The sequence below is a fragment of the Pseudogemmobacter blasticus genome, from assembly GCF_003071405.1.
In the GTDB taxonomy this organism is placed as follows: Bacteria; Pseudomonadota; Alphaproteobacteria; order Rhodobacterales; family Rhodobacteraceae; genus Pseudogemmobacter; species Pseudogemmobacter blasticus.
The window spans coordinates 1,948,966-2,060,112 of record NZ_CP020470.1 but is presented as its reverse complement, the minus strand read 5'-3'; the positions used below and the strand labels follow the sequence as shown (position 1 = coordinate 2,060,112).

Below are 111,147 nucleotides of genomic sequence, written 5' to 3'. Positions count from 1 at the left end.
TCGGACAGGGCGGCCACAAAGGCGGGATGATTGTCCTTCCGGCCCCGGATGGCGGCGGCAAGCCGTTGGGTGATGCGGGCGATCACATCGTATTCGACGGCGCGCGCGGTGCGCACGGGGGCCGCGTGTTGGGCATAGGCTGTTTGTGTCATGTGGTTCATGTCGGGATGTTCCGGGGGCTAGGGCGATGCAGGGGCGTGGACCGGGGCCCTGTCGCGGGCCCCGGCCGGGTTTCGCCTTAGCGGAACAGCGACAGCAGGTTCTGCGGCTGCTGGTTCGCGATCGACAGCGCCTGGATGCCCAGTTGCTGTTGCACCTGCAGCGCCTGCAACCGGGCACTGGCCTCCTCCATATCGGCATCGACCAGTGACCCGATCCCCGAGGTCAGCGCATCGGACAACTGGCTGATGAACTCGGCCTGAATGTCGATCCGGGTCTGGGCCGAACCGAATTCGGCTGCCGCCTTGGTTGCGGTCTGGATCATCCCTTCGATATTGCCCAAGGCCGTGGCGGCATTGGTCTTGGTCGAGACATCCAGCGTGGTCAGGCCGGCCAGCCCGCCGGTGCCGCGCGTGGCGGAAACCGAAATCGCCGCCGCGTTGTTGGTATTGTTGGCCACGGTCAACGCCCCGCTTGCCAGCGTCAGGGTGAAATCGGTGTCTGACAGGCCATTCGCCGTCAGCGAATTCTTCAACCCCGTCACCAGCGAATCCGCCGTATCCCCCTCCTGCACCACATAGCGCCCGGTCTTCGAGCCGATGTTCAGCGTGATCGTATCGCCCGCGATCAGCGCGGTGGTTGTCGCCGGGTTTGCGGTCGGCGCGTCCTTGGCCAGCGCCCCGCCGGTGCCCTGGAAGGTAAAGCCGTTCAGCGTGACCGGGGTTCCCGTCACCACGCTGGCCGCCGAAAGCGTGCCATTGGTCAGCGCGGCGCCGGCCGTGGTTGACAGGTTCTGCGCCGTGACGCTGATCTTGCTTGCCGTAACCCCCGTGGCCGTGCGGTCCAGCGACGACAGGATGTCAACGGTGGTGGTCTGCGACCCGTCCACCAGGTTCAGCCCGTTGAACTGGGCCGCGCCCACCACCGACTGGATCTGCTTGGTCAGGTTCGCGATGTCGGTCTGGATCTTGGTCCGGTCAACGTTGTCCTGTTGCGCGGCGACGATCTTGCCCTTCATCTCGGTCAAGAGGTCGGTGATCTTTTCCGAAGCGGTGCGGGCGACCGAAATGGTCGAAGACCCCAGCGAAAGACTGTCCGAGATGCCCTTGAAACCCTTCACGTCCGATTCCATCACCTTCGAGATGGCCCAGACCGCTGCATTGTCCTTGGCCGAATTCACCGTCTTGCCGGTGGAGATTTCGGCCTGAACCTTGTTCATGTTCGTATTGATGCCCTTCATCGTTTGCAGGGCGACCATGGCGCTGGTGTTCGTCAGAATTGACGACATTTACACGTTCCTCTCTTGGCCCTTCGCGCTTTGCGCGGGGCAGACCTGCCGCGTTTCGCGGCTGTTCCGACGTTCTGGCCGATGCGCGGGCTGATCCCCGCTGCGCCACCCCCTCATGGGATGCAGGGCAAGGATGTGGCTGCGACGGTTACCAACTTCTGAATGTGGTCTGGCTGTTTCCGGCTGATTTTCGCCTTGTTTGAGACAGTTTTCCTACCAGCGGCAGGCCGGGGCCGTGGGGGCGGGGCCGATCACCCCGCGTTGGCCCCGGGAATCATAGGTGCTGAAGCGGCCATGTCCGGCCACCTCGGACGCGCGGCGTTGCGCCGATTTCACGCCGCGGATTGCCGCGGCCAGCAGCGGCCGATTCGTCTCGGCTAGTTGGCGAAGGTGGGGCGCCGTGGCCGCATCCGCGGCAATCCCGGCAAACAGGGCCTGTTCGGTTTCGCCCGCCAGCGCGGCAAGCCGCGCCAGATCACCGGCAAACAGCGCCTTTCGGGTGTCTTCCAGCAGGGTTTCAAGCGGTGTGCCGGTCATTCTTTCCCCCCGCCCATGGCGCGGAAAAGCTGCTCGGCCAGGCCAATTCCGCCATGGGCCACCATCTGCCGGGCCTGTTCCATCCGCAGGAAGGACGAGAACTGTTCCTCGCCCGCGCCACCGCCGAAACTGTCCGACGCCCCGTCCAGCCCGGCATGTTGCAGCATCTCTGACAGGAAGGCCGCCTCAAGCTCTTGCGCCTTGCGCATCAGTGGGTTGGGCGGGGGTGTCGGGGGAACAGGGCCGGTCGGGGCAAGCATCGTATCCTCCTTCGGATCGTTCGGATTTTCGGCAGTCTGCGGGCCAGCCGGTAAACATCCGGTAACCTGCACCCGCGAAAACCAAGACACCCCGGCAGAAGTCGCAGGCCATGTCAGACATTACGCTTTCCTTTGCGCTGCCCTTTCCAACCCCGCCCGCGGCGAGGGGTGGGTTTGGTCTGGGTGGGGGTGAGGAGGGGGTGGGGTTTGAGGGGTTGATAGACCTGCCTGAGCCGGGTTTGGACGGTGCGGTGGATGTTGACGCGGGGCTGTTGGCCTTGCCGGGGCTGGTTGCCGGGATGCTGCCGCAGGCTGTGGCGATCCTTCCGCTGCCAGTGGCAGAGCCGAACGGAAGGGGCGCAGAGGGGGGAGCGATTCAGAGCAAATCAGTCTCTAACATGGCTGAAATACAGCCTGATATGCCGGTGTTGGCCGTGTTTGATCCCCCTGATCCCGCGCCAGGCCTTGCGGGGCTGGAAGCGGATGTTCCTCCGATTTCTGCCGCGCGGATGGTGCAGGAAACGCCCGCTGATGGGCCGGTGCTGCCGCCCCGGCCCGCTGCAAATGGCGATGCGGGGACCGACAGCGATGGTGCAGCGAACGTGCAGCTTTCGGTCATACCTTTTGCATCACCTGCCGCAGCATCCTCCGGCGCGCCTGTTGTTCGGCCCGAACCGGCGCCGCTGCGGCCTGCCATCGGGGAACCCGCCGCCTTGCGCGACCACCCGGTCGGGTTTCCGGCGGACCTGCCCTTCGCGCAGATCCTGTCGCCGCCATTCCGCGCGGTGCCGGTCCGCGCCGTGCCGGTCCATCCCGCCGATGCCCTGGCCGCTGCCGCGCCAGAGACTGCTCCCGCGCCGGAGGTTGCCGAGACTCGGGCCGCCCGGTCTGGCGATGGGGCGACAGCGCCCGCGCCGCCCGGGGCGTTGGGCGGGCCACCGCAGGCCGGTGCCTCCGTCGCCGCCGCTCAGATTGTCGGCGCGGTTAGTGCGCCGCCGCCCGGCCCTGCCTTGGCGGGGGAGGGGGAGGGTGGCCCGGCGCGTGACCCGCTGAGTGAGGGGGCCGATGCGCCTTTGCCTGCCGCCGCGCCCTTGCCGCGCAAGGTGGTGGAGGGAGGCGCGGCGGCGGCCTTGCCCGCAGACCCGGCCAGCGCGCCGGGGCATGTCGCAGATACCGGCGCTGGCCTGACCGATGCGCCCGGCCCCACAGGCGCCCCCGCACCGCCGCACGCAGGGCTTTCCCCGCCGCATATCCCCGCCGGCCCGCCGGCGGCCGCGCCGCTGCCCGCCGCCGTGCCGGCGCAGATTGTGCAGGCGGCGACCGACAGCGGTTCGCCGGTCACCGAGATTCGCCTGTCGCCCGAGGAGCTTGGTTCGCTTCGCATCGAGTTGCGGACCGAAGGCGACCGGGCCTTTGTCACGCTTTCCGCCGAACGGGCCGATACGCTTGATCTGCTGCGCCGCCATTCCGACCGGCTGGCCGCCGATTTCCGCGCCGCCGGGTTTGCGCAGGTGGACCTTGGCTTCGGGCACTGGTCGGGGCCGGGGCAGGGGGCGGATCAGGCCGCCCCTGCGCCTGACGGCCCGATGTTGCCGGAGGCCCCCCCGCCAGACCCTGCCGCCTGGCCTTCGCCCGTTTCCCCCCCGGCCGGTGCCGGCCTGTATCTGAGATTGTGAGGACAGCATGGATGTCACCTCGACCGGCAGCGCGACCTCTGCCAGCACCACCGCCAAGGGGCAGGGTAGTGCCGTCCTGACCTCTGACTTCCAGACGTTTCTGAAGATGCTGACGGTTCAGATGCAGAACCAGGACCCGCTGAACCCGATCGATTCCACCGATTATGCGGTGCAACTGGCCACCTTTTCCGGGGTGGAACAGCAGGTGCAGACCAATCAGTTGCTGGGCGCGATGGCCACGCAGTTCGGGCTGATGGGCATGTCGCAACTGGCCGGCTGGGTGGGGCAAGAGGCGCGGGCGGCGGCGGATGTCTGGTATTCCGGCACGCCGGTCACGCTGTCGCCCAACCCGGTGGCCAAGGCGGATGAGGCTGTTCTTGTGGTCAAGGATGCCAAGGGAAACCTTGTCACGCGGGAAAGCCTGCCGGTTTCGACCGACCTTTACCAATGGTTCGGGGCCGATGCCGCCGGCGACCCGCTGCCCGAGGGCAGGTATTCCCTGTCGCTGGAAAGCTGGCGCGACGGGGAATTGTTGCAGACCGATCCGGTTGAATACTATGGCCGCGTGATCGAGGCGCGGGGCGGCAGCGGCGGCACGCGGCTGGTGTTCGAAGGCGGGATCGAGGTGGCGGCGACCGACATCACCGCCCTGCGCGTGCCGCCGGGCTGATCAGATCAGCCAGCCCACCAGCACGCCCGACAGGAAGATTGCCGCGCCCGCCGCCGTCAGCCAGGGGCCAAGGCTGGACCGCAGCGGCGGCCGGTTCTGCACCGCCGGATTGCCCGCGCGGATCAACTGCGCCTCGGCCAAAGCGGGCAGTTTGGGGCCGAACCGCGCCAGAACCCGCGCCGTCTTGGCCAGATCGCGCAGCACCGCCTGCGGCCCCACATTGCTGCGGATGTAGCCTTCCACCACGGGCTTGGCGACTTCCCACATGTTCAGGTGCGAATCGAGGCTGCGGGCCACGCCTTCGACCACGACCATGGTGCGTTGCAGCAGGATCAGCTCGGTCCGCGTTTCCATGCCGAAGCGTTCGGTCACCTCGAACAGATAGGCCAGCAGGCGGGCCATCGAGATGCGGCTGGCGTCCATGCCGAAGATGGGCTCGCCCACGGCGCGCAGGGCGCGGGCGAATTCGTCGATGTCGCGGTCGGGCGGCACATAGCCGGCTTCGAAATGCACCTCGGCGACGCGGCGATAATCCTTGTGGATGAAGCCCATCAGGATTTCAGCATAGACGCGGCGGGTGTATTCGTCGATCCGGCCCATGATGCCGAAATCATAGACCACCAGATCGCCGTTCAGCGCGACCTTCAGGTTCCCCTGGTGCATGTCGCCATGGAAGAACCCGTCGCGCAGCGCGTGGTTCAGAAACAGCGTCAGCACCCGGCGGCCCAGAACGGCGCGGTCGATCCCGGCGTCGTCGATCGCCTCAAGCTCGTTCAGGCCAATGCCCTCGGCCCAGCCGATGGTCATCACCGTGCGGCCCGACAGCGCCCAGTTCGGGCGCGGCACGACAATGCCTTCGTCCTTTTCGGTGTTCGCAGCAAATTCGGCCGCGGCCGAGCTTTCCAGCCGCAGGTCCAGCTCACCTTTCACCACGCCTTCGAAATGCGCGATCACGTCAACCGGCCGCAGCCGGCGCGAGAAGGGGGCCAGAATCTCGATCCAGCGGGCGGCGAAATAGAAGGCGTCCAGATCGGTGCGGAAGGCGCGTTCGATGTTCGGGCGCAGCACCTTGACCGCCACATCCTCGCCGGTGCTGATCAGCCGTGCCTTGTGAACCTGCGCAATCGAGGCTGCGGCGACGGGTTCGGAAAATTCGGAAAACACCTCATCCACCGAAACGCCCAGTTCGGCCGCGAACATGGCCTTGGCGGTTTCCACCGGGAAGGGCGGCAGTTGGTCCTGCAGGTATTTCAACTGGTTCGACAGTTCGTCGCCGACGATGTCGGGGCGGGTCGAAAGGATCTGGCCGAACTTGATATAGGCCGGCCCCAGCGCCGTAAGGGCGCGCGTCACCGGGGGCAGCGCCGGATCACCCTTGAGGCCCAGCCATTTGAACGGCCGGCCCAGGATGCGCGCCGCGACGCGAACCCCGCGCGGGGCCTCAACAGCCTCAAGCACCACGCCGATGGCGCCGGTGCGTTCCATCGTGGCCAGCGTGCGGATCAGCCGCCAGAGGTTGTGCGGCCCCCGCATCAGATCTTCCAGCCCGAATGAAGGGCAGCGACGCCCATGGTCAGGTTGCGGTATTTCACCTGCCCGAAGCCCGCCTTGCGGATCATCGTGGCGAAGGTTTCCTGATCGGGGAACTTGCGGATCGATTCGACCAGATACTGATAGCTGTCCCGGTCGCCGGCCACGATCTGACCCATGACGGGAATCACGTTGAACGAATAGAGGTCATAGACCTTCTGCATCAGGTCATTCGGGATCTGGCTGAATTCCAGCACCATCAGCCGCCCGCCGGGGCGCAGCACGCGATAGGCTTCGTTCAGCGCGTCCTGGATGCGGGTCACGTTCCGGATGCCGAAGCTGATGGTGTAGACATCAAAGCTGTTGTCCTCGAACGGCAGCGCCATGGCGTCGCCCACCACCCAGCCCAGCCGGTCTGCCAGGTTGCCGGCGTCGGCGCGCTTGCGGCCTTCGATCAGCATCGATTCGGTCATGTCGCAGACCACGGCGCTGGCCCCCGGCGCCCGCTTGAGGAAGCGGAAGGACACGTCGCCGGTGCCGCCGGCCACATCCAGCAGGCGCTGGCCGGGCCGCGGCGCCAGCCAGTCCATCATCGCGTCTTTCCACAGTCGATGGACGCCGCCCGACATCAGGTCGTTCATCAGGTCATACTTGCTGGCCACGCGGCTGAACACGCCGTGGACCATGCCGGCCTTTTCGCCCTCGGCCACTTCGCGGAATCCGAAGTGGGTGGTCTTTTCATTCTCGCCGGTCATGGCCTTGCCCTTGCCCGAAATTCGACTTCGCGCAGGGGTATAGCGCCCGCTGCGCGACAAGGGAAACCGCAAACTGACGCAACCCGCCGGGGCGGGGTTGAGCCGGGGCGTGTTTTCCGGCAACTGGAAGGCATCTTTGTGAAAGCGCGCCATGCCCGAACTGCCCGAAGTGGAAACCGTCCGCCGCGGCCTGCTGCCCGTGATGGAGGGCCGCACGATCCTGCAAGCCCAGGTGAACCGCCCCGATCTGCGCTGGCCGCTGCCGGAACGGATGGCCGAGCGGCTGACGGGCCAGCGGGTGCTGGCGCTGCGGCGGCGGTCGAAATACCTGCTGGCCGATCTGTCGGGGGGCGAAACCCTGCTGGTGCATCTGGGCATGTCGGGGCGGATGCTGGTCTCGGGGGCGATGCTGGGCGCGTTCCACCATGACCATCCCGCGCCGCAGAAACATGACCATGTGGTGCTGGACATGGAGGGCGGCGCCCGCGTCACCTTCAACGATGCGCGGCGGTTTGGCGCGATGGACCTGATGCCCAGCGACAGCGCCGAGTCGCATCCGCTGCTGGCGGTGCTGGGCCCCGAACCGCTGGGCAACGGGTTTGACGAATCCTATCTGGTGGCGGCGCTGAAGGGCCGCCGCACGCCGATCAAGGCGGCGCTGCTGGATCAGCATCTGGTGGCGGGTCTAGGCAACATCTATGTGTGCGAAACCCTGTTCCGCGCCGGCCTGTCGCCGCGCCGGCTGGCCGGCGATCTTGGCCCCGCGCAGGTGGCCGCCCTTGTGCCGATCATCCGCGAGGTGCTGGCCGAGGCGATCGAGGCGGGCGGTTCATCGCTGCGCGATTATCGGCAGGCCGATGGCGAACTGGGCTATTTCCAGCACAGTTTCCGCGTTTATGACCGGGAAGGCCAGGCCTGCACCACCCCCGGCTGCGGCGGCACCATCCAGCGGATCGTGCAATCCGGCCGGTCGTCCTTTTACTGTCCGCAGTGCCAGCTTTAGGGGCATCGGCTTGCCTTCCGGCGCCAGACTGCTAGGAGTCCGCATCACGCGAACGAGAGCCACCTGAAGACGCGAGGCGCGCCATGGCCTATGAGACACTGATCGTCGAGATCGAGGATTACACCTGCCTCATCCGCCTGAACCGGCCCGAGGCGCTGAACGCGCTGAATTCGCGCCTGATGGGGGAACTGGCCGCGGCGCTGACCGCCGCCGACCAGAACGACAAGATCCGCTGCATCGTGATCACCGGCAGCGACAAGGCCTTTGCCGCTGGCGCCGATGTCAAGGAAATGGCGACGAAATCCTTTTCCGACGTGTTCTTCGACAACCTTTTCGGCCCCGAAACCGATGCGATTCTTCGCGTGCGCAAGCCGATCATCGCCGCCGTTGCCGGCTACTGCCTTGGCGGCGGCTGTGAGCTGGCCATGATGTGCGATTTCATCATTGCCGCCGATACCGCCAAGTTCGGCCAACCCGAGATCAACCTTGGTATCGTTGCCGGCATGGGCGGCACCCAGCGGCTGACGCGGTTCGTCGGCAAATCCAAGTCGATGGACATGCACCTGACCGGCCGCTTCATGGATGCCGCCGAGGCCGAGCGCTGCGGTCTGGTCAGCCGCGTCTTCCCGGCGAAATCGCTGGTTGAAGAGGCGCTGAAGATCGCGGGCAAGGTGGCCGAGAAATCCATGCTGACGGCGATGGTGGTGAAAGAGGCGGTCAACCGCGCGCAGGAAACCACGCTGGCCGAAGGGCTGTTGTTCGAACGCCGCATGTTCCATGCGACCTTTGCCACGGCCGACCAGAAGGAAGGCATGGCCGCCTTCCTGGAAAAGCGCCAGCCGCAGTTCCGCGACCGCTGATTCCCTGTTCCCTTTTGCCGGGCCTTGCCGTATAGGCCGGCGTCACATGCGCGTGGGCCCGCTTAGGCAAGAATGATTCCCGTCTGATTGGCGGGGCTTGGGTCATGCGTGCGATCAGATCGAACAAAGACCCAAGGACCACAGAACCCATGGCCAATACCGAACAGTCCAAGAAGCGCGCCCGCCAGTCCGAGACGCGCTATGCCATCAACAAGGCTCGCCGCTCGCGCATCCGCACATTCCTTCGCAAGGTCGAAGAAGCCATCGCTTCGGGCGACCAGACCGTTGCTGCCGCTGCCCTCAAGGCCGCCCAGCCGGAACTGTCGCGCGGCGTGACCAAGGGCGTGCTGCACAAGAACACCGTTTCGCGCAAGATTTCGCGCCTGAACGCGCGTGTGAAGGCCCTGGCCGAAAAGGCCTGACCGCGAATTTTTGTCGCAACCGATTCTGTCAGGGGCGTCGTCCGAAAGGGCGGCGCCCTTTGCTTTGGCGGGGTTCCGTGGCGGCCCGCCAGCGGCCGCGTGGCCGAATTGCACGGCGCCCGGGATTCGATTTCGAAGACTCGCTGTCAAGCGCGTTGTTCGGTTGCGGGGGGCCAGCGCGGCTTGGTAGCGTGTGCCTGCGATTCACGTCGTCTTGGGGGACAAGTGAAGATCGCAGACGCTGATTACTGTCCAAAGAAGACCGGCTGCCGCCATAGACAAAATGATCAGGGTTTGCGTTCGATAAGTTGGTGTCTGCAGTCTGACGCTGCCACTTGCTGCTATGCGGGTGCGGGGCCCTTTGGTTCCGTTGCCGGCCTGTTGTTCCTTGGGTCGGGGTCTTGTGCCCCGATGGTCCCGGTTTGCCGGGGCCATCGTGCGGTTCGGATCGCTGTGCGTGATGTGCCGCTGGGCTAAGCCCGTGTTGGGAACAGAAGACAGGTCGGATAGATGACAAACGAAACATGGGGCCAGATTCGTGAAGGTCTTATCAACCGGGTTGGCAAGAACAATTACGTCACCTGGATCGAGCCCCTGAAGCTTTCGCACATGAAGAACGGCGTCGCCCGTTTCGAAGTGCCGACCACCTTTTTCGGCGACTGGGTGCAGCGCAACTTTGCCGATCATATCCGGTCGCATCTGATGACGGCCGGCGCCACCATCGACCGTATCGAATTCGCGGTTGGCGCGCTGACGGCCGGTCCGCGCCCGGCGCCGCGCCCCGAGGCCGCCAAGGCGACACGGGTTCGGGCGGCGTCCGAGGATGAATTGCCCGGCGCGCCGCTGGATGCCCGGTTCACCTTTGACAGCTTTGTTGTGGGCAAGCCGAACGAGCTGGCCCATGCGGCGGCCCGCCGCGTGGCCGAAGGCGACACCGTCACCTTCAACCCGCTGTTCCTTTATGGCGGCGTCGGGCTGGGCAAGACCCACCTGATGCACGCCATTGCGCATGAATTGCAGGCCCGCCGCCCCGATCTGCGGGTGCTTTACCTGTCGGCCGAACAGTTCATGTACCGCTTCATCCAGGCGCTGCGGGACAAGCAGGTCATGGATTTCAAGTCGCTGTTCCGGTCGGTCGATGTGCTGATGGTCGATGACGTGCAGTTCATCGCCGGCAAGGATTCGACGCAAGAAGAATTCTTCCACACCTTCAATGCGCTGGTGGACCAGAACAAGCAGATCGTCATCTCGGCGGACCGCGCGCCGGGCGAGATCAAGGATCTTGAGGAACGTATCCGCAGCCGCCTGCAATGTGGCCTTGTGGTCGATCTGCATCCGACCGATTACGAACTGCGCCTTGGCATCCTGCAACAGAAGGCGGATTTCTACCGCGAACAGTATCGCGGCCTGGTGATTGCCGATGGCGTGCTGGAGTTTCTGGCGCATCGCATCACCACCAACGTCCGCGTGCTGGAAGGCGCGCTGACCCGGCTTTTCGCCTTTGCCAGCCTGGTGGGCCGCGAGATCACGCTGGATCTGGCCCAGGACTGCCTGGCCGACATTCTGCGCGCCAGCGACCGCAAGCTGACGATCGAGGAAATCCAGCGCAAGGTGGCCGAGCATTACAATGTTCGCCTGTCCGATATGATCGGCCCCAAGCGGATGCGCACCATTGCGCGGCCGCGTCAGGTGGCGATGTATCTGGCCAAGCAACTGACCAGCCGGTCCCTGCCCGAGATCGGCCGCCGCTTCGGCGGGCGCGATCACACCACGATCATGCACGGTGTCCGCAAGATCGAGGAATTGATGGCCATTGACAGCCAACTTGCGGACGATCTGCAACTGCTGAAGCGCCTGCTTCAGGGATAAGCCCGGGTGGCCTTGACGGCCCCCGGAATCGCACCCAATGTCCTGCGGAAATGCTTGTGAACCGGTGAAAACCGGATAATGTCTGCGTCCCTTCATCAGGGCCGGCAGGGGGAAGAAAGATGAAACTCTCGATCGAACGCGGCACGCTTCTGAAGGCGCTGGCCCAGGCGCAATCCGTTGTCGAACGGCGCAACACCATTCCGATCCTCGCCAACGTGCTGATCGAGGCCGAGGGCGCGCAGGTTTCCTTCCGCGCCACCGACCTGGACATTGAAGTGGTGGATCGCGCGGCCGCCATGGTGGAGCGCGCGGGCGCGACCACGGTTTCGGCGGTGATGCTGCATGAGATCATCCGCAAGCTGCCCGACGGGGCGCTGGTCAACCTGACCGAGGATGCGGCGTCGGGCCGGCTGACCATTGCCGCGGGCCGGTCAACCTTCAGCCTGGCGACGCTGCCGAAGGAAGATTTCCCGGTGATGGCCACCTCGGAATATTCGTCCAACTTCGCAGCCAAGGCGCCCGAGTTGCGGCGGCTGTTCGACAAGGCGAAGTTCGCGATTTCCACCGAGGAAACCCGCTACTACCTGAACGGCGTCTACATGCATGTCGCGCAGGGCGAAGACGGGCCGGTGCTGCGCTGCGTGGCGACCGACGGCCACCGTCTGGCCCGGATCGACGCGCCGCTGCCCGCCGGGGCCGAAGGGATGCCCGGCGTGATCGTGCCGCGCAAGACCGTGGGCGAATTGCGCAAGCTGCTGGATGATGACGATGCGACAATCGCGGTTTCGGTTTCCGAAACGAAAGTTCGGTTTGCGACGCCGGTCATCACGCTGACCTCGAAGGTGATCGACGGAACCTTCCCCGATTACACCCGGGTGATTCCGCAGAACAACACCCGCCGGCTTGAGGTGGACGCGACCGAATTCGCCAAGGCGGTGGACCGCGTGGCCACCGTGTCTTCGGAACGGTCGCGGGCGGTCAAGCTGAGCCTGGACGAAGACCGGCTGATCCTGTCGGTCAACGCCCCCGACAGCGGCGCGGCCGAGGAAGAACTGGCGGTCGCCTATGGCGACGAACGGCTGGAAATCGGCTTCAACGCGAAATACCTGCTGGAGATTGCCAGCCAGGTTGACCGCGAGAATGCGGTGTTCCTGTTCAACACCGCCAATGAACCGACGCTGATGCGCGAAGGAAACGACACCAGCGCCGTCTATGTCGTGATGCCGATGCGCGTGTGATGGCCGGGGGCCTTGCCCCCGGACCCCGTGGCGCAGACCAGCCAGCAAAGGGGGCGGCATGAGCGGGCTTTCGATCCAGTCGCTCGGCCTGTCGCATTTCCGCAGCCACCGGGCGACGCGGCTGGCTTTCGACGGGCGGCCGGTCGCGATTGTCGGGCCCAACGGGGCTGGAAAGACCAACATCCTGGAAGCGGTTTCGCTGCTGTCGCCCGGGCGCGGATTGCGGCGGGCGGCGTCGGACGATCTGGTTCGCAAGCCCGAGGCGATTGGCTGGAAGGTTTCCGCACAAGTGTTCGGTATGGCCGCTGCGCATGAGGTGGAGACCTTTGCCGAGCGGTCTGACGCGCGGCAGGTGCGCATTGACGGCAAGGCCGCGACACAGGTGGCGCTGGGGCGCATCCTGCGGATTCTGTGGCTGGTGCCCGCGATGGACCGGCTTTGGATCGAGGCGGCCGAAGGGCGGCGGCGGTTTCTGGACCGGATGACGCTGTCATTCTTTCCCGATCATGCCGAAGTGTCGCTGGCCTATGAAAAGGCCATGCGCGAACGCAACCGCCTGTTGCGCGACGAGGTGGCCGATCCGTTCTGGTATGGCGCGCTTGAGGCGCAGATGGCCGAAACCGGCGCGGCGATCGAGGCCAATCGCAAGGCCACGCTGGCGCGGCTGCTGACGGCGCAGGACGGGGCTGAGACCGCCTTCCCGCGCGCCGAGGTGCATCTGGTATACCCCGAGGCGCCGCCAGAGGATCTGGCCGCCGCGCTGGCCGCTGGCCGCCGCCGCGACATGGCGGCGGGGCGCACCCTTGCGGGGCCGCATCGCGCCGATCTGGGGGCGGTCTTTGCCGCCAAGGGCGTGCCGGCGGACCAGTGTTCGACGGGCGAGCAGAAGGCGCTGCTCTTGTCGCTGATCCTGGCCAATGCCCGCGCGCTGGCCGCCGATCTGGGGCGCGCGCCGATCCTGCTGCTGGATGAGGTGGCCGCCCATCTGGACGAGGCCCGCCGCGCCGCGCTGTATGACGAGATCTGCGCGCTGGGGGCGCAGGCCCTGATGACGGGAACCGAGGCCCAGTTGTTTGACAGCCTGGGCGAAAGGGCACAGAGATTTCACGTCGCCGAAGAGGGCGGCGTCAGCCGGATCGACCCATGACCCCGCAACGTGTGACCCTGATAACCCTTGGCGTGGCCGATCTGGCCGCGGCGCGCGCCTTCTATGCCCGTCTGGGCTGGGCCGAGCACAAGGAAAGCCAGCCCGGCGTGGCGTTCTTCCAGATGAACGGGGCCGCGCTGGCGCTGTTCGGGGTGGCAGATCTGGCGGCCGATCAGGGCCGCCCCGGCGCCGCGCTGGGCACCGGCGCCATCACCCTGGCGCAGAACTTTGCCACCGAGGCCGAGGTTGATGCCGCCTTTGCCGCCGCGCTGGCTGCGGGCGGCACTGCCCTGAAGGCGCCGGAAAAGGTGTTCTGGGGCGGCTATTCCGGCTATTGGGCCGACCTGGACGGCCATGTCTGGGAAGTGGCGTTCAACCCGTTCTGGCCGCTGGCCGACGATGGCAGCCTGACCCTGCCGCAATGACCGTGACCGGCTATCAACTGCTGCTTTATGCCCTTGGCATGGCGGGGCTGTGGATCGTGCCCGGCCCGGTCTGGGTGGCGCTGATGGCGCGGTCGCTTTCGGGCGGGTTTGCGGCGGCCTGGCCGCTGGCCGTGGGCGTGGCGCTGGGCGATCTGGTCTGGCCGCTGGCGGCCATCCTGGGCCTGACCTGGATTGAAAGCAGTTATGGCGATGTGCTGTCACTGCTGCGCTGGGTGGCGGCGATCGTGTTCCTGATCATGGGGGCGCTGCTGCTGCGCAAGCCGTCTGACCGGCCGCAGGCCGACCGCCGGCTGACCCGCCCGGGCCTTTGGGCCGGGTTCTCGGTGGGGGTGGCGGCGGTGATCGGCAACCCCAAGGCCATTCTGTTCTACATGGGCGCGTTGCCCGGTTTCTTTCCGCTGGGCCGGCTTGGCACCATCGACATCGTGCTTGTCCTGCTGATTTCCACCCTTGTTCCGCTGGCCGGAAACCTGGGTCTGGCGCTGTTTCTGGACCGGGCGCGCGACCTGCTGTCCACGCCCGAGCGGATTCGGCGGCTGAACATGACGGCGGGCATCCTGCTGATCGGCGTGGGGCTGGCGATCCCCTTCCTGTGACTACCAAATCTTGTGTGCTGCCCGTGACATTGCCGCACCAAGGCGCTATAAGTCGCGGGCAAGATCAGAGGTTCCCGACGCATGGCTGAAGCCGCCAAGAAGCCCGCCGAATACGGCGCCGATTCCATCAAGGTTCTCAAAGGGTTGGAGGCGGTTCGCAAGCGCCCCGGCATGTATATCGGTGATACCGATGATGGCAGCGGCCTGCACCACATGGTGTATGAGGTTGTCGATAACGGCATTGACGAAGCCCTGGCCGGCCATGCCACCGAAGTTGCGGTGATCATCCATGCCGATGACAGTGTTTCGGTGCGCGACAACGGCCGCGGCATCCCGGTGGACATCCACCATGAAGAGGGTGTTTCGGCGGCCGAGGTCATCATGACCCAGCTTCACGCCGGCGGGAAATTCAACAACACCGATGACAGCGGCAACGCCTACAAGGTGTCTGGCGGGTTGCACGGCGTTGGTGTGTCGGTGGTCAATGCGCTGTCGGAATGGCTGGAGCTGACCGTCTGGCGCGACGAAACCGAATACCGCGCCCGGTTCGAGGATGGCGAATGTGTGGTGCATGTGCACCCCGTTGGCCCCGCGCCGGGAAAGCGCGGCACGCAGGTGCGTTTCCTGGCTTCGGCCAAGGTCAACCGGCCCGACGGCACCTTCTCGAACCTTGATTACAGCTTCAAGACGCTGGAAAACCGGCTACGGGAACTGGCGTTCCTGAATTCGGGCGTGCGGATCGTGCTGGAAGACGAACGCCATGCCGAACCGCAGCGCGTTGAGCTGTTCTACGAAGGCGGCGTGCGGGAATTCGTCAAGTTCCTGGACCGCTCCAAGTCGTCAATCATGACCGAGCCGATCTATATGGTGGGCGAGCGCAACGGCATCGGCGTTGAAGTGGCGATGTGGTGGAATGATAGCTACCACGAAAACGTATTGCCGTTCACAAACAACATTCCGCAGCGTGATGGCGGCACCCATCTGGCCGGTTTCCGGGGCGCGCTGACCCGCACCATCACCGGTTATGCGCAATCGTCCGGCATTGCCAAGCGCGAGAAGGTGGATTTCACCGGCGACGACGCCCGCGAAGGCCTGACCTGCGTGCTTTCGGTCAAGGTGCCCGACCCGAAATTCTCAAGCCAGACCAAGGACAAGCTGGTCTCCTCGGAGGTGCGCCCCGCGGTCGAGAATCTGGTGAACGAAAAGCTGGCGGAGTGGTTCGAGGAGAACCCGCAGAACGCCAAGATCATCGTCGGCAAGATCATCGAAGCCGCCCTTGCGCGCGAGGCCGCCCGCAAGGCGCGCGAGCTGACCCGCCGCAAGACCGCGCTGGATGTGGCGAGCCTGCCGGGCAAGCTGGCCGATTGCCAGGAGCGCGATCCGGCGAAATCCGAACTGTTCCTGGTCGAGGGCGACAGCGCCGGCGGGTCTGCCAAGCAGGGCCGGTCGCGCAGCAACCAGGCGGTGCTGCCGTTGCGCGGCAAGATCCTGAACGTGGAACGCGCCCGGTTTGACCGGATGCTGGGCAGCCAGGAGATTGGCACGCTGATCACCGCGCTGGGCACGGGCATTGGCCGCGATGAATTCGACATCGGCAAGCTGCGCTACCACAAGGTTGTCATCATGACCGACGCCGACGTGGACGGCGCGCATATCCGCACGCTGCTGCTGACGTTCTTCTTCCGGCAGATGCCGCAACTGATTGAAGGCGGGTATCTCTACATCGCGCAGCCGCCGCTTTACAAAGTGGCGCGCGGCAAGTCCGAGGTCTATCTCAAGGATCAGGCGGCGCTGGACGATTACCTGATCGAGATGGGCACCGAAGGCGCCGTGCTGCGGCTGGCCGACGGGACCGAGATCGCCGGCAACCATCTGGCGCATGTGATCGAAGGCGCGCGGCAGTTCCGCCGCGTGCTGGATGCCTTCCCCACGCATTACCCGCGCCCGATTCTGGAACAGGCCGCCCTGGCCGGCGCCTTTGATCCGGGCCGCGTTGACGCCGACCTGCAGGCCGTGGCCGATCAGGTTGCGCGGCGGCTGGATGCGGTGGCGGTGGAATATGAACGCGGCTGGCAGGGCCGCATCACCCAGGATCACGGCATCCGCCTGTCGCGCATCCTGCGGGGCGTGGAAGAGCTGCGCACGCTGGACGGGGCGATCCTGCGGTCGGGCGAGGCGCGTCGCCTGTCGCAGATCGCGGGCCAGCACCGTGACATCTATCGCGACCCCGCGCGCCTTGTGCGCAAGGATCGCGAACAGATGGTCCACGGGCCGATCGACCTGTTGAAATGCGTGCTGAGCGAAGGCGAAAAGGGCCTGACGCTGCAACGCTACAAGGGTCTGGGCGAGATGAACCCCAGCCAGTTGTGGGAAACCACGCTTGACCCCGAAGCCCGCACCCTGTTGCAGGTCAAGGTAGATGATCTGGCCGAGGCCGACGACATCTTCACCAAGCTGATGGGCGATGTGGTCGAACCGCGGCGCGAGTTCATTCAGGCCAACGCCCTTTCGGTGGAAAACCTGGACTTCTGATGTGAATGGGGCGGCCGTAAGGCCGCCCTAATCAGCATGGGCAGCGGGTGCCGGGCCGGCGGAAAGATCCGGGCGGCGCAGCGTCAGCGCCAGCGGGACCGCGCAGAGCGTAATCAGCATCATCAGCTTGAAATCGTTGAGATACGACACCATCAGCGCCTGAAGGTTCACCAGATTGTCCAGTTGCTGCAACGCCACCCGGTTGCCCGCCACCGCCGCGGGCAGCGTTTCGCGCAGCACCGGGTTATAGGGGGTCATCAGGCCGGCCATTTCGGCATGGTTGATCTGCACGTTGCGCGTCAGCACCGCCGTGACCACCGAAATCCCGATGGACGAGCCGATGTTGCGCACCAGGCTGAACAGGCTGGTGGCATCGGCGCGGAAGGTCGGGCTGATGGTGGCGAAGGCCACCGTGGACAGCGGCACGAAAACCAGCCCCAGCCCCAACCCCTGCACCAGACCGCTCCAGATCACCAGACGGTCGTCCATCTGGGGGGTGAAGCCGGTCATCATCCACAATGACACGACGGTCAGCGACAGCCCGGCCATCACCAGAAGGCGCGGGTCCACCTTGCGCACCAGCCGTCCGGCCAGCAGCATCGAGATCATCGTGCCCACACCGCGCGGCGCCATGACGATGCCGGTGGTGATGGACGAGTGGTTGAAGATGCGCGACAGCATCGGCGGCAACAGCGCCAGGCTGGCCAGAAGAATGATGCCCACGACGAAGATGAACACCAGCCCGGTCACGAAGTTGCGGTCCAGGAACATGCGCGGGTCCAGGAACGGTTCTTTCGTGGTCAGGATATGCACCCCGAACACCCAGAAGCCGGTGATCGTCAGGAACAGGTAGATCCAGATCTCGGCGGCCGAAAACCAGTCAACCTCGACGCCGCGGTCCAGGATCATCTGCAAGGCGCCGATGCCCAGCGCCAGCATGGCAAACCCGAAGAAATCGAACCGCCGCAGCCGCAGGGTTGATTTCGGCAGCCAGGCCATGCAGCCCAGCAGCGCCAGCCCGCCCACCGGCAGGTTGATCAGGAAGACCCAGCGCCAGTTGTAGCTTTCGGTCAGCCAGCCGCCCAGCGTGGGCCCGATGATGGGGCCGACCATGATGCCCGCGCCCCACAGCGCCATGGCCTGACCGGCCTTTTCGCGCGGGTTGATGTCCAGCAGGAAGGTCTGCGACAGCGGCACGATGGCCGCCCCGAACAGACCCTGCAACAGCCGGAAGCCCACCATGCTGGGCAGGCTCCAGGCCAGACCGCAGGCCAGCGAGGTGACCACGAAGCCGACGATCGAGATCAGGAACAGTTCGCGCTTGCCGATCCTGTCGGACAGCCAGCCGGTGACGGGGGTCATCACCGCCGCCGCCACGATATAGCTGGTCAGCACCCAGTTGATGGTGTCCTGCGTCGCGCCCAGGTCGCCGGTCATGGACGGAAGCGCGACATTGGCGATGGTGGTGTCCAGCACCTGCATGATCGTGGCCAGCATGATGGCCAGCGTGATCAGGCCGCGGTGGCGGACCTCAACCACTGCGCCGGGGGCGGACATGGTTACTCACCAGCCCAGGCGAACAGGCCCAGCAGGTTGCTGTGCCGCCCGGTATCCACCGTCACCTCGGCACTTAGCCCCGAGGACAGATCGCCGACCTTTGCCGGATCGTCCAGCCGGACGCGGACGGGCACCCGCTGGGTGACCTTCACCCAGTTGCCGGTCGCGTTCTGGGCTGGCAGCAGCGAAAATTCGGCGCCGGTTCCGGCCCCGATCGCCTCGACCGTGCCGGTCAGCTTGCGGTTGGGGGCCACGTCGAAGGCGATTTCAACCGGCTGACCCACGGCGATGCCGTCCAGTTGTGTTTCCTTGAAGTTCGCCTCGACCCAGACCTCGCCGGTTTCGACCAGGGCGAACAGCGGGCTGCCGGCCGAAACGAACTGCCCCTCGCGGAAGGACGACGCCTGATAGACGATCCCGTCTGCCGGGGCGCGCACTTCGGTCAGGCCAAGGTCATAGGTGGCCTTGTCGCGTTCGACCCGGGCCTTGCGCACCTTGGGGTGGTCATCGGTCGGCGTTGCCGGATCGCCGCCCAGCGCGGCCAGCGCGGCGGCCACCGTCTGTGCGGCGGTTTCGGCCTGTTCGCGCGCCTGCACCGCCTGATGCCGGGCCCCGTCCAGCGCGGTGCCGGCCGCGACGCCGCGGTCCGACAGTTTTTCCTGCCGCGTCAGTTCGGATTCCAGATAATCGGCATTGTCGCGGGCCTGCTTGGCCTGCGATTCCGCCTGCGCAAAGGCCGCCTTCAACTGCTCAACCTCGATCCGCGCCGATTGCAGGCTGACTTCGGCCTCGGCCAGGGCCAGGCGATAGGGTTCGGGATCGACCTGAAACAGCAGATCGCCCTTGCTGACGCGCTGGCTGTCATGGATGGCCACCTTGACCACACGCCCCGACAGATCGGAGGCAACGCTCATCCGCGCTTCGTGCAGATTGGCGTTTTCGGTTGATTCGTATCGCCCCGAGGTGATCCACCAGAAGGCGGCCCCGGCCAGCAGGGCCACGGGCACAATGCCCATTACCATCGTGCGCCCCAGTCGTGACCGGCGCTGCACGGCACTCGTCTCAGTCGTCATTCCCCAGCTCCCCGCAGCCCGGTGCGGCGAACCCGGCCCCGGCAAGGTTCCGGGTGATCGTCCGCAGGCACTGCATCAGATTTTGCTTCTCATCCGCCGAAATGCCCACCAGGGCCTCGGCGTAAATCTCTTCCGCCATCCGGCGCAGGTCGTCGCGCAGCGCCAAGGCCCGGGCCGAGGGTTTCACCAGCCTGACCCTGCGGTCATGCGGGTCGGCCTGGCGTTCAACCCAGCCCTGCGCCTCCATCCGGTCGATCAGCCGCGACACGCTGATCGGTTCGATCTCCAGCAGATCGGCCAGCCGGGTTTGCGTCGGCCCGCCTTCGCGAAGGGCGTGCAGCAACAGCCGCCATTGCGCCGAAGACAGGCCAAGCGCCCCCATCCGCGCGTCAAACGCGCGGCGCATCGCCCGCTGGGCGTCATGCAACAGAAGGCCAAGGCTTTCGTACTTCGGTATCATAAGTCTCACATATGATAAGCACGCTTACTATTCAAGCGGCCTGATCCGTTGCCCGCCTTCGCGACATCTGCATCCTGTTGCGGGTCCGGCCCCCCGGCGGGTTGAACAAACTTCCCAGTCTTCCCCGTGGCCTGCGCGATTGGTGTGGCCTGCCCCTCGTTCTGGTGCTGCTGCGGCCCCATATCCCTTGAAGCTGCAGGGTATTCCCCTGCGGTGTCATGGAGGGCCCATTCATGGGATCCGATACCAGCAAGACCGGCCACGACAGGCCGAAAGTCCTGCACATTGTCCCGCATTCGCCGCCGATCACCGACAAGGCCCCGCATGGCGCCGATCCGGGCCAGCAGCAACCCGGTGCGCCGGACCCGAAAGCCGAACCCGGGACGCCGAGCTGACGGCATCTCGTTTCCCGTCTGCCACAGCCGGTGGCGGAAGGGGCTTCTGCGGGATCGGGGCGTCTTCCGCCACCAATCCCGCTTTTCCGTATGAAAGGCTGCACCCCATGGGTTACAACGTATCGAAGACGCCGTTCAATCTGGCCGAATTCCTGGCCGAGAAGGCACCCGCCCGGTCCATGCGGGGACGCCCGCGCTACTGGCCGCGCAATCCCCGTCCGCAGACGGATGAGGCGACTCCCGCGCTGGATGGCGTGACCGAGGTCGTCGAGACCCCTGAAAAAATCTGATCATTGGCGGTCATGGGCCCGATGCGCCGGGTCCATACCTGACCGCCCTGATGTTCGAGACGTAAGGCGTTGATCCTTGTTCCTGTCGTGGCGCCCCCCGCTGCGGGGCGCCCACGCGAACCCTTTGCGGCCCGCCCCCGGCCCGCTATCGTGCTGCCATGCCCGCCCTGTGCCGCGATTGCCTGACCCAGTTCCCCGCCGGCACGCGCTGCCCCGCCTGCCGGTCGCCCCGCGTTGTGAGCCACGCCGAGCTGGACAGCCTTTCCATTGCCCATATGGACTGCGACGCCTTTTATGCCAGCGTCGAAAAGCGCGATGACCCCAGCCTGCGCGACCGCCCCGTGATCGTGGGCGGTGGCAGTCGCGGCGTGGTCTCGACCTGCTGCTATCTGGCGCGCATCCGGGGCGTGCGGTCGGCCATGCCGATGTTCCAGGCGCTGAAACTGTGCCCCGAGGCGGCGGTGGTGAAGCCGCGGATGCAGGTCTATGTCCAGGCCTCGCGCGCCATCCGGGCCATGATGGAGGAGCTGACCCCGGCCATCGAGCCGCTGTCGCTGGATGAGGCCTTCCTTGACCTGACCGGCACCGCCCGCCTGCACGGCGCCCCGCCTGCGGTGATGCTGGCGCGGCTGACGAAGCGGATGGAGGAGGAGCTGGGTCTGACCGGATCGGTCGGGCTGGCGCATAACAAGTTTCTGGCCAAGATCGCCAGCGATCTGGACAAGCCGCGCGGCTTTTCCGTGATCGGCCGCGCCGAGACCGCCGATTTCCTGAAGCCGAAGCCGGTGCGCATCATCTGGGGTGTCGGCACCGCCACCCAGACCGCACTGGAAACCGCCGGCATCCGCACCATTGCCGATCTGCTGCGCTGGGACCGCGCCGATCTGGTGGCCCGCTTCGGCCATATGGGCGAGCGGCTGTTCCATCTGGCCCGAGGCGAGGATCACCGCCGCGTCAGCCGCGACGAGAAGGTGAAGTCGATCTCGAAGGAGACGACCTTCTTTGAGGACACCTCTGATCCCGATCTGCTGGACGGCCATCTGTGGCGGCTGGCCGAGCAGGTGGCCGACCGGGCCAAGGCCAAGGGCCTGTCGGGCCGCACCGTGACGCTGAAGCTGAAGCGGGGGGATTTCCAGTTGGTCACCCGCCGCCACGGGCTGACCGGCCCCACCCAGCTTGCCGACAGGATCTATCGCGCGGCGCGCGGGTTGTTCGACCATGCCGGCACCAAGGGGCCGTTCCGGCTGATCGGGGTGGGGATCGCGGATCTGGCGCCCGAATCCGCAGCCGATCTTGAGGGCGATCTGCTGGACCCTGCCGCCGAAAAACGTGCCGCCGCCGAACGCGCCACCGACAGGATTCGCGAAAGATTCGGCAAGGATGCCATCATCAAGGGCCGCGCCCTGCGCTGAGCCTATTCCGCCGCCAGCGGCAGCGCGGTGCCGCGCAGGCCGGCGATGATTTCGGCCATGACCCCGGCCATCAGCGCCCGGAAGGCGGCAAAGCCGGGGGTGGGCACGATTCGCACCTCGTCCATGTAAAGGGCGCGGTCGATTTCCACCTGCACCACATGCACATTCTGGCCGGGCCGCCCGTAGGTTTGCGCGATATAGGCGCCGGCAAAGGGGGCGTTGCGGGCCACCCGCAGGCCGGCGCCGGCAAAGGCGGCCTCGACCCGGTCCATCATCTCGGGGCTGGCAGAGGTGCCGAAGCGGTCGCCCAGCACCACGTCGGGACGGGCCAGCCCGGGGCGGGTATGGGCATCCAGCGCCTCATGCGGCATCGAATGGCAGTCGATCAGCAGCGCCTCGCCAAAGCTGCGCCGGGTGGCGTCAAGCAGCCCGGCCAGCGCGGTGTGATAGGGTTGCCAGCAGTGCCGGATGCGGGCCTCTGCCTCGGATCGGGGCAGCTTGCCGGAATAGATGGCCCGCCCGCCGGCCACCACGCGGGGAATCACCCCCAGACCCGACGCGATGCGGGGATTGTGCGGAGCCCGCGCCAGCCCCTCGATCACGGCGGGGTCCAGCTCGTCCGGGGCGCGGTTCAGGTCGATATAGGCGCGCGGCACCCGGGCCGCCAGCAACGGCGCCCCCATCTGCGGGGCCAGATCGAACAGCCGGTCCACGAAGGCATCTTCCGAACTGCGGATCGTGCGCCGGTCCAGCGCCGAACGGGCCATGAATTCGGGCCGGTAATCCGCGCCGGAATGGGGCGAGGCGAACACGACGGGCGTGGTCTGCTGGCGGGGGCGACGCAGCGTGTAGACGGCAGAGGAAACGGCCTCGGGCAAGGGCACCTCGGGAAAAACAGGCGGGGTTGCCCCCGGAATTCATGTCCTTGGTATAACGGCTTTCACACCAAAGCCAAAACCCCTTGCAGCGGCAGACGACTCTCAGTATAGACCCCGCACGCCGACGCGGATGCCCCGCGTCCTTTTCGTTTGTGCGAAGGGGACACCGGGGGAATCGCAAGGACAGGCGGGCGGTTAGCTCAGCGGTAGAGCACTACGTTGACATCGTAGTGGCCACTGGTTCGATCCCAGTACCGCCCACCATTCACCGCCTCTGGCAACAGGGGCAACGGTTTTCATCTGGCGCTAATGATCGCGCCGCGAAAAGGGAAGGAGACGACCATGAAGGTTGCGAACTCGCTCCGCTCGCTGAAGACGCGTCATCGCGATTGCCAGGTCGTGCGCCGCAAAGGCCGCGTCTATGTGATCAACAAGACGCAGAAGCGCTACAAGGCCCGTCAGGGCTGAGCCGCTTTCAGCAAGCTGGATCAACGGACAGGCCGCCTGCGGGACACCGCGGCGGCCTTTTCCATTGGCGAAAGCCGCCTGATCCTGAGAAGGGGTCAAACGATACCGTGAAGAGGCGGGTGTCTGATTTTATTGGGAAATACGCTGTCTTCCGGCCAGTTGTCACGCGAATTCAATGCGTTAGGCGGCAAGGTTCAGGCAATCTGAGGTTGCCTCGAATCGCGATCCGTGCAAAATGAAGAGGCCCGCTTTCGCGGGCCTCAAGCGCAGTCGACGCCTACAGGAATTGGAATGTCAACTGTCGCGGCCTCGGGAAGCGGCGGGTGTGTGCTTGCACATGCTCCCGCTTTCCGAGCCTTCTTCGCTGATATGCCCTGACGGACACCATGCGAACCTCCTGTTCTGAGGGGCGCCGCATCCGTTGCGGCGACGATCAAGGTCGGAGCGACCTAGATTTCATCATTCTATCCCTATGCTCCGCGCCCCCACCTTCCAATTTGCACTAGCGAGTGTCTACTCAGTGTGCTCCATGTTTTCCTAACCACATCATACAGGATTCTTGGTGGCCGCAAATCCAAAACATGCCTGCTGCCACGCCAGCTCAAGGTGATTGCGACCAGAATCCACTAGGGAACGTAATAAAAATACAAATATATCAGTATATTACATGGAGTAAGGGTTGCTTCTGGCGCAAGGTGCTAATCAATATTCAGGTTGTGATCGAGACGATTGCCAACTGTTTCCTGAGTGCCGATTTGTCTCTCTAATGCTCTGGAAGCCTTCTTTGAAGCAGAGTGAGAGGTGTCGGTGAGCAAGGTGCGATCCCCTTACAGCTAAGGGTTTCATTGGGCGCCCCATCCTGCCGACTTAGCGTTGTCGGTAAAGTCTTTCGGGGGTTGCTATGCGCCATTTCCGCCCTTTATTCTGCCCATCGCTGTCCCTCTGGACGCACGGAGTGGCAATATGAAGCTGTATCACTCTCCGACCTCGCCCTATGTCCGCAAGGTGATGGTGCTGATCGCCGAGGCCGGGATTGCCGGGGTGGAGCTGATCCCGGTGGCGGGCAACCCGGTTGATCCGGGCAGTATGCCGGTGGATCAGAACCCGCTGGGCAAGATTCCGGCGCTGGTCACCGATGACGGGCAGGCGATCTATGACAGCCGGGTGATCTGCCGCTATCTTGATTCGATGGCCGGGGCGGGGCTTTACCCGCCGGCGCCGCGCCTGTGGCAGACCCTGACGCTGGAGGCGACGGCGGACGGGATTCTGGATGCCGCGATCCTGATGGTCTACGAGGCCCGGGTCCGCCCCGAGGACCGGCAGTTCGAGGCCTGGACGGAAGGCCAGTGGGCCAAGATCGCCCGGTCGCTGGACACGCTGGAACGGCGTTGGATGGACCATCTGGAAGGCCCGCTGGATATGGGGCAGGTCGCGGTGGCCTGCGCGCTGGGCTATCTGGATTTCCGGCACTCGGCCCGGGCCTGGCGGGCGGCCCATCCCGATCTGGCGGCATGGGAGGCCGAGTTCTCGGAGCGACCGGCCATGACCGCCACGCAACCCGTGGGGTGAAGGCGCGGGCGAACTGCAACACTGCGGGGCTTTCAAGGGGAAAACCTGCATATGCGCCCCTTTGTCCGCTGGACGATCCGTTCCCCCTTGGCTACAAGCGCGACCGCAGGGCTGCGGGCGACCGCCGCCTCGGATTCTCATTGGCTGACCGTCCCCGGTGGCCTTGCAAGGGAGAAATGACCGTGTCCCACGCTGACGACCCCGCAGGCACACGCCGCGATTTCCTTTACTACGCCACGGCAGGCGCCGGTGTCGTTGCGACTGGTGCGGCGGTCTGGCCGCTGGTGAACCAGATGAACCCCTCGGCCGACGTTCTGGCCCTGTCGTCGATCTTCGTCGACATCTCGGGCGTCGAGGTTGGCACCCAGTTGACGGTGAAATGGCGCGGCAAGCCGGTGTTCATCCGCCGGCGCAGCCAGAAAGAAATTGACGCCGGTCGCGCGGTGGACATTTCGACCCTGATCGACAAGAACGCCGAGAACAAGAACAAGCCTGAGGCTGATGCCTCGGACCAGAACCGCACGCTGGACGAAGCCGGCGAATGGCTGGTGATGATGGGCGTCTGCACCCACCTGGGCTGCGTGCCGATGGGCAATGAGTCGGGTGATTTCGGCGGCTGGTTCTGCCCCTGCCACGGGTCGCACTACGATACCGCCGGCCGTATCCGCAAGGGACCGGCGCCGCGGAACCTTGACATCCCGCTGGTCAAGTTCACCGACGAAACCAAAACCACAATCCTGCTGGGCTGAGGGGCGAGAACACATGTCCGGAATTCCGCACGACCATTACGAGCCCAAGACGGGCGCCGAAAAGTGGCTGAACAACCGCCTGCCGATCATCGGTCTTGTCTATGACACCCTGATGATCCCGACGCCCAAGAACCTGAACTGGATGTGGATCTGGGGTATCGTCCTGGCCTTCTGTCTGGTGCTGCAGATCATCACCGGCGTTGTCCTGGCCATGCATTACACCCCGCATGTGGACCTGGCCTTCGCCAGCGTCGAACACATCATGCGCGACGTGAACGGCGGCCACATGCTGCGCTACCTTCATGCCAACGGCGCCTCGCTGTTCTTCTTCGCCGTCTACCTGCACATCTTCCGTGGTCTTTACTACGGCAGCCACAAGGCGCCGCGGGAAGTGACCTGGATCATCGGGATGCTGATCTACCTGTGCATGATGGGCACCGCCTTCATGGGCTATGTGCTGCCGTGGGGCCAGATGTCGTTCTGGGGCGCCACCGTGATCACCGGCCTGTTCGGCGCGATCCCGGGCATCGGCGAACCGATCCAGACCTGGCTGCTGGGTGGTCCGGCGGTGGACAATGCCACGCTGAACCGCTTCTTCTCGCTGCACTACCTGCTGCCCTTCGTGATTGCGGCGCTGGTCATCGTTCACGTCTGGGCCTTCCACAGCACCGGCAACAACAACCCCACCGGGGTGGAAGTGCGCCGTGGGTCCAAGGAAGAAGCCAACCGCGACGCCCTGCCGTTCTGGCCCTATTTCGTGATCAAGGACCTGTTCGCCCTGGCCGTTGTGCTGGTGGTGTTCTTCGCGGTGGTCGGCTTCATGCCCAACTACCTGGGCCACCCCGACAACTATATCGAGGCGAACCCGCTGGCGACGCCCGCGCATATCGTGCCGGAATGGTACTTCCTGCCGTTCTATGCGATCCTGCGCGCCTTCACCGCCGATGTCTGGGTGGTGATCGCGGCGAACTGGCTGACCTTCGGCATCGTTGACGCCAAGTTCTTCGGCGTTCTGGCGATGTTCGGCGCGATCCTGGTCATGGCGCTGGCGCCCTGGCTTGACACCTCGTCGGTTCGGTCGGGCCGGTATCGCCCGATGTTCCGCTGGTGGTTTGCGCTGCTGGTGATCGACTTCGTGCTGCTGATGTGGTGCGGCGCCATGCCGGCGGAAGAGCCCTATGCCACGATCTCGCTGATCGCGTCGGCCTACTGGTTCGCCTACTTCCTGATCATCCTGCCGCTGCTTGGCGTGATCGAAAAGCCGACGCCGCTGCCGGCCACGATCGAGGAAGACTTCAACGCGCACTACGGCGTGAAAACGCATCCGGCCGAGTGAGAAAGGTGATGACCATGATGAGGAAAATCGCACTCTCTGCCACTTCGGCGCTGGTGCTTGCATCGGGCGCGGCAATGGCCGCGACCGGGGCGCATGTCGAATTCACCGACAAGGCCTTCGCCCATGAAGGCCCGTTCGGCAAGTTCGACCAGATGCAGCTTCAGCGCGGCCTGCAGGTCTTTACCGAGATCTGCTCGTCGTGCCACGGGCTGAAGTATGTGCCGATCCGCACGCTGGCCGATCCGGGTGGTCCGCAACTGCCGGCCGATCAGGTCCGCGCCTATGCGGAAGGTCTGGATGCCGTGCCGCTGGCCGATGGTGAAGAACGTCCGCGCGAATGGACCGACCATTTCCCGTCGCGTGCGGGCGATGGCATGGGGCCGGACCTGTCGCTCATGGCGAAGGCGCGCGCCGGCTTCCACGGCCCTTATGGCACCGGGATGAGCCAGTTGTTCAACGGCATGGGCGGGCCCGAGTACATCTACTCGATCCTGACGCATTTCGAGGAAAACCCGGCCTGCGCCCCGGAAGGGATTGACGGCTACTACTACAACAGCGCCTTCCCGAACGGCGGTGTGCCCGATAGCTGCAAGGACGAGCATGGCATTTCCACCGTGCCCGGAAGCTGGATCGCCATGGCGCCGCCGCTGATGGACGACATGGTGACCTATGCCGACGGCACCCCGGCGACGCTGGACCAACTGGCCGAAGACGCCGCTTCGTTCCTGTACTGGGCGGCGGAACCCAAGCTGATGGCGCGCAAGCAGGCCGGCTTCATTGCCGTGACCTTCCTTGTGGTCCTGTCGGCCCTGCTGTTCCTGACCAACAAGAAGCTGTGGGCCGGCGTGAAGGGCAAGAAGGTCACCATCTGACCTTTGGGCCACAACCCGGAAACCGGAAGCCCCGCCTGACCATCAGGCGGGGCTTTCTTCGTTTCAGGCGGCGCCCAGATAGGCCGCCAGCTCTGGCGGGGGCGCGGTGAACAGGGCCTCGGTCGGGGCCGGGGCGTGGGCGGTGCCGCCTTCGACCAGCACCGTCAGCCCGGCAAAGCGGCGGGCGTCGGCGGGGTCATGCGTCACCATCAGCACCGTCGCGTCGGTTTCGCCGGCCACATCGCCCAGAAGATCCAGCATCTGGGTCTTGAGAGCAGGCCCCAGCGCGGCGAAGGGTTCGTCCAGCAACAGAAGCGGGCGCGCGCGCAGCAAGACCCGTGCCAGCGCGGCGCGGCCCTGCTGGCCGCCCGACAGCTCGGCCGGGCGGCGGGATTCCAGCCCCGCCAACCCCACGCGGGCCAGGGCGGCGGTTACCCGCGCGGTCTGGTCCGCCGAAAGGCGCAGATCGGTGCGCAGGCCCATGCCCACGTTCTGCGCCACGGTCAGGTGGGGAAACAGGTTCTGGTCCTGAAACAGGATGGACAGCGGCCGTTCGCCGGGCGCCAGCCCGTCAAGCGCGGAGCCGTTCCACAGGACATGACCGCCCACCGGCGGAAAGAACCCCGCGATGGCCGACAGAAGCGAGGATTTCCCCGCCCCCGACGGCCCGATCAGCGCCACCCGCGCCCCCTTGGGAACCGACCAGTCGGCGGTCAGCCGGAAGCCCGGCTGGGCCAGTTCCACGCGATCAAGCTGCAGCACGACGTCCCCCTGCATCAAAGGCCCAGAACAGGGCAAAACTCAGCCCCACCAGCAAAAGCGAAGCCCCTGCCGCGGCATCGGTGCGATAGGCGCCCATCAGGCGCTGCACCACTAGCGGCAGCGTTGCGCCCTGTTCGGCGGCGAAGAGCGCGATCACCCCAAGGTCGCCCATCGACAGCGCCGCCGCCAGCCCGGCGGCAAAGCCGATGGGCCGTGCCAGCCGGGGCAGGGTCAGCAGGCGAAGCCGGGCCGCACCCGACAGGCCCAGACTGCCGGCCAGCCGGCCATAGCCTGCCTCAAGCGCCCGCGCTTCGGGCAGAAGCAGGCGAAACACGAAGGGCAGCGCCAAGAGGGCGTTCACCAGAATGGTGACGGGCAGCGCCAGCCGCGTGGGCGCCATGACCGGCTGCACGATCAGGAACAGCCCGGTGCCCAGCACCAGCCCGCTGGTGGCCAGCGGCAAGGCGGCCGCCAGATCCAGCCAGCGCGGCCCGCCCCGTGCGACGGCCAGCGCCAGGATCAGCGCGGCGGTGATGGTCACGGCGGTGGACAGCAGCGCCACCGCAATGGACCGCGCCGCGGCCAGCCAGACCATGTCGGGCAACTGGAACAGGCCGGGCACGCCACGGATCAGCAGCGCCCCCAGCGGCAGCAGCAGGAACCCCGCCGCCAGCGTGATGGCCAGCGTATCGGCTCCGCGCCGCCACCCCACGGGGCCGCGCAGCGCCGGGGCCATCTGCAGCCCCGCGCCGAACCCCGCCGCCCGCGCCATGCGCCATGCCGCCAGCGCCGCCGCCCCGCCAAGCGCCGTCTGCACCAGCGCCAGACCCGCCGCGTGGCTGAGGTCGAACTCGAACCGCACGGCCTGATAGATCGCCAGTTCCAGCGTGGTCGCGCCCGGCCCGCCGCCCAGCACCAGCGCCACCGCAAAGGAGGTGAGGCAGACCGCGAAGACGGTGGCCAGCGCGCCGGGCACCACCTCGGCCAGCATCGGCCGTTCCAGGTAGCGCGCCATCTGTGCCGGGCCGAATGACAGGCTTTCGGCCAGCCGGAACCGTTCGGCCGGGATGGCCTGCCAGCCTTGCAGGATCATCCGGGTGGCCAGCGGCAGGTTCAGGAACACATGCGCCAGCACCACGCCCTGCAAGCCATAGACATCCATGCGCGGCAAGCCGGCCAGCGCCAGCGCCCCGTTCAGCCAGCCGGCCCGCCCGAAGACGGCGACCAGCCCCAGCACCGCCACGATCACCGGCAGCAGGAAGGGGGCACCCATCAGCGTGATCAGCACGCCGCGGCCCGGAAACCGCCGCCGTGCCAGCGCCCTGGCCACCGGCACCGCCAGAAGGATCGAGACCAGCGCCGACAGCACCGCCTGCGTCAGGGTGAAGCGAAGCGCGGCCAGATCGGCGGGCGAAAGACGCAGCCCCCCGGCCGACCAGGCAACCGCGCCCAGAGGCGCGGCCACCATCAGCGCCGCCAGCGCCCCTACTGCGCGAGCGCCGCTTGCCATTCCGCCAGCGCCCCGTCACGCGCCGCCCGTGCCTCATCCGCCGTTATCAGCAGCGATTTTTCGGGCCGTGCAGTTTCAAATCCCTCGGGCAAGGTCGTTGCCGAGGCCGGATACATCCAGTTCGTTTTGGGGATCACCGACTGGAAGCCGGGGGTCTGGGTAAAGGCCACGAAGGCCCGCGCGAGATCGGGCTGGTCGCTGGCCGCCAGCACGCCAGACACCTCGACCTGAAGGGAATGCCCTTCGGAAAAGGGCGCCCAGTCCTTGGTGTCATCCTTTTCCGCGATCCGGTGATAGGCGGGCGAGGTGGTATAGCTCAGCACCATGTCGGCCTCGCCCTGAAGAAACAGGCCGTAGGATTCCGACCAGCCGGGCGTGACGGTCACGATGTTGTCGGCCAGCCCTTTCCAGATCTCGGGGGCGCGGTCGCCATAGGCGGCCTTGACCCACATCAGCAGCCCAAGCCCGGGCGTCGATGAGCGCGGGTCTTGAATTACGACCTTCACATCGCTGGCCGCCAGCGCCTCGAACGAGGCGGGCGGGGCGGTCAGTCTGGTCTTGTCATAGACAAAGGCGAACCAGCCCCAGTCATAGGGCAGGAACAGCGGGTCGTCATAAGGCACCGGCAGCGCGGCGGCGGCGGGCTGGCCGTGGGGCGCGAACAGGCCGGTCGCCGTGGCCTCGGCCACAAGGTTGGTGTCCAGACCCAGCACGACATCGGCCTCGCTGGCGGCACCTTCCAGCTTCAGGCGCGACAGCAGCGCCGCGCCATCGCCGGCGGCGACAAAGCGCAGGTCGCAGCCGCAGGTTTCCTCGAACGCCTTTTCCACGGCGGGGCCGGGGCCCCATTCGCTGACGAAGCTGTCATAGGTCAGAACGGTCAGGACAGGCGTTTCCGCGGTTGCGGCCGTGGCCGCAAGGAAAACGACGGTCGCCGCAAGGAAGGGGGGTCTCATATGGTCCTCCATGGTGGCGACGGGTGGCCGGGCATGGAGGATTCCGATGCACCTTCCCTCCGCCGGTATGATCCGGTTCAGGTTCAACGGGTCCGCATCGCTGCATCTCAGCCTGTTGCCAGGCACCCCGAGGTATCGGTCAGCATAGGGGCATCGGCGGCCGACGCAAGGGCCGCCGATGCAGGTGGTATCAGCCGTGCTGTTCCAGCTTGTCGCTGCGCGTCTTCCACAGCGACCACAGGACACCGGCGGCAAGGATCACGAAGGTGATCGCCAGCGACCAGTTGGCGGGGAACTTTTCCCAACCCATCAGGTCGGCGACAAAGATCTTGGACCCGATGAACACGAGCAGGATCGCCAGCGCATATTTGAGATAGTGGAAGCGGTGGATGATCGCCGCCAGCGCGAAGTAAAGCGCCCGCAGGCCAAGGATGGCGAAGATGTTCGAGGTATAGACGATGAACGGGTCGGTGGTGATGGCAAACACCGCGGGCACCGAATCAACCGCGAACACAAGGTCGGCCAGTTCCACCATCACCAGCGCCAGGAACAGCGGGGTGGCAAAGGTGATCAGCTTGCCGGTGCGGGGATGCGGCTCCTTCACGAAGAAGGCGTTGCCGTGCAGCTTGTCGGTGACGTTCATCCGGCGCCGCATGAACCGCAGAATCGGGTTCTGGCTGATGTCCATCTCTTTTTCCTCGGTCACCAGCATCTTGATGCCGGTGGCAATCAGGAAGGCCGCGAAGATGTAGAGAACCCAGTGATACTGGGCGACCAGCGTCGCACCCAGGCCGATCATGATGCCGCGCAGCACGATCACGCCCAGGATGCCCCAGAACAGGACACGGTGCTGATACTGGCGCGGGATGGCGAAGAAGCTGAAGATCAGCGCGATGACGAACACGTTGTCCATCGCCAGCGTCTTTTCCACCACGAAGGCCGTCAGATACAGTTTCGCGGCTTCGGCGTCGATCTGCCACCAGACGAAGGCCGAGAAGGCCACGCCCAGCGTGATGTAGAAGGCCGACATCTTCAGGCTTTCGGCAACGCCGATTTCGTGGTCGGTCTTGTTGAACACGCCAAGATCCAGAACCAGCAGGGCAAGAACGATGCCCAGAAAGACAAGCCACATCCAGACCGGCTTGCCCATGAACAGTAATAACAGGAATTCCATCCCCATCCGCCTCTCATTTGTTGTCGCGTCGAGAGGTCAGCCTTTTCAGGGGCAGGGTGCCGGGCTGACATCGAGCGCAGTCTCGATGCGGTCCGACATCACGACTTGCGTCGTCAGAGGGGCCCGTCCCGCGAGGGTAAGGTAAGGGGACGATGCAGGAATTCAAGAGGGGCTTGAAGCAAAGTCTGACGCGCCCTATGCCCGAACGGGATTTGGGAGAGTGACATGAGCCTCAACACCTTTGGCCATCTGTTCCGCGTGACGACCTGGGGCGAAAGCCACGGGCCGGCGATTGGCTGCGTGGTGGATGGCTGCCCGCCCGGCGTGCCGCTGTCCGAGGCCGATCTGCAACCCTGGCTGGACCGGCGCAAACCGGGGCAGTCGCGGTTCGTGACCCAGCGGCAGGAGGCGGATCAGGTGCGCATCCTGTCCGGCGTCTATCAGGGGGTGACGACCGGCACACCGATTTTGCTGATGATCGAGAACACCGACCAGCGCTCCAAGGATTACAGCAACATCGCCGAGGCGTTCCGCCCCGGACATGCCGACATCAGCTATCACCTGAAGTATGGCGTCCGCGATCCGCGCGGCGGGGGCCGGTCCAGCGCCCGCGAAACCGCCAGCCGGGTGGCGGCGGGGGGCGTGGCGCGGGCCGTGCTGGCGGCCGTGGCGCCCGAGGTGCGGATCAGCGGCTATATGGTGCAACTGGGCAAGCTGGCCATTGACCGCAGCCGGTTCGACGCCGCCGAGATCGAGCGCAACCCGTTCTGGTGCCCCGATGCGGTGGCGGCGGAAGCCTGGGCTGCGCATCTGGACCAGCTTCGCAAGGACCACAATTCGGTGGGCGCCGTGGTCGAGGTGGTGGCCGAGGGCGTGCCGGCCGGGCTGGGCGCCCCGCTGTATGGCAAACTTGATCAGGATCTGGCCGGGGCGATGATGTCGATCAACGCGGTGAAGGGGGTCGAGATCGGGGCCGGCTTCGCGGCGGCGGGTCTGACCGGGGTCGAGAACGCCGACGAAATGGAGATGGGGCCGCAGGGGCTGCGCTTCGGGTCGAACCATGCGGGCGGCATCCTGGGCGGCATCTCGACCGGGCAAGCGGTGGTGTGCCGCTTCGCGGTCAAGCCGACCTCGTCGATCCTGACGCCGCGCCAGTCGGTCAACCTGGCGGGCGAGGCGGTCGAGGTGGTGACAAAGGGCCGCCACGACCCCTGCGTCGGCATCCGAGCGGTGCCGGTGGGCGAGGCGATGATGGCTTGCGTCATTCTGGATCACTGGCTGCTGGACAGGGGCCAGACCGGCGCGCAGCGCGGGCAGCTTGGCCGGCCGGCCTGACCTTGCGTTACGTCCGCCGGCAAACAACCGGCCGGTGTTCCCTATACAGCGGGTGAAAACCCGTGTATGGCCCCCGGATGGCCTGTGAAGTCCCGGGGCTGCATCCGCTTGGCAAGGATGTGGCGGGGGTGATGAGGCCGTTTGGCTTCATATGAGGGGGCGCTGCCCCCCGGACAGGACAGAGAATGGATATGGAACGGGTAGCCGGGCCGCTGCAGGCGGCTTTGGCATCGAAGGGTTATGAGGCGCTGACTGCGGTGCAGGAGGCAGTGCTGGTGCCCGAGGCGGCGGGGCGTGACCTTCTGGTCAGCGCGCAGACCGGCAGCGGCAAGACCGTGGCCTTTGGTCTGGCCATGGCGCCGGAAGTGCTGGGCGGGGTTGAGCGGCTGCTGCCGGCGGAAAAGCCGCTGGCGCTGGTGATCGCGCCGACGCGCGAACTGGCCTTGCAGGTGAAGCACGAATTCGAATGGCTTTACGCCGAGGCCGGGGTGCAACTGGCATCCTGCGTGGGCGGCATGGACTACCGCACCGAACGCCGGTCGCTGGACCGTGGCGCGCATGTCGTTGTCGGCACGCCGGGCCGGCTGCGCGACCATGTGGAACGCGGCAGCCTTGACCTGTCGGCGCTGAAGGCCGTGGTGCTGGACGAGGCCGACGAGATGCTGGACATGGGCTTCGCCGAAGACCTTGAATTCCTGCTCGGCTCGGCCCCTGATGAAAAGCGGGTTCTGATGTTCTCGGCCACGGTGCCGAAGGAAATCGAGAAGCTGGCGCGCACCTATCAGAAGGATGCGCTGCGTGTTGTGGCCCAGGGCGAATCCTCGCAGCACGCCGACATCGAATATCAGGCGGTCAGCGTCGCGAACCGCGACAAGGAACCGGCGATCTTCAACCTGCTGCGCTATCACGAGGCGCCGACGGCGATTGTCTTCGCCAAGACGCGGGCCAATGTGAACCACCTGTTCGCGCGGATGGTGAACCGGGGCTTCCAGGCCGTGGCGCTGTCTGGCGAACTGAGCCAGAGCGAGCGGATGCACGCCCTGCAGGCGCTGCGGGACGGGCGGGCACGGGTCTGTATCGCCACCGACGTGGCCGCGCGCGGCATTGACCTGCCGGGTCTGGAACTGGTGATCCACGCCGATCTGCCGACCAACCCGGAAACGCTGCTGCACCGTTCGGGCCGGACGGGCCGGGCCGGGCGCAAGGGGCTTTCGGTGCTGGTGGTGCCCACGGCGGAATTCCGCAAGGCGAACCGTATTCTGCAAGGCGCGAGGGTAACGGCCGAATGGGGCAAGCCGCCGACCGCCGAAGAGGTGCAGGCGCGCGAGGATTCGCGGCTGCTGGCCGATCTGGTGCTGGCCGCCCCCGAGGCGGAAGAAGAAGCACTGATCGAGGCGATCCTTGACAAGCATTCGGCCGAAGCGGTGGCGGCGGGCTTTGTGCGGATGTGGCGCAAGGGGCGTGCCGCGCCCGAAGTCCTGTCGGATGAGCCGATGCCGGCCGCCCCCGCACCGGCCCGCCCGCGGGGCGAGTTCGGGGCCGCGGTGTGGTTCCGGCTGACCGTGGGCCATACCGGCCGCGCCGAGGCGCGCTGGCTGTTGCCCAAGGTCTGCGAGGCGGGCGGCATCGCCAAGGATTCCATCGGCGCGATCCGCGTGCAGCAGGAGGTGACCTATATCCAGATCGCCGAAGCCGCCGCGCCGCGCTTTGGCCAGACGCTGGAGATCGAACCCGGTCTTCAGATGGAACGGATGGCCGGCGAGCCGGACCTGAACCGCCCCGCGCCCCGCCGCGATGACCGGGAAAAGCCGGCCTACCGGCCGAAGCCTTCGCGTTTTGTCGAAGACGGCGAAGGCGCGGCCGAGGCGGCCCCGGCCCGCAAGCCCTGGGCCAAGCGGCCCGAAGGTGGGGAAGAGCGGCAGCCCTGGAAGCCGCGCGAGGAAGGCGCCGCGCGCAAGCCTTGGGCGCCGCGTGACGGCGGCGATGACCGCAAGCCGCGCGCCCCGCGGGACGGTGATGCGCCGCGCAAACCCTGGGCGGCCCGCGAGGGCGATGCCCCGCGCAAGCCCTGGGCTCCGCGCGACGGTGGCGATGACCGCAAGCCGCGCGCCCCGCGGGACGGCGACGCACCGCGGAAGCCCTGGACCCCGCGCGACGGCGATGCCCCGCGCAAGCCGCGCGCCGAGGAGGCGCCGCGCAAGCCCTGGGTGGCCCGCGAAAGCCGCGAGGGCGAACCGGCGAAAAAGCCGCGCTGGACGCCGGATGACCGTGCCGAACGCAGCGCCCCGGCCGAGGGCAAGGCGCCCTATCGGTCCGCCGGGTTCAAGTCGCATGGCGGCGGTGCGGCGGGCAAACCGGCGCGTGCGGCCGGCTACAAGAGCCATGCCGCCGAAGGCACCGGCTACAAGGGCCGCGCCGATGGCGACCGTCCGGCCCCCAAGGCCGAGTGGAAACCGCGCGAGGCGCGCCCCGAGGGCGGCGACCGGCCGCGCAAACCGGCCGGGGCAAAGGACGGCGCCAAGAGCTGGGGTGGCAAGAGCCACGGCGGGGCGGAAAGCCGGCCCTTTGCCGCGAAGAAGCCCGCAGCCCCCAAGACCGACGCGCGCGACACCTCGAAGCGCTTTGCCCCGCCGAAAAAGCCGCGGAGCTGAGGTCGGCAGATAGAATCTGAAGAGGCGCCCGTGGTTTGCGGGCGCCTTTTTCTTTGGCCGGTCCTGTGGCGCGACGGCGGGGGCCAGCCCCCGCGCGCCCCCGGGATATTTATGGACAGATGAAGGGGGGGCCGGCCCCATGGGGGCCCCCGGATCAGCGGGCGGCGGGCGGGTGCAGATGCGTCAGCAGGGCGCCGTGCAGCGCGGGCGGGGCGGCGATCACGCCCGCGGCGCGCGGTTGCGGGGCGTTGAAGCGGATGGGCGCGCCGGTGCGGTCTGTCACCCGGCAGCCGGCGCGTTCGGCGATCAGGCAGCCGGCGGCGATGTCCCATTCCCAGGTGTCGCGGAAGGTGAGCATCGCGTCATGCCGCCCTTCGGCCGCCCGGCACAGCCGCCAGGCCAGCGAGGTGCGGAAGCTGCGCTTGAGGTCGGGCACCCCGCCGGGCCACAGCTCGGGCGCCAGCGAGGCGCGGTTGGCCAGCACATCGGCGCCGGTCAGATCCTGGCGCGGGCTGGCGGCGATGGGGTTGCCGTTGCGGGTGGCGGGTCCGTGCTGCGTGGCGGCATAGGTTGCGCCCCGCGCCGGCAGGTGAACCAGCGCCGCCGTCACCCGCCCCGCCTGCGCCACGGCCAGCGACAGGGCAAAGCCGTCTTCGCCCGCCAGAAAGGCGCGGGTGCCGTCGATCGGGTCGATGATGAACACCCGGTCATGGCCCAGCCGGACCGGATCGTCGGGCGTTTCCTCGGACAGCCAGCCATAGCCGGGGCGGGCGGCGCGCAGCGTGGCCTTGAGCAGGGCATCCACGGCCAGATCGGCCTCGGACACCGGGCCCTGATCGCCGGCCTTGTCCCAGGCGCGCGGCGCGTTGCGCCAGAACGACAGGGCCAGCGGCCCGGCCGCCGCCGCCGCATCGGCCAGAAGCGCAAGGTCTTGGTCGGGCGTGGGCTCAGGCGCCGGCAAGGGTCATCCCGTCGATCAGCAGCGAAGGAACCCGCAGCGACAGGTGCGGGCGGGCGTCATTGGCGGGCACGATCCGCAGCAGCATGTCGCGCAGGTTGCCGGCGACGGTGCATTCGTTCACCGGATGCGAGATGCGGCCGTTTTCCACCCAATAGCCCGAGGCGCCGCGCGAATAATCGCCCGTGGTGGGGCTGATGGTCTGGCCGATCATGCCGGTGATCAGCAGGCCGGTGCCCATGGCCGACAGCAGATCGGCGCGGCTTTGCAGGCCGGGCGTCAGATCGACGTTGGTGGTGGAGGGCGAGGGCGGCGCCCCCGGCCCGCGGCTGGCATTGGCGGTGGAGCGCAGGCCCAGGCGGCGGGCGGTGGCCAGGTCCAGCACCCAGCCTTGCAGAACGCCGTCCTGCACCAGTGCGCGGGCGGCGGTGGGCAGGCCTTCCGCATCGAAGGGGCGCGAGGCGCCGCTGCGCGGGCGGTGCGGATCTTCGGTCAGCGACAGGCCGGGTGGCAGCACCGGCTGACCCAGCAGGTCACGCGCCCAGCTTGCGCCCCGGGCGATGGCGCTGCCGTTGATGGCCGAAAGCAGGTGGCCGATCAGGCTGGCCGCCACCCGTTCGTCATAGACCACGGGGAAGCGGCCGGTCGGCGGCTTGACGGCGCCAAGCCGGGCGCGGGCGCGTTCGGCGGCCAGGCGGCCGATGGACGCGGCTCCCGGCAGATCGGCGCCATGGGTGCGGGTTTCGCCGGCCCAGTCCCGCTCCATCCCGGTGCCGGTGCCGCAGAAGGCGGTGACCGACCGGGAATGGCCGGTGCGGCCATAGCCGCCGGCAAAGCCGTTGCTTTGCGCCAGGAACACGGCGCGGCGCGAAAAGGCGGCGGTCGATTCGGCCTGCGCAACGCCGCCCGCCGCCATTGCGGCGCTGTCCAGATCGCGGGCGGCGGCTTCCAGCGCGGCGGCGCTGGGGTCGGGCGTGTCATCGGCCAGTTCAAGGGCCGCCACATCCCAGCCGCGCGCCAGATCGGCCGCATCGGCCAGCCCGGCGCTGGGGTCTTCCGGCGCCTCGCGCGCCATGGCGACGGCGCGTTCGGCCAGCGCCGTCAGCGTGGCGGGCGCGGTGTCCGAGGCCGAAACGCAGGCCTGCCGCCCGCCGATCAGCACCCGCAGGCCAACCTCAAGGCTTTCCGACCGTTCGGCCTGTTCCAGTCGGCCCTGCCGCAGATCAATGGTCAGGGCATTGTCGGAAATGGCCATGGCGTCGGCGGCTTCGGCGCCGGCCTTGCGCGCGGCATCCAGCAGGGCGGCGGCGAGGTCCGGCAGGGCAGGGGTGGGCATCGGTCGCAGCTCCTTCGTCGCGCGGGGGGCGCGGATGTCAGGTAGTCTGCCGCGCCCCCCGCCGCAAGCATCATGCGCAGGTGAATGGATCAGCGGATCTTGACGCCGTTCAGCCAGAAGCCCTTGTCGCGGAACTCAAGCGCGGTGGTCAGGCTGTCCGGTTCGGCCCCGGCGCGGGCAATCGCCATCAGGCCGAAGCGCAGGCCGGTCAGATCATCGGGCGAGACAAGGCCCATGGCGACAAGCCGGTCGATCAGGGTGTTGATGCCGGTGGCGGCAAGGTCGATGCGGCCTGTGGGCAGCGGCGCGCCGTCGAAGGTGGTGGTGTCCGCCATGTCGAAGGACAGCCCGCCCTTGCCGGTCAGCCGGGCGCCGACAGCCTGAACCAGCAGATCGTCCAGCGCCATGGTCAGCGTGGTCAGCGGCGGCGGCGCGTCGGGGGGCGGGGCGACCCAGCCGGGGCGCAGCGCGGCCGGGTCCAGCGACCAGAGGCCGGACAGGCCAATCGACAGGGTCAGCGGATCATGCGGCAGGGCGGCGCCGGGGTCGGCCAGCAACCACAGGTTTTCCGACAGCGCCAGGTCAAGGATGCGGTGGCTGGCCGACCACGGCTGCGGGCTGACCAGATCGCCCAGGCCAAGGCTGGCGGTGGTGCTGTATTCGGCAAGGCTGAAGTCAATATTCTGGATCGGCGCGGCGGGGTCGCTCAACCGCATGGCAAAGCGGGTTGGGCCAAGGGTGGTGTCGAAGCCGGCGGCGGTGCCGTCGACCCGCAGAAGGTTGCGGCCGCTTTCCGCGGCAAGATCAAGATAGACCGGGCCATCCTGCGGGTTGACCACATCCAGCAGCAGGGCAACGGCGCCGTGCGTCAGGCCGGCGTCAAGGAACATGCCGTCGGCAAAGGCCGCGATGGTGGCGGGCAGATCGGGCGGGGTGTCCGGGGAATGGGGCGGGGCAGCCGAGGCCGGGCGATGGGCGCGCAGGTGGCCGGCAAGGGCGGCAAGGTCAAGGTTGAGCGTACCCTTGCCGTTCTGCGGCGTGTCGATCCGCAGCTCGGCATGAAGCGCCCCCAGCGATACCGCCCCGTCCACGCTTGCGGCGGGTGCGGCCAGATCCTGACGGTAATGCAGCGCAAGATCGGCGGCGGCAAGTGCGGCAGTGGCGGTGCCCTCCACCTCGGGGCGGCGGAGCGAGGCTTCGTCCAGCGTGGCCGAGATTGAACTGGCGCTGGCCGCGACATCGGCGGTGTCGCCAAGGCCGCGGATGGTGACCGCCAGATCGGGCGCGGCGACGTTGAAGACCACCGGAGTGGACTGCGCGGCAGGATCGGGAAGGATGGTCAGCGGAAATTCGGGCGGCAGGATCACCGAGACCGACCCGTCGGGGTTTTCGGTCAGGGTCATCCGGTCGATCCGCAGGACGCCCGATTGCGACAGGTCGGGCTGCCAGGCCAGACCTGTCAGCACAAGCTGGCTGCCGCTGCGCTGTTCCCGGGCGGTCAGCGTGCCTTGGCCAGCCGCGGCGGCATTGCGCATGGCCTGCCAAAGCTGATCTGCCGTCACCCCGGCCAGGGCAGGGGTGGAAAGCGCCAGCAGCAGGGTGGCGGTCAGGGGAAGACGGACCATCGGGGGCGACCCTTGCACAAATGAACGGGGCGGCGGCTTGCGTGCCGCCGCCCCTGTGTCTTTCGGGGGTGTTATTGCAACTGCTGGCCGTTGACGAACAGGTGCTTGTCCTTGAACTCGATCTCGGAGACCAGCTCGTCGGGGCCGGCGCCCGGCTTGGCGAACATCGCCAGACCCATGCGGATGCCCATCACTTCGTCCTCGGGGACAAGGCCCATCGACACGGCGGTGTCGATCAGCGCGTTGATGCCCTTGAGGTTGGCCACGATCTTGCCCGTGGGGGCCGGAACGCCGCCATAGGTGGCCAGATCGGTGTTGTCGAAGGTCAGCCCGCCGGTGGCGTTGATTTCGCCGCCAAGCGCCTTGAACAGCACTTCGGACAGGTCAAGCGAGGCCAGTTCCAGCGGGGGGGCGGCCTGTTCCTGAACCGCCGGGTCCATGATGTCAGCCGTCCAGCGGCCCTGACCCTTGAGGTCAAGGATCAGCGTCGCCGGATCACGCTTGAGCTGGGCGCCCGGGTCGAACAGCGCCCAGAGGCCATCGGCGGCGGTCAGGTCGGCCAGCTTGAACAGGGCGGTGAAATCCTGCGGCGTGTCGGTCATGGCGACCGGCAGCTTGACGCCGAAAGCCAGCTCGCCAAAGGCGGCCGAGGCATCGGGAACCGGCACGTCCGGGCTGGACAGCGAGGCGGCGACATCGGTCATGCCGAAGCCGTAATCGACGCGCTGGCTGTCAAGCGCGACCTTGAATTTCGCGCCGCCCAGCGTGGCATCGAAGGCGGTGGGCTTGCCCGCTTCGGTGGCGTTGACCTTGATGGTCACGGGGCCGACGGTGGAACCGCCATCGACCATGAACCCGGCCTTCAGCGCGGTGGACATGTTCGCCATCAGCGCCTGATCCACCAGCACGGCCTTGCTGGTGCCGGTCGAGGCGCCGACCGTGACGCTGGCGGTGACATCGGTGCCCTTTTCGGCGTCTTTCGCCGCGACATCGACCACGGTCGAGGCAACGCTTCCCGACGATTCGATCGCGGTGCCGGCGGCCCCCGGCGTGACGGCGTATTTCGCGGCCAGTTCCTTCATCGCGGCCTTGACGACCAGATCAATCGCCTTGCCGTCAGCCGTCTTGAAGCTGTCGGCGGTCACGGCATATTCGGTGGCGGCATAGTCGTAATTCGTGGCTTCGGCGGTGCCCGAGGCGACAATCGACAGGCCGGTGCCCACGGTCTTGACCGTGAAGGAGGCCGGTGCATCCGCCTCGGCACCCGTCACGGTGAAGGGATAGGTCTCGGGCAGGGTGATCTCGACCGAGCCGTCGCCGCGATCGCGGAAGGCAAGGCGGTCAAGCGTGGTCGAGAAGGTGGTGCCTTCCTCGACGTTCTTCGCCGTGAAGGTCAGGCCGGTCACTTCCAGCGTGTCGCCGTTGCGCTGCGTGGCACCGGCGGTCAGCTCGCCCGAGGCGGCAACCAGCTTTTGCCAGTTGTCCCAGACCTCTTCGGGGGTGACAGCAAGGGCTGCGGGGGCCGTAAGCAGAAGGACAAGGGCGGTGCTGCCCGAAAGCTGCCAGTGTTTCATGACGAAAGCCTCATGGATGAAATACAGCGCCTATGGTCCGTTGTGCCGCAGGTGGCGTCAAGTGGGGTTTGCCGGGACGGCCTTGGGGCTTGGTGCGGCGCGCGCGGCAGGCTATGGCGGGGCCGCAAGCGGATGCGGAGGCGGGAATGATTGCGGTTCAGGACGAAGGGCGGTTGCGGATTGTGCGGCTGAACCGCCCGGACAAGGCGAATGCGCTGACGGCAGGGATGCTGGCGGCGGTGGCCGAGGCCGCCGAAGGGGCGGCGGTGGCGGGCGCGCAGGCGCTGATCCTGACCGGCGAGGGCAAGGTGTTTTCCGCCGGGGCCGATCTTGAGGCGGCGAAGGCAGGTCTGGCGACCGATCCGGTCTGGGAACGCGCCTCGGGCGCGGTGGCGGCGTTTCCCGGGCTGACGGTGGCGGCGCTGAACGGCACGCTGGCGGGCGGCGCCTTCGGCATTGCGCTGGCCTGCGATTGCCGCATCGCGGTGCCGGGGGCGAATTTCTTTTACCCGGTGATGAAGCTGGGTTACCGGCCGCAGCCTTCGGACCCGGCGCGTCTGGCGGCGCTGGTGGGGCCGGCGCGGGCGAAGATGATCCTGCTGGCGGGGCAGAAGATCGGCGCGGACGAGGCGCTGGCCTGGGGGCTGATCGACCGGATCGTGGCGGGCGAGGGGCTGCTGGGCGCTGCCCGCGCGCTGTGCGCCGATGCGCTGGCGGCCACGGCGGCGCATGGGGCGGCGATCAAGGCGATGGTCTGATCCCCGGTGCGCGGCGGGGGGCAGCTTGGGCAGGGGATCTGGGGTTTGGATGACGTGACCGGATGCGATGCGCTGGTGATCGGGGCCGGTCCGGCAGGGCTGATGGCGGCCGGGGAACTTGCCGCCGCCGGACGGCGCGTGCTGGTGGCCGAAGCCAGGCCCAGCCCGGCGCGCAAGCTGCTGATGGCCGGGAAATCCGGGCTGAACGTCACCAAACAGGAACCGCTGGCCGATTTCGTGACCCGGTACGACACCGCCTGGCTGGCGCCGATGCTGGCCGCCTTTGGCCCGGCCGAGGTGCAGGACTGGTGCCGGAGGCTGGGGCAGGAGGTGTTCACCGGATCGTCGGGGCGGGTGTTTCCGGTGGCGATGAAGGCCTCGCCCCTGCTGCGGGCCTGGTTGCAGCGGCTGGCCGCGGCGGGGGTGGAGCTGCGCACGCGCTGGCGCTGGGCGGGGTTTGACGGCGACGGGTTCCGCTTCGACACGCCGGACGGTGTGCAGGTGCTGCACCCGCGCGTCACAGTGTTGGCGCTGGGTGGGGCAAGCTGGGCACGGCTGGGGTCGGACGGGGCCTGGGTGCCGTGGCTGCAAGGGCGCGGTGTCGGGGTGGCGCCGTGGAAGCCGGCGAACATGGGGCTGGCGGTGGACTGGTCGCCGCCCATGGCGCGCTGGTTCGGCACGGCGGTCAAGGGCGCGGCCTTGCACGCGGGCCAGGCGGTTTCGCGCGGCGAGTTCGTGATTTCCGCCCGCGGGCTGGAAGGCGGCGGGATCTATGCGGTGTCCCGCCCAGTGCGCGACGGTGCGGCGCTGGTGCTGGACCTGATGCCCGATGTGAGCGGGGCCGAGGTCGCGGCCCGGCTGGCGCGGATGAAGCCGGGCGAAAGCACCGCGAACCGGCTGCGCAAGCTGGGGCTGGCGCCGGGCACGGCGGCGCTGCTGCGGGAATGGGGGCAGGGCCTGCCGCTGGCGCAGGCGGTCAAGGCGCTGCCGGTGCGCCATGCCGGCCCCCGGCCGCTGGACGAGGCGATCTCGGTCGCGGGCGGCATCACGCGCGACAGCCTGACCGACGGTCTGGAACTGCGCGCCTTGCCCGGCGTCTTTGCCTGCGGCGAGATGCTGGACTGGGAAGCGCCGACCGGCGGCTACCTGCTGACGGGCTGCTGGGCCACCGGGCGCTGGGCCGGGCGGGCGGCGGCACAGCGGTAGCGCCGGCGGGGGTTTTGCACCCCCGCACCCCCGCAGGGTATTTGCGCCAAGGGGAAGGGGCAGTCGCTAGATTTCCAGCTTGGTGTGCTCCTCGTCCCTTCTCACCGGCTCAGTCCGCCCGGCAGATCGGGCACGTCCAGCGCGCTGAAGCCGTAGTGTTTCAGCCAGCGCAGGTCGCTTTCGAAGAAGGCGCGCAGGTCGGGGATGCCGTATTTCAGCATGGCGATGCGGTCGATGCCCATGCCGAAGGCGAAGCCCTGCCATTCGTCGGGGTTCACGCCGGCGGCCTGCAGCACCTTGGGGTGCATCATGCCCGAACCAAGGATCTCCATCCACTTGTCGCCTTCGCCGATGCGAAGCTGGCCGCCGACGTTGGAATAGCGGATGTCCACTTCGGCCGAGGGTTCGGTGAAGGGGAAATGGCTGGCGCGGAAGCGCAGTTCCACCTGATCCACCTCGAAGAAGGCGCGGCAGAATTCCTCCAGCGTCCATTTCAGGTTGGCCATGCTGATGTCGCGGTCGATGGCGATGCCTTCGACCTGATGGAACATCGGCGTGTGGGTCTGGTCCATGTCCATGCGGTAGACGCGGCCGGGCGCGATGACCCGCAGCGGCGTGCCCATGGTTTGCAGCGCGCGGATCTGCACCGGGCTGGTGTGGGTGCGCAGCACATGCGGCGGGCGGTTGTCGCCTTCCGCGCGGGCCATGAAGAACGTGTCATGTTCCTGCCGCGCGGGGTGTTCCGGCGGGATGTTCAGCGCATCGAAATTGTACCAGTCGGATTCGACCTGCGGGCCTTCGGCGACGGCAAAGCCCATGTCGGCGAAGATGGCGGTCAGTTCGTCCATCACCTGGCTGACCGGGTGGATGGTGCCCATGCGGCGCGGGCGGGCGGGAAGCGTGACATCCAGCCACTCGGCGCGCAGGCGTTCATCCAGCGCGGCATCGGCCAGCGCGGCCTTGCGGGCGCGCAGCGCGGCGTCGATTTCGTCTTTCAGCGCGTTGAGCTGGGCGCCGGCGGCCTTGCGTTCGTCGGGGTCCATGCGGCCCAGCGTGGCCATCAGGGCCGAAATCTCGCCCTTCTTGCCAAGGGCAGCGACGCGCACCTCTTCCAGCGCAGCCTCGCCCGCGGCGCCGGCCACGGCTGCGATGTACTTGCCACGGATGTCGGTCAGATCCATCGGGGACTCCGGGTAAAATTCCGGTCCGGGGTTAGCGGGGCGGGGCCGCGAATGCAAGGGGAAGGGCCCCGCCGTTGCCGGCGAGGCCCCCGTTCAGACGCGCAGCCGGGGCGGCGTCACTTCCAGATGTCGGCATCCACCCCGCGGGCGATCTCGGGGTGATCGGCGATGTGGAACCGCGGTTCCCGCCCGGCATCGCGCTGGCGGAAGTAGTTCTGCGTCAGCGTTACCACGGTGCCCGACAGGGCGAGGATGGCGATCAGGTTGATCGTGGCCATCAGCCCCATCGAGGCATCGGCCAGATCGAAGACGGTGGAGACCGCCTGCAACGCGCCCCAGATTACCATGGCCAGCACCAGCGAGCGCAGGATGGTCAGCCCGGTGCGGTTGCCGATGCCCAGGAAGGACATCGCCATTTCCGAATAGGCATAGTTGCCGATGATCGAGGTGAAGGCGAAGAAGAAGATCGCCACCGCCACGAACCAGCTTCCGATGCCGCCGATATGTTCCTGCATCGCGGCCTGGGTCAGTTGGGTGCCGGTCAGCTCTCCTCCGGGGGTATAGACGCCGGACAACAGGATCATCAGCGCGGTGCAGGTGCAGATCAGGATGGTGTCGATGAAGACGCCAAGCGCCTGCACGAAGCCCTGGCTGGAGGGGTGGTGCGGGTTGGGCGAGGCGGCGGCGGCGATGTTCGGCGCCGAACCCATGCCGGCCTCGTTCGAGAAGAGGCCGCGCTTGACGCCGTTCAGCATGGCCGCGGCCAGACCGCCGGCCACGCCGCCCGCCGCTTCGGCAAGGCCGAAGGCATTGGCGACGATGTGATACAGCATGGCGGGCACTTCGGTCAGGTTCGTCACCAGCACGAAGAGCGCGACCAGAATGTAGATGCCGGCCATGAAGGGCACCACATATTCGGCCACGCGGGCGATCTGGCGGATGCCGCCGAAGATGACGATGGCGGTCAGCGCGGCCAGTGCAAGGCCGGTGACGGGCTTCGGAATCCCGAAGGCGCCGGTCATCGCATCGGCGATGGAATTGGCCTGCACCGCGTTGAACACCAGACCGAAGGACAGGATCAGGCAGACCGAGAAGACGGCGCCCAGCCAGGGCAGGCCAAGGCCGTGCGCGATATAGAAGGCCGGGCCGCCGCGATAGACGGCATCGGCTTCGCTGCCTGCTTCCCGCACCTTGTAAAGCTGCGCCAGGGTGGATTCGGCATAGGCCGTGGCCATGCCGACGAAGGCAACGACCCACATCCAGAAGATCGCGCCCGGGCCGCCCAGAACCAGCGCGACGGCCACGCCGGCGATGTTGCCGGTGCCCACGCGCGAGGCAAGGCTGGTGCAAAGCGCCTGAAACGGCGAGATGCCGCCCCGGTCACCGGCCGGTGCGGCGGTGACCGAACGCATCATCTCGCCAAAGCGCAGGATCTGCTGGAAGCGGAGACGGATGGTGAAGTAGATGCCGACGGCGATCAGACCGTAGATCAGCACATAACCCCAGAAGACCTTATTCAGAAAACCTATGATGGCTGTCACTGCCTGCACTCCTTGACTGGCACCCCGTTGCTTGCACCGCGGGCCAGAGCATTCCGGCCGAGGTAACGAAACTGTGACACGGGGGCGAGGCAGGGCGCAAACAAAACCCGCATCTTCACGGCAACAATGCGGAAGCGGCAGGTGGCGGCCAAAAGCAAAGGGCCGCCCGATTGCCCGGGCGGCCCTTGCGATGCGGTTGCTTCGGCGGCTCAGGCGGCCAGGGCCGAGCGGGCCTTGTCGGCGATCACGTTGAACGCTTCGGGTTCGTGAACGGCGAGATCGGCCAGAACCTTGCGGTCCACCTCGATCCCGGCCTTGGCCAGACCGGCGATCAGACGCGAATAGGTGAAGGCCGGGTCGAACAGACGCACGGCCGCGTTGATCCGCTGGATCCAGAGCGCGCGGAAGCTGCGCTTCTTGGCCTTGCGGTCGCGGGTGGCGTACTGGTTCGCCTTGTCGACCGCCTGGGTGGCGGTGCGGAAGTTGGTGGAACGGGCGGCATAATAGCCCGAAGCCGCCTTGATCACCTTGCGGTGACGGGCGTGGGTGACCTTGCCGGATTTGACGCGGGACATGTTTCGCTCTCCTTACCGGTTGTAGGGCATGTATTTCTTGACGATGCCTTCGTCGCTGGCGTTCAGGATCATGGTCCCGGTCGCCTGGCGCGTGAACTTCGTCGTGCGTTTGATCATGCCGTGGCGCTTACCGGCCACACCGGCCTTCACGCGCCCGCTGGCGGTGAAGGAGAACCGCTTCTTCGCAGCGGATTTGGTCTTCATCTTGGGCATTTTACACTCCAGTGTTTCGCGCGCGGGGAGGCATGCCACATTCGCCGTCCGCGCGGTTCTTTCCGAAGTCGCCCCTATAGGCGGCCATCGGCGGGCGCGCAAGGGGATTCGCGGGCCGGGTCAGTTCAGATAGCGCCCCACGACCGAGGCCATGGCCTGTGTCGCCTGGGCAAAGGTATAGCCCCCGGGTTTCTGCGTCAGTGCCGCCACGATCAGCGCCCCTGCCGCAATCAGCATGATCGCCCCGATGCGGGGCGGTCTCCCCTCGGTCCAGGCCGAGAGGAGCGAGGGGATGGTCAGGGCCGCCAGCACGACCCCGACAGTCAGATACAGATCGGTATCCATCTTGTCCCCGATGGCAGAGGGCGGTTGACCCAAGGTTAGCCGGGGTCAACCTTCGAAATCAACCGTTCGTCGCAGGGAGCGACGCGCAGGATGTTGGTGGTGCCCTGCACGTTGAAGGGCACGCCCGCGGTGACAACGATGAAATCGTTTTCCTTGGCGAACCCGTCCCGCAGCGCGGCCTGCACCGCCGAAAGCACGGCGCCCTTGAAACGTTCCTGTTCGGGCACGATCACGCAATGCGCGCCCCAGGTCAGGGCAATGCGGCGGGCGGTTTCCACCAGCGGCGTCAGGGCGATGATCGGCACCTGCGGGCGTTCGCGTGCGGTCAGCCCGACCGTGGTGCCGGTCTGGGTGAAGCAGGCGATCACCTTGATATTGGTGGATTCGGCAATCTCGCGCGCGGCGGCCACGATGCCATCGGCCACCGTGGTGCGGCTGACGATGCGGCTGGCCGCGATGATCGAGCGGTAGGTCGAATCCTTTTCGACCGACATGGCCACGTTGTCCATGGTGCGGACCGCCTCGACCGGGAACTTGCCGGCGGCGCTTTCGGCCGACAGCATGATCGCATCGGCGCCTTCGTAGATGGCGGTGGCCACGTCGGAAACCTCGGCCCGGGTCGGCATCGGGTTTTCGATCATCGATTCCAGCATCTGCGTGGCCACGATCACCGGCTTGGCGGCGGCGCGGGCGCCCCGGATCAGGCGCTTCTGGATCGGCGGCACGGAATGGACCGGCAGTTCCACCCCAAGGTCGCCCCGGGCGACCATGATGCCGTCCGACACCGCAAGAATGGCGTCATAGGCCTTGACCGCCGCGGGCTTTTCGATCTTGGACAGGATCGCGGCGCGGCCCCTGGCCAGGGCGCGGGCCTCGGTCACGTCTTCGGGGCGCTGCACGAAGGACAGCGCCAGCCAGTCCACGCCCAGTTCGCAGGCAAATTCCAGATCGGCGCGGTCCTTCACCGACAGCGCGGCCAGCGGCAGCACCACATCGGGGACGTTCACGCCCTTGCGGTTGGAAATCGTGCCGCCGACGACCACGGTGCAATCGGCGAAGTCGGGACCACAGGTGTTGACCGAAAGCCGAATCTTGCCATCGTTCACCAGCAGCGTGGCGCCGGGTTCAAGCGCGGCAAAGATCTCGGGGTGGGGCAGTTGCACGCGATGGCCGTCACCGGGCGCCGGGTCCAGATCAAGGCGGAAACGGTCGCCGTCTTCCAGATCATGCGCCCCGGCCGCAAAGGTGCCGACCCGCAGCTTCGGACCCTGAAGGTCGGCCAGGATGCCGATCGGGCGGCCAAGGTCTTTCTCGACCTGCCGGATGATGACATGCCGCGCGCGGATGTCGTCATGGGTGCCGTGGCTCATGTTCAGGCGGAACACGTCGGCCCCCGCCTCGAACAGGGCGCGGATCATCGGGTAGTCGTTGGAGGCCGGCCCGAGGGTGGCCACGATCTTCACGTTGCGGTGGCGGCGCATCTGCCATCCTCCTGCTTGCATTGGTGTTCGTGGTGGGCCGAGGCGGGTTATGGCGCAAAGTGCCGCAGGCCGCAACGCGGATTTGACATCCTTCCCGTAACGCTTTGGTGCCGCCCGGGGCCGAAAGGGTTTACCTGACCATGACCTTGGCATAACTGCGGATTCCACGGCGCGAAAAACGGGGTGGAACGGTGTCCCATGTGATTGAGGGCGAAGATCGGCCGGGACGCTGGCTGGTGACCTGTGACCACGCCTCGAACCGGGTGCCCGACTGGGTGGCGGGGGGCGATCTGGGCCTGCCGCCCGCCGACATGGCCCGCCATATTGCCTGGGACCCCGGCGCCGCCGGGGTGGCCCGGGCGCTGGGGCGGCTGTTGGACAGCCCCGTGATCTGTTCCGACTTCTCGCGTCTGGTGATCGACCCGAACCGGGGCGAGGATGATCCGACACTGGTGATGCGGCTTTATGATGGCAGCATCGTTCCGGTGAACCGGCGCATCACGCCTGCCGAAATCGACGAAAGGCTGGAACGCCTGTATCGCCCCTACCATGCCGCCTATGCCGGGCTTGCGGCGCGGCGGGCGGATACGGTCATCCTGGCGATCCACAGTTTCACCCGCTGCCTGAACGGCCGGCCGCCCCGGCCCTGGCAGGTGGGGGTGCTGTATTCGCATCTGGACGAACGGCTGTCCCGCCCGCTGATCGCGCGGTTGCAGGCGCAGCCCGCCCTTTGTGTCGGCGACAACGAACCCTATTCCGGGCATCTTCCGGGGGATGCGATTGACCGCCACGCCCTTGTGCCGGGGCGGCTGAATACCTTGATCGAGGTGAGGAACGACCTGATCGCCACTGCCGAAGGGCAGCAGGAATGGGCCGCCCGGCTGGCGCCGGTGCTGGCCGCAGCGCTGGAGGATGCCGATGGATGACGCCACCCGCACCGAACTGGAAGCCGCCGCCTTCCGCGAACTTGTGCATCACCTGATGGTCAAGCGCCCCGAGGTGCAGAACATCGACCTGATGAACCTGGGCGGGTTCTGCCGCAACTGCCTGTCGCGCTGGTATCAGGAGGCGGCGGCGGCCCGTGGCATTGCGATGACGAAAGAGGAAGCGCGCGAAATCGTCTATGGGATGCCCTATGCCGACTGGGTGGCGCAGCACCAGACCGAGGCCAGCCCCGAGACGAAGGCCGCCTTCGAGGTGGCCTATACCGAGAATGTCGGCCCGCGCGAGTAAACCCCCGCGCTAGACGCCCAGCCAGCGCAGCAGCGCGGCCACCCCGACGCCGCCCACGGCGGCGCCCACGTCATTCCGGGTCAGCACGGTAAGGCCGATGGCAGAGGCCAGCGCCACCGCCTCGGTCAGCCCGCCGGCGGCCAGCGCCTGCGCGGTGATGCCCGCCATCACCGCCAGCGGCGTGGCGCGCAGCGCGGCATCCAGCCGGTTTGACGGCGGCAGGAACCGCATCGCGGCATAGCCCGCCATCCGGCAGAACAGTGCGGCCCCCGCCATCACGGCCAGCATGGTCCACAGGGTCATTTCACCACCCCCGGCCGGGCGGTCAGCGCGGCGACGCCGGCGCCCGCAAGACCGGCCGCCACGATGCCCCAGCCGGGGCCGGCGACGTGCGAGATCAGCAGCGCAGCGGTCGCCCCCACGGCCACCGGCACCAGCGCGGCGCGGCTGCGCACCATGGCGGCCATCATCGCGGCGGCAAAGCAGGGCAGCATCAGGTCGGCGCCAAGGGCGTGCGGATCGGGCAGGATGCCGCCGAACAGCACCCCCGCCAGCGTGCCCGCCAGCCAGGCCGCCATCAGCGGCACGCCGGTGCCCAGAAGATAGGCCCGGTCCTGTTCGCCCTTTTCGGCGGCGCGCATGGTGGCGATCCAGTTGGCATCACCCAGCAACAGCAGGCTGGCATAGGCCCGCGCCGGCCCGGCCTGCGACAGCCAGGGCTGCAACGTGGCCCCGAACAGCAGGTAGCGCGCGTTGATCACCAGCACGGTCGCGGCCAGGGTCCAGACCGTTGCCTCGCCCGTCTGCATCAGCGAGAGCGAGGCAAGCTGGGCAGACCCGGAGAACACGCTGACACTGGTCGCCAGCGCCCAGCCCCAGCCCAGGCTGACCTGTGCGGCGACCAGACCGAAGGCCAGCCCGTAGATGAAGATGGCAAAGGACAGCGCGGTTCCAAGGCGGAAGCCGCGCCGGAAGCCGGCCCATCCGAACGGGGCCAGCCCGGAAGGGGCGTGGTCGCCGCGCAGCGTCAGACCGCGGCCTTGCGCATTTCGTCCAGATAGATTTCGCGCAGACGGGTGGCCACGGGGCCGGGCTTGCCCGCGCCCACCGCCTGACCGTCCACCTCGACCACCGGCAGCACGAAGGCCGAGGCCGAGGTGAAGAACGCCTCATCCGCGGCCTGCGCTTCGGCAATGGTGAAGGCGCGCTCTTCCACTTCCATCTGCGCCTCGCGGGCAAAGCGGACGACGGCGGCACGGGTGATGCCGTGCAGGATGTCGTTCGACAGGTTGCGCGTGACGATCTTGCCGCCCTTGACGATATAGACGTTGTTCGAGGTGCCTTCGGTCACGAAGCCATCTTCCACGAACCAGGCGTCATCGACATGCGCCTTCTTGGCGGCCATCTTGGCCAGCGACGGATACAGAAGCTGCACCGTCTTGATGTCGCGGCGGCCCCAGCGGATGTCGGGGACCGAGATCACCTTGATGCCGGTCCTGGCCACCGGATTGTCGGCCAGCCCGGATTTGGACTGGGTGAACAGAACCACGGTGGGCGGGGTGTCTTCCGGGGGGAAGGCAAAGTCGCGGTCGCCGGGGTTGCCGCGCGTGACCTGCAGATAGACCATGCCTTCGTCCACGTCATTGCGCGCCACCAACTGGCGATGCACCTCAAGCCAGTCGTCGGCCGACAGCGGGTTTTTCATCGACAGTTCGTCCAGGCTGCGCTGCAACCGCGCCAGGTGGCCGGGAAAGTCGATCAGCTTGCCGCCCAGAACGCTGGTCACCTCATAGACACCATCGGCCATCAGGAAGCCACGGTCGAAGATCGAGACGCGGGCTTCGGTTTCGGGCAGGTAGTCGCCGTTCACATAGACGGTGCGGGCCATGGCTTATCCCCAGAGTTCGGATTCGGGCGGGTGGACGCCGGCGTCGTCATAGGCCAGCGGGTTGGGGCGGTCTTCTGCCAGAAGCAGGGGGCCGTCAAGATCGGTAAAGGCCGCGCCTTGCGCAACCAGCGTTGCAGGCGCCATCGCCAGCGAGGTGCCGACCATGCAGCCCACCATCAGCCCGTAGCCCTGCGCCCGCGCGGCATCGCGCAGGGCCAGCGCCTCGGTCAGGCCGCCGGTCTTGTCGAGCTTGATGTTCACCACGTCATACTTGCCTGTCAGGCCGGGCAGCGAGTGGCGGTCATGGCAGGATTCATCGGCGCAGACCGGCAGGGGCCGGGCGATTTCGGCCAGCAGGTCATCCTGCCCCGCCGGAAGCGGCTGTTCCACCAGCGCCACACCCAGCCGGATCAGATGGGGGGCAAGGTCGGAATAGACCTCGGCCGTCCAGCCTTCGTTGGCATCGACGATGATCTTCGTCTGCGGCGCGCCGGCCCGCACTGCCTCAAGCCGGGGCATGTCGTCGGGGGTGCCCAGCTTGATCTTCAGAAGCGGGCGATGCGCGTTCCGTGCCGCCGCCGCCTGCATCTTCTCGGGGCTGTCCAGCGACAGGGTGAAGGCGGTGATCTGTGGCCTCGGCGCGGCCAGCCCGGCCAGTTGCCAGACCCGCTTGCCGCTGGCCTTGGCCTCCAGATCCCACAGCGCGCAATCCACCGCGTTGCGGGCCGCGCCGGCCGGCAGCAGCGATTGCAGCGCGTCGCGCGTCACATCGGCGGGCAGGGCGGCGATCTGGGCGGCCACGCTGTCAAGGCTTTCGCCATAGCGCGCATAGGGCACACATTCCCCGCGGCCTGTAAGGCCGCTGCGGGTGATGGTGACGGTCAGAACCTTCGCCTCGGTGCGTGACCCGCGCGAGATGGTGAACACCTCGGCCAGACGGAAACTTTCGGGGGTGACGGTGATCATGGGCCTTCTCCGGCGCCGGAAGGGGCGCCCTGCGACCGCGCCGCAGGGCAGGATGCCGACGGATTACACCGCCAGCAGCGCATCGACCAGACGGCCCGCACCATGGCGGAACGGGTCAACGGTCGGCAGGCCGGTGCGCGCCTCGATCTCGGCGCAGCAGGCCAGCGCCTCGGCATCGGACAGGGCGGCGGTGTTGATCGAACAGCCCACCGCCACGCAGGCCGGGTTGGCCACGCGCGCCAGCGCAAGCGCCATGTCGCGCACCTGTTCGATGGTCGGCAGCTTGTAGTCGGGCAGGCCGCGCATGTGTTCGCGGGTGGGTTCGTGGCAGATGATCAGCGCGTCAGGCTGGCCGCCATGCACCAGCGCCAGCGTCACCCCGGAATAGCTGACGTGGAACAGCGATCCCTGACCCTCGATCAGATCCCAGTGGTCGGGGTCGTTGTCGGGCGTCAGCCATTCGATCGACCCGGCCATGAAATCGGCGATCACCGCATCCAGCGGCACGCCGTCGCCGGTGATCAGGATGCCGGTCTGGCCGGTGGCGCGGAAGCTGCTTTTCAGCCCGCGCGCGCGCATTTCGCGATCCACGCACAGGGCGGTATACATCTTGCCGATGGAACAGTCGGTGCCCACGGCCAGCATCCGCTTGCCGCTGCGCTTCTTGCCGTTGGCGATGGGGTAATCGATTTCGGGCACCCGCACGTCATGCAACTGCCGCCCGGTGGCGCGGGCAACGGCGGCAAGGTCTTCCTCGTCGCGCAGCAGGTTGTGCAGGCCCGAGGCCAGGTCGAACCCTTCCTCCAGCGCGGCGATCAGCACCTTCTTCCATGCCTGGCTGATGACGCCGCCCCGGTTGGCGACGCCGATCACCAGCGTCTTGCAGCCGGCAGCCCGGGCTTCGGCCAGCGTCATGTCGGGCAGGCCCAGATTGGCCTTGCAGCCCTCCATCCTGAACTGGCCGATGGCGAATTCCGGCCGCCAGTCCTTGATGCCCTGCGCCACCTTGGCGGCCAGTTGATCGGGGGCATCGCCCAGGAACAGAAGATAGGGGGTCTCGATCATGGCGGGCTCCTTCAGGACGACGCAGGGAATGGGACGACCCCGGGATGTTGACGCATGGCGGCTGCAAATACATCGCGAATCTACCGCTGCGGTGCAGAATCTTGCGAAGATTTCAGCGCCAGATTGTGCGGGTGCCGAAGGAATCGGCAAAGCTGCACCGATACTTCGACGATTCTTGCCCGCTGCGCGGTTTGCTGCGACCGCAAAAAGAGGCTTGAAGCTGCTGGCGCAACATTATATCGCCCTCATGCGTCACGACGAAACTTCGTTACCCGAGGGACCATGAGCTTCCGCATCCAGCCGCCCGCCCCCGCCCGCCCGAACCGTTGTCAGCTTTTCGGCCCCGGCTCGCGGCCCGCGCTGTTCGAGAAGATGGCGGCCAGCGCGGCGGATGTGATCAACCTGGATCTGGAAGATTCGGTCGCCCCCGATGACAAGGCGCAGGCCCGCGCCAACATCATCCAGGCGATCAATGATATCGACTGGGGCAAGAAGACGCTTTCCGTCCGCATCAACGGGCTGGACACGCCCTACTGGTATCAGGACGTGGTGCAGGTGCTGGAACAGGCCGGGCCCCGCATCGACCAGATCATGATCCCCAAGGTGGGCTGCGCGGCCGATGTCTATGCCGTGGATGCGCTGGTGACGGCGGTGGAACGTGCCAAGGGCCGCAGCAAGCCGATCAGCCTTGAGGTGATCATCGAAACTGCCGCCGGCATCGCCCATGTCGAGGAAATTGCTGCCAGCAGCCCCCGTTTGCAGGCCATGAGCCTGGGGGCTGCGGATTTCGCCGCCAGCATGGGGATGCAGACCACCGGCATCGGCGGCACGCAGGAAAACTACTACATGCACCGCGAGGGGCAGAAATACTGGTCGGACCCCTGGCATTGGGCGCAGGCCGCCATTGTTGCCGCCTGCCGCACCCATGGCGTGCTGCCGGTGGATGGCCCCTTCGGCGATTTCAGCGATGACGAAGGTTTCCGCGCACAGGCGCTGCGGTCGGCCACGCTGGGCATGGTGGGCAAATGGGCGATCCACCCCAAGCAGGTGGCGCTGGCGAACGAGGTGTTTACCCCCAGCGAAAAGGCGGTGACCGAGGCGCGCGAAATCCTGGCCGCGATGGAGGCCGCCAAGGCCGCCGGGCAGGGCGCCGCCACCTACAAGGGCCGGCTGATCGACATCGCCAGCATGAGGCAGGCCGAGGTTGTTGTCCGTCAGGCCGAGATCATCGCGGCCGGCTGATACGGAATCGTTGACAAAACGCCGCACCTTTGTGCAGCGTTGCCGGAACGGCGCCCGCAATCCGGGCGATCTGAAAAGAACCCAAGCCGCGACCCAGGGGAGAGGAGGCCCCTCGCGGCACACAGGGGAGGACGCACGCCCCGTGGCCCGGCCACGGGGCGTTGCCGTTTTTCGCGGGAACAGGGGCGCAGGGCATGACAGGCAAGGAACGGCTGGCATCGGCGCTGCGCCATCTGGGGCCGGCGGTGGGGTTCCACGGCTGGCCCGAAGCGGCGCGGGCCGGCCTGGGCATGGCGCTGGCGCTGCTGGCCGTGGCCTTCGTGCTGCCGCCCGGCGCGGGCGTGGCGATGATCGCGCCTTTCGGGGCAACGGCCTTCCTGCTGATCGCCTTGCCCAACAGCCCGCTGGCGCAGCCCTGGTCGGCCTTCGTGGGCAATGGCCTGTCGGCAACGGTGGCGGTTGCCGTGGTGCTGACGATTGACGACCCGGTGCTGCGCGTCGTGCTGGCGACCGGGCTTGCGATGCTGGCCATGCACCTGGCCCGTGCGCTGCACCCGCCGGGCGGCGCGGTGGCGCTGATGGTGGCGCTGAGCCCCGACCTGATTGCCCGGCTGGGATTCGGCTTCGTTCTGGTGCCGGTTCTGGCGGGCACGGCGGCTTTGATCGCGGTGGCGGCTGTTTATGCGCGGGCCACCGGCCGGCGCTATCCGTTCCGCCAGCCGGCCGAGATGAACACGCAAGGCACCAGCGACCCGCCCCCGACCGACCGGCTGGGCGTGTCGCGCGATGAGCTGGCCGCGCTGCTGCTGGAGTTCCGGCAAAGCGCGAACATCGGCGTCGAGGATCTGGCGCGGCTGATCGGCGCGGCCGAAACGCTGGCCGCGCGCCACCATACCGACGGGCTGCGCTGCGACGAGGTGATGTCGCGCGATCTGGTGACCGTCGGCCCCGAGGCGCCGCTGGACCGGCTGGCCGCGATCTTCCGCAGCCATGGCTTCACCTCGGTTCCGGTGGTGGGGCCGGATCATGAATTCCTGGGCGTGGTGTTCCAGATCCACCTGATCCGCCACGGATTTGACCCGCGGCTTCGGGCGGATGCGGTGATGACCCGCAACCCGCCGCATCTGCCGCCGGGGGCGCCGGTCTCGGCCGCGCTGCCGCTGCTGGCGGAAACCGCCTGCGACGCGGTGCCGGTGCTGGACGGGCGGCGGATCGTGGGTTTGCTGACCCGGACCGACCTGATCGCCGCGCTGGCCCGGATGCAGCCGCAGGGCGCCAACCCGCCACACCCGCCCGCTGGCGAGTTGCACTTGGGCGCGGGTGCGGCCATATAGGGGGCCAGCCAAGACGGGCCGGAATGAGCGGGGCAGCGACCATGAACTATCTCGATTTCGAGAAACCTCTGTCCGAGATCGAAGGCAAGGCCGAAGAGTTGCGCGCGCTGGCGCGCACGACATCGGGCATGGATGTCAGCAAGGAAGCCGAGGCGCTGGACCGCAAGGCGGAAACGGCGCTGCGCGACCTCTACAAGAACCTGACCGCCTGGCAGAAGTGTCAGGTCGCGCGCCACCCCGACCGGCCGCATTGCAAGGATTACATCGACGGGCTGTTCACCGAATACACCACCCTGGCCGGCGACCGCGCCTTTGCCGATGACCATTCGGTGATGGGCGGGCTGGCGCGGTTCAATGACCGCCCGGTGATGGTGATCGGCCATGAAAAGGGCAACGACACCAAAAGCCGGATCGAACGCAATTTCGGCATGGCGCGGCCCGAAGGCTATCGCAAGGCGATCCGCCTGATGGATCTGGCCGACCGCTTCCGCCTGCCGGTGATCACGCTGGTTGACACCCCCGGCGCCTATCCCGGCAAGGGGGCCGAGGAACGCGGTCAGGCCGAGGCGATTGCCCGGTCCACCGAGAAATGCCTGTCGCTGGGCGTGCCGCTGATTTCGGTGGTGATCGGCGAAGGCGGTTCGGGCGGTGCGGTGGCCTTTGCCACGGCGAACCGGGTGGCGATGCTGGAACATTCGATCTATTCGGTGATCAGCCCGGAAGGCTGCGCTTCGATCCTGTGGAAAGATGCCGAGAAGATGCGCGAGGCGGCCGAGGCGCTGCGCCTGACGGCGCAGGATCTGGCCAAGCTGGGCATCATCGACAAGATCGTGCCCGAACCCGTGGGCGGTGCGCAGCGCGCGCCGAAAGACGCGATCGAGGCGGTTGGCAAGGCCATCGAATCCCTGCTGGGCGAACTGTCCGGCAAGTCGCGGGCCGAGCTGCTGGCCGACCGCCGCCGCAAGTATCTGGAGATGGGGTCCAAGGGGCTTGCCGCGTGAACCCCTGGGTCATTGTCGCCATCGCCGGACTGCTGGAAACCGGCTGGGCGCTGGGCCTGAAATATTCTGACGGGTTCACCCGGCTGTGGCCTTCGGTGGCCACGCTGGTCATGGCGGTGGCGTCGTTCTGGCTGCTCAGCCTGGCGATGAAAAGCCTGCCGGTGGGCACGGCCTATGCCGTCTGGGTGGGCATCGGCGCCATCGGCACGGCCATCGCGGCGGTGTTCCTGTTCCAGGAACCCGTCAACGTGATGCGGGTGGCGGGGGTTATGCTGATCCTGGCCGGGATCATCTCGCTGAAATTCGCATGATCCGGGCCGTGGCCCTGGCCGCCCTGCTGGCCTGGCCCGCGGCGGCGGGAACGCTGGAAGGCCGCCTTGTCACCTTTACCGTGATGACCTGGGACGACCCCGCGCACCCCTTTCTTCAGGCGCGCGGCCGCACGGTCGAGGTGGGCGAGGGCATCGAATTCGGGCTGGAACCCGAAGGGCTGACCGGCGGGCTGGATGTGGTGCCGGTCACGGTTGAAATCGGGCCGCAGCGGGTGGAGCTGACCTATCCCAAGGGGATGGGCCGGTTCTATGCGGCGGGGTTCAACGGCTATGTGCTGCGGTTTGAAACCGACTGCGCGCTGTTCGCCGGATGGAAGGTGGACCGCGCCTTCACCACCATGCCGCTGACCGACACCGACATCTTCACCGACAAGGGCGCCCTTTACATCAACGTGTCAGATCGCGACTACGGCCCCGACGCGCGGCTGGCGGTCGATCTGGACGTGACCGACTGCCCCCTGAGCTGAGGCCCGGCCCTTGCCCTAAAGCAGATGCCCCGACTTGGCGGCCTTGGTGGCCAGATAGGCGGCGTTCTGCGGGGTCTGGCCCACCTTGAGCGGCACCCGTTCTGTCACCTGCAGGCCGCAGGTTTCCAGCATGGCCACCTTGCGCGGATTGTTGGTCAGCAGGCGCACGGCGGAAAAGCCCAGCTTGCGCAGGATCTCGGCGCCGATGCGGAAATCGCGCTCGTCATCCTCGAACCCCAGCCGGTGATTGGCTTCCACCGTGTCGAAGCCCTGATCCTGCAACGAATAGGCGCGCATCTTGTTGGCCAGCCCGATGCCCCGGCCTTCCTGGTTCAGGTAAAGCAGCACGCCCGCGCCTTCCTCGCCCATCTGCGCCAGCGCCGCGCGCAGTTGCGGGCCGCAGTCGCATTTCAGGCTGCCCAGCACATCGCCGGTGAAACAGGCCGAATGAAGCCGCGCCAGCACCGGGCTTGCGCGGTCGGGCTGGCCCACCTCGATCGCGTAATGTTCGTCCCCGCCGTCTTCGGGACGGAAGATATGCACCCGGCCCGCCCCCGCCGCCGCCATGGGCAGGCGGGCGGCAACCACCTCGTCCAGCGGGGACAGGCGGGCGAGTTCCGGGGCGATCTCGTCCAGCCGCAGCAGCGTCAGGCCGTGTTCGGCGGCCAGTGCCAGCGCCTGTTCCACGCGCACCAGCACCGCGGCGGGCAACAGCCGCGCCGTCTTGGCCAGCGCCAGCGCCGCGCGGTGCAGGTCGGCGGGGCCGTCGCGCAGGGCGCGCAGCGGGCCCTTCATCGGCACCCGCAGATCATCGGCCGGGTCGGCCAGCGCGGCGATCCAGTCAACCCCCGCCGCAGCCGGCACCGCCACGCGCACCAGATCGCCGTCATAGGCGGCGGTCTTCAGCGTGACGGCCCGCCGCGCGGTCAGCGCCAGTTCCGGGCTGCCAAGGCGGCGCAGGTCGGCCAGACGGTCGGGCGTCAGCGCCTCGACCGCAACGGCCAGCGCGGCGCCGCCCCCGCCGGTCAGCACCACGGGCACGCCCATGCGCAGATCGCCCCGCGCGCGGGTCAGCCGTTCGATGGTGCTGGGGGCAAGGGTCATGGCACTCTCCTGCCCCCTTATCTAGCGGGGGCGTGACAGGATTGAAACATACCCCGCAGTCCCGACACGACCGCGTGAGTCGGGTGTTGCAATTCTTGCGGGGCGAACACGACCGGATCACATCGGGGTCACAAGGAACGGAGGCCCCCGATGGCAACGCTCAGAAAAATCCTGCTGGTCGACGATGATGACGATCTGCGTGAGGCACTTTCCGAACAACTGGTGATGACCGAGGATTTCGACGTGTTCGAGGCGCGCACCGGCGCCGAGGGCATGGAGAAGGCCAAGGCCGCGATCTACGATCTGGTGATCCTTGACGTGGGCCTGCCCGATACCGACGGGCGCGAGCTGTGCCGCCGGATGCGCAAGGTCGGCGTGAAATGCCCGATCATGATGCTGACCGGCCATGACACCGATGCCGATACCATCCTGGGGCTGGACAGCGGCGCCAATGACTATGTGACCAAGCCGTTCAAGTTCCCGGTCCTGCTGGCGCGCATCCGGTCGCAGTTGCGCACGCATGAACAGTCGGAAGACGCGGTGTTCCAGCTTGGGCCCTATACCTTCAAGCCGGCGCAGAAGATGCTGCTGGACGAAAAGGAAAAGAAGATCCGGCTGACCGAGAAGGAAACCAACATCCTCAAGTTCCTGTATCGCGCGCAATCGGGCGTGGTGGCGCGGGATGTGCTGCTGCACGAGGTCTGGGGCTATAACGCGGGTGTCACCACGCATACGCTGGAAACCCACATCTACCGCCTGCGCCAGAAGATCGAACCCGATCCTTCCAACGCGCGGCTTCTGGTCACCGAAAGCGGCGGCTACCGGCTGGTGGCCTGATCGCGGCGGCGGCCCGGCCTGTCTGCCCCGGTTCATCTGTTGTTAACCGGGTTGCGCCAGACTGGACGGGTCTTGTTCAGGTTCCCCTTGCCGTGTCGGGGCAATGACACGGCTCCTCCCTGTTGGACCTGGCCGGGCTTCGTGCCCGGCCTTTTTTCAGTCCATCTTCAGCCAGAGCACGATGTAGCCAAGGATCAGCACCGCCCCCGCCAGGCAGACGGCATAGGGCAGTTGCAGCGCCGTGACCTGCCCCAGCGGCGCCCCCAGCGCCACAATAGCCCCGCCGGTCAGCGACCCGAAGGCCGAAGGGCCGGTGCCGAAGAAGCGATAGGCGGCGTTCACCCGGCCCAGCAGCGGGCCGGGGATATGGCGCTGGCGATAGCTGACCGTGGCGATGTTCCACAAAAGGCCGGTGAAGGCCTCCACCGCCAAGGCGGCGCTGGCGGCCCAGGGGCTGCGGGTAAAGGCCAGCACGGCGGCGGCCAGCGCAAACCCCGCGATGCCCGCAATCAGCCCGGCCTTCGGCCCGGTGCGGCGCAGGATCGCGGGGCCGATCAGGCTGCCGGCCAGACCGCCGCCCGCCGCCACGGCCAGCATCACGCCATAGGCGGCCGGCCCCATGCCCAGCACGACCTGCGCATACAGCACCACCAGCGCCCAGTAGATTGAGGCGGTGAAGTTGAACGCCCCCAGCGCCAGCGCCATGCGGCGCAGCACCGGATGGTGCCACAGGAACGACAGGCCCTCGCGCAGCGCCGGAAGAAATGGCTGCGGCGCGGCCTTTTCCGCCGGCGGCAGGCGCAACCGGGTGATCAGCGCAATCGCCCCGGCCAGCATCGCCGCCTGCAAGCCGAAGGGCAGCGCCACCGCCACCCCGATCAGGATGCCCGCCAGCGGTGGCCCGGCAAACTGGCCGGCCACCTGTTCCGCGCTCCAGAGCAGGCCGTTCGCATCTTCCAGCCGGTCTTTCGGCACCACGGCGGGCAGGAAACTTTGCGCCGTGTTGTCGCGCACCACCTCGGCGCTGCCCATCGCAAAGGCCAGCGCGGCCAGCACCAGCGCCGGGCCGGTGCCGGGCGGCGCCAGCAGGGCCAGCGCGACCAGCGCCATGGCCACCCCAACCCGCGCCGCATCGGCCAGGATCAGGACGCGCGCATGATCGAAACGGTCGGTCAGCACCCCGGCGGGCAGGGCGAACAGCAGCCAGGGCGCCTGCCGGGCTGCCGCCACAAGGCCGATCAGCAGCGGGTCATGCGTCAGCAGCGTTGCCAGCCAGGGCACCGCAACGGCAATCACGCCGTCGCCCATGTTCGTGGCGGTGGTCGAGGCGAAGAGAAGGCGGAAATTCCCGTTCCGCCACAGGCTGGCCCGTGTCATGGCGCGACACTGAGTCAGGTGCCGAAGAAGGTCAAGCCGCGGCATATGGGGGCAGCACAACCCCGCGTTGTGGCCAAAAAGCCATGGCCGGGAACATTTGCGCTGGATCAATTCTAAGTTTGCGGACTCGGTGATACATTGATTTCACCTCCCTGTTGGACTTGGCCCGGCGCCCTTGGCCCGGGCTTTTCTTTTGGGCCTGTCCCGCCTAGGCTCCGCCCTTCCAAAGCGGAGTCTGCCATGCCCTTCACCCTTGCCACCTGGAACATCAACTCGGTCCGCCTGCGCGAAGGGCTGGTGCAGAAACTGCTGGGGGAAGAAACCCCCGACATCCTGTGTCTGCAAGAGATCAAGACCCCGATCGACAAGTTCCCGACCGAAGGCTTCGCCGCGATGGGCTATCGCCATCTCGTGGCGCGGGGGCAGAAGGGCTATAACGGTGTGGCGATCCTGTCGAAACTGCCGATCACCGATGCTGGCGACAGCGACTATGCCGCTTTGGGCCATGCCCGCCATGTGGCGGCACGGCTGGAAAACGGGGTGGTCATCCACAACTTCTATGTTCCTGCCGGCGGCGACATTCCCGACCGGGAAGAAAACGTGAAGTTCGGCCAGAAGCTGGATTTCCTGACCGACATGCGCGACGCCTTCCGCGCCGACCGCCCGCAGCGGGCCATTCTGGTGGGCGACCTGAACATCGCCCCGCGCGAAGATGATGTCTGGAACCACAAGGCGCTGCTGAAGATCGTCAGCCACACGCCGGTCGAGGTGCAGCATCTGTCCGACGCGCAGGAGGCCGGCGCCTGGGTGGACGTGACGCGCAAGGACATTCCCGAAGGCCGGCTTTACAGTTGGTGGAGCTATCGCGCCGCCGACTGGGATGCCGCCGACAAGGGCCGCCGGCTGGATCACGTCTGGGCCACGCCCGACATTGCCGGTGCGGCCCACGGCAGCCGCATCCTGCGCGCCGCCCGGGGCTGGGACCAACCGTCCGACCACGTTCCGGTTTTCGCGACCTTCGACCTGTAGGCGCGCGCCGCGGGGGCGGCATGGCCCGCCCCCCCGACAAGGCCGGGTCAGCCGCCCGCCATCAGCGCCTGAAGCACCGCTTTCGCGCTGTCGCTGGACCAGTCGGCGTCGCCGATCAGGCGGCCCACCTCCTGCCCCTCGGGGTTCAGGATCACCGTCACCGGCAGGCCCAGCACGCCCATCTGGCGGCCCAGTTCGGATTTCGGATCGCGCAGCGGCACCAGATGGGTAACACCGGCCTCTTCCCAGAACCGGGTGATCGCCTCGGGCGCATTGCGCCCCGTGGCGACCGGAACCACCGCCAGATCGGGCAGCGCCGCCTGCAAGGCATCAAGGCTGGGCATCTCGGCCCGGCAGGGGGCGCACCAGGTGGCCCAGAAGTTCACCACCACCCATTTCCCGCGATAATCGGCCAGGCTGGCGGGGGCTTCGTCCAGCGTCATCAGCGCCGCCTCGGGCACCGCCACCGGCGCCGTGTGAAGCGCCAGTTTCTTCATGTCGCCGTCGCGCAGGCCGGCCACATCGGCCTGCGCCACATTTGCACCAAGCGCCAAGGCCGTATAAAGCACCGCCAGCAATTTCCGCACGCCGAACCTCCCCAGCCCGAAGGCCGAATCCCATGACCGCATCCGATACGTCCAAAGCCGCCAACCAGATGTGGGGCGGGCGCTTCGCCGAAGGGCCGGACGCGATCATGCAGGCGATCAATGCCTCGATCGGGTTCGACAAACGGCTTTACGCGCAGGACATTGCCGGCTCGCGCGCCCATGCCGCCATGCTGGCGGCAACGGGCATCCTAACGGATAGCGATGCGCGGGCCATCGGGGAAGGGCTGCTCACAGTCTTGTCAGAGATCGAATCCGGGCAATTCCAGTTCAAGGTCGAGCTGGAGGACATCCACCTGAACGTGGAATCCCGCCTGACCGAGATCGTGGGCGAGGCGGGCAAGCGCCTGCACACCGGGCGCTCGCGCAACGATCAGGTGGCGGTGGATTTCCGGCTGTGGGTGCGTGACCAGTGCGATGCCGCGATTGCCGGGCTGACCGGGCTGATGCGCGCCTTCGTTGCCCAGGCCGAGGCGGGCGCCGACTGGGTGATGCCGGGCTTCACCCATCTGCAAACGGCGCAGCCGGTCACCTGGGGCCATCACATGATGGCCTATGTCGAAATGTTCGCCCGCGACCGCAGCCGGTTTGAAGACGCGCGGCGGCGGATGAACGAATGTCCGCTGGGCGCGGCGGCCCTGGCCGGCACCGGCTTTCCCATCGACCGCCACATGACCGCCGCCGCGCTGGGCTTTGACCGGCCCACGGCGAACAGCCTGGATTCGGTGTCGGACCGCGATTTCGCGCTGGAATTCCTGGCCGCCAGCAGCATCTGCGCCATGCACCTTTCCCGCTTTGCCGAAGAGCTGGTGATCTGGTCCAGCGCGCAGTTCCGCTTTGTCCGGCTGTCGGACAAGTGGACCACCGGCAGTTCCATCATGCCGCAGAAGAAGAACCCCGACGCGGCCGAACTGCTGCGCGCCAAGCTGGGCCGCATCCTGGGGGCCACGGTGGCGCTGTTCACGGTGATGAAGGGCCTGGCGCTGACCTATTCCAAGGACATGCAGGAAGACAAGGAACAGGTCTTCGACGCCGCCGACAGCCTGATGCTGGGGCTGGCCGCGATGACCGGCATGGTGGGCGACATGACCGCCAACCGCGACACGCTGAAGGCCGCCGCCGCCAGCGGCTTTTCCACCGCCACCGATCTGGCCGACTGGCTGGTGCGGTCGCTGAACCTGCCCTTCCGCGAGGCGCATCATGTGACCGGCACGCTGGTGGCGCTGGCGGAAAGCAAGGGCTGCGACCTGCCCGATCTTTCGCTGGCCGAAATGAACGGCGTTCACCCCGGCATCACGCAAGAAATCTATTCGGTGCTGGGCGTTGAAAACTCGGTCCGCTCGCGCGTGTCCTATGGCGGCACCGCGCCGGATCAGGTGCGCGCCCAGATCGCGCGCTGGAAACCGCTGCTGGGCTGAGGGTGGGGAAAGGCGGCGGTGGCGTGGCCGCCGTCGCGCTGCTAGGATCGCCCCCTGAGAACCGCCACGCCAGGGATGCCCATGCTGCTGCGCCTGCTTGTCCTGATGCTGCCGCTGGCGTTGGCCGCCTGCACCGGCCCGCGCCTGAACGCGGGCCTGTCCATCGGCCCCGGCGGCGCCCGCATCAGCCCCAGCATCTCGGCCGGGCTGCAAGGCGGCGGCACCCTGTCCTATTCGCCCTGAGGCCCGCATGACCCGTATCGTCCCTGCCCTGATCACCGCCCTTCTGCTGGCCGCCTGCGGGGCGGACGGTGCCCCCGTGGCGCCGACCAAGGCCGTCACGCAGCCGGGGATCGAAATCACCGGCTCTGCCCGAATCGGCATTGTCAGCCGATAGCGCTGGACGGCGCGGCGCAGGCCGCTACCTTCCGCCTGACCCAAGCGGAGTGTCGCCATGCGCCTTGTCTTCCTTGCCCTTGCCCTGTGGGGCGCCGTCCATCCGATGTGGTGGTTCGTCAAACACATGCGTGACACCGGCACCGGCCTGGGCGGGCTGATCGACGCCTGGTATGTCAACGCCTCGACCACGGGGCTGACCTGGGATCTGACCATCGCCGCGATCACGCTGACGGTCTGGGTCATTGGCGAAACCGTCTACCGGCGGGCCTGGCTGAACCTGATCGCCATTCCTGCCACCTTCTGCATCGGCGTGTCCTGCGGCCTGCCGCTTTATCTGTGGCTGCGCAGCCGTCCGGCACCGGGAAATGTTGGCGCGGCACGGCTGTTCTGCTAAGACCGGCTCCGGTTTCCGGGTGGCATGAGGGTGAGATGGACCACTTCCTTTATCAGGGCGGCATCCTCCATGCCGAAGGCGTGGCGATCCCCGAAATCGCCGCGCAGGTGGGCACACCCTTCTATGTCTATTCCTCCGCCACCCTGACCCGGCATTACCGCCTGTTCACCGAGGCGCTGTCGCCGCTGCCGCATCTGGTGTGTTTCGCCATCAAGTCGCTGTCGAATGTGGCCGTGCTCAAGACGCTGGGCGATCTGGGCGCCGGCATGGATGTGGTCTCCATCGGGGAATACCTGCGCGCCCGCGCGGCGGGCGTGCCGGGCGAGCGGATCGTGTTTTCCGGCGTCGGCAAGACCCGGGCCGAGATCCGCGCCGCACTGGAAGGCGGCATCCGCCAGTTCAACGTGGAAAGCGAACCCGAGTTGCGGGCGATTTCCGACATCGCCACCGCGCTTGGCGTGCAGGCCCCCATCGCGCTGCGGGTCAACCCGGATGTGGACGCCAAGACCCACGCCAAGATTGCCACCGGCAAAAGCGAAAACAAGTTCGGCATCCCCATCGCCAAGGCCCGCGCGGTTTATGCCGAAGCGGCGGCCCTGCCGGGGCTGCGCGTGGTGGGGGTCGATGTCCACATCGGCAGCCAGTTGACCGACCTTGCACCGTTCGAGGCCGCCTTCCTCAAGGTGCGCGAGCTGACGCTGCAACTGCGCGAGGATGGCCACCAGATCACCCGGCTGGATCTGGGCGGCGGCCTTGGGATTCCCTACACGCGGTCGAACGACGCGCCGCCGCTGCCGGTGGAATACGGCGCCATGATCCAGCGCACGCTGGGCGATCTGGGCTGCGAGATCGAGATCGAGCCGGGGCGGCTGATCTCGGGCAACTCGGGCCTGCTGGTGGCGCAGGTGGTCTATGTGAAGAACGGCGAGGGGCGGGATTTCCTGATCCTGGACGCCGCGATGAACGATCTGGCCCGCCCGTCGATGTATGACGCGCATCACGACATCGTGCCGGTGGTCGAATCCGCGCCGGGCGATCCGACGCAGCCCTTCGATGTGGTCGGCCCGGTCTGCGAAACCGGCGACACCTTTGCCCGTGGCCGCGAAATGCCGCTTCTGGCCGAGGGCGATCTGGTCGCCTTCCGCAGCGCCGGCGCCTATGGCGCGGTGATGGCCAGCGAATACAACAGCCGCCCGCTGATCCCCGAGGTGCTGGTGAACGGCGATCACTTCGCTGTCATTCGGGAAAGGCCGACCTTTGACGAAATCCTTGCCCGCGATAAGCTTCCGTTCTGGCTGTAGCGTGTGCAGCCCGGCGGAAACGGTGGCATGGCGGCGGACAAGATACCGGAAACAGTTCTTCCTGCCCTGATCTGGCCCTGCCGGCTGACCTTGCTTGGCCTTTGGGCCGAACGTCTGAGCCGCGCCTTCTGGCCGCTGTGGACGGTGCTGCTGCTGGCCTTCGCGGCCGCCGCCTTTGGCGTGCAGGATCACGGCCCGCTGCTGTGGGTGCAGATCGGTGCCGGTGTCATGGCGCTGGCGGCGCTGGTCGCGCTGGTCATGGGCTTGCGCGCCTTTCGCCGCCCCACCCGGGCCGAGGCGCTTGCCCGGCTGGATGCCACGCTGCCCGGCCGCCCCATCGCCGCGCTGGGCGATTCACAGGCGCTTGGCCGCGATGATCCGGTTTCGGCTTCGGTCTGGCAGGCGCACAAGGCCCGCATGGCCGCGCGGGCGGCACAGGCGAAACCCGTTGCCCCCGACCTGAAACTGTCGTCGCGCGATCCCTATTCCCTGCGCTATGTCGCGCTGACCGCGGCCGTCATGGCGGCGCTGTTCGGCTCGCTCTGGCGGGTCACATCGGTTGCCGGCCTTGCGCCCACCCCGGCCGAGGCCATGCCCGGCGGGCCCACCTGGGAAGGCTGGGCCAGGCCGCCCGCCTATACCGGCAAGCCGACGCTTTACCTCAACGATCTGGCCGAAGGCACGGTCGAGGTGCCGCTGGGCACCCGCATCCAGATCCGGGTCTATGGCCCCGAAGGCAGCCTGACGGTGGATCAGACCATCGCGCAGGTGACCCCGCCCCCCGCCGCCGACCCGCCGCCGCCCGATGCCGCCGCCGCCAAGCCGCAGGGGCTGGCCGCGATGACCGACCTGACGGTCAGCCAGTCGGGCCGGCTGTCGATTGACGGCAAGGGCGGGCGGTCCTGGGACATTGTCGCCATTCCCGATACCGCGCCGCTGGTCGAAGTGTCGGGCCAGATCGGGCGCGAGGCGGACGGTCGCTTCAGGCAGGGCTTCAAGGCGAATGACGATTATGGCGTGGTCGCCGGTCAGGTCACCATCAGCCTGGACCTTGCCGCCGTGGACCGCCGCCACGGCCTGACCCCCGACCCCGAGCCGGTTGCGCCCGTTGTGCTGGACCTGCCGATGCCGGCCAAGGGCAAGCGGGACGAGTTCACCGAAACCCTGATCGACGACCTGTCGAAGCATGTCCTGTCGAACCTGCCGGTCAGCATGGTGTTTGCGGTGACCGATGCCGCCGGCCAGGTGTCGCAATCGCCGCCATATTCGGTTGTGCTGCCCGGCCGCCGGTTCTTTGATCCGGTCGCCGCCGCCGTGATCGAGATGCGGCGCGATCTGCTGTGGAACCGGGTCAACGCCGCGCGGGTGGACGATCTGCTGCGCGCCGTGACCAACCGCCCCGAAGGATTCCTGCGGTCGGCGAACGCGCATCTGCGGCTGCGGGTGGCGCTGCGCAAGCTGGATGCCACGGCCGACAGCCTGACCACCGAACAGCGCGACGCGCTGGCCGAGGAGCTGTGGAAGATCGCCTTCATGTTCGAGGAAGGCGATCTGAAAAGCGCCTATGACCGGCTGCAACGCGCGCAGGACCGGCTGGAAGAGGCGATCCGCAACGGCGCCTCGCCCGAGGAAATCGAACAGTTGATGAAGGAAATGCAGCAGGCGATGCGCGACTACACCCGCGAACTGGGGGAAGAGGCGCAGCGCAACCCGCAAGACCAGCCGCCGGCGGGCGAGGGACAGGAAATCACCGGCGACCAGTTGCAGCAGATGCTGGACGAGATCGAGCGTCTGATGAAGGAAGGCAAGACCGCCGAGGCCATGGCCCTGATGGAGCAGCTTCGTCAGTTGATGGAGAACCTGCAGGTGACGCAGGGCCAGGGCGGCGAAGGGCAGGGCGGCCCGGGCCAGCAGGCGATGCGCGATCTGGGCGATACGCTGCGCGACCAGCAAGGCCTGTCGGACGACGCCTATCGCGACATGCAGAAGGGCCGGAATGGCGAACAGCCGGGGCAAGACCCGGGCGCATTGGCCGACCGGCAGCGTGAGCTGCGGGATCGGCTGGGCGAATTGCAGGACCACAAGCTGCCGGGCGACGGCAGCGAAAAGGGCGAGGCCGGGCGCGAGTCGCTCAAACGGGCCGAGGACGCCATGCGCGAGGCCGAGCGGGCGCTGGAAGAGGGCGATCTGGGCGGTGCGCTGGACAGGCAGGCCGAGGCGCTGGAAGCCATGCGCGACGGCATGAAGGATCTGGGCGATGCGCTGGCGCAGGAACAGCGCGACGGTCAGGAAGGCGGCGGCCAGCAAGAGGCCGGCAAGGCAGACCCGAATGGACGTGATCCGCTGGGGCGCGAACCCGGCGATGCGGCGCGGATCGGATCGGACAAGAACATGGTCCAGAACGACCCCGACAAGCGCGCGCAGGAACTGCTGGACGACATCCGCCGCCGGTCGGGCGAAGCCGAGCGTCCTGCCGAAGAACTGGATTATCTGAAGCGGTTGCTGGAGATGTTCTGATCCCGCGCGACAGGCGCAGGATCAGCCTTCGCCGCCCTTCAGCATGTGGGTGGCCGATTCCATCAGCCGGTCCAGCCCAAGGCGCAGCCCGTCCACGAAACTGACATAGGCGGTCAGCATCCCTTCAAGGCCGGGAATGGCCTCGGCCAGACGCGGCGCCATGACATAGGCGGCAGCGGCGGCCAGTGCCAGGAACAGCATCAGGAAGAACCCGCTGCGGAACCCGCTGCGCGTCAGGTCGGGCAGGGCGTCCACCTCGGCATCGGGGTCGATCGCGGCATCGCCGGGTTGCAGGGTCGAGTTGATCTCTTCCACATCGGGCAGCAGGTCGCGCCGCGCCGCCGGGCGGGCCGCCGGCGGCACCGGCGACTCCGGGTCTTCGCCCTTGATCATCGCCAGCCGCCGCTGCGCCACGGTCATCGCGGCGCCGGCGGCCTCGACCCCAAGGTCGGGCTGGGTCTGCATCTGGCCTTCGGCCTCGGCGCGGCGGTTTTCGGCCTTCTGGCTTTCCTGCCGGCGGGCATCGGCCTCGCGCTCGGCCTCTTCGCGCAGGATCGACAGCACCGCGTCATCAAGCTGCGGCTTGGCGGGCACCACATCGTCCGGCTCGTCGGGTTCGGTCTCGGGGTCGGGCAGCGGAGCGGGAATGGGCGGGGGCGGCGCCGTCTGTGTGTCCGCCTCATCGGCAATCAGCGCGGCAACGGCCTTGGCCTCGGCGTCCATGGCCGGGGCGGGGGCCTCGGGCGGCGGCTCTGGCAGGGTGTCCGGTTCGGCCACGCGCTCCGGTTCGGCGTCGGGCGCCTCCTCGGGCAGCGGCGCGTCGGCCGTTTCTGCCCGGTCAGCTTCAGCCTCGATTGCCGGTTCGGCGGGCGCTTCCTCAGGTTCAACCTGTGGGGCAGCGCGCAACTGGAACCAGGCATGGCCGCAGCTTGAACACTGCACATCTCGGCCGCCCTCGGGAATGGCATCCTCGGGAACCTCGTACTGCGCATCGCAGTTCGGGCACACCAGCCGCATCAGATCCCCTCGCCCTTCGCCGATATCGAGCGAAGTTGTAGCAATAAACTGTCGTGCATCCAAGAGTTTGTCGCCTGCCCTTGAACAAGGGCTTGCCGACATGCGATTGAAGACACACCCGCCACGTCTGGCCCTGTGCCGGCATGGCGCGCGGTTGCAGGGGATGCGCGGGTGATATCGTTCGAGAACGTGGCCTACAACTATGGCGGGGGTGAGCTTCTTTCCGAAGTCTCGCTGCGGCTGGCGCCGGGTTCGTTCCATTTCCTGACCGGCCCCTCCGGCTCTGGCAAGACCACCTTCCTCAAGCTGGCCTATGCCGAACTCTTGCCAACCTCGGGCCATGTCACGCTGTTCGACCGCGAGGTCCGCACCCTGACCCGCGACGACATTGCCCACAGCCGGCGCCGCATCGGCGTGGTGCATCAGGACGTGCAGTTCCTGGACCATCTGCCGCTGGCCACCAATGTGCAGCTTCCGCTGTCGGTCTCGGGCCGGTCCAGCGACCCGCGCGATCTGGCCGATCTGCTGGGGTGGGTGGGCCTTGGCCATCTGTCCGACGCGCTGCCGCCGTCGCTGTCGGGCGGCGAACGCCAGAGGGCGGCGCTGGCGCGGGCGGTGATCATGGGCCCCGATGTGGTGCTGGCCGACGAACCCACCGGCAACGTCGATTGGGAAATGTCGCTGCGGCTGCTGAAACTGCTGGTCGAGCTGAACAAGATGGGCAAGACGATTGTCGTGGCAACCCATGACCTGAACCTGATCCGTCAGGCGAAATCGCAGGTGGCCGCGCGGGTGCTGCGGATTTCGCGGCGCCGGGTCCAGCTTGCGGGGGCAGACCTGTGAACCGGCTGCAAGAGGCGTTTCAGCAGATCGTCAGCTACCTGACGCCCGACCGGCAGGCCGACCGGGTGGTGCCGCCTTCCGGCCATACCGCCTGGCTGACCACCTTCACCGCCGGCGCGATGACCTTCCTGTGCGTCTTCGCGCTGGCGCTGTCGCTGGCGTCGGGGCGGCTGGCAAGCCGCTGGTCGGACGCGCTGGCGCGCACCGCCACCATCCGGCTGGCCGCCCCGCCAGACCAGATGCAGGCCCAGACCGATGCCGTTCTGGCGCTGCTGGCCACCACCCCCGGCGTCGCCACTGCCCGCGCGCTGAGCGATGATGAACAGCGCGCCCTGCTGGCACCCTGGTTCGGCCCCGACCTGCCGATCGATGCGCTGCCGCTGCCGCGCCTCATCGAACTGGTCGAAGGCGATCCCGGCTATGACGGCGAAGGCCTGCGCCAGCGCCTGGCGGCCGAGGCGCCCGGTGCCGTGCTGGACGACCACACCCGCTGGCGCCGCCCGCTGGCCGAGGCGGCGGGCCGGCTGCGCCTGCTGGGCTGGCTGTCGATCCTGCTGATCGGCACCACCATGGGCGCCATGATCACGCTGGCCGCCAATGCCTCGCTTGCGGCGAATGCGCAGGTGATCCGGGTTCTGCGGCTGGTGGGCGCGGTGGACAGCTACATCGCCGGCGCCTTCGTGCGGCGGTTCACCCTGCGCGCGCTGGCCGGGGCCGCCGCGGGCGCGCTGGCCGGCATGATCTGCGTGGCCCTGCTGCCGCGCGCAGATGCCGCGGGCGGGTTCCTGACCGGTCTTGGCTTTACCGGCTTCGGCTGGCTGCTGCCCTTCCTTCTGCCCCCGCTTGCCGGGGTCGTGGCCTTTGCGGCCACCCAACGCGCCGCCCTTCAGAAGCTGAGAGAGCTGCAATGATCGCCATACGCTGGGTGCTTTCGCTGATCTTCATCGTGCAGATGTATCTGGCCATGGCGGTGCTGGCCCTTGTCTATGCGCCCTGGGCGCTGGTGTCGCGCAATGGCGCCTTCGCCGCCGCCCATGCCTATTGCCGCTGGGTCCGCTTCACTGTCCGCCTGCTGTGCGGCCTGCGGACCGAGGTTCGCGGCACGCCCCCCACCGACGAGGTGGTGATCGCCGCCAAGCACCAGAGCTTTCTTGACATCATCATGATCTATTCCGCCGTCCCGCGCGGCAAGTTCATCATGAAGCGAGAGCTGATGTGGGCGCCGTTCCTGGGCCAGTATGCTCGGCGCATGGGCTGCGTGCCGGTCAACCGGGGCAAGCGGGGGGCAGCCATTGCCACGATGAAGGCGCAGGTTGCCGCCGGCGCGGCTGACCCGGGGCAGTTGATCATCTATCCGCAGGGCACCCGCGTCGCCCCCGGCGCGGTCCGGCCTTACAAGGTGGGCACCGGGCTGATCTACGAACAACTGGGCCAGCCCTGCGTTCCCGTGGCCGCCAATGTGGGGGTTTTCTGGCCCCGCCGCGGCATCCTGCGCAAGCCGGGGCTAGCGGTGGTGGAATTCCTGCCCCCCATCGCCCCCGGCCTGCCGCTGCCCGATTTCATGCGTCAGCTTGAGGATGTGATCGAGACCAATTCCAACCGCCTGATGGCGGAAGCCGGGTTCCGGGTCTGATCCCATGGGCACGCGGCCCGACACCGTGGCGCATCTGCTGGACATGCTGGCCGACCTGCCGCTGACCTTTCGCAAGATGTTCGGCGAATATGCGCTGTATCTGGACGGTCGGGTGGTGGCGCTGGTCTGTGACGACCAGTTGTTCCTGAAGCCCACGCCCGGCGCGCAGGCCGCCTTGCCCGGTTGCGCCACCGGATGTCCCTATCCCGGCGCGAAACCGCATCTGCTGGTGACCGAGGCGCTGGATGACCCCGACAGCGTGTCCGTCGCCCTGCGCGCCGTGGCCCGCGACGTGCCGCCCCCGGCCCCCCGCCGCCGCAAGCCGGGCTGACGGGCGGTGCGGCATGACGGCCCGCCCCCAAGGCCGCTGTTTGCTTGTTACGCCTGCCTGTCTAACATCGTGACATAACCTGCGAGCCTGATCCGTGAGCGCCATCGGCCTTTCCATCCTTCTGCTCTGCGCGGCGGCCGTGCTTGGCCTGATGATCGGTGCGATCCGCATCCGGGGCGTCGGGCTGGGCATCGGCGGCGTGCTGTTCGGCGGCATCCTTGTCGGCCATGTCGTCACGCTGCAGGGCTGGCAGGTGGAAGAGGGGGCGCTGCATTTCATCAAGGAATTCGGGCTGATCCTGTTCGTCTATTCCATCGGCAATCAGGTGGGGCCAAGTTTCGTCTCGTCGCTGCGGCGGTCGGGGCTGCGGCTGAACCTTCTGGCGGCGGCCATCGTGGCGCTTGGGGCGCTGACGACGCTGGCGCTGCATTACGGCCTTGGCGTCGCGCCCGAGGTGCTGCTGGGCGTCTATTCCGGCGCCGTCACCAACACGCCGTCGCTGGCGGCGGGCCAGCAGACGCTGGCCGAACTGGGGCTGCCGCCATCAGCCACGGGTGTGCTGACACTGGGCTATGCCATGGCCTATCCGCTGGGCATCGTCGGAATCCTGCTGACGATGTGGATCATCCGCATCGCCTTCGGCATCCGTCTGGATGCCGAGGCGGAAGCCCATGCCAAGGCCGAAGGCGGCCCGGCGGCCCCGATGGCCACCAATGTGGCGGTGGGCAATCCCGGCATCGACGGGCTGACCTGCGCCGAACTGGCCGGGCTTCTGGGCGAAGAGGTCATCTGTTCGCGGCTGAAATCGGGGGGCGAACTCAAGGTGCCCGAACCCGGGGTCCGGCTGGCCATGGGCGATGTGCTGCATCTGGTCGGGTCGGATGCCGGCGCGCTGCACCGTGCGACGCTGATCGTCGGGCGCGAAGTGGCCGAGTCGCTTTCGACCAAGGGTACCGGCTTCCGCTCGGAACGGGTGGTGGTGACAAGCGATGAGGCGGTGGGCAGCCGCATCGGCGATCTGCTGGCGCAGGCGCAGGGGCATGTGGTGATCTCGCGGCTGCACCGGGCCGGGGTGGAACTGGTGGCGCGGCCGGGGTCGGTGCTGCATTTCGGCGACATCCTCAACATCGTCGGCCCGCGCGAAGAGATCGAACGCCTGGGCAAGCTGCTGGGCAACGTGCCGTCGCGGCTGAACCAAGTGCAGATGCTGCCCATCTTCATCGGCATCGGCCTTGGCGTTCTGCTCGGTTCGATCCCGGTTGCCATTCCGGGAATGCCGGTGCCCATGCGGCTGGGCCTTGCCGGCGGGCCGCTGATCGCCGCCATCGTTCTGGCGCGGCTGGGCAGCCTGGGCCGGCTGCACTGGTTCATGCCCCCCAGCGCCAACCTTGCGCTGCGCGAACTGGGGATCGTGCTGTTCCTGGCCGTGGTGGGGCTGGATTCGGGCGGCGAATTCCTGGCCACGCTGACCAATGGCGACGGTCTGGCCTGGATGGGCTATGGCGCGGTGATCACGCTGCTGCCGATCCTGACCGTGGGCATCTTCGCCCGCATCGTGCTGCGCCTGAATTACCTCAGCCTCTGCGGCCTCTTGTCGGGGTCGATGACCGACCCGCCTGCGCTGGCCTTCGCCAATTCCGTGCGGCCCGACTCTGACGCCCCGGCCATGGCCTATGCCGCCGTCTATCCGCTGGTGATGTTCCTGCGCATCCTGTCGCCGCAGCTCATGGCCATCGTTCTGGTGCTGGGCGGGTTCTAGATCTCGACCAGATCGACGCTGTGCGAACTGGTCTGCGCGCCGTCCAGCCGCAACATGCCGATGATCGGCGCCGCGTCGGAATAATCGCGGCCATGGCCGATGACCACATGGTCCGCGCCCGCGAAACAGGCGTTGGTCGGGTCATAGTCGCACCAGCCGCCGCTGGCCCCGGTCCAGGCCCGCACCCAGGCGTGCATGGCATCGGCGCCCACCCGGCGCGGCTGGCCGGGGGGCGGCAGCGTGCGCAGAAAGCCCGAGACATAGGCCGCCGGAATTCCCAGGCTGCGCAACCCCGCCACCATGATCTGCGAGAAATCCTGACAAACCCCCTGACGCCCAGCAAAGGCCGCGTCGATCGGCGTGTCCACCTCGGTCGCCTGCGGGTCAAAGCGCAGCGTCCGGTGCAGCGCTTCGCCCAGGGCCTTGACGGCCGCCCGCGTGGTTGGCGCCCCGGCCACCGCGGCGGCGGCGAACTGGGCAATCTCGGGCACCTGCGGAATCCGCGGCGAGGGGGCAAGGAAATGATGCGGCGACATCGGGCCCAGCCCGGTTTCCGCCGCCAGATCCGCCGTCAGACCGGGCAGGGGCACCGAAAGATCGGCCTCCGGCCCGGTGTCCAGCCGTGTCACCTCGGCCGTCATGTCGAAGCGCAGCTCTGTCAGCCCGCCCTGCAGGGCCAGCTCGATGGCCCGGGTGCCGAAGAAATCGGTGAACTCGCGCCGCGCCGCCGGGGCGGGCAGCACCATCACCCGGCAGGATGAAACCTGCTGGACCCCCGGCAGATCGGCCGGACAGATCCGCAGCACCTGCCGCGCCATCCCCGTGGGGCGGTCAAAGGCATAGCGGATGGACAGGGACAGGTGGTAGCGCATCAGTGGAAATAGGCCGCGGTGATCTGGTCCGAGATATGGCCGATCCGGCTGCGCAGCGCCCAAAGCCGGCGGGTGGTCAGCGTTGCCGGGTCTTGTGTCGCCAGATCGGCGTGCAGCCGCAGCACGGTGCAGGCCAGTGGCGACAGGGCGCCATGGTCATTGGCGGCGTGCAGCAGGTCGATCTCCTCGCGCAGCCCGTCGATCTGGTGGCGCAGCGACCGGGGGTTCAGCGGGTCCAGCGCCAGCAGGTCGATCACCGTCGGGCGTGATGCGGCAAGGGCAAAGCGCCGGCGGTGCGTCATCACGCTGTCGCCGTATTCGATGGCCAGATCCAGCGCCCCTTCGGCGGCGCCAGGGTCGGCCAGCACGGCCAGCGCCGCGGCAAGCCCCATGGCCCGTTCATGCTGCCGCCCGATGGTCAGGAAGCGCCAGCCGGTGAAGCGATACATGTTTTCATGGATCAGCCCCGAGATGCCCGCCAGCTTGCGCAGCAGGGCCGACAGGGCGCGCGCCGCATCGTCGCCGGGCTGGCTGCGCTGCGCCATGCGGCGCGCGCTTTTCTCAAGATCGGCCAGCGCTGACCAGGCGTCGGGCGAAAACCTGTCCCGCACCCGCCCTGCGCTGGAAATGGCCAGCGACAGCGTGTCCAGCAGACCCTGCGGAATGGCCTCGTCCGGTTCGATGCCCTGCAACGCGAACAGCGGCGCGGCGGCCTCCAGCAGTGGCGCCGCCGCGCTGCCGCCTTCGGCAAGCCGCATGTGACAGGCCCGCAGCAGCCGGACCATGCCTTCCGTCCGCTCGACATAGCGGCCCAGCCAGAACAGGTTGTCCGCCGCCCGTGCCGGAAGCGCGCCGGGCGTTGCCCGCCGCAGCGGCGTATTGGCCACGGAAATCATCGAGGTCTGCGACACCGGCTCGGGGCTGACCACCCAGACATCGGCGGAACTGCCGCCGCGCTGCATGGCAATGGCCTCGGGGTCGGGGCGGGCGCCGATGCGGGCAAACCCGCCGGGCATCACCACCCAGCCCCGCGCCGTGCGGGCGACAAACACCCGGATGGTCACCGGCCGCGGCACCAGCCGCCCGTCCACCAGCGCCGGCGTGGTCGACAGGGTCACCGCCTCTTGCGCCACAAGCCCGGCCCCTTCGGCGGCAAGGCGTTGTGCCAGATCGGCCGGGGCCAGGTCGCCGGCACGGCACTGGTCCGCGCCGGGCAGGTCGAACGGCATCCCGGTCGCCAGGGCCGGGCTCAGGATCAGTCGCTCCGGCGCGGCCTGCACCGCCGCCGCCGCCAGCGGATCGCCGCACCACCAGGTCGCCAGATTGGGCATCTTCAGCGGGGCGCCCGTCAGATCGGGCGCAAGCTGCGGCAGGAAGGCCATCAGGGCGCGCGTTTCCAGCACGCCCGACCCCAGCGCGTTCACCATCGACAGGCCGCCCGCCCGCAGCGCCGACACCAGCCCCGGTGTGCCGATGCGCGAATTCTGGTCCAGCTCGATCGGGTCGGCATAGCTGGAATCCAGCCGCCGCCACAGCACCTCAACCGGGCGCGGCCCGGCCACCGTGCGCAGCTTGAGCTGGCCCTGCTCGACCATCATGTCTTCGCCCTGCACCAGGTTGAACCCCAGGTAGCGGGCGATCCAGGCATGTTCGAAATAGGTCTCGTTCAGCGGGCCCGGCGTCAGGATCGAGACGCGGGTTTCGCTATCCTGCCGCTGCCCCATCAACGCATCGCGGAAATCGCGGAAGAACCCGGCCAGCCGGTGCACATGTTGCGAGGCGTAAAGACCGGAAAATGCGCGCGATGTGGCGACGCGGTTTTCCAGCGCATAGCCCGCGCCGGACGGGGCCTGTGCGCGGTCGGCCAGCACCCACCACTTGCCATCCGGCCCGCGCCCCAGTTCGAAGGCAACGAAATGCAGGTAGTGCCCCGATCTGGGGGCGATGCCCACCATGGGGCGCAGCCATTCGGGGTTGCCCGCCACCAGCGCGGGCGGCAGCCGTCCGCTGGCGACCATCCGGTTCGGGCCGTATAGATCGGCCATCAGCGCTTCCAGCAGGTCGGCACGCTGCACCAGCGCCTCGGAAATGGCATCCCAGTCCGATTGTTCCAGCAGCACCGGCACATGGCTGAGCGGCCAGGGCCGTTCGGTTGACGAACCGGCGCCATACTGGCGGTAGAAGACGCCGCTGTCGTTCAGATACTGATCCGCCCGCGCCAGCGCGCTGGCCAGGTCGTCGGGCGCAAGCCCCGCCAGATGGCCGGCCAGCCGCGCCCAGAGCGGGCGGATGGTTCCGTCCGGGGCAACCGCTTCATCCGGCACGCCCGGCAAGGGGGCATAGCCGGACAGGCCGCGCGGCGGCGCGGTCAGCGGGGCGTGGTCATCTGGCGCAACGGCGGACATGCGTGGTCATACCCCTGCGGCCCGGCGCAGGTCCAGCGTCAGCGGAAACTCCCGCGACCGCCGCTCCTGCGGCACCTGAACATCATGGCCCGGCCGGTGGCCGAAGGGCTGGAACCGCGCCAGCCGCCGCGCCTCGGCCTCGTTGCCGTTGACGGGGAAGGTGTCATAGTTGCGCCCGCCCGGATGGGCGACGTGATAGACGCAGCCCCCGATCGGCCGTTGTGACCAGGTATCCAGGATGTCGAAGGTCAGCGGCGCGTCGACCGGCAGCACCGGATGCAGCGCCGAAGACGGCTGCCACGCCTTGTAGCGCACCCCCGCCACCGCCTCGCCGGCGCCCACCGGGGCCAGCGGCAGCGCGCGGCCGTTGCACAGCACCTGATAGCGCCCCGGTTCCGCCGCCGTCAGCTTGACCTGCAACCGCTCGGTCGAACTGTCGGTATAGCGCACGGTGCCGCCGATGGCGCCGGTCTCGCCCAGCACATGCCAGGGCTCCAGCGCCTGCCGCAGCTCCAGATGCGCGCCTTCGGCCTCGGTCTCGCCGCAGAAGGGAAAGCGGAACTCGGCCTGCGCCACGAACCATTCCTCGCGCAGGTCAAAGCCATGCGCCCGCAGGTCGGCCAGCACGTCGCGGAAATCTTGCCAGACGAAATGCGGCAGCATGAAACGGTCATGCAGCGTGGTGCCCCAGCGCACCAGATCGCCCTGCGCCGGATTGGCCCAGAACCGCGCGATCAGCGCCCGCAGCAGCAGTTGCTGCGCCAGGCTCATCCTTGCATCGGGCGGCATCTCGAAGCCGCGGAACTCCACCAGACCCAGCCGCCCGGTGGGGCCATCGGGCGAATACAGCTTGTCGATGCAGATCTCGGCCCGGTGGGTGTTGCCGGTCACATCGGTCAGCAGGTTGCGCAGCAGCCGGTCGGTCAGCCACGGCACCGGCGCGGCACCCTGCCCGGGCGCCGGAATCTGCGCCAGCGCGATTTCCAGCTCATACAGGCTGTCATGCCGTGCCTCGTCGATGCGCGGCGCCTGGCTGGTGGGGCCGATGAACAGGCCCGAGAACAGGTAAGACAGCGACGGATGCCGGTTCCAGTGCAGGATCAGGCTTTTCAGCAGGTCCGGCCGGCGCAGGAAGGGGCTGTCCAGCGTGGTTGCCCCGCCGACCACCACATGATTGCCGCCGCCGGTGCCGCAATGCTTGCCGTCGATCATGAACTTGTCGGCGCCCAGCCGCGTCAGCCGGGCCTCTTCATAAACGGCGGTGGTGATGGCGACGCAGTCGTCCCAACTGCGGGCGGGATGCACGTTCACCTCGATCACGCCGGGGTCGGGGGCGACGCGGATCACGTTCATCCGCGGGTCATGCGGCGGGGCATAGCCCTCGATATGCACCTTGAGACCCAGCCGGAACGCCGCCGCCTCGGCGGCGTGCAGCAGGTCAAGGTAATCTTCCAGCGCGGGCACCGGTGGCATGAAGACCGAAAGCCGCCCGTCGCGCGGTTCCACCGACAGGGCGGTGCGGACATGGCCTTCAACCTCGGTGATCTCTTGCCCCACCACCGCCTGACCGGCGGTCTGCGCCACGAAACTGGCCGCAGGCTGCGCCTTGCCGGCCGGGTCAAGCGGCGGCGGGGGCGGCAGGTCGGGGCGGTCCACCGTCGGGTCGGTCGGGTTGACATAGGGGTATTGCGCGGCGGTCAGGTCGGGCAGGCTGGCCAGCGGCAGGCGATAGCCGACCGGGCTGTCGCCGGGCACCAGGAACACCTTGCCGCGCCGTAGCCGCCATTTCTCGGACAGCCAGGTCCGCTGGCCCTGCGCCTGCCAGGGCTGCACCGGCAGGACAAAGCCCACCGGCTCGGTCAGGCCCCGGCTGAACACGGCGGCGATGCGGTGGCGTTCCTCGGGGTCTTTCAGCCTGGAGTTTTCCGGGGTGACATTGGCGGGAAGGTTCGCCTCCTTCACCAGCCATTCCGCCGGGTCTTCATAGGCCGGCAGGATATTGTCATCCGGCACCGCCAGTTCGGCCGCCACCTCGCGCAGGAAATCCTGCGCCTGTTGCGCGGTGGGCTTCTGATCCTTGCCCTCTTCGGCAATCAGGTCGGGGTTGCGCCAGACCGGCTGGCCGTCGGTGCGCCAATACAGCGAAAAGGTCCAGCGCGGCAGCGTTTCGCCCGGATACCACTTGCCCTGCCCGTAATGCAGGAACCCGCCGGGGGCAAAGCGGTCGCGCAGGCGGCGGATCATCTGATCCGCCAGCGCCCGCTTGGTGGGGCCGACCGCCGCCGTGTTCCATTCGGCGCTTTCGAAATCGTCGATCGACACGAAGGTCGGCTCGCCGCCCATGGTCAGCCGCACATCGCCGGCCTGCAGTTCGGCATCGACCTTCTGCCCCAGCGCATCCAGCGCCTGCCAGCTTTCGTCGCTGAAGGGCTTGGTGATGCGCGGATGTTCGGCCACCCGCCGCACCGACATGTCGAACTCGAACGCCACCTCCGGCGTGCCCACGGCGGCAAACCCGCCGGAAATCGGCGCGGCATTGCGGTAATGCGGCGTTGCGGCCAGCGGGATATGGCTTTCCCCGGTCAGCAGGCCGCTGGTCGGGTCCAGCCCGATCCAGCCCGCGCCGGGAAGGTAAACCTCGCACCAGGCGTGCAGGTCGGTGAAATCCACCTCGGTGCCGGACGGCCCGTCCAGCGATTTCAGGTCGGGCTTCAACTGGATCAGATAGCCCGACACGAACCGCGCCGCGAAACCGAAGTGCCGCAGCGCCTGCACCAGCAGCCAGCTTGAATCACGGCACGACCCGCTTCTGATCGACAGGGTCTGCTCGGGCGACTGCACCCCCGGCTCCATGCGGATCGTATAGGCCACCTCGCCGGCGATGCGGGCATTCAGGTTGACCACGAAATCCACCGTGCGGCAGCGGTCGCGCGGCACGGTGGCCAGAAAGGCCTGCAATTCCGGCCCCGCCGGTTCGGCCCGGCGGTAAATCACCAGATCGTCGGTCAGATCCGGCGGATAGTCGAAGGGCCAGTGCTCGGCCTGTTCCTCGACGAAGAAATCGAACGGGTTGTAAACCGTCATGTCGGCCACAAGATCGACCTCGATCCGCAGCTCGCGCACCGGCTCGGGAAAAACAAACCGTGCCATCCAGTTGCCATAGGGGTCTTGCTGGTGGTTCACGAAATGTGTGTCGGGCGAAACCTTCAGGCTGTGGCTGATCACCCGCGTCCGGCTGTGCGGCGCCGGCCGCAGCCGTATGACCTGCGGTCCCAGCGTGACCGGCCGGTCATACCGATAGTGCGTCAGGTGATGGATGCTTGCCTTGATCGCCATGTGCCGCGCCCCGCGCTTCCCGTCCTCTACGCCTTATTCCTAGGCGGTCAGGGGCGTTGGTGAAAGCCGCGACAGGCCAGAACCGGCCGAAAACGCCAAAGGACAGGGCTTTGCCTTGTTCTTTGGCAAAGCGCGGTCGCCGGTCAGTTGCGCGCCGCGTCCTAGGCGCAACTTCTGGCCTTGCCGCAATGGAAAAGGGCCGCCCAAGGGCGGCCCGAACAAAGCGATCGCAACAGGCGATCAGCCGTTGGCAAGATCCTTCAGCGCCTTGGCGATGGTGAACTTCACCTGCTTGTCGGCGGCCTTGGTCATAGTTTCGCCCGTGGCCGGGTTGCGGACCTGACGCTCGGGGCGGGCCTTGCAGGCAACCTTGCCCAGGCCGGGCAGGGTCACGGTGCCGCCGGCGGCGACTTCCTTGGCAACGACGGCAGCAACAGCATCCAGCGCGGCGCCGGCAGTCTTGCGGTCAGATCCCATTTCTTCAGCCAGAGCGGCGACGAGTTGGGTCTTGGTCATGGGCTTGGACATTTGTTTCCCCTTGTTGTTCCGCATGTCACGGGCCCGGCAGCGCGGGCCATCCCCTTTCTTCGGGGCCGCGACCCAGAAGCCCGCTTTCGGGGGCGAAATCAAGACCCGAATACGGCAGGCCGGGCGAAAACAGGCCAATTGACCCGGATTTCCCGACCTTAAAGGAACGCCGTTTCCTCAAAACTGCGAAGTTTCCGGCTGTGAATCCGCTCAAGCGGCATGTCGCGCAAACGCTCCATCGCGCGGATGCCGATCAGCAGATGGCGCGAAACCTGCGTGTGATAGAACTGCGACGCCATGCCGGGCAGTTTCAGCTCGCCATGCAGCGGCTTGTCGGAAACGCACAGAAGCGTGCCGTAGGGCACGCGGAAGCGAAAGCCGTTGGCGGCGATGGTGGCGGATTCCATATCCAGCGCCACCGCCCGCGATTGCGACAGCCGGCGCACGGGGCCGGACTGGTCGCGCAGTTCCCAGTTGCGGTTGTCGATGGTCGCCACGGTGCCGGTCCGCATGATGCGCTTCAGCTCGAACCCCTCAAGCTGGGTCACATCCGCCACGGCCCGTTCCAGCGCGATCTGGATCTCGGCCAGCGCGGGAATGGGCACCCAGATCGGCAGATCGGCATCAAGGACGTGATCTTCGCGCAGATAGGCATGGGCCAGCACGAAATCGCCCAGCGCCTGCGTGTTGCGCAGGCCGGCACAGTGCCCCACCATCAGCCAGGCATGGGGCCGCAGCACGGCGATATGGTCGGTGGCCGTCTTGGCGTTCGACGGGCCGACGCCGATGTTCACCAGCGTGATGCCCTGCCCGTCAGGGCGTTTCAGGTGATAGGTCGGCATCTGCGGCGTCTTGGCCGAAGGCGCCAGCACCCCGTCAGGCGTGGTGATGATCGCATTGCCGGTGGCGACAAAGGCGGTATAGCCCGACTCCGGGTCGGCCAGCGCGGTGCGGGCATAGGCTTCGAATTCGTCCACATAGAACTGGTAGTTCGTGAACAGGACATGGTTCTGGAAATGGTCGGCATCGGTCGCGGTGTAATGCGACAGCCGGGCCAGCGAATAATCGACGCGCTGGGCGGTGAAGGGCGCCAGCGGCATCGCGCCATCGGGGAAATGCGACAGGGTGCCGTTGACGATGTCGTCATTCGTGGTGGCCAGATCGGGCACATCGAAGATGTCGCGCAGGCTGAAATCCAGCACCCCTTCCTGCGGGATCGAGACGTTGGGGTTGCCCGCCACCGCGAAATGCACCGGGATCGGCGTTGACGACAGGCCGATCGTCACCGGCACGCCATGGTTCTGGATCAGCAGGCCGATCTGCTGGATCAGGTATTTGTGAAACAGGTCGGGCCGCGTCACCGTGGTGGCATAGGTGCCCGGCTGCGAGACATGGCCGAAGGACAGCCGGGAATCCACCTTGTCGAAGCTGTTCACCGTCAGCCGGATTTCCGGGTAATAGGCGCGCACGCGGGCGGCGGGCCTGCCGTCACGCAGGGCGGCGTCGAAATGGGCCGACAGATGCGCCGTTGCCTCTTGATACAGCCGCTCCAGCCGCTCCACCGCCGGTTCGGCGCTGGTAAAGACCTCGGCTTCGGGGTGGTCGGGCAGAAGGTAGGTGCTCAGGTCGTCCATGATCGGTCCCAAAGGAAGATCGGGGCATATAAGCCGCAAGCGGTGGCAGGGCGCAAGTGAAGCCTTGGTGACGCGGCAGATCGGCCCCTTGCGGGGGGCGGCCAGAGGTCTGATAACATGTCCATGCAGACACTTCTCACACTTGGACATGGCTATTCCGCCGCCGCCCTGGCCCGGCGGCTTGTGCCGCAGGGCTGGTCGGTCATCGGTACCCTGCGCGGCGCCGACCGGGCCGCCGGCCTGCGGGCTGCGGGCGTTGAGCCGCTGCTCTGGCCCGGCGATCTGGCCCCCGCGCTGGCGCGGGCAACGCATGTGCTGATCTCGGCCGAACCCGGCCCGCAGGGCGACCCGTTCCTGGCGGCCTGCCCGGCCATCGCGCAGGCGCCGCTGCGCTGGGTGGGCTACCTGTCCACCACCGGCGTCTATGGCGACCGGGGCGGCGACTGGGTGGATGAAGCCAGCGAAACCCGGCCGGGGTCTGACCGCACGCGCTGGCGGGTGCAGGCCGAAAACCAGTGGCTGGCCACCGGCCTTCCGGTGCATGTGTTCCGGCTGGCCGGCATCTACGGCCCCGGGCGCGGCCCGTTCCAGAAGGTGCGGGCCGGCACCGCGCGGCGGATCATCAAGCCGGGCCAGGTGTTCAGCCGGATTCATGTGGAAGACATCGCCGCCGTGCTTGAGGCCAGCATCGCCCGCCCGAACCCCGGCGCGATCTACAACGTCTGCGACAACGAACCCGCCCCGCCCGAAGATGTGCTGAGCGAGGCCGCCCGCCTGCTGGGCCTGCCGGAACCGCCGGCGGTGGACTATGACGCCGCCGACCTGCCGCCGATGGCGCGCAGCTTCTATGCCGAATCGCGCCGGGTGCGGAATGACCGCATCCGCAGCGAACTGGGCGTGCAGTTGCGCTATCCCGATTACCGCAGCGGGCTGGCCGGTCTGCTGGCAGAAGAAGGCGGCGCCTGATCCGCTATTGCGCCGCGATCTCGCGCGCGGCGGGGGCCAGCAGCCCTTCGGTCACCGCCGACAGGGCCAGCGCCGCCGCCCCATGCGCCCAAAGCAGATCGCCCCAGGCGTGAATCTCGATCGGCGGGCGCGGGCGGCCGGTGTCAATGGCAAGGCTGTCCATCTCGGCCAGCGTCTCGGCGGCATACAGATAATCGTAGCGCATCCGTTCGCCCGACAGGATGATCAGCGCCGGGTCGAACAGGTTGATCACGTTCGACAGGCCCACCGCCAGATAGCGCCCCGCGCGGCGGAAGATGCTGCGCGCGGTGGCATTGCCGGCCTTGGCATGGTCATACAGGCTTTCCAGCAGCACGTTGATCGGCTGGCCTTCCTTGTGGCCCCAGTTCAGCGCGGTCGACGCCTCGCGCGCCAAGGCATAGTCGGCGACATAGGCTTCCAGACAGCCGCGCTGGCCGCAGCGGCACAGCGCCCCGTCAAGCTGCACCTTGGTGTGCCCCAGTTCCATTCCCAGTCGCTGCGCGCCGCGATAGATGCGGTGGTTCATCACGAACCCCATGCCGACGCCATGTTCGATGGTGACGACCGCAAAGTCCGACAGGGCGCGGCCGGCCCCGAACCACAGTTCGGCCAGCGCGACAAGGTTCGCATCATTGTCGATCGAGACCGGCAGCGACAGCCGGGCGGCGGCGGCGGCGGCCAGCGGCACCTGCCGCTCGGTCAGCACCGATGACCACAGCACCATGCCCTCGGCCACATCGACAAAGCCCGGCACGCCGATCCCCACGGCCGACAGGTCCGCCCGGTCCAGCCCGGCCTTGGCGCAGACCCGGTCAAGCAGCGTTTCCACCGCATCCAGCAGGTCTGTCAGGCTTAGCGGACCGGGGCGCCGCGGGATCACGTCGTCCGCGATCAGCGTTCCGGCGAAATCCACGATCACGGCGGTATGCTCGCGGTCCGACAGCTTCATTCCGGCCACGCGATGCGCTCCGGTGCGCACGCCAAGCGCCACCGCGGGGCGCCCGCGCCCGGTGGCCTCAGGGTCGCGCGGGGCGGGCAGTTCCTCGATCAGCCCGGCCTCGATCAGTTCCTGCGTGATGGTGGTGACCGAGGCCGGCGAGACCGCCAGTTCCCGCGCCAGCGTGATCCGCGGAATCAGCCCGGCCGCGCGGATGCGTTCAAACACCTGCTGGCGCAGCGGGCGCTGGCCTTCGGACAGCGGGGGAATCAGCGGGCCGACGCCGCGTCGTGGCTCGGCCTCTCGTTCTTTCTGCATCTGCAGCACATTTTCTTCAGTCATCGAAGCAAGAACCGCCGGATATGCTGCCTTCGCCCCGGCATATTGCTGCAAAGCGGCGAAATCTGGCATGGTGTCTGATGGATCAAGGATTGTCGGCAAATTTATATTTTGACAACTGAAATTATTGGCGCCAATTTTCCCCCGTATCGGCGAATCTGCCGAACCGGCCTTGGAGGAGGCCGTATCGAACGGGAGGATACAATGCAGAAGGTTTTTCTGGCCGCAGTGATTGCTGCGGCGGGCTTCTCCACGGCTGCGCTGGCCGAGGGCAAGAAGATTGGCGTGTCCTGGGCGCAGTTCCAGGAAGAGCGCTGGAAGATCGACGAAGCCGCGATGAAGGCCGCCATCGAAGCCGCCGGCAACGAATACGTTTCGGCTGACGCGCAATCGTCGGCGGAAAAGCAGCTTTCGGACGTGGATGCCCTGATCGCACAGGGCGTGGACGCGCTGATCATCAACGCCTGGGACAAGGACGCCATCGGTCCGGCCATCGAAAAGGCCGCTGCCGAAGGGATTCCGGTCGTCGGCTATGACCGCCTGATCGAAGACAACCGCACCTTCTATCTGACCTTCGACAACGTGGGCGTCGGCCGCATCATCGCGGAAGAAGTGTTCAAGCTGGCGCCGAAGGGCAACTACGCCATCATCAAGGGCGACCCGGGTGACCCGAACGTCGGCTTCCTGCGTCAGGGCATGGAAGAGGTGATCGGTGCGGCCGTGGCATCGGGCGACATCAAGATCGTCGGCGAGGCGAACTCGGACGGCTGGAAGCCCGAGAACGCCCAGAAGAACATGGAACAGATCCTGACCGCCAACAACAACGCGGTGGATGCCGTCCTGTCGCAGAACGACGGCATGGCCGGTGGGGCTGCCGCCGCGCTTGCGGCCCAGGGCCTGAATGTTCCGCTGGGTGGCCAGGACGGCGACCTTGCCGCGATCAACCGCGTCGCGCGCGGCACCCAGACCGTGTCGGTCTGGAAGGACGCGCGTCAACTGGGCAAGGCCGCCGGCGAAATCGCCTCGGCCCTGGCCGATGGGGCCGCGCTGGATGCGGTGCCCGGCGCGACCAAGTTCTCGGGCGGCGAGAAGGGCGTTGAAATGAACGCCATCCTGCTGACGCCGACCCCGATCACCAAGGAAACGCTGAACGTCGCGATCGACGCGGGCCACATCACCAAGGAAGCCGCCTGCGAAGGCGCGCTTCCCGACGTGGCGGCCTGCAAGTGATCTAGGCCGATCTTCCGGCGCCGCCTGACCGGGCGGCGCCGGGTTTTTCCCAGTCGGGTGGTTTCGCGTCAGGTTTCTGGCGTCGCCCGTGCGCCTTTGCACAGGCGGGCATTCCCGGCCAGTTCCCCTCTCAAAGGTTGGACGAGGACATGAGCGACTCTCCTCATTCTGCACAGACCACGACACCCGGCGAAGGCGCGGTCCGCCGCTTTCTGCGCGCCACCGAAATTGACCCCCGCCTGCTGGGTATGGTGGGGGCCCTTCTGCTGATCTGGCTCGGCTTTCACCTTTACGGTGTTTGGGTGCTTGGCGAAGGCTCCTTCCTGACCCCGCGCAACCTGTGGAACCTGTCCGTGCAGACCGCGTCCATCGGCATCATGGCCACGGGCATGGTTCTGGTCATCATCACCCGCAACATCGACCTGTCTGTCGGCTCCATCGTGGGCGTGGTGGGCATGTATACCGGCCTGTTGCAGGTGGAATGGCTCCCGCCCATGATGGGGCTGGGCAATCCGATGATCTGGGTCATCGCGGTTGTCTTCGGCATCACTTTGGGCGCGCTGATCGGCCTGTTCCACGGGCTGCTGATCGCCTATCTGGCGATCCCGTCCTTTATCGTCACCCTTGGCGGTCTGATGATGTGGCGCGGCATGGCGTTTCTGGCTTCGAGCGGGCGGACGATTTCGCCGGTCGACACCACCTTTGCGTTGCTGGGTGGCGGGCCTTACGGCGCTATCGGCGCGACAGGAAGCTGGATTCTCTGCGCCATTGCCTGCGCCGGGATCGCCTGGGCAATGATGCGCGGCCGCGCGGCGCGGAAGCTGCATGGTTTTGCTCTGCGCCCGATCTGGGCCGAGTATGTCGTGGGCGGCATCAGCGCCAGCGTGGTTGTCATCGCCACCCTGGTGGTGAACGCCTACCCTTGGCCGAAAGGCATTCTGAAAGACTATTATGCAAAGCTGGGTCAGGACGTGCCTGAGGGCGCCTTCATAGCCCACGGCTTTGCCTATCCGGTCATCATCATGGTTGCCGTGGTTCTGATGATGACGGTTCTGATGACCCGCACCCGGTTTGGCCGGTATGTCTTTGCCATTGGCGGCAACCCCGAGGCCGCAGCGCTTTCGGGCATCAATACCCGTGCGATGACGGTCAAGATCTTTGCGCTGATGGGCGCTTTGGCCGGGATTGCCGCCATCATCGCCAGCGCCCGGCTGAACAGCGCCACAAACGCGCTGGGGGATCTGGATGAACTGATGGTGATCGCGGCGGCCGTGGTGGGCGGTACCTCGCTCGCCGGGGGGGTCGGGACGATCTATGGCGCGATCATCGGCGCGCTGGTTCTGGTGTCGCTGCAGACTGGTATGGTTCTGATCGGCTTCGGAGACGGGTCTTACCGCAAGATCGTGATCGGCGTGGCGCTGGTGCTCGCCGTCTATCTCGACATCGTTTACCGCAAGCGCATCAAGTGAAGGGGCCAAGACCATGGTAGACAGAACCGGAACCCCGCTTGTCGAACTGCGCGACATCTCGATCGCCTTCGGCGGCATCAAGGCCGTAGATCATGTCACGATCGACCTTTACCCCGGCGAGGTGGTGGGCCTTCTGGGCCACAACGGTGCGGGCAAATCGACGCTGATCAAGTGCCTCTCGGGTGCCTATCGCAAGGATTCGGGCCAGATCCTGATCAACGGGCAAGAGGTGGAAATCCGCGATCCCCGCGACGCCCGCGCCCAGAACATCGAAACGATCTACCAGACGCTGGCGCTGGCCGACAATCTGGACGCCGCCTCGAACCTGTTTCTGGGGCGTGAACTGGTCAACAGCTTCGGCTTCGTGGACGAATCGAAGATGGAGGCCGAAACCCGCAAGATCATGGGCCGGCTCAACCCGAACTTCCGCAAGTTCAACGTGCCGGTCAGCGCCTTGTCGGGCGGGCAGCGCCAGTCGGTCGCCATCGCGCGGGCGGTGTATTTCAACGCCAAGATCCTGATCATGGACGAACCCACCGCCGCGCTTGGCCCGCATGAAACGCAGATGGTGGCCGAGCTGATCCAGGAGTTGAAGAAGCAGGGTCTGGGCATCTTCCTGATCGAGCATGACATCCATGCCGTGATGGACCTGTGCGACCGCGCCGTTGTGATGAAGAACGGCCAGCGCGTCGGAACGGTGGATGTGAAGGACGTGACCGACGATGACATCCTGGGAATGATCATCCTGGGCAAGAAGCCCCCGCAGGCCTACTGACATGTTCATCGGGCTGGATCTGGGCACTTCGGGCCTCAAGGGCGTGCTGATGACCGAAACGCAGGAGGTGGTCGCGGAAGCGACCGCCCCCCTGTCGGTGCAGCGGCCGCAGGAAGGCTGGAGCGAGCAGTCCCCGGCCGACTGGATTGCCGCCGCCGAGACGGTGTTCGACCGGCTGGCGGCGCAGGGGCTGGGGCAGGTGCGGGGCCTTGGGCTTTCGGGCCAGATGCACGGCGCCACCCTGCTGGACCGCGCGGATGAGGTGCTGCGGCCCTGCATCCTGTGGAACGACACCCGCAGCCATGCCGAGGCCGCCGAACTGGACGGCGATCCGATGTTCCGGCGGCTGTCGGGCAACATCGTCTTTCCGGGCTTCACCGCGCCCAAGCTGATGTGGGTGGCCCGGCACGAACCGGCGCTGCGGGCCAGGGTGGCCAGGGTGCTGCTGCCGAAGGATTACCTGCGTCTGTGGCTGACCGGCGAACATGTCGCCGAAATGTCCGACGCGGCCGGAACGGCCTGGCTTGATACCGGCGCGCGCGACTGGTCCGATGATCTTCTGGCCGCCACCGGGCTGGACCGCAGCGCGATGCCGCGCCTGGTGGAAGGTTCGCAGGTCTCGGGAGTGCTGCGCCCGGCGCTGGCGGCCCGCTGGGGCCTGCCGAAAGGCGTGGTCGTGGCCGGCGGCGGCGGCGATAATGCCGCCTCGGGCGTGGGCGTCGGCGTGGTGCGCGCGGGCGAGGCCTTCGTTTCGCTGGGCACCAGCGGCGTGCTTTTCGCGGCAAACGACGGCTACCAGCCCGATCCCGCCACGGCGGTGCACACCTTCTGCCATGCGCTGCCCGACACCTGGCACCAGATGGGGGTGATCCTGGCCGCCACCGACGCGCTGAACTGGTATGCGCGGCTGGTGGGGGCCGATGCGGCGGCGCTGACGGGTGAACTGGGCGCCTTGCAGGCCCCGGGCAAGACCGTGTTCCTGCCCTATCTGGGCGGCGAACGCACGCCGCTGAACAGCGCGTCCGTCCGCGGTGCCTTTGCCGGGCTGGAACATGCCACCGACCGCACGGCCGCCACCCGCGCGGTTCTGGAAGGCGTGACCTACGCCCTGCGCGATTGCCGCGATGCGCTGGCCGCGACCGGCACCCGGATCGGGCAATTGCTGGCGGTTGGCGGCGGGTCGCGGTCGGATTACTGGCTGCGCCTGATCGCCACCGCGCTGGACGTGCCCGTCGCGCTGCCGGTGGCGGGCGATTTCGGCGGCGCCTTCGGCGCGGCGCGGCTGGCGCTGATGGCGGCCACCGGCACCGGGGCCGAGATCGCGACGCAACCCCGGATCGCCCGGGTGGTGGAACCTGACCCCCGTCTGACAGCGGCCTTCGATGCGGGCCACGCCCGTTTCCGCGCCGCGCAAACTGCACTCAAGGATCTGACATGACCGATTTCTTCAAGGGCATCCCCGCCATCCGTTACGAAGGCCCCGAAAGCCGCAACGAATTTGCCTTCCGCCACTACAACCCTGATGAACTGGTGATGGGCAAGCGGATGGAAGACCATCTGCGGTTCGCCGTGGCCTACTGGCACAGCTTCGCCTGGCCGGGCGGTGATCCCTTCGGCGGCCAGACCTTTGACCGGCCCTGGTTCGGCGACGGGCTGGATCTGGCGCGGCTCAAGGCCGATGTGGCCTTCGAGATGTTCGACATCCTTGGCGCGCCGTTCTACTGCTTCCACGATGCCGATGTGCGGCCCGAAGGCGCCACCTTCTCGGAAAGCCTGAAGAACCTGACCGCCATCGTCGATTACCTTGAGGAAAAGCAGGCCCGCCACAAGACGCGCCTGCTGTGGGGCACCTCGAACATGTTCAGCCACCGGCGCTGGATGTCGGGCGCGGCCACCAACCCTGATCCCGATGTTTACGCCTATGCCGCGGCCACGGTGAAGGCCAACATGGATGCAACGCACCGTCTGGGCGGGCAGAACTATGTGCTCTGGGGCGGGCGCGAAGGCTATGAGACACTTCTGAACACCGACCTCAAGGCCGAGCGTGACCACGCCGGGCGCTTCCTGCAACAGGTGGTCGAGTACAAGTACAAGATCGGCTTCAAGGGCACGATCCTGATCGAACCGAAGCCGCAGGAACCCTCGAAGCACCAGTATGATTACGACGTGGCCACGGTCTATGGCTTCCTCAAGGAATTCGGCCTTGAGTCCGAGGTGAAGACCAACATCGAACAGGGCCACGCCATTCTGGCCGGCCACAGTTTCGAACATGAAATCGCGCTGGCGGCGGCCCTGGGCATCTTCGGGTCCATCGACATGAACCGCAACGATTACCAGTCGGGCTGGGACACCGACCAGTTCCCGAACAACCATGCGGAAAAGGCGCTGGCCTTCTACGAAATCCTTCGCGCGGGCGGCTATACCACCGGCGGCACCAACTTCGACGCCAAGGTCCGCCGTCAGTCGCTGGACCCGGAAGACCTGATCCTGGCCCATGTCGGCGGCATGGACACCTGCGCGCGGGCGCTGAAATGCGCCGCCGCAATGCTGGAAGGCGGCGAACTGGAAGCCGCTCGCTGCGCCCGCTATGCCGGATGGGAGACGGCCCCCGCCAAGGCCATGCTGGCGGGCACGCTGGAACAGGCGGCGGCGCGCGTCACCTCCGAAGGGCTGGAACCGCAGCCGAAATCCGGCCGGCAAGAGCGGCTGGAAAACCTGTGGAACCGCTACATCTGAGGGGGGCGCTGCCGGCGCCCCCGGCCCATCTGGCGCAACAGGTTGGCGCGGTCATGCAGTTCGGCATTGATCGCGCCCCCGACCAGCACCGCCCAGACCGAGAAGTAAAGCCACATCATCAGGATCACCACCGCCCCGATCGAGCCGTAGATCCGGTTGTAGCTGTTGAAATTCGCCAGATAGAGCGAAAACCCCATCGAGACGCCGGCCCAGGCCAGCGCCGCGAACATCACGCCGACGCTGATCCAGGGCGACCGGAACCCGCCCGGCACATTGGGGCCAAAGCGATACAGCAGCGACAGGCAGGTCAGCACGAACAGGAACATCACCGCCCAGGGCAGCACGCGGGTCAGCCGCCCCTCGAAGGCGCCAAGCGGCAGATAGGCCAGCATGATGGGCATGATCACCACCGTGGCCAGCGCCACGATCAGCGCGCCGATCAGCGCCATGGTCAGCACGAAATCAACGGCATAGCCGGCGATCCAGCCGCGCGGGCGGGCGCGGTGCACCACATCCAGCCCCTGCACCAGCGCCGACACCCCGGCCCGCGCGGAATAAAGCGCGATGGCCAGCGAAAGGAAGGTCGCCCAGCCCAGCGTGCTGCGCGGCGCGGTCAGAAGCCCCGTCACCTGGTCATGCACCAGCACCGCCGCCTCATGCGGCAGGAAACGCTCGGCCATGGACAGATAGCCGCCGATCACTGCCGGATCGGCCATCAGCGACCAGATCGCCACCACGGCGGCAAGGCCGGGAAACACCGCGAACAGGGCGTAGAAGGCCACGCCCGCGGCGATCAGGCCAAAATGGCCGTCGCCCACCCGGGTCAGCACGGCCAGAACGAAGCGCCGAAGATGGTGCAGCATTTTCATGGGCGCAGTGTCGTGTGAAACCACCCCGCGCGCAACCATGGCCGGCAGGGCTTGATGCCCCCGCTCCGGTCATGGGATCAGCCGATGCAACGAAGGAGAACCGCAATGCCCTGGACCCCCGCCGATGACCGGCATGACAAGATGATCTACCGGCGCTGCGGCCGCAGCGGGCTGATGCTGCCGGCCATCAGCCTGGGCCTGTGGCACAACTTCGGCGATGACACGCCCCATACGGTGAAACAGGCCATCTGCCGCACGGCGCTGGATCACGGGATCACCCATTTCGATCTGGCCAACAACTACGGCCCGCCGCCCGGCAGCGCCGAACAGGCGTTCGGCGAAATCTTGCGGACCGATTTCGCCGGCCTGCGCGATGAGCTGATCATTTCCAGCAAGGCCGGTTACCGCATGTGGGACGGGCCCTATGGCGAATGGGGCAGCCGGAAATACCTGATCGCCAGTTGTGACCAAAGCCTGAAACGGCTGGGGCTGGATTATGTGGACATCTTCTATTCCCACCGCTTCGATCCCGACACCCCGCTTGAGGAAACCATGGCCGCGCTGGACCATATCGTCCGGTCGGGCCGCGCGCTGTATGTCGGGCTGTCCAGCTACAACAGCGCCCGCACCCGGGAAGCGGCGGCGATCCTGCGCGATCTGGGCACGCCTTGCGTGATACACCAGCCCAGCTATTCCATCCTGAACCGCTGGGTCGAAAAGGACGGGCTGAAGGACACGCTGGCCGATCTTGGCATCGGCTCCATCGCCTTCACCCCGCTGGCGCAAGGGATTCTCACCTCGAAATACCTGAACGGTGTTCCGGCGGGCAGCCGCGCGGCGCAGGGCAAATCGCTTGACCCGTCGATCATCACGCCCCGCGCGCTGGATTCGGTCCGCGCGCTGGCCAATATCGCGGCGTCGCGCGGGCAGACGCTGGCGCAGATGGCCCTGGCCTGGGTGCTGCGCAACGGCGGCATCACCAGCGCGCTGATCGGCGCCAGCCGCCCCGAACAGGTGACAGACTGCGCCGGCGCCATCGGCAACCTTGACTTCAGCCCCGAAGAGCTGGCCGCCATCGACGCGATTGCCGAGGAACCGGCGGTGAACCTCTGGGCGCGGTCGTCCGAGACGGAGTGACCGCTACTCCTGCCGGATCCAGCGCGAGAAATCCGCGCCCGCGGGCATTTCGCGGGCGCGCGGGCTGATCAGGGCCCGGGCGCGCTTGTCGGCCAGCGTGCCCGGCCCGGCCAGCGCGCCGAAACGGTCCAGGTATTCCGGCAGATAGCCCGAAAGCAGCAGGCTGCGGTCCAGCGGCAGGTCGGGCGACAGCACCCGCGACAGCCGCCAGACCACGGTGGTGCAATTGGCGGTGACGGTGTTGTACCAGCGCGGCCGGGCATTCAGGTCGTTACCCAGTTGGACAAAGCCCAGAAAGACCTGACGCAACTGGTCGGGCGTCAGGGTCAGCGGGTAAAGCCGCACCTCCTCGCCGCGCGGCACGGCCCGCCATTGCACGATGTCGGCCTCATCCGCGGCGATCAGCGACAGTTCGAACTGCCGGAAGAACCCGCCAAGGGCCGAGAAGCTCTCGCCCTTCTCGCGCCGGATCTCGACCGAAAAGGTCAGCGGCGGCGCGTCCGAAAACCGGAACGACACCAGCAGATGCGCAATATCCGGGTTGCCCCAGACCGAGGTGATCATGTCCGCCCCGGTCAGGTGCGACAGGTTGACGGTGCGGCTGGTCCAGTCCTGCACGGCGGCATGGTCGGCGCTGGTCCAGCGGAAGGCGCGGATGTTCTCCAGCGTGACCGTATCGCCCGTGACCTGCCCGCGCACGATGCGGGCCACGTCCGGCTCCCAGTCGCGGTCCTGCCGGGGGGGCAGGGTGAAGAACCACAGCAGCAGCGCCCCCGCCACCAGCGCAAGCCCCGTCCAGCCCCAGCCGGGGCCCAGCCGCAGCCAGACCACGGCGGCCAGGGCGCCGGCAAGGGCAGCCAGCGCCAGCGGGCGCGCGGCGGGAAACTGAACCCACAGCATGGGGCCGGCCCAGGCCGCGAACAGGGCCAGCGCCAGCCAGAACAGCACGGCTCTCACCGGCGCAGGCTGGCGGTGACGTAATTCACCGACAGGTCGCGGTCCGAGATCGACCAGCGCCAGGTGATGGGGTTGAACACCATCCCCTTGCGGTCCACCGGATCAAGCCCGGCGCGGCGGATCAGGTCATACAGCTCGTCCGGGGTGATGAACTTCTGCCAGTCATGGGTGCCCTTGGGTAGCCAGCGCATCACATATTCCGCCCCGACAATGGCCATCGCAAAACTTTTCGGATTGCGGTTCAGGGTCGAACAGATCATCAGCCCGCCGGGTTTCAGCAGGTCATGGCAGGCGGTCAGATAGGCCAGCGGGTCCGAGACATGCTCGACCACTTCCATGTTCAGCGCCACATCGAACCGCTCGCCGGCCTCGGCCAGCGCCTCGGCGGTGGTGTTGCGGTAGTCGATGGTCAGCCCCGACTGTTCGGCATGAAGTTTCGCCACCGGAATGTTGCGCGGCGCGGCATCGGCGCCCACGACCGTGGCCCCCAGCCGCGCCATGGGTTCCGACAGAAGCCCGCCGCCGCAGCCAATATCCAGCAGCCGCAGCCCGGCAAAGGGCTGCTGCGTCGTCAGGTCGCGGCCGAATTCGGCGGCGATCTGGCGGGTGATATAGTCCAGCCGGCACGGATTCATGTTGTGCAGCGGCTTGAACTTGCCGTTTGGGTCCCACCATTCGGCGGCCATGGCTTCGAACTTGGCCACCTCGGCGGCATCCACCGTGCCCGTTCCGGGCGCTGTATTTGCGTGCATCGCGTCTGACATTGCTTTCGACTCCGTCACCCTGCGGCTATATATAGAACGCAATGGACCACAGATCAGGCCAAAGACGCGCGTTCGACATGTTGTACCCGCCGATCGACCCCTTCGATCAGCGCGTGATCGACGTTGGCGATGGACACCGTGTCTATGTCGAACAATGCGGCCACCCGCAAGGCGAACCCGTGGTCGTGTTCCACGGCGGCCCGGGCGGCGGCTGCAGCCCGACCATGCGGCGCTATTTCGACCCGGCGCATTACCGGGTGATCCTGTTCGATCAGCGCGGCTGTGGCCGGTCACGCCCCCATGCCAGCGTGGCCTCGAACACCACCTGGCATCTGGTTTCGGATGTCGAGGTGATCCGCAAGCAACTGGGGATCGACCAGTTCATCGCCTTTGGCGGAAGCTGGGGCGCCACCCTGGCGCTGATCTACGCGCTGACCCACCCCGAACGGGTGAAGCAGCTTGTCCTGCGCGGTGTCTTCCTGATGACCCGGTCCGAGCTGGACTGGTTCTATGGCGGCGGGGCCGGCGCCTTCTTCCCCGAGGTGTGGAACCGCTTCGCCAATGCCGTGCCGCCCGATGAACGCGGCAACCTGATCCTTGCCTATCACCGGCGGCTGTTTTCCGGCAACATGATCGAGGAAACCCGCTTCGGCCGGATCTGGGCGCATTGGGAAAACGCGCTGGCCTCGATCCAGCATGACGGGCATGTGGGCGAAAGCCCGGCCGATTACGCCCGCGCCTTTGCCCGGCTGGAAAACCACTACTTCCAGAACGGCGGCTTCCTGCAATGCGACGGCTGGATCTTGCGGGAACGCAAGCGCATCGCCCATATCCCGGCAACGGTGGTGCAGGGCCGGTATGATATGGTCTGCCCCCCGGTTTCGGCCTGGAAACTGGCCGAGGGCTGGGATCACTGCCAGATCCGCATGATTCCCATGGCAGGCCATGCCCTGTCCGAACCCGGCATCAGCGAGGCGCTGGTCCGCACCATGGACGGGCTGCGGGCCTAACCCAGCACCTCGTCCTGATGTTCGCCCAGTTTTGGCGCGGCGCGGCCAAGGGCCAGTTCGGCGCCCGAAAAGGTGATGGGCGTGCGCACGCCCGGAATGCCGTCCACCTCGATCTGCATCTTTCGCGCCACCACCTGCGGGTCGGCAAAGACCTCGACCAGATCGTTGATCGGGCCGGCGGGCACGCCTTCCGCTTCGCAGGCGGCAAGCAACGCGTCCTTGGTCCAGGTGCGGGTCACGGCGGTCAGCCGGTCGGTCAGCGCGACGCGGTTGGCAACGCGGCTGGCATTGGTCAGGAAATCGGGCGCCTCGGCCATGTCGTGCAGGCCAAGGATGCCGCACAGCTTGCGATACTGGCCGTCATTGCCGGTGGCGATGATGATCCAGCCATCGGCACAGTCGAACACCGCATAGGGGGCAAGGTTCGGGTGGGCATTGCCCATCTTGCGCGGGGCGGTGCCGGTGGCCAGGAAGTTCATCGCCTGATTGGCCATGATGCCGGTCGCCACATCCATCAGCGCCATGTCGATCTGCTGGCCCTGCCCGGTGGTGCCGCGCTGTACGACGGCGGCCAGAATGGCGGTGGCGGCATAGATGCCGGTAAAGACATCGGTCACCGCCACGCCCACCTTTTGCGGCTGGCCTGCGGCCTCGCCGGTCACGCTCATCAGGCCGGCCATGCCCTGAATGATGAAATCATATCCGGCCCGGTGTGCATAGGGCCCGTCCTGCCCGAAGCCGGTGATGGAACAGTAGATCAGCCGCGGGTTCACCTGGCGCAGGCTTTCGTAATCCAGCCCGTATTTCGCCAGACCGCCAACCTTGAAATTCTCGATCACCACATCGGCCCCGGCCACCAGCCGGCGCACGGTTTCCTGCCCCTCGGGGGTGCGGAAATCGCAGGTGATGCTTTTCTTGCCGCGGTTGCAGCAGTGGAAATAGGCGGCGGAACGGTCGCCGTCCCGGTCAAGGAACGGCGGCCCCCAGCGGCGGGTGTCGTCGCCTTCGGGGGCCTCGACCTTGATCACCTCGGCACCAAGGTCGGCCAGTGTCTGGCCGGCCCAGGGGCCAGCCAGAATCCGCGCCAGTTCGATGACGCGAAGTCCCTCCAGCGGCGCGGCCATGGATCAGCCCGCCAGCTTGGCGTCGATGATGGCCTTGAGGTCGTTGTAGCTCATGTTCGAATGCTTCTCGCCGTCGATCATCAGCGTCGGCGTGCCTTCAATGCCGTCGGCCTTCATGTTTTCCTCGAACCGCTTGACCATGGCATCCACCTGCTTGGCATCGGCCAGACAGGTATCAAGCTGTTCGTTGGTCAGCCCCGCCGTGACCCCGATGGTGCGCAGCTTGCCGATCACGACATTCGGGTCCTGGTCGGCCAGCCATTCGGCCTGCTGGTCAAAGAGCATGTCCGAAATGCCGAAATAGCGCAGATCGCCACCGCAGCGCGCCACCAGCGCGGCCCACAGGCCGAAGCGGTCGAAATAGACTTCGCGGTAGGTGAACTGCACCTTGCCGGTGTCGATGTAGTCGGCCTTGAGCGGCTTGAACACCGTGGCATGGAAATTGGCGCAATGCGGGCAGGTAAAGCTGGCATATTCGACGATCTTCACCGGCGCGTTCGGATCTCCCAGCGAGAAATCCTTCACCTCGGGCAGGGCCTCCGGCGTGGCGGGCGTCTCGGCGGTGGTCGTCTCTTGCGCCCAGGCCGGAAGCCCGGCCATCGCGGCGGCCATCGCCATCAGCGCCCGTCTGTTGATTGTCGTCATGGAGTGGTCCTCATTCAGCCTTGTGGCGAGTTAAGATGTTTTGCGCCAGCCGTTCAAGCGCGGCCCGCAGGCCCGGGTCGCCCACGGCGGCGGTTTCGGCGCTGGCGCGTTCGGCCAGCGCCGGGTCAACCGGGGCAGGGGCCTTGGGCGCGGCAGTGAATTGCGCCTGGCCTTCGGCAAAGCCAAAGGCCGATGTTTGCGTTAGCAGGATGCGCGAAATCGCGTTATACCCGTAGACGGCATTCACCCGCGTGCGGATGGTGTCCTTCTGCATCTCGATGATCGGGGCGGCGGCGCCCTGCACCAGCAGCGTCAGGCTGCCGCCCATGCCTTCGCGGCCATAGCCCACCTTGACCGGCCGGGTGACGCGGGCGATGTCCTCGCCCACCACCTCGGGCCAGTGGGTCACCAGCCGGGCCACGGCAAAGCCCCGCGCCTCGCCGGCATGGCGCAACTGGCCCTGCATCAGCGAGAAGGCCGGTTCGAACCCGCGTCGGCGGTGTTCGCTTGAAGGTTTCGCAGGGGCGGGTGTGCGGGCCATCTGGTCCTTGCCTTTTCGCGGGCTATCTTAGCGAAAGTTCGTGGCCCCGCCACCATGTCGGGAAGAAGAGAGCATAAAGATTGCGTGACGCCTTCCCCCTGTCCGATCAGGACGCCGCCCCCGAACTTCTGGCCTGGTATGACCGCCACGCGCGGGTGATGCCCTGGCGTGTCGGGCCGGCCGAACGGGCGGCAGGCGTGATGCCCGATCCCTATCGCGTCTGGCTGAGCGAGGTGATGCTTCAGCAGACCACCGTGGCCGCCGTGCGCGATTATTTCCGCCGCTTCACCGACCGCTGGCCCGATGTCGAGGCGCTGGCGGCGGCGCGGGATGAGGATGTGATGGCCGAATGGGCGGGGCTTGGCTACTATGCCCGCGCCCGCAACCTGCTGAAATGCGCCCGCGCGGTGGTGGCGCGCGGCGGGTTTCCCGGCAGCCGCGACGGGCTGCTCACACTGCCCGGCGTGGGGCCCTACACGGCCGCCGCCGTGGCCGCGATTGCCTTCGATGAACCGGCGGCGGTGGTCGATGGCAATGTCGAACGGGTGATGGCGCGGCTGTTCCTGGTGGAAACCCCGCTGCCCGCCGCCAAGCCCGAGCTGACCCGCCTTGCCGCCGGGCTTACCCCGCAGGACCGGCCCGGCGACTATGCGCAGGCGGTCATGGACCTTGGCGCAACGATCTGCACCCCGCGCGCGCCGGCCTGTGCCCTTTGCCCCTGGTCGCACCGCTGCCGTGCCCGGATGGAGGGCGTGCAGGCCGGCCTGCCCCGCAAGGCCGCCAAGACGCCCAAGCCCACGCGGCAAGGCACGGTCTGGGCGCTGCGCCTGCCGGTGGGCTGGGTGCTGGAACGGCGACCCGACCGCGGCCTTCTGGGCGGCATGTGGGGCCTGCCCGGCGACGGCTGGGACGGCAGCCCCGGCGGCCCGCCCCCCGCCAGCACCGACTGGATCGAGGCGGGCGAGGTGCGCCACACCTTCACGCATTTCCACCTGCACCTGCGCGTGCTGGCCGCCCGGGCCGAGGTGCCGTTGCAGCGTGGCGCGCCGGTGCCGGCAGACGGCTTCCGCCCCTCGGATCTGCCCACGGTCATGCGCAAGGCGCTGGCGCTGGCGGATGCGGCATTGACCCACGCTTGAGGCTGGCGCCCAGAGGCGTATCCTGCAGCCGCCCTGAGGAGGCTGTTTCATGACGACTCTTTCCCCGCAGGAGGTTGCCCGCCCGCGCGCCGCCCTGCCGTTCTTTCTGTCTTACGGAACCATCCCGCTGGCCTTTCTGGGGGCCTTTGCAGGCGGATTCTGGGTGATCGCCCTGCCGGTCTACTGCTGGTATCTGTTCTCGATGCTGGATGCGGTAACCGGGCTGAACCTTGATGACGCCAGCCCGGACACCCCCGAAGACCATCTTGGCCTGTATCGCCTGCTGACAATGGCCTGGTTTCCGGCGCAGTTCGCAACGCTGTGCTTCATGCTGTGGTATGTGCCGCAGGCCCCGCATCTGGACCTGGGCGCCCGGCTGGGCCTGTTCTTCGGCATCGGGGTGATGACCGGCACCATCGGCCTGCCCTATGCGCATGAACTGCTGCACCAAAGCCCGCGGATCGAACGCTGGCTGGGCGATCTTCTGCTGGCAAGCGTGCTCTACTCGCATTTCCGCAGCGAACACCTGCGCGTGCATCACATCTATGTCGGCACGCCGCGCGATGCGGTGACGGCTCGCTACAACGAAGGCTTCCACCGCTATTACGCGCGGGTGCTGCGCGATTGCCCGCGGTCGGCCTGGGCGGCGGAAAAGGCAATGCTGGCGCGGCGGGGCCGTCCGGTGTGGCACCTGTCCAACCCGTTCTGGCGCTATGGCGCGCTGCAACTGGCCATGCTGGCGCTGGCGCTGCTGCTGGGGGGCTGGGCCGGGCTGGGGTTGTTCCTGTTCCAGGCCGGGGTGGCGGTCTGGCAACTGGAACTGACGAATTACGTCGAACATTACGGTCTGACCCGGCGGTATCTGGGCGACGGCCGCTATGAACATGTCCAGCCGCGCCATTCCTGGAACGCGGCCCACCGGGCAACGAACTGGCTGCTGATCAACCTGCAGCGCCACTCCGACCATCATTACAAGCCCGACCGGCGCTTCCCGCTGTTGCAGAACTATCCCGCAGACGAGGCACCGCAACTGCCCTTCGGCTATCCGATGATGACCTTCGCCGCGATGATCCCGCCCTTGTGGCGCCGGGTGATGAACCCCCGCGTGCGCGCCTGGCGCAAGACCTTCTACCCCGACATCACCGACTGGCACGATTACAACAAGGGCCGCACCCCCCTGCCGCAGGGCGCCCCTTAAGCCGCGGAATGCGCCCTTGCCACGCGAAAAGGCCCCGCCATGCAGACATGGCGGGGCAGTGGCGTTTCCGGGCGGTCCGGGAACGCAGGCGTCGGAATTGCGGTTGGAAAGGGTCAGTTCGGGCGGGTGCCCTCGGCCTCCATCTCGGCACGGATCTGCTGGCGCAGGATGTCGATCGGAATCATCTTGCCGTCGCGCTTGAAGTGCCAGTAGGTCCAGCCATTGCAGCTTGGCGCCCGTTCATAGGCGGCGCCGACCTGATGGATCGAGCCCTTCACGTCATTGCCCACCAGCGTGCCGTCGGCGCGGACCTTGGCCTTGTAGCGGTTGCCGATGGAATACAGCTCTTCGCCGGGGCGCAACATGCCGCGTTCGACGACCTGCCCGAAGGGCACCCTCGGTTCGGCCCGTTTCGAGCCGGTCACTTCCAGCGCCGAGGCATCATACTTGCGAACCCGCGCAAGCCGTTCGCTGGCGGCCTTGCGATAGGCGGCCTCGCGTTCGATCCCGATGAAATCGCGGCCCAGCATCTTGGCCACCGCGCCGGTGGTGCCGGTGCCGAAGAACGGGTCAAGCACCACGTCGCCGGGGTTGGTGGTGGCCACCAGAACCCGGTGCAGCAGCGCCTCGGGCTTCTGCGTCGGATGCGCCTTGTCGCCGTTTTCATCCTTCAGCCGTTCATGGCCGGTGCACAGCGGAATCACCCAGTCCGACCGCATCTGCACACCGTCGTTCAGCGCCTTCAGCGCCTCATAGTTGAAGGTGTATTTGGCCGATTCATCACGGCTGGCCCAGATCAGCGTTTCATGGGCATTGGTCAGGCGCTTGCCCTTGAAATTGGGCATCGGGTTCGACTTGCGCCAGACCACATCGTTCAGCAGCCAGAAGCCCTGGTTCTGCAACTCGGCCCCCAGCCGGAACACGTTATGATAGCTGCCGATCACCCAGATCGCGCCATTCGGCTTCAGCAGCCGCTTGGCCGCCTTCAGCCAGCGGCGGGTGAAGTCATCATAGGCCGCGAAGGACGAGAACTGGTCCCAGTGGTCATCCACCGCATCGACAAGGCTGTTGTCGGGGCGAAGCAGTTCACCCTTCAGTTGCAGGTTATAGGGCGGATCGGCGAAAATCAGGTCAACGCTGCCGGCGGGCAGCCCTTCCATGACCTCGATACAGTCGCCGTCAAGGATCTGGTTCAGCGGAAGCACGGGCTCCGCCTTGGTCTTGGTGATGCTCATTCTCTGCCTCTGTCCCCGGCATCTTGGTGTGCCGATGTTGGGCCCCAGAATGAGTCAGCCGCGAATCGCCGTCAAATTCTTTTTTGAATCAAGAGGTTACTGATTTCTCTTGGCACAAGATGTTGTGGACGGGTGCGAAGGAACGCCTATGCCAAGGGGTAACACCAATTTGTAGAAGCGCCTGAAGATGCGCCTTGGTGGGGTATCCGGCGTTCTTTTCCCAGCCATAGCCGGGGTGCTGTTGCGCCAAATCCACCATGATCCGGTCGCGTGCCACCTTGGCCACGATCGAGGCGGCGGCGATGGACAGGCAGCGCGCATCGCCCTTGACCACGGCCCGCGCCGGAAGGGTCAGGCCGCGCGGCAGCAGGTTGCCGTCGATCAGCGCGAAATCGGCCGGCAGCCCCGCAATGGCGCGCTCCATCGCCAGATGGCTGGCGCGCAGGATGTTCAGGCTGTCGATCTCCTCCACGCTGGCATGTGCGACCGAGACGGCGGCATGTTCCTGCAACCAGCCGGCCAGCCGGTCACGCGCGGCCGCGCTCAGCGCCTTGCTGTCGGCCAGGCCGGGGGGAATGCGGCCGGGGTCCAGCCGCACGGCGGCCGCCGTCACCGGGCCGGCCAGCGGCCCCCGGCCCACCTCATCGACGCCCACGATATACAGCGCGCCGGCGGCGCGGGCTTCGGTCTCGAACGTGTCATCGGGGGCGGTGCGCATCGGTCAGCCTGTCGTGGTCGGGGTTGCAACGGGGGTCGGCAGCACGGGCAGCACCGGCAGGAAAGATCCGTTCAGGCTGAGGATGGTCTTCTCCAGTTCCCGCGTGGCGGGCAGGGCGGGCTGGTCCAGCCGCCGCACCAGGAACCAGTGCCGTTCCACCGGCAGGCCGGGCGCGGGCAGGGTGATCAGGCTGCCGTTGCGCAATTCGTCGGCCACCGTATGCAGCGACAGGAAGGCAATGCCCAGCCCCGCCATCACCGCCTGCTTGATCGTCTCGTTCGACCCCATCTCGACCAGCGACCGTGGCGCCCCTTCGCCCAGCCGTTCCAGATAGCGCATCATCAGGATGCGGGTGCCCGAACCCGGTTCGCGCGCGATGAAGGTTTCGCCCGAAAGGTCGGCGGCGGTCAGCCCTGCCATGCCGGCCAGCGGATGGTCGGGCGGGGCAATCACCCCATGCGGATGCGGGCCCAGCGGCCAGGCCTCGTTCGGCGGCGTGCGCGGCGGGCGGCCCATGATCGCCAGATCGAAATGCATCCGCTCCAGATCGCCCAGAATCTGTTCGCGGTTGCCCACCTCAAGCACCACCTCGATGTCGGGGTGCAGCGACCGCAGCACCTTGACCAGACGCGGCGCGAAATACTTGGCGGTCGAGACCACGCCCAGCGTGACCCGCCCCGCGCGGCCATCGCGAAAGGCCAGCACCTGCTGCACCGCCTGGGTCAGCGCCGCGTCGATCCGGCCGGCGCTGGCCAGCATCACCTGCCCCGCCAGCGTGGGCCCGCTGCCCGACCCGTCGCCATGGCGATACAGCAGCGGCAGGCCAAGCGCCTCTTCCAGCATCTTGATCTGGCTGTGCACGGCGGGTGTGGTCAGCCCCAGTTCCCGCGCGGCGGCGGTCATCGACCCGGTCCGCGCCACGGTGGCCAGCGCGCGCAACTGGCGCAGGGTAATCATCTCGGCCGGGTTCATTAGATTTCCCTTAAACTGACAATAAGAGATTTAAATTCCATTTGATGGCAAAGCAAGTATGTAACTCTTGCTAGACAGCCATCGGGGATAAAGATGTCAACCCGCCGTGCCTTGCCCGAAACCCATGTTCCGGAACCCCTGCGCCCGCTGATGCAAAGCATCGCGACCGCCTCAATCTCTCTGGCCCGCCTGATTGCCCGCAATGGCATTGAACACAAGCTGGGCGCAGATGCCGATGCCACCAATGCCGGCGGCGATTCGCAGAAGGCGCTGGATGTCTGGGCGGACGATCTGTTCCTGAAAGCCGCCCGTGACGGGGGGGTGCGGCATTATGCCAGCGAAGAGCAGGATCGTGTCGTCGACCTTGGCGCCGGCGACTGGGCGCTGGCGATTGATCCTCTGGACGGGTCGTCCAACATCGACACCAACGTGTCGATCGGCACCATCTTCTCGATCTACGCCGCCGCCGACACGCCGGATGCCAGCTTCCTGCGCCCGGTCAGCGAACAGGTCGGCGCGGGCTATGTGATCTACGGGCCGCAGACGGCGCTGGTCGTCACGCTGGGGCAGGGCGTGCAGCGTTATGCGCTGGACTATGACACCGGCGCCTTCGTTCTGGTCGAACCGCAGGTTTCGATCCCGCCCGAGTCAAACGAATTTGCGGTGAACGCCTCGAACTACCGGCACTGGCCCAAGCCGATCCGCGCCTATGTCGATGATTGCGTGGCCGGCGTTGACGGGCCGCGCGGCAAGAATTTCAACATGCGCTGGATCGCCAGCCTTGTGGCCGAGGCGCACCGCATCCTGGCGCGCGGCGGGGTGTTCCTTTACCCGGCCGATGACCGCAAGGGCTATGAACGCGGCCGGCTGCGGCTGCTCTATGAATGTGCGCCGATTGCCATGCTTTGCGCGCAGGCCGGCGGCGGTGCCACCGACGGCACCGATCCGATCCTGCAGATGCGGGTGGAAACCCTGCACCAGCGCACCCCGTTCATCTTCGGCACCAGGGCCAAGGTCGCCCGGATCGCCGCCTATCACGACATGCCTGAAATCGAGTCCGCCCTGTTCGGGCGGCGCGGACTGTTCCGGAGCTGACAGATCATGAGCAAGCGTTTTCCCATCATTTCGGTCACCGGGTCGTCGGGTGCCGGCACCAGCACGGTGAAACACACCTTCGAACAGATCTTCCGCCGCGAAGGGATCAAGGCGGTGTCGATCGAAGGCGACGCCTTCCACAAGTTCAACCGCGCCGACATGAAGGCCGAACTGGCCCGTCGCGCGGCCGAAGGCGACCAGACCTTCTCGCATTTCAGCTATGAGGCCAACGAACTGGCTGAACTGGAGCGGGTGTTCCGCGAATACGGCGAAACCGGCAAGGGTCGCAGCCGCACCTATGTCCATGACGAGGCCGAGGCCGCCAAGACCGGCGTCGCGCCCGGCAACTTCACCGAATGGGCCCCGTTCGAGGAAGGGTCGGACCTGCTGTTCTACGAAGGTCTGCACGGGTCGGTGGTGAACGATACCGTCGATCTGGCCCGCCTGGCCGATCTCAAGATCGGCGTGGTGCCGGTGATCAACCTTGAGTGGATACAGAAGATCCACCGCGACCGCGCCACCCGGGGCTATTCCACCGAAGCGGTGACCGATACCATCCTGCGCCGGATGCACGCCTATGTGCATTGCATCACGCCGCAATTCACCCGCACCGACATCAACTTCCAGCGGGTGCCGGTGGTGGACACGTCCAACCCCTTCGTCGCGCGCTGGATTCCCACGCCCGACGAAAGCCTTGTCGTGATCCGCTTCCGCAATCCGCGCGGCATCGACTTCCCCTATCTGGTGTCGATGATCGCCGGGTCGTGGATGACGCGGGCCAACTCCATCGTGATCCCGGGCAACAAGCAGGATCTGGCGATGCAACTGATCCTGACCCCGCTGATCGAGCGCCTTGTGCGCGACGCCAAGCGCGCCTGACATTCGGGAGAAAGCAAGATGAACGCCCCCACCAGAACGGTGTCCGAACGCGACATGGCCAACGCAATCCGCGCGCTGGCCATGGATGCGGTGCAGAAGGCGAACTCGGGCCACCCCGGAATGCCCATGGGCATGGCCGATGTGGCAACGGTGCTGTTCAACCGCTTCATCACGCTGGACCCGGCCGATCACCGCTGGCCCGACCGTGACCGTTTCGTCCTGTCGGCCGGTCATGGTTCGATGCTGCTCTACGCGCTGAACCACCTGCTCGGCTATGCCGACATGCCGATGGAGCAGCTCAGCCAGTTCCGCCAGATGGGCGCGCGCACGGCGGGCCACCCGGAATACGGCCATGCGCAAGGCATCGAGGTCACCACCGGGCCGCTGGGGCAGGGCATTTCCACCGCCGTCGGTCTGGCGCTGGCCGAACGCATGGCGGCGGCGCGCTTTCCGGGGCTGGTGGACCATTACACCTGGGTCATCGCCGGCGACGGCTGCCTGATGGAAGGCATCAGCCACGAAGCGGGCGATTTCGCCGGCCATCTGGGGCTGGGCCGCCTGATCGTGCTTTGGGATGACAACAGGATCACCATCGACGGCGATACCGCGCTGTCCACCTCGACCGACCAGAAGGCCCGCTTTGCCGCCTACGGCTGGCATGTGGCCGACTGCGACGCGCATGATCCCGAAAGCATCGCCGCGGCGATCACGGCGGCCAAGGCCGATCCGCGCCCCAGCCTGATTGCCTGCCGCTCTGTCATCGGCTTCGGCGCGCCGAACAAGCAGGGCGGCCATGACGTGCACGGCGCCCCCCTGGGCGCCGATGAGATTGCCGCCGCGCGGGCGCATCTGGGCTGGCCGCATGAACCCTTCGTCGTGCCCGACGCGATCCGCGACGCCTGGGCGCGGGTGTCAGCCCGGGGGGCGGCGGCCCGCATCAACTGGCTGCGCAAACTGGCCGCCCACCCCGACCGCGCCGCGTTCGAGGCCGCGCAGGCCGCCGACCCGGCCCCGCTGGCCCCGGCCATGGCGGCGCACAAGGCGAAACTGATCGCCGACAAGCCCAAGGTCGCCACCCGCAAGGCCAGCGAAATGGCGATCGAGGTGGTGGCGGGCGCGCTGCCCTTTGTCGTGGGCGGTTCGGCCGACCTGACCGGATCGAACCTGACCAGGGCCAAGTCGCAGAAATCGGTGAAGCCCGGCGATTTCTCGGGGTCTTACATTCACTACGGCATCCGCGAACACGGCATGGCGGCGGCGATGAATGGCATCGCCCTGCATGGCGGCTTCCGCACCTATGGCGGCACCTTCCTGGTCTTCGCCGACTACTGCCGCCCCTCCATCCGGCTGGCCGCGCTGATGGGCGTGCCCGTCACCTATGTCTTCACCCATGACAGCATCGGTCTGGGCGAAGACGGGCCCACCCACCAGCCGGTTGAAACCCTGGCCGGCCTGCGCTGCATCCCGAACCTGACGGTGATCCGCCCCGCCGACGCGGTGGAAACCGCCGAAGCCTGGGAAATCGCCCTGGCCTCGGCCGCCACGCCCACGCTTCTGGCGCTCAGCCGGCAGAACCTGCCCACCCTGCGCAGCGATGCGGCCGAAAATCTTTCCGCGAAGGGCGCCTATGTCCTGCGCGATGTGGCGAAACGCGACGTGACGCTGATCGCCACCGGCTCCGAAGTGGAAATCGCGCTGGCCGCCGCCGACCTTCTGGCCGCCGAAGGCATCGCCGCCGCCGTGGTCTCGGCCCCTTCGTTCGAGCTGTTCACCGCCCAGCCGGATGATTACCGAACGGCCGTTCTGGGCACCGCGCCGCGCGTCGGCATCGAGGCGGCAATCCGCCAGGGCTGGGATGCGGTGCTGCGCAGCGATGACGCCTTCATCGGCATGACAGGCTTTGGCGCCTCGGCGCCCGCCCCCGCGCTTTACGCGCATTTCGGCATCACCAAAGAGGCCGCCGCCGCTGCGGCCCGCAAACTGACGGGAAAATGAGATGACGGTTAAGGTAGCCATCAACGGCTTTGGTCGGATCGGCCGCAACGTGCTGCGCGCGATCATTGAATCGGGCCGCACCGACATTGAGGTCGTGGCGATCAACGATCTGGGCCCGGTTGAAACCAACGCGCATCTGCTGCGCTTCGACTCGGTCCATGGCCGGTTCCCCGGCACCGTGACCACCGGCGAAGACTGGATCGACGCCGGTCGCGGCAAGATCAAGGTCACCGCGATCCGCAACCCGGAAGACCTGCCCTGGGCCAATGTCGACATCGCGATGGAATGCACCGGCATCTTCACCGCCCGCGACAAGGCCGCGCTGCACCTGAAGAACGGGTCCAAGCGCGTGCTGGTCTCGGCCCCGGCCGATGGCGCGGACAAGACCATCGTCTATGGCGTCAACCATGACGTGCTGACCGCCGCCGACCTTGTGGTGTCGAACGCAAGCTGCACCACCAACTGCCTGTCCCCCTTTGCCAAGGCGATCCATGACGCCATCGGCATCGAGAAGGGGATGATGACCACCATCCACAGCTACACCGGCGACCAGCCCACGCTGGATACGATGCACAAGGATCTGTATCGCGCCCGCGCCGCCGCCCTGTCGATGATCCCCACCTCGACCGGCGCCGCCAAGGCCGTGGGTCTGGTCCTGCCTGATCTGAAGGGCAAGCTGGACGGTTTCGCGATCCGCGTGCCCACGCCGAATGTCAGCGTCGTGGACCTCAAGTTCATCGCCAGGCGCGCCACCAGCGCGGACGAGATCAACGCCGCCATCAAGGCCGCCGCCGACGGGCCGCTGAAGGGCATCCTGGGCTATACCGAATTCAAGAACGTCTCGTCCGACTTCAACCACGACCCGCGGTCGTCGGTGTTCCATCTGGACCAGACCAAGGTGATGGACGGCACCTTCTGCTCGGTCCTGAGCTGGTACGACAACGAATGGGGCTTTTCCAACCGCATGGCGGACACCGCCGTCGCGATGGGCAAACTGATCTGAGGAACCGAACACCATGGCACTGATCACGCTTCGTCAACTTCTGGACCACGCGGCCGAACATGGCTACGGCGTTCCGGCCTTCAACATCAACAACATGGAACAGGGTCTGGCCATCATGGAGGCCGCGAAGGCCACCGATGCGCCGGTCATCATCCAGGCCAGCCGCGGCGCCCGCAGCTATGCCAATGACATCATGCTGGCCAAGATGATCGAGGCGCTGGCGCAGATCTACCCGGAAATCCCGCTCTGTATGCACCAGGATCACGGCAACAACGAAAAGACCTGCCTATCCGCCATCAAATACGGCTTCACCTCGGTGATGATGGACGGCAGCCTTGAGGCCGATGCGAAAACCCCGGCCAGCTATGATTACAACGTCAACGTCACCGCCCGCGTGGCCGAACTGGCCCATTGGGTGGGCGCTTCGGTCGAAGGGGAACTGGGCGTTCTGGGCAGCCTTGAAACCGGCAAGGGCGAGGCCGAGGACGGCCACGGCGCCGAGGGCGAGCTGGACCACAGCCAGTTGCTGACCGACCCGGATCAGGCGGTGGATTTCGTGAAGAAGACGCAGGTCGATGCGCTGGCCATTGCCTGCGGCACCAGCCACGGCGCCTACAAGTTCAGCCGCAAGCCCACCGGCGACATCCTGGCGATGAACGTGATCGAGGCGATCCACAAGAAGCTGCCGAACACGCATCTTGTCATGCACGGCTCCTCGTCCGTGCCGCAGGATCTGCAGGACATCATCAACGAATACGGCGGCGCCATGCCGCAAACCTTTGGCGTCCCGGTCGAGGAAATCGTCCGCGGCATCAAGATGGGCGTGCGCAAGGTCAACATCGACACCGATTGCCGCATGGCCATGACCGGCCAGTTCCGCAAGATTGCCACCCAGAACAAGGCGGAATTCGACCCGCGCAAGTTCCTGAAACCCGCGATGGATGCCATGCGCGATCTGTGCAAGCTGCGGCTTGAAGCCTTCGGCACCGCCGGACAGGCATCGAAGATCAAGGTCATCGCGATAGATGACATGGCCAAGCGTTACGCCAGCGGCGCGCTCAAGGCCGTCTGACAGGAGATACCACCATGGACCAATCAAACCGCTACGCCCGGCTCGACCTCAAGGAAGCCGATCTCATCGCCGGGGGCCGCCATGTGCTGTGCGCCTATGTGATGAAACCCAAGGCGGGCTACGGCTACCTTGAAACCGCCGCCCATTTCGCGGCCGAAAGCAGCACCGGCACCAACGTCGAGGTGTCGACCACCGACGATTTCACCCGCGGCGTCGATGCGCTGGT

The 111,147-nt window shown here is 67.1% G+C and carries 107 protein-coding genes, 1 tRNA gene and 1 riboswitch (2 of these 109 cut by a window edge); of the genes, 60 read left to right on the top strand and 48 right to left on the bottom strand.

Features of this window, described 5'->3' with window-relative positions:
- The 4 genes from flaF to B6K69_RS10020 form a co-directional block, all read right to left on the bottom strand.
- Nucleotides 1-161: the 5' portion of a flagellar biosynthesis regulator FlaF gene (gene flaF, locus B6K69_RS10035; protein WP_108643675.1), read on the bottom strand. 214 nt of this gene lie to the left of the window's left edge; the window shows 161 of its 375 coding nt (coding positions 1-161); the start codon lies at nt 159-161; its stop codon lies beyond the left edge, outside the window.
- A 77-nt stretch (nt 162-238) separates the two neighbouring features.
- Nucleotides 239-1,447 (bottom strand): flagellin, encoded by a 1,209-nt coding sequence (locus B6K69_RS10030; RefSeq protein ID WP_108643674.1) that lies wholly within the window; start codon nt 1,445-1,447, stop codon nt 239-241.
- Between the two features lie 213 nt (nt 1,448-1,660).
- Complete coding sequence (locus B6K69_RS10025) at nt 1,661-1,984, bottom strand: hypothetical protein (RefSeq protein WP_108643673.1); 324 nt, start codon at nt 1,982-1,984, stop codon at nt 1,661-1,663.
- Complete coding sequence (locus B6K69_RS10020) at nt 1,981-2,244, bottom strand: rod-binding protein (RefSeq protein WP_108643672.1); 264 nt, start codon at nt 2,242-2,244, stop codon at nt 1,981-1,983. The genes B6K69_RS10025 and B6K69_RS10020 overlap by 4 nt, the downstream gene beginning before the upstream one ends.
- A 434-nt stretch (nt 2,245-2,678) precedes the next feature.
- Between B6K69_RS10020 and fliK the strand changes: the two genes are divergently transcribed.
- Nucleotides 2,679-3,920, top strand: coding sequence for a flagellar hook-length control protein FliK (gene fliK / locus B6K69_RS10015; RefSeq protein ID WP_164681929.1), 1,242 nt, complete (start codon nt 2,679-2,681; stop codon nt 3,918-3,920).
- A gap of 7 nt (nt 3,921-3,927) precedes the next feature.
- Entirely contained in the window at nt 3,928-4,590 is a 663-nt protein-coding gene (locus B6K69_RS10010; protein WP_108643670.1) for a flagellar hook capping FlgD N-terminal domain-containing protein, read from the top strand.
- Here B6K69_RS10010 and ubiB read toward each other — a convergent pair whose 3' ends face one another.
- On the bottom strand, nt 4,591-6,123 hold the full coding sequence (gene ubiB, locus B6K69_RS10005; protein WP_108643669.1) for a 2-polyprenylphenol 6-hydroxylase: 1,533 nt from the start codon (nt 6,121-6,123) through the stop codon (nt 4,591-4,593).
- Nucleotides 6,123-6,875 carry a bifunctional demethylmenaquinone methyltransferase/2-methoxy-6-polyprenyl-1,4-benzoquinol methylase UbiE gene (ubiE, locus tag B6K69_RS10000; protein WP_107672679.1) on the bottom strand — a complete coding sequence of 251 codons (753 nt, stop codon included), beginning with the start codon at nt 6,873-6,875 and terminating at the stop codon, nt 6,123-6,125. Before ubiE ends, ubiB begins: the two co-directional genes overlap by 1 nt.
- A gap of 151 nt (nt 6,876-7,026) precedes the next feature.
- Between ubiE and mutM the strand changes: the two genes are divergently transcribed.
- From mutM to gyrB, 9 genes are all read left to right on the top strand, one after another.
- Nucleotides 7,027-7,878, top strand: a complete 852-nt coding sequence (mutM, locus tag B6K69_RS09995; protein ID WP_108643668.1) for a bifunctional DNA-formamidopyrimidine glycosylase/DNA-(apurinic or apyrimidinic site) lyase — start codon at nt 7,027-7,029, stop codon at nt 7,876-7,878.
- An 83-nt stretch (nt 7,879-7,961) separates the two neighbouring features.
- Entirely contained in the window at nt 7,962-8,738 is a 777-nt protein-coding gene (locus tag B6K69_RS09990) for an enoyl-CoA hydratase (protein ID WP_108643667.1), read from the top strand.
- 149 nt (nt 8,739-8,887) lie between these two features.
- Nucleotides 8,888-9,160, top strand: coding sequence for a 30S ribosomal protein S20 (gene rpsT / locus B6K69_RS09985; protein WP_107672680.1), 273 nt, complete (start codon nt 8,888-8,890; stop codon nt 9,158-9,160).
- A 510-nt stretch (nt 9,161-9,670) separates the two neighbouring features.
- On the top strand, nt 9,671-11,029 hold the full coding sequence (gene dnaA, locus B6K69_RS09980; RefSeq protein ID WP_108643666.1) for a chromosomal replication initiator protein DnaA: 1,359 nt from the start codon (nt 9,671-9,673) through the stop codon (nt 11,027-11,029).
- Between the two features lie 119 nt (nt 11,030-11,148).
- Nucleotides 11,149-12,267, top strand: coding sequence for a DNA polymerase III subunit beta (dnaN, locus tag B6K69_RS09975; protein WP_107672465.1), 1,119 nt, complete (start codon nt 11,149-11,151; stop codon nt 12,265-12,267).
- 58 nt (nt 12,268-12,325) lie between these two features.
- A complete protein-coding gene (recF, locus tag B6K69_RS09970) occupies nt 12,326-13,414 on the top strand; it encodes a DNA replication/repair protein RecF (protein ID WP_108643665.1) in 1,089 nt (362 codons plus the stop codon).
- Nucleotides 13,411-13,839 carry a VOC family protein gene (locus B6K69_RS09965; RefSeq protein ID WP_108643664.1) on the top strand — a complete coding sequence of 143 codons (429 nt, stop codon included), beginning with the start codon at nt 13,411-13,413 and terminating at the stop codon, nt 13,837-13,839. Before recF ends, B6K69_RS09965 begins: the two co-directional genes overlap by 4 nt.
- The gene (locus B6K69_RS09960) at nt 13,836-14,456 is read left to right on the top strand and encodes a LysE family translocator (protein ID WP_108643663.1); all 621 of its coding nucleotides are present in this window, start codon (nt 13,836-13,838) and stop codon (nt 14,454-14,456) included. The genes B6K69_RS09965 and B6K69_RS09960 overlap by 4 nt, the downstream gene beginning before the upstream one ends.
- 81 nt (nt 14,457-14,537) lie before the next feature.
- The gene (gyrB, locus tag B6K69_RS09955) at nt 14,538-16,988 is read left to right on the top strand and encodes a DNA topoisomerase (ATP-hydrolyzing) subunit B (protein ID WP_108643662.1); all 2,451 of its coding nucleotides are present in this window, start codon (nt 14,538-14,540) and stop codon (nt 16,986-16,988) included.
- Nucleotides 16,989-17,015: 27 nt separating this feature from the next.
- Here the strand turns inward: gyrB and B6K69_RS09950 are convergent, their stop codons facing one another.
- From B6K69_RS09950 to B6K69_RS09940, 3 genes are read right to left on the bottom strand one after another with little or no spacing between them, the layout of a single operon-like run.
- Nucleotides 17,016-18,545 carry a DHA2 family efflux MFS transporter permease subunit gene (locus tag B6K69_RS09950; protein WP_108643661.1) on the bottom strand — a complete coding sequence of 510 codons (1,530 nt, stop codon included), beginning with the start codon at nt 18,543-18,545 and terminating at the stop codon, nt 17,016-17,018.
- 2 nt (nt 18,546-18,547) lie between these two features.
- Nucleotides 18,548-19,618, bottom strand: a complete 1,071-nt coding sequence (locus B6K69_RS09945) for an HlyD family secretion protein (RefSeq protein WP_107672471.1) — start codon at nt 19,616-19,618, stop codon at nt 18,548-18,550.
- Nucleotides 19,608-20,078 (bottom strand): MarR family winged helix-turn-helix transcriptional regulator, encoded by a 471-nt coding sequence (locus tag B6K69_RS09940; RefSeq protein ID WP_108643660.1) that lies wholly within the window; start codon nt 20,076-20,078, stop codon nt 19,608-19,610. Before B6K69_RS09940 ends, B6K69_RS09945 begins: the two co-directional genes overlap by 11 nt.
- Before the next feature lie 233 nt (nt 20,079-20,311).
- On the opposite strand from B6K69_RS09940, the gene B6K69_RS18185 reads away from it, so the two are divergent.
- From B6K69_RS18185 to B6K69_RS09930, 3 genes are all read left to right on the top strand, one after another.
- Nucleotides 20,312-20,473 (top strand): hypothetical protein, encoded by a 162-nt coding sequence (locus tag B6K69_RS18185; RefSeq protein ID WP_164681928.1) that lies wholly within the window; start codon nt 20,312-20,314, stop codon nt 20,471-20,473.
- 107 nt (nt 20,474-20,580) lie between these two features.
- The gene (locus B6K69_RS09935) at nt 20,581-20,763 is read left to right on the top strand and encodes a hypothetical protein (protein WP_108643659.1); all 183 of its coding nucleotides are present in this window, start codon (nt 20,581-20,583) and stop codon (nt 20,761-20,763) included.
- A 158-nt stretch (nt 20,764-20,921) separates the two neighbouring features.
- The gene (locus B6K69_RS09930) at nt 20,922-22,175 is read left to right on the top strand and encodes a DNA polymerase IV (protein WP_108643658.1); all 1,254 of its coding nucleotides are present in this window, start codon (nt 20,922-20,924) and stop codon (nt 22,173-22,175) included.
- Between the two features lie 2 nt (nt 22,176-22,177).
- Here the strand turns inward: B6K69_RS09930 and B6K69_RS09925 are convergent, their stop codons facing one another.
- Complete coding sequence (locus B6K69_RS09925) at nt 22,178-23,053, bottom strand: N-formylglutamate amidohydrolase (RefSeq protein WP_108643657.1); 876 nt, start codon at nt 23,051-23,053, stop codon at nt 22,178-22,180.
- A 189-nt stretch (nt 23,054-23,242) separates the two neighbouring features.
- On the opposite strand from B6K69_RS09925, the gene B6K69_RS09920 reads away from it, so the two are divergent.
- From B6K69_RS09920 to B6K69_RS09895, 6 genes are all read left to right on the top strand, one after another.
- Nucleotides 23,243-23,317 (top strand) — tRNA-Val (locus B6K69_RS09920).
- 78 nt (nt 23,318-23,395) lie between these two features.
- Complete coding sequence (ykgO, locus tag B6K69_RS09915; protein WP_023666132.1) at nt 23,396-23,521, top strand: type B 50S ribosomal protein L36; 126 nt, start codon at nt 23,396-23,398, stop codon at nt 23,519-23,521.
- Nucleotides 23,522-24,484: 963 nt separating this feature from the next.
- Entirely contained in the window at nt 24,485-25,090 is a 606-nt protein-coding gene (locus B6K69_RS09910) for a glutathione S-transferase (protein ID WP_108643656.1), read from the top strand.
- A gap of 182 nt (nt 25,091-25,272) precedes the next feature.
- Nucleotides 25,273-25,839, top strand: coding sequence for a ubiquinol-cytochrome c reductase iron-sulfur subunit (gene petA / locus B6K69_RS09905; protein WP_107672681.1), 567 nt, complete (start codon nt 25,273-25,275; stop codon nt 25,837-25,839).
- A gap of 13 nt (nt 25,840-25,852) precedes the next feature.
- A complete protein-coding gene (petB, locus tag B6K69_RS09900) occupies nt 25,853-27,175 on the top strand; it encodes a cytochrome b (protein ID WP_107672478.1) in 1,323 nt (440 codons plus the stop codon).
- An 8-nt stretch (nt 27,176-27,183) separates the two neighbouring features.
- Entirely contained in the window at nt 27,184-28,047 is an 864-nt protein-coding gene (locus B6K69_RS09895) for a cytochrome c1 (protein WP_164681927.1), read from the top strand.
- A 63-nt stretch (nt 28,048-28,110) separates the two neighbouring features.
- On the opposite strand, the gene B6K69_RS09890 is transcribed toward B6K69_RS09895, so the two are convergent.
- The 4 genes from B6K69_RS09890 to B6K69_RS09875 all read right to left on the bottom strand — a co-directional run bounded on the left by B6K69_RS09890 (nt 28,111) and on the right by B6K69_RS09875 (nt 32,455).
- Nucleotides 28,111-28,809: a thiamine ABC transporter ATP-binding protein gene (locus B6K69_RS09890; RefSeq protein ID WP_108644880.1), complete on the bottom strand. Its 699-nt coding sequence runs from the start codon at nt 28,807-28,809 to the stop codon at nt 28,111-28,113.
- Nucleotides 28,796-30,319: an ABC transporter permease family protein gene (locus B6K69_RS09885; protein ID WP_108643655.1), complete on the bottom strand. Its 1,524-nt coding sequence runs from the start codon at nt 30,317-30,319 to the stop codon at nt 28,796-28,798. The genes B6K69_RS09890 and B6K69_RS09885 overlap by 14 nt, the downstream gene beginning before the upstream one ends.
- Entirely contained in the window at nt 30,295-31,275 is a 981-nt protein-coding gene (gene thiB, locus B6K69_RS09880; RefSeq protein ID WP_108643654.1) for a thiamine ABC transporter substrate binding subunit, read from the bottom strand. Before thiB ends, B6K69_RS09885 begins: the two co-directional genes overlap by 25 nt.
- Nucleotides 31,276-31,312: 37 nt before the next feature.
- Nucleotides 31,313-31,415: riboswitch (TPP riboswitch) on the bottom strand.
- Between the two features lie 50 nt (nt 31,416-31,465).
- The gene (locus tag B6K69_RS09875) at nt 31,466-32,455 is read right to left on the bottom strand and encodes a TerC family protein (RefSeq protein WP_228156710.1); all 990 of its coding nucleotides are present in this window, start codon (nt 32,453-32,455) and stop codon (nt 31,466-31,468) included.
- A 219-nt stretch (nt 32,456-32,674) separates the two neighbouring features.
- On the opposite strand from B6K69_RS09875, the gene aroC reads away from it, so the two are divergent.
- On the top strand, nt 32,675-33,784 hold the full coding sequence (gene aroC / locus B6K69_RS09870; RefSeq protein ID WP_108643653.1) for a chorismate synthase: 1,110 nt from the start codon (nt 32,675-32,677) through the stop codon (nt 33,782-33,784).
- A gap of 185 nt (nt 33,785-33,969) precedes the next feature.
- Nucleotides 33,970-36,435 (top strand): DEAD/DEAH box helicase, encoded by a 2,466-nt coding sequence (locus tag B6K69_RS09865; protein WP_108643652.1) that lies wholly within the window; start codon nt 33,970-33,972, stop codon nt 36,433-36,435.
- A 154-nt stretch (nt 36,436-36,589) separates the two neighbouring features.
- On the opposite strand, the gene B6K69_RS09860 is transcribed toward B6K69_RS09865, so the two are convergent.
- From B6K69_RS09860 to B6K69_RS09845, 4 genes are all read right to left on the bottom strand, one after another.
- Complete coding sequence (locus tag B6K69_RS09860; RefSeq protein ID WP_108643651.1) at nt 36,590-37,396, bottom strand: 3'(2'),5'-bisphosphate nucleotidase CysQ; 807 nt, start codon at nt 37,394-37,396, stop codon at nt 36,590-36,592.
- Nucleotides 37,383-38,729 carry a TldD/PmbA family protein gene (locus B6K69_RS09855; protein WP_108643650.1) on the bottom strand — a complete coding sequence of 449 codons (1,347 nt, stop codon included), beginning with the start codon at nt 38,727-38,729 and terminating at the stop codon, nt 37,383-37,385. Before B6K69_RS09855 ends, B6K69_RS09860 begins: the two co-directional genes overlap by 14 nt.
- Before the next feature lie 89 nt (nt 38,730-38,818).
- Complete coding sequence (locus tag B6K69_RS09850) at nt 38,819-40,354, bottom strand: DUF2125 domain-containing protein (RefSeq protein WP_108643649.1); 1,536 nt, start codon at nt 40,352-40,354, stop codon at nt 38,819-38,821.
- Between the two features lie 71 nt (nt 40,355-40,425).
- Nucleotides 40,426-41,928, bottom strand: coding sequence for a DUF2125 domain-containing protein (locus B6K69_RS09845; RefSeq protein WP_108643648.1), 1,503 nt, complete (start codon nt 41,926-41,928; stop codon nt 40,426-40,428).
- A gap of 146 nt (nt 41,929-42,074) precedes the next feature.
- Here B6K69_RS09845 and B6K69_RS09840 point away from each other — a divergent pair, with 146 nt between their 5' ends.
- Both B6K69_RS09840 and B6K69_RS09835 read left to right on the top strand, forming a co-directional pair.
- The gene (locus B6K69_RS09840) at nt 42,075-42,686 is read left to right on the top strand and encodes an enoyl-CoA hydratase/isomerase family protein (protein WP_108644878.1); all 612 of its coding nucleotides are present in this window, start codon (nt 42,075-42,077) and stop codon (nt 42,684-42,686) included.
- Between the two features lie 102 nt (nt 42,687-42,788).
- Nucleotides 42,789-43,892 (top strand): TIGR03862 family flavoprotein, encoded by a 1,104-nt coding sequence (locus B6K69_RS09835; RefSeq protein WP_236939029.1) that lies wholly within the window; start codon nt 42,789-42,791, stop codon nt 43,890-43,892.
- Between the two features lie 101 nt (nt 43,893-43,993).
- Here the strand turns inward: B6K69_RS09835 and pheS are convergent, their stop codons facing one another.
- From pheS to pyk, 6 genes are all read right to left on the bottom strand, one after another.
- Complete coding sequence (gene pheS / locus B6K69_RS09830) at nt 43,994-45,073, bottom strand: phenylalanine--tRNA ligase subunit alpha (RefSeq protein ID WP_108643647.1); 1,080 nt, start codon at nt 45,071-45,073, stop codon at nt 43,994-43,996.
- A 116-nt stretch (nt 45,074-45,189) separates the two neighbouring features.
- Nucleotides 45,190-46,614: an alanine/glycine:cation symporter family protein gene (locus B6K69_RS09825; protein ID WP_108644876.1), complete on the bottom strand. Its 1,425-nt coding sequence runs from the start codon at nt 46,612-46,614 to the stop codon at nt 45,190-45,192.
- A 209-nt stretch (nt 46,615-46,823) separates the two neighbouring features.
- Nucleotides 46,824-47,189, bottom strand: coding sequence for a 50S ribosomal protein L20 (gene rplT, locus B6K69_RS09820; protein ID WP_107672490.1), 366 nt, complete (start codon nt 47,187-47,189; stop codon nt 46,824-46,826).
- A 12-nt stretch (nt 47,190-47,201) separates the two neighbouring features.
- Nucleotides 47,202-47,402 (bottom strand): 50S ribosomal protein L35, encoded by a 201-nt coding sequence (gene rpmI, locus B6K69_RS09815; protein ID WP_107672491.1) that lies wholly within the window; start codon nt 47,400-47,402, stop codon nt 47,202-47,204.
- A 120-nt stretch (nt 47,403-47,522) separates the two neighbouring features.
- Complete coding sequence (locus B6K69_RS09810) at nt 47,523-47,747, bottom strand: hypothetical protein (protein WP_107672687.1); 225 nt, start codon at nt 47,745-47,747, stop codon at nt 47,523-47,525.
- Between the two features lie 35 nt (nt 47,748-47,782).
- Nucleotides 47,783-49,228, bottom strand: a complete 1,446-nt coding sequence (gene pyk / locus B6K69_RS09805; RefSeq protein ID WP_107672492.1) for a pyruvate kinase — start codon at nt 49,226-49,228, stop codon at nt 47,783-47,785.
- A gap of 191 nt (nt 49,229-49,419) precedes the next feature.
- Here pyk and B6K69_RS09800 point away from each other — a divergent pair, with 191 nt between their 5' ends.
- Both B6K69_RS09800 and B6K69_RS09795 read left to right on the top strand, forming a co-directional pair.
- Entirely contained in the window at nt 49,420-50,154 is a 735-nt protein-coding gene (locus tag B6K69_RS09800; RefSeq protein ID WP_108643646.1) for an N-formylglutamate amidohydrolase, read from the top strand.
- Nucleotides 50,147-50,461: a DUF1244 domain-containing protein gene (locus B6K69_RS09795; RefSeq protein WP_108643645.1), complete on the top strand. Its 315-nt coding sequence runs from the start codon at nt 50,147-50,149 to the stop codon at nt 50,459-50,461. Before B6K69_RS09800 ends, B6K69_RS09795 begins: the two co-directional genes overlap by 8 nt.
- A gap of 9 nt (nt 50,462-50,470) precedes the next feature.
- Here the strand turns inward: B6K69_RS09795 and B6K69_RS09790 are convergent, their stop codons facing one another.
- The 5 genes from B6K69_RS09790 to dgcN form a co-directional block, all read right to left on the bottom strand.
- On the bottom strand, nt 50,471-50,764 hold the full coding sequence (locus B6K69_RS09790) for an AzlD domain-containing protein (RefSeq protein WP_108643644.1): 294 nt from the start codon (nt 50,762-50,764) through the stop codon (nt 50,471-50,473).
- A complete protein-coding gene (locus B6K69_RS18180; protein ID WP_236939028.1) occupies nt 50,761-51,345 on the bottom strand; it encodes an AzlC family ABC transporter permease in 585 nt (194 codons plus the stop codon). The genes B6K69_RS09790 and B6K69_RS18180 overlap by 4 nt, the downstream gene beginning before the upstream one ends.
- A gap of 143 nt (nt 51,346-51,488) precedes the next feature.
- On the bottom strand, nt 51,489-52,349 hold the full coding sequence (locus B6K69_RS09780; RefSeq protein ID WP_107672497.1) for a D-amino-acid transaminase: 861 nt from the start codon (nt 52,347-52,349) through the stop codon (nt 51,489-51,491).
- Nucleotides 52,350-52,352: 3 nt separating this feature from the next.
- Nucleotides 52,353-53,315 (bottom strand): N-acetyl-D-Glu racemase DgcA, encoded by a 963-nt coding sequence (gene dgcA, locus B6K69_RS09775; protein ID WP_108643642.1) that lies wholly within the window; start codon nt 53,313-53,315, stop codon nt 52,353-52,355.
- 63 nt (nt 53,316-53,378) lie between these two features.
- The gene (gene dgcN, locus B6K69_RS09770) at nt 53,379-54,380 is read right to left on the bottom strand and encodes an N-acetyltransferase DgcN (protein WP_108643641.1); all 1,002 of its coding nucleotides are present in this window, start codon (nt 54,378-54,380) and stop codon (nt 53,379-53,381) included.
- Between the two features lie 282 nt (nt 54,381-54,662).
- On the opposite strand from dgcN, the gene B6K69_RS09765 reads away from it, so the two are divergent.
- The 5 genes from B6K69_RS09765 to B6K69_RS09745 all read left to right on the top strand — a co-directional run bounded on the left by B6K69_RS09765 (nt 54,663) and on the right by B6K69_RS09745 (nt 58,756).
- A complete protein-coding gene (locus B6K69_RS09765; RefSeq protein ID WP_107672500.1) occupies nt 54,663-55,622 on the top strand; it encodes an L-malyl-CoA/beta-methylmalyl-CoA lyase in 960 nt (319 codons plus the stop codon).
- 194 nt (nt 55,623-55,816) lie between these two features.
- Complete coding sequence (locus tag B6K69_RS09760; protein ID WP_108643640.1) at nt 55,817-56,956, top strand: HPP family protein; 1,140 nt, start codon at nt 55,817-55,819, stop codon at nt 56,954-56,956.
- 41 nt (nt 56,957-56,997) lie between these two features.
- Nucleotides 56,998-57,957: an acetyl-CoA carboxylase carboxyltransferase subunit alpha gene (locus B6K69_RS09755; RefSeq protein ID WP_107672502.1), complete on the top strand. Its 960-nt coding sequence runs from the start codon at nt 56,998-57,000 to the stop codon at nt 57,955-57,957.
- Nucleotides 57,954-58,268, top strand: coding sequence for a DMT family transporter (locus B6K69_RS09750; RefSeq protein ID WP_108643639.1), 315 nt, complete (start codon nt 57,954-57,956; stop codon nt 58,266-58,268). The genes B6K69_RS09755 and B6K69_RS09750 overlap by 4 nt, the downstream gene beginning before the upstream one ends.
- Nucleotides 58,265-58,756, top strand: coding sequence for a hypothetical protein (locus tag B6K69_RS09745; protein WP_108643638.1), 492 nt, complete (start codon nt 58,265-58,267; stop codon nt 58,754-58,756). Before B6K69_RS09750 ends, B6K69_RS09745 begins: the two co-directional genes overlap by 4 nt.
- Nucleotides 58,757-58,771: 15 nt before the next feature.
- Here the strand turns inward: B6K69_RS09745 and ribA are convergent, their stop codons facing one another.
- The gene (ribA, locus tag B6K69_RS09740; RefSeq protein WP_107672505.1) at nt 58,772-59,860 is read right to left on the bottom strand and encodes a GTP cyclohydrolase II; all 1,089 of its coding nucleotides are present in this window, start codon (nt 59,858-59,860) and stop codon (nt 58,772-58,774) included.
- A gap of 150 nt (nt 59,861-60,010) precedes the next feature.
- Here ribA and B6K69_RS09735 point away from each other — a divergent pair, with 150 nt between their 5' ends.
- Nucleotides 60,011-60,697, top strand: coding sequence for a response regulator transcription factor (locus B6K69_RS09735; protein WP_107672506.1), 687 nt, complete (start codon nt 60,011-60,013; stop codon nt 60,695-60,697).
- Nucleotides 60,698-60,853: 156 nt separating this feature from the next.
- Here the strand turns inward: B6K69_RS09735 and B6K69_RS09730 are convergent, their stop codons facing one another.
- Entirely contained in the window at nt 60,854-62,074 is a 1,221-nt protein-coding gene (locus B6K69_RS09730) for an MFS transporter (protein WP_164681926.1), read from the bottom strand.
- 240 nt (nt 62,075-62,314) lie between these two features.
- Here B6K69_RS09730 and B6K69_RS09725 point away from each other — a divergent pair, with 240 nt between their 5' ends.
- Nucleotides 62,315-63,103: an exodeoxyribonuclease III gene (locus tag B6K69_RS09725; RefSeq protein WP_108643636.1), complete on the top strand. Its 789-nt coding sequence runs from the start codon at nt 62,315-62,317 to the stop codon at nt 63,101-63,103.
- Between the two features lie 47 nt (nt 63,104-63,150).
- Here B6K69_RS09725 and B6K69_RS09720 read toward each other — a convergent pair whose 3' ends face one another.
- Complete coding sequence (locus B6K69_RS09720) at nt 63,151-63,690, bottom strand: TlpA family protein disulfide reductase (protein ID WP_228156709.1); 540 nt, start codon at nt 63,688-63,690, stop codon at nt 63,151-63,153.
- A 32-nt stretch (nt 63,691-63,722) separates the two neighbouring features.
- Between B6K69_RS09720 and argH the strand changes: the two genes are divergently transcribed.
- The 6 genes from argH (at nt 63,723) to B6K69_RS09695 (ending at nt 69,737) form a co-directional block, all read left to right on the top strand.
- Complete coding sequence (gene argH / locus B6K69_RS09715) at nt 63,723-65,126, top strand: argininosuccinate lyase (protein WP_108643635.1); 1,404 nt, start codon at nt 63,723-63,725, stop codon at nt 65,124-65,126.
- A gap of 81 nt (nt 65,127-65,207) precedes the next feature.
- Nucleotides 65,208-65,369 carry a hypothetical protein gene (locus tag B6K69_RS18175; RefSeq protein ID WP_164681925.1) on the top strand — a complete coding sequence of 54 codons (162 nt, stop codon included), beginning with the start codon at nt 65,208-65,210 and terminating at the stop codon, nt 65,367-65,369.
- Nucleotides 65,370-65,376: 7 nt separating this feature from the next.
- The gene (locus B6K69_RS09710) at nt 65,377-65,523 is read left to right on the top strand and encodes an argininosuccinate lyase (RefSeq protein WP_107672511.1); all 147 of its coding nucleotides are present in this window, start codon (nt 65,377-65,379) and stop codon (nt 65,521-65,523) included.
- 57 nt (nt 65,524-65,580) lie between these two features.
- Nucleotides 65,581-65,919, top strand: coding sequence for a DUF2834 domain-containing protein (locus B6K69_RS09705; protein ID WP_108643634.1), 339 nt, complete (start codon nt 65,581-65,583; stop codon nt 65,917-65,919).
- Between the two features lie 35 nt (nt 65,920-65,954).
- Complete coding sequence (gene lysA / locus B6K69_RS09700; protein WP_108643633.1) at nt 65,955-67,220, top strand: diaminopimelate decarboxylase; 1,266 nt, start codon at nt 65,955-65,957, stop codon at nt 67,218-67,220.
- Between the two features lie 27 nt (nt 67,221-67,247).
- The gene (locus B6K69_RS09695) at nt 67,248-69,737 is read left to right on the top strand and encodes a DUF4175 domain-containing protein (protein ID WP_108643632.1); all 2,490 of its coding nucleotides are present in this window, start codon (nt 67,248-67,250) and stop codon (nt 69,735-69,737) included.
- Nucleotides 69,738-69,758: 21 nt separating this feature from the next.
- On the opposite strand, the gene B6K69_RS09690 is transcribed toward B6K69_RS09695, so the two are convergent.
- Nucleotides 69,759-70,754, bottom strand: coding sequence for a zinc-ribbon domain-containing protein (locus B6K69_RS09690; protein ID WP_228156708.1), 996 nt, complete (start codon nt 70,752-70,754; stop codon nt 69,759-69,761).
- A gap of 171 nt (nt 70,755-70,925) precedes the next feature.
- Here B6K69_RS09690 and B6K69_RS09685 point away from each other — a divergent pair, with 171 nt between their 5' ends.
- From B6K69_RS09685 to B6K69_RS09665, 5 genes are all read left to right on the top strand, one after another.
- Nucleotides 70,926-71,597, top strand: a complete 672-nt coding sequence (locus tag B6K69_RS09685) for a cell division ATP-binding protein FtsE (protein ID WP_108644874.1) — start codon at nt 70,926-70,928, stop codon at nt 71,595-71,597.
- A 5-nt stretch (nt 71,598-71,602) separates the two neighbouring features.
- Nucleotides 71,603-72,508, top strand: a complete 906-nt coding sequence (locus B6K69_RS09680; protein ID WP_164681999.1) for a cell division protein FtsX — start codon at nt 71,603-71,605, stop codon at nt 72,506-72,508.
- Nucleotides 72,505-73,230 carry a lysophospholipid acyltransferase family protein gene (locus B6K69_RS09675; protein ID WP_108643630.1) on the top strand — a complete coding sequence of 242 codons (726 nt, stop codon included), beginning with the start codon at nt 72,505-72,507 and terminating at the stop codon, nt 73,228-73,230. The genes B6K69_RS09680 and B6K69_RS09675 overlap by 4 nt, the downstream gene beginning before the upstream one ends.
- Nucleotides 73,231-73,234: 4 nt before the next feature.
- Nucleotides 73,235-73,561, top strand: a complete 327-nt coding sequence (locus B6K69_RS09670) for a TfoX/Sxy family protein (protein ID WP_108643629.1) — start codon at nt 73,235-73,237, stop codon at nt 73,559-73,561.
- A gap of 94 nt (nt 73,562-73,655) precedes the next feature.
- On the top strand, nt 73,656-75,320 hold the full coding sequence (locus B6K69_RS09665; protein ID WP_108643628.1) for a putative transporter: 1,665 nt from the start codon (nt 73,656-73,658) through the stop codon (nt 75,318-75,320).
- Here B6K69_RS09665 and B6K69_RS09660 read toward each other — a convergent pair.
- The 5 genes from B6K69_RS09660 to B6K69_RS09640 form a co-directional block, all read right to left on the bottom strand.
- On the bottom strand, nt 75,317-76,192 hold the full coding sequence (locus B6K69_RS09660) for a transglutaminase family protein (RefSeq protein WP_108643627.1): 876 nt from the start codon (nt 76,190-76,192) through the stop codon (nt 75,317-75,319). The genes B6K69_RS09665 and B6K69_RS09660 overlap by 4 nt on opposite strands.
- Nucleotides 76,192-78,597 carry a circularly permuted type 2 ATP-grasp protein gene (locus B6K69_RS09655; protein WP_108643626.1) on the bottom strand — a complete coding sequence of 802 codons (2,406 nt, stop codon included), beginning with the start codon at nt 78,595-78,597 and terminating at the stop codon, nt 76,192-76,194. Before B6K69_RS09655 ends, B6K69_RS09660 begins: the two co-directional genes overlap by 1 nt.
- Before the next feature lie 6 nt (nt 78,598-78,603).
- Nucleotides 78,604-81,933, bottom strand: coding sequence for a transglutaminase family protein (locus B6K69_RS09650; protein ID WP_108643625.1), 3,330 nt, complete (start codon nt 81,931-81,933; stop codon nt 78,604-78,606).
- A gap of 240 nt (nt 81,934-82,173) precedes the next feature.
- Entirely contained in the window at nt 82,174-82,461 is a 288-nt protein-coding gene (locus B6K69_RS09645) for an HU family DNA-binding protein (RefSeq protein ID WP_107672689.1), read from the bottom strand.
- A 158-nt stretch (nt 82,462-82,619) separates the two neighbouring features.
- A complete protein-coding gene (locus B6K69_RS09640; RefSeq protein WP_108643624.1) occupies nt 82,620-84,095 on the bottom strand; it encodes an AMP nucleosidase in 1,476 nt (491 codons plus the stop codon).
- Nucleotides 84,096-84,218: 123 nt separating this feature from the next.
- Here B6K69_RS09640 and B6K69_RS09635 point away from each other — a divergent pair, with 123 nt between their 5' ends.
- The gene (locus B6K69_RS09635) at nt 84,219-85,061 is read left to right on the top strand and encodes an SDR family oxidoreductase (RefSeq protein ID WP_108643623.1); all 843 of its coding nucleotides are present in this window, start codon (nt 84,219-84,221) and stop codon (nt 85,059-85,061) included.
- A gap of 4 nt (nt 85,062-85,065) precedes the next feature.
- On the opposite strand, the gene B6K69_RS09630 is transcribed toward B6K69_RS09635, so the two are convergent.
- Entirely contained in the window at nt 85,066-86,337 is a 1,272-nt protein-coding gene (locus B6K69_RS09630) for an ROK family transcriptional regulator (protein ID WP_228156707.1), read from the bottom strand.
- Nucleotides 86,338-86,562: 225 nt separating this feature from the next.
- On the opposite strand from B6K69_RS09630, the gene B6K69_RS09625 reads away from it, so the two are divergent.
- The 5 genes from B6K69_RS09625 to xylA all read left to right on the top strand — a co-directional run bounded on the left by B6K69_RS09625 (nt 86,563) and on the right by xylA (nt 92,568).
- Nucleotides 86,563-87,588, top strand: coding sequence for a substrate-binding domain-containing protein (locus B6K69_RS09625; RefSeq protein ID WP_107672525.1), 1,026 nt, complete (start codon nt 86,563-86,565; stop codon nt 87,586-87,588).
- Between the two features lie 149 nt (nt 87,589-87,737).
- Nucleotides 87,738-89,057, top strand: coding sequence for a sugar ABC transporter permease (locus tag B6K69_RS09620; protein WP_107672526.1), 1,320 nt, complete (start codon nt 87,738-87,740; stop codon nt 89,055-89,057).
- 13 nt (nt 89,058-89,070) lie between these two features.
- The gene (locus B6K69_RS09615; RefSeq protein ID WP_108643622.1) at nt 89,071-89,832 is read left to right on the top strand and encodes an ATP-binding cassette domain-containing protein; all 762 of its coding nucleotides are present in this window, start codon (nt 89,071-89,073) and stop codon (nt 89,830-89,832) included.
- 1 nt (nt 89,833) lies between these two features.
- On the top strand, nt 89,834-91,270 hold the full coding sequence (gene xylB / locus B6K69_RS09610; RefSeq protein WP_108643621.1) for a xylulokinase: 1,437 nt from the start codon (nt 89,834-89,836) through the stop codon (nt 91,268-91,270).
- Nucleotides 91,267-92,568: a xylose isomerase gene (xylA, locus tag B6K69_RS09605; protein WP_108643620.1), complete on the top strand. Its 1,302-nt coding sequence runs from the start codon at nt 91,267-91,269 to the stop codon at nt 92,566-92,568. Before xylB ends, xylA begins: the two co-directional genes overlap by 4 nt.
- Here xylA and B6K69_RS09600 read toward each other — a convergent pair.
- Complete coding sequence (locus B6K69_RS09600; protein WP_164681924.1) at nt 92,559-93,437, bottom strand: YihY/virulence factor BrkB family protein; 879 nt, start codon at nt 93,435-93,437, stop codon at nt 92,559-92,561. The genes xylA and B6K69_RS09600 overlap by 10 nt on opposite strands.
- Before the next feature lie 105 nt (nt 93,438-93,542).
- On the opposite strand from B6K69_RS09600, the gene mgrA reads away from it, so the two are divergent.
- A complete protein-coding gene (mgrA, locus tag B6K69_RS09595) occupies nt 93,543-94,574 on the top strand; it encodes an L-glyceraldehyde 3-phosphate reductase (protein ID WP_108643619.1) in 1,032 nt (343 codons plus the stop codon).
- A gap of 3 nt (nt 94,575-94,577) precedes the next feature.
- Here mgrA and B6K69_RS09590 read toward each other — a convergent pair whose 3' ends face one another.
- Together B6K69_RS09590 and ubiG are read right to left on the bottom strand one after the other, a co-directional pair.
- A complete protein-coding gene (locus B6K69_RS09590; protein ID WP_228156706.1) occupies nt 94,578-95,522 on the bottom strand; it encodes an Lnb N-terminal periplasmic domain-containing protein in 945 nt (314 codons plus the stop codon).
- 5 nt (nt 95,523-95,527) lie between these two features.
- Nucleotides 95,528-96,283 carry a bifunctional 2-polyprenyl-6-hydroxyphenol methylase/3-demethylubiquinol 3-O-methyltransferase UbiG gene (ubiG, locus tag B6K69_RS09585; RefSeq protein ID WP_108644870.1) on the bottom strand — a complete coding sequence of 252 codons (756 nt, stop codon included), beginning with the start codon at nt 96,281-96,283 and terminating at the stop codon, nt 95,528-95,530.
- 53 nt (nt 96,284-96,336) lie between these two features.
- On the opposite strand from ubiG, the gene pip reads away from it, so the two are divergent.
- Nucleotides 96,337-97,305: a prolyl aminopeptidase gene (gene pip / locus B6K69_RS09580; protein ID WP_107672531.1), complete on the top strand. Its 969-nt coding sequence runs from the start codon at nt 96,337-96,339 to the stop codon at nt 97,303-97,305.
- On the opposite strand, the gene B6K69_RS09575 is transcribed toward pip, so the two are convergent.
- The 3 genes from B6K69_RS09575 to B6K69_RS09565 are packed head-to-tail and all read right to left on the bottom strand — an operon-like array spanning nt 97,302 to nt 99,615.
- On the bottom strand, nt 97,302-98,429 hold the full coding sequence (locus B6K69_RS09575) for a CaiB/BaiF CoA transferase family protein (protein WP_108643618.1): 1,128 nt from the start codon (nt 98,427-98,429) through the stop codon (nt 97,302-97,304). The genes pip and B6K69_RS09575 overlap by 4 nt on opposite strands.
- A gap of 3 nt (nt 98,430-98,432) precedes the next feature.
- A complete protein-coding gene (locus B6K69_RS09570; protein WP_108643617.1) occupies nt 98,433-99,074 on the bottom strand; it encodes a DsbA family protein in 642 nt (213 codons plus the stop codon).
- 10 nt (nt 99,075-99,084) lie between these two features.
- Nucleotides 99,085-99,615 (bottom strand): DUF721 domain-containing protein, encoded by a 531-nt coding sequence (locus tag B6K69_RS09565; RefSeq protein ID WP_107672534.1) that lies wholly within the window; start codon nt 99,613-99,615, stop codon nt 99,085-99,087.
- A gap of 80 nt (nt 99,616-99,695) precedes the next feature.
- On the opposite strand from B6K69_RS09565, the gene B6K69_RS09560 reads away from it, so the two are divergent.
- Together B6K69_RS09560 and B6K69_RS09555 are read left to right on the top strand one after the other, a co-directional pair.
- Complete coding sequence (locus B6K69_RS09560; RefSeq protein ID WP_418259760.1) at nt 99,696-100,754, top strand: A/G-specific adenine glycosylase; 1,059 nt, start codon at nt 99,696-99,698, stop codon at nt 100,752-100,754.
- 49 nt (nt 100,755-100,803) lie between these two features.
- Complete coding sequence (locus B6K69_RS09555) at nt 100,804-101,952, top strand: alkane 1-monooxygenase (protein ID WP_108643616.1); 1,149 nt, start codon at nt 100,804-100,806, stop codon at nt 101,950-101,952.
- Nucleotides 101,953-102,065: 113 nt separating this feature from the next.
- Here the strand turns inward: B6K69_RS09555 and B6K69_RS09550 are convergent, their stop codons facing one another.
- The 3 genes from B6K69_RS09550 to cbbR form a co-directional block, all read right to left on the bottom strand.
- Nucleotides 102,066-103,187 carry a site-specific DNA-methyltransferase gene (locus tag B6K69_RS09550; RefSeq protein WP_108643615.1) on the bottom strand — a complete coding sequence of 374 codons (1,122 nt, stop codon included), beginning with the start codon at nt 103,185-103,187 and terminating at the stop codon, nt 102,066-102,068.
- Nucleotides 103,188-103,275: 88 nt separating this feature from the next.
- Nucleotides 103,276-103,905, bottom strand: coding sequence for a ribonuclease HII (locus tag B6K69_RS09545; protein WP_108643614.1), 630 nt, complete (start codon nt 103,903-103,905; stop codon nt 103,276-103,278).
- 3 nt (nt 103,906-103,908) lie between these two features.
- Nucleotides 103,909-104,877 carry a LysR family regulator CbbR gene (gene cbbR, locus B6K69_RS09540; protein WP_107672538.1) on the bottom strand — a complete coding sequence of 323 codons (969 nt, stop codon included), beginning with the start codon at nt 104,875-104,877 and terminating at the stop codon, nt 103,909-103,911.
- Between the two features lie 93 nt (nt 104,878-104,970).
- Between cbbR and B6K69_RS09535 the strand changes: the two genes are divergently transcribed.
- The 6 genes in view from B6K69_RS09535 to B6K69_RS09510 are tightly spaced (at most 18 nt apart) and all read left to right on the top strand, a layout consistent with a single transcriptional unit that may run on beyond the window.
- Nucleotides 104,971-105,972 (top strand): class 1 fructose-bisphosphatase, encoded by a 1,002-nt coding sequence (locus B6K69_RS09535; protein ID WP_108643613.1) that lies wholly within the window; start codon nt 104,971-104,973, stop codon nt 105,970-105,972.
- 6 nt (nt 105,973-105,978) lie between these two features.
- On the top strand, nt 105,979-106,851 hold the full coding sequence (locus B6K69_RS09530; RefSeq protein WP_107672540.1) for a phosphoribulokinase: 873 nt from the start codon (nt 105,979-105,981) through the stop codon (nt 106,849-106,851).
- 18 nt (nt 106,852-106,869) lie between these two features.
- Entirely contained in the window at nt 106,870-108,846 is a 1,977-nt protein-coding gene (gene tkt / locus B6K69_RS09525) for a transketolase (RefSeq protein ID WP_108643612.1), read from the top strand.
- A 1-nt stretch (nt 108,847) separates the two neighbouring features.
- Nucleotides 108,848-109,849, top strand: coding sequence for a type I glyceraldehyde-3-phosphate dehydrogenase (gene gap / locus B6K69_RS09520; protein ID WP_108643611.1), 1,002 nt, complete (start codon nt 108,848-108,850; stop codon nt 109,847-109,849).
- Nucleotides 109,850-109,862: 13 nt separating this feature from the next.
- Nucleotides 109,863-110,921, top strand: a complete 1,059-nt coding sequence (gene fba / locus B6K69_RS09515; RefSeq protein WP_108643610.1) for a class II fructose-bisphosphate aldolase — start codon at nt 109,863-109,865, stop codon at nt 110,919-110,921.
- A 14-nt stretch (nt 110,922-110,935) separates the two neighbouring features.
- Nucleotides 110,936-111,147 carry the beginning of a ribulose-bisphosphate carboxylase gene (locus B6K69_RS09510; protein WP_108643609.1) on the top strand. Its footprint extends 1,165 nt past the window's final position, so 212 of the gene's 1,377 nt are visible here — the first part of the coding sequence; its start codon is at nt 110,936-110,938; its stop codon lies beyond the right edge, outside the window.

What these genes read in the sequence shown, in the direction of transcription:
- B6K69_RS10030 (WP_108643674.1), bottom strand. Translation starts at nt 1,447, where the DNA reads ATGTCGTCAATTCTGACGAACACCAGCGCCATGGTCGCCCTGCAAACG.
- B6K69_RS10025 (WP_108643673.1), bottom strand. Translation starts at nt 1,984, where the DNA reads ATGACCGGCACACCGCTTGAAACCCTGCTGGAAGACACCCGAAAGGCG.
- B6K69_RS10020 (WP_108643672.1), bottom strand. Translation starts at nt 2,244, where the DNA reads ATGCTTGCCCCGACCGGCCCTGTTCCCCCGACACCCCCGCCCAACCCA.
- B6K69_RS10010 (WP_108643670.1), top strand. Translation starts at nt 3,928, where the DNA reads ATGGATGTCACCTCGACCGGCAGCGCGACCTCTGCCAGCACCACCGCC.
- ubiB (WP_108643669.1), bottom strand. Translation starts at nt 6,123, where the DNA reads ATGCGGGGGCCGCACAACCTCTGGCGGCTGATCCGCACGCTGGCCACG.
- ubiE (WP_107672679.1), bottom strand. Translation starts at nt 6,875, where the DNA reads ATGACCGGCGAGAATGAAAAGACCACCCACTTCGGATTCCGCGAAGTG.
- mutM (WP_108643668.1), top strand. Translation starts at nt 7,027, where the DNA reads ATGCCCGAACTGCCCGAAGTGGAAACCGTCCGCCGCGGCCTGCTGCCC.
- B6K69_RS09990 (WP_108643667.1), top strand. Translation starts at nt 7,962, where the DNA reads ATGGCCTATGAGACACTGATCGTCGAGATCGAGGATTACACCTGCCTC.
- rpsT (WP_107672680.1), top strand. Translation starts at nt 8,888, where the DNA reads ATGGCCAATACCGAACAGTCCAAGAAGCGCGCCCGCCAGTCCGAGACG.
- dnaA (WP_108643666.1), top strand. Translation starts at nt 9,671, where the DNA reads ATGACAAACGAAACATGGGGCCAGATTCGTGAAGGTCTTATCAACCGG.
- dnaN (WP_107672465.1), top strand. Translation starts at nt 11,149, where the DNA reads ATGAAACTCTCGATCGAACGCGGCACGCTTCTGAAGGCGCTGGCCCAG.
- recF (WP_108643665.1), top strand. Translation starts at nt 12,326, where the DNA reads ATGAGCGGGCTTTCGATCCAGTCGCTCGGCCTGTCGCATTTCCGCAGC.
- B6K69_RS09965 (WP_108643664.1), top strand. Translation starts at nt 13,411, where the DNA reads ATGACCCCGCAACGTGTGACCCTGATAACCCTTGGCGTGGCCGATCTG.
- B6K69_RS09960 (WP_108643663.1), top strand. Translation starts at nt 13,836, where the DNA reads ATGACCGTGACCGGCTATCAACTGCTGCTTTATGCCCTTGGCATGGCG.
- gyrB (WP_108643662.1), top strand. Translation starts at nt 14,538, where the DNA reads ATGGCTGAAGCCGCCAAGAAGCCCGCCGAATACGGCGCCGATTCCATC.
- B6K69_RS09950 (WP_108643661.1), bottom strand. Translation starts at nt 18,545, where the DNA reads ATGTCCGCCCCCGGCGCAGTGGTTGAGGTCCGCCACCGCGGCCTGATC.
- B6K69_RS09945 (WP_107672471.1), bottom strand. Translation starts at nt 19,618, where the DNA reads ATGACGACTGAGACGAGTGCCGTGCAGCGCCGGTCACGACTGGGGCGC.
- B6K69_RS09940 (WP_108643660.1), bottom strand. Translation starts at nt 20,078, where the DNA reads ATGATACCGAAGTACGAAAGCCTTGGCCTTCTGTTGCATGACGCCCAG.
- B6K69_RS18185 (WP_164681928.1), top strand. Translation starts at nt 20,312, where the DNA reads ATGGGATCCGATACCAGCAAGACCGGCCACGACAGGCCGAAAGTCCTG.
- B6K69_RS09935 (WP_108643659.1), top strand. Translation starts at nt 20,581, where the DNA reads ATGGGTTACAACGTATCGAAGACGCCGTTCAATCTGGCCGAATTCCTG.
- B6K69_RS09930 (WP_108643658.1), top strand. Translation starts at nt 20,922, where the DNA reads ATGCCCGCCCTGTGCCGCGATTGCCTGACCCAGTTCCCCGCCGGCACG.
- ykgO (WP_023666132.1), top strand. Translation starts at nt 23,396, where the DNA reads ATGAAGGTTGCGAACTCGCTCCGCTCGCTGAAGACGCGTCATCGCGAT.
- B6K69_RS09910 (WP_108643656.1), top strand. Translation starts at nt 24,485, where the DNA reads ATGAAGCTGTATCACTCTCCGACCTCGCCCTATGTCCGCAAGGTGATG.
- petB (WP_107672478.1), top strand. Translation starts at nt 25,853, where the DNA reads ATGTCCGGAATTCCGCACGACCATTACGAGCCCAAGACGGGCGCCGAA.
- B6K69_RS09895 (WP_164681927.1), top strand. Translation starts at nt 27,184, where the DNA reads ATGACCATGATGAGGAAAATCGCACTCTCTGCCACTTCGGCGCTGGTG.
- B6K69_RS09885 (WP_108643655.1), bottom strand. Translation starts at nt 30,319, where the DNA reads ATGGCAAGCGGCGCTCGCGCAGTAGGGGCGCTGGCGGCGCTGATGGTG.
- thiB (WP_108643654.1), bottom strand. Translation starts at nt 31,275, where the DNA reads ATGAGACCCCCCTTCCTTGCGGCGACCGTCGTTTTCCTTGCGGCCACG.
- B6K69_RS09875 (WP_228156710.1), bottom strand. Translation starts at nt 32,455, where the DNA reads ATGGGGATGGAATTCCTGTTATTACTGTTCATGGGCAAGCCGGTCTGG.
- aroC (WP_108643653.1), top strand. Translation starts at nt 32,675, where the DNA reads ATGAGCCTCAACACCTTTGGCCATCTGTTCCGCGTGACGACCTGGGGC.
- B6K69_RS09865 (WP_108643652.1), top strand. Translation starts at nt 33,970, where the DNA reads ATGGATATGGAACGGGTAGCCGGGCCGCTGCAGGCGGCTTTGGCATCG.
- B6K69_RS09855 (WP_108643650.1), bottom strand. Translation starts at nt 38,729, where the DNA reads ATGCCCACCCCTGCCCTGCCGGACCTCGCCGCCGCCCTGCTGGATGCC.
- B6K69_RS09850 (WP_108643649.1), bottom strand. Translation starts at nt 40,354, where the DNA reads ATGGTCCGTCTTCCCCTGACCGCCACCCTGCTGCTGGCGCTTTCCACC.
- B6K69_RS09845 (WP_108643648.1), bottom strand. Translation starts at nt 41,928, where the DNA reads ATGAAACACTGGCAGCTTTCGGGCAGCACCGCCCTTGTCCTTCTGCTT.
- B6K69_RS09840 (WP_108644878.1), top strand. Translation starts at nt 42,075, where the DNA reads ATGATTGCGGTTCAGGACGAAGGGCGGTTGCGGATTGTGCGGCTGAAC.
- B6K69_RS09835 (WP_236939029.1), top strand. Translation starts at nt 42,789, where the DNA reads ATGGCGGCCGGGGAACTTGCCGCCGCCGGACGGCGCGTGCTGGTGGCC.
- pheS (WP_108643647.1), bottom strand. Translation starts at nt 45,073, where the DNA reads ATGGATCTGACCGACATCCGTGGCAAGTACATCGCAGCCGTGGCCGGC.
- rplT (WP_107672490.1), bottom strand. Translation starts at nt 47,189, where the DNA reads ATGTCCCGCGTCAAATCCGGCAAGGTCACCCACGCCCGTCACCGCAAG.
- rpmI (WP_107672491.1), bottom strand. Translation starts at nt 47,402, where the DNA reads ATGCCCAAGATGAAGACCAAATCCGCTGCGAAGAAGCGGTTCTCCTTC.
- B6K69_RS09810 (WP_107672687.1), bottom strand. Translation starts at nt 47,747, where the DNA reads ATGGATACCGATCTGTATCTGACTGTCGGGGTCGTGCTGGCGGCCCTG.
- pyk (WP_107672492.1), bottom strand. Translation starts at nt 49,228, where the DNA reads ATGCGCCGCCACCGCAACGTGAAGATCGTGGCCACCCTCGGGCCGGCC.
- B6K69_RS09795 (WP_108643645.1), top strand. Translation starts at nt 50,147, where the DNA reads ATGGATGACGCCACCCGCACCGAACTGGAAGCCGCCGCCTTCCGCGAA.
- B6K69_RS09790 (WP_108643644.1), bottom strand. Translation starts at nt 50,764, where the DNA reads ATGACCCTGTGGACCATGCTGGCCGTGATGGCGGGGGCCGCACTGTTC.
- B6K69_RS09780 (WP_107672497.1), bottom strand. Translation starts at nt 52,349, where the DNA reads ATGGCCCGCACCGTCTATGTGAACGGCGACTACCTGCCCGAAACCGAA.
- dgcA (WP_108643642.1), bottom strand. Translation starts at nt 53,315, where the DNA reads ATGATCACCGTCACCCCCGAAAGTTTCCGTCTGGCCGAGGTGTTCACC.
- dgcN (WP_108643641.1), bottom strand. Translation starts at nt 54,380, where the DNA reads ATGATCGAGACCCCCTATCTTCTGTTCCTGGGCGATGCCCCCGATCAA.
- B6K69_RS09765 (WP_107672500.1), top strand. Translation starts at nt 54,663, where the DNA reads ATGAGCTTCCGCATCCAGCCGCCCGCCCCCGCCCGCCCGAACCGTTGT.
- B6K69_RS09760 (WP_108643640.1), top strand. Translation starts at nt 55,817, where the DNA reads ATGACAGGCAAGGAACGGCTGGCATCGGCGCTGCGCCATCTGGGGCCG.
- B6K69_RS09755 (WP_107672502.1), top strand. Translation starts at nt 56,998, where the DNA reads ATGAACTATCTCGATTTCGAGAAACCTCTGTCCGAGATCGAAGGCAAG.
- B6K69_RS09745 (WP_108643638.1), top strand. Translation starts at nt 58,265, where the DNA reads ATGATCCGGGCCGTGGCCCTGGCCGCCCTGCTGGCCTGGCCCGCGGCG.
- ribA (WP_107672505.1), bottom strand. Translation starts at nt 59,860, where the DNA reads ATGACCCTTGCCCCCAGCACCATCGAACGGCTGACCCGCGCGCGGGGC.
- B6K69_RS09735 (WP_107672506.1), top strand. Translation starts at nt 60,011, where the DNA reads ATGGCAACGCTCAGAAAAATCCTGCTGGTCGACGATGATGACGATCTG.
- B6K69_RS09730 (WP_164681926.1), bottom strand. Translation starts at nt 62,074, where the DNA reads ATGACACGGGCCAGCCTGTGGCGGAACGGGAATTTCCGCCTTCTCTTC.
- B6K69_RS09725 (WP_108643636.1), top strand. Translation starts at nt 62,315, where the DNA reads ATGCCCTTCACCCTTGCCACCTGGAACATCAACTCGGTCCGCCTGCGC.
- argH (WP_108643635.1), top strand. Translation starts at nt 63,723, where the DNA reads ATGACCGCATCCGATACGTCCAAAGCCGCCAACCAGATGTGGGGCGGG.
- B6K69_RS18175 (WP_164681925.1), top strand. Translation starts at nt 65,208, where the DNA reads ATGCTGCTGCGCCTGCTTGTCCTGATGCTGCCGCTGGCGTTGGCCGCC.
- B6K69_RS09710 (WP_107672511.1), top strand. Translation starts at nt 65,377, where the DNA reads ATGACCCGTATCGTCCCTGCCCTGATCACCGCCCTTCTGCTGGCCGCC.
- B6K69_RS09705 (WP_108643634.1), top strand. Translation starts at nt 65,581, where the DNA reads ATGCGCCTTGTCTTCCTTGCCCTTGCCCTGTGGGGCGCCGTCCATCCG.
- lysA (WP_108643633.1), top strand. Translation starts at nt 65,955, where the DNA reads ATGGACCACTTCCTTTATCAGGGCGGCATCCTCCATGCCGAAGGCGTG.
- B6K69_RS09695 (WP_108643632.1), top strand. Translation starts at nt 67,248, where the DNA reads ATGGCGGCGGACAAGATACCGGAAACAGTTCTTCCTGCCCTGATCTGG.
- B6K69_RS09690 (WP_228156708.1), bottom strand. Translation starts at nt 70,754, where the DNA reads ATGCGGCTGGTGTGCCCGAACTGCGATGCGCAGTACGAGGTTCCCGAG.
- B6K69_RS09675 (WP_108643630.1), top strand. Translation starts at nt 72,505, where the DNA reads ATGATCGCCATACGCTGGGTGCTTTCGCTGATCTTCATCGTGCAGATG.
- B6K69_RS09670 (WP_108643629.1), top strand. Translation starts at nt 73,235, where the DNA reads ATGGGCACGCGGCCCGACACCGTGGCGCATCTGCTGGACATGCTGGCC.
- B6K69_RS09660 (WP_108643627.1), bottom strand. Translation starts at nt 76,192, where the DNA reads ATGCGCTACCACCTGTCCCTGTCCATCCGCTATGCCTTTGACCGCCCC.
- B6K69_RS09655 (WP_108643626.1), bottom strand. Translation starts at nt 78,597, where the DNA reads ATGTCCGCCGTTGCGCCAGATGACCACGCCCCGCTGACCGCGCCGCCG.
- B6K69_RS09650 (WP_108643625.1), bottom strand. Translation starts at nt 81,933, where the DNA reads ATGGCGATCAAGGCAAGCATCCATCACCTGACGCACTATCGGTATGAC.
- B6K69_RS09645 (WP_107672689.1), bottom strand. Translation starts at nt 82,461, where the DNA reads ATGTCCAAGCCCATGACCAAGACCCAACTCGTCGCCGCTCTGGCTGAA.
- B6K69_RS09640 (WP_108643624.1), bottom strand. Translation starts at nt 84,095, where the DNA reads ATGGACGACCTGAGCACCTACCTTCTGCCCGACCACCCCGAAGCCGAG.
- B6K69_RS09635 (WP_108643623.1), top strand. Translation starts at nt 84,219, where the DNA reads ATGCAGACACTTCTCACACTTGGACATGGCTATTCCGCCGCCGCCCTG.
- B6K69_RS09630 (WP_228156707.1), bottom strand. Translation starts at nt 86,337, where the DNA reads ATGCAGAAAGAACGAGAGGCCGAGCCACGACGCGGCGTCGGCCCGCTG.
- B6K69_RS09625 (WP_107672525.1), top strand. Translation starts at nt 86,563, where the DNA reads ATGCAGAAGGTTTTTCTGGCCGCAGTGATTGCTGCGGCGGGCTTCTCC.
- B6K69_RS09620 (WP_107672526.1), top strand. Translation starts at nt 87,738, where the DNA reads ATGAGCGACTCTCCTCATTCTGCACAGACCACGACACCCGGCGAAGGC.
- B6K69_RS09615 (WP_108643622.1), top strand. Translation starts at nt 89,071, where the DNA reads ATGGTAGACAGAACCGGAACCCCGCTTGTCGAACTGCGCGACATCTCG.
- xylB (WP_108643621.1), top strand. Translation starts at nt 89,834, where the DNA reads ATGTTCATCGGGCTGGATCTGGGCACTTCGGGCCTCAAGGGCGTGCTG.
- xylA (WP_108643620.1), top strand. Translation starts at nt 91,267, where the DNA reads ATGACCGATTTCTTCAAGGGCATCCCCGCCATCCGTTACGAAGGCCCC.
- B6K69_RS09600 (WP_164681924.1), bottom strand. Translation starts at nt 93,437, where the DNA reads ATGAAAATGCTGCACCATCTTCGGCGCTTCGTTCTGGCCGTGCTGACC.
- mgrA (WP_108643619.1), top strand. Translation starts at nt 93,543, where the DNA reads ATGCCCTGGACCCCCGCCGATGACCGGCATGACAAGATGATCTACCGG.
- ubiG (WP_108644870.1), bottom strand. Translation starts at nt 96,283, where the DNA reads ATGCACGCAAATACAGCGCCCGGAACGGGCACGGTGGATGCCGCCGAG.
- pip (WP_107672531.1), top strand. Translation starts at nt 96,337, where the DNA reads ATGGACCACAGATCAGGCCAAAGACGCGCGTTCGACATGTTGTACCCG.
- B6K69_RS09575 (WP_108643618.1), bottom strand. Translation starts at nt 98,429, where the DNA reads ATGGCCGCGCCGCTGGAGGGACTTCGCGTCATCGAACTGGCGCGGATT.
- B6K69_RS09570 (WP_108643617.1), bottom strand. Translation starts at nt 99,074, where the DNA reads ATGACGACAATCAACAGACGGGCGCTGATGGCGATGGCCGCCGCGATG.
- B6K69_RS09565 (WP_107672534.1), bottom strand. Translation starts at nt 99,615, where the DNA reads ATGGCCCGCACACCCGCCCCTGCGAAACCTTCAAGCGAACACCGCCGA.
- B6K69_RS09555 (WP_108643616.1), top strand. Translation starts at nt 100,804, where the DNA reads ATGACGACTCTTTCCCCGCAGGAGGTTGCCCGCCCGCGCGCCGCCCTG.
- B6K69_RS09550 (WP_108643615.1), bottom strand. Translation starts at nt 103,187, where the DNA reads ATGAGCATCACCAAGACCAAGGCGGAGCCCGTGCTTCCGCTGAACCAG.
- B6K69_RS09545 (WP_108643614.1), bottom strand. Translation starts at nt 103,905, where the DNA reads ATGCGCACCGCCCCCGATGACACGTTCGAGACCGAAGCCCGCGCCGCC.
- cbbR (WP_107672538.1), bottom strand. Translation starts at nt 104,877, where the DNA reads ATGAACCCGGCCGAGATGATTACCCTGCGCCAGTTGCGCGCGCTGGCC.
- B6K69_RS09535 (WP_108643613.1), top strand. Translation starts at nt 104,971, where the DNA reads ATGTCAACCCGCCGTGCCTTGCCCGAAACCCATGTTCCGGAACCCCTG.
- B6K69_RS09530 (WP_107672540.1), top strand. Translation starts at nt 105,979, where the DNA reads ATGAGCAAGCGTTTTCCCATCATTTCGGTCACCGGGTCGTCGGGTGCC.
- tkt (WP_108643612.1), top strand. Translation starts at nt 106,870, where the DNA reads ATGAACGCCCCCACCAGAACGGTGTCCGAACGCGACATGGCCAACGCA.
- gap (WP_108643611.1), top strand. Translation starts at nt 108,848, where the DNA reads ATGACGGTTAAGGTAGCCATCAACGGCTTTGGTCGGATCGGCCGCAAC.
- fba (WP_108643610.1), top strand. Translation starts at nt 109,863, where the DNA reads ATGGCACTGATCACGCTTCGTCAACTTCTGGACCACGCGGCCGAACAT.